The sequence below is a fragment of the Mesorhizobium sp. SARCC-RB16n genome (assembly GCF_008520305.1).
In the GTDB taxonomy this organism is placed as follows: domain Bacteria; phylum Pseudomonadota; class Alphaproteobacteria; order Rhizobiales; family Rhizobiaceae; genus Mesorhizobium.
Window position 1 is genome coordinate 200,001 of record NZ_ML703270.1, and the last position, 92,894, is coordinate 292,894.

At 63.1% G+C, this 92,894-nt stretch carries 85 protein-coding genes and 2 pseudogenes; 36 read left to right on the plus strand and 51 right to left on the minus strand.

Annotation, left to right across the window (positions count from 1 at the left end; all coding sequences use genetic code 11):
* Positions 1 to 68: 68 nt before the first annotated feature.
* The 4 genes from C7I87_RS19240 to C7I87_RS19255 form a co-directional block, all read right to left on the minus strand.
* On the minus strand, positions 69 to 1,091 hold the full coding sequence (locus tag C7I87_RS19240) for a phosphoribosyltransferase family protein (RefSeq protein WP_149905683.1): 1,023 nt from the start codon (positions 1,089 to 1,091) through the stop codon (positions 69 to 71).
* 53 nt (positions 1,092 to 1,144) lie between these two features.
* Complete coding sequence (locus C7I87_RS19245) at positions 1,145 to 2,641, minus strand: lipopolysaccharide biosynthesis protein (RefSeq protein ID WP_149905684.1); 1,497 nt, start codon at positions 2,639 to 2,641, stop codon at positions 1,145 to 1,147.
* 195 nt (positions 2,642 to 2,836) lie between these two features.
* Positions 2,837 to 3,628 (minus strand): family 16 glycosylhydrolase, encoded by a 792-nt coding sequence (locus C7I87_RS19250; RefSeq protein ID WP_149905685.1) that lies wholly within the window; start codon positions 3,626 to 3,628, stop codon positions 2,837 to 2,839.
* A gap of 244 nt (positions 3,629 to 3,872) precedes the next feature.
* A complete protein-coding gene (locus C7I87_RS19255; RefSeq protein WP_149905686.1) occupies positions 3,873 to 5,189 on the minus strand; it encodes a glycosyltransferase family 4 protein in 1,317 nt (438 codons plus the stop codon).
* Positions 5,190 to 5,619: 430 nt separating this feature from the next.
* Here C7I87_RS19255 and C7I87_RS19260 point away from each other — a divergent pair, with 430 nt between their 5' ends.
* The 6 genes from C7I87_RS19260 (at position 5,620) to C7I87_RS19285 (ending at position 13,206) form a co-directional block, all read left to right on the plus strand.
* Entirely contained in the window at positions 5,620 to 6,792 is a 1,173-nt protein-coding gene (locus C7I87_RS19260) for a glycosyltransferase family protein (RefSeq protein WP_149905687.1), read from the plus strand.
* Between the two features lie 15 nt (positions 6,793 to 6,807).
* Positions 6,808 to 7,797, plus strand: coding sequence for a glycosyltransferase family 2 protein (locus C7I87_RS19265; protein WP_149905688.1), 990 nt, complete (start codon positions 6,808 to 6,810; stop codon positions 7,795 to 7,797).
* The gene (locus C7I87_RS19270; protein ID WP_149905689.1) at positions 7,797 to 8,747 is read left to right on the plus strand and encodes a glycosyltransferase family 2 protein; all 951 of its coding nucleotides are present in this window, start codon (positions 7,797 to 7,799) and stop codon (positions 8,745 to 8,747) included. Before C7I87_RS19265 ends, C7I87_RS19270 begins: the two co-directional genes overlap by 1 nt.
* Positions 8,737 to 9,705: a glycosyltransferase family 2 protein gene (locus C7I87_RS19275; RefSeq protein WP_149905690.1), complete on the plus strand. Its 969-nt coding sequence runs from the start codon at positions 8,737 to 8,739 to the stop codon at positions 9,703 to 9,705. Before C7I87_RS19270 ends, C7I87_RS19275 begins: the two co-directional genes overlap by 11 nt.
* Before the next feature lie 74 nt (positions 9,706 to 9,779).
* Complete coding sequence (locus C7I87_RS19280; RefSeq protein WP_149905691.1) at positions 9,780 to 10,676, plus strand: UTP--glucose-1-phosphate uridylyltransferase; 897 nt, start codon at positions 9,780 to 9,782, stop codon at positions 10,674 to 10,676.
* 148 nt (positions 10,677 to 10,824) lie between these two features.
* Entirely contained in the window at positions 10,825 to 13,206 is a 2,382-nt protein-coding gene (locus tag C7I87_RS19285; protein ID WP_149905692.1) for a polysaccharide biosynthesis tyrosine autokinase, read from the plus strand.
* Between the two features lie 163 nt (positions 13,207 to 13,369).
* On the opposite strand, the gene C7I87_RS19290 is transcribed toward C7I87_RS19285, so the two are convergent.
* Positions 13,370 to 14,452 carry an acyltransferase family protein gene (locus C7I87_RS19290; protein ID WP_149905693.1) on the minus strand — a complete coding sequence of 361 codons (1,083 nt, stop codon included), beginning with the start codon at positions 14,450 to 14,452 and terminating at the stop codon, positions 13,370 to 13,372.
* A 146-nt stretch (positions 14,453 to 14,598) separates the two neighbouring features.
* Positions 14,599 to 16,506: a propionyl-CoA synthetase gene (locus C7I87_RS19295; protein ID WP_149905694.1), complete on the minus strand. Its 1,908-nt coding sequence runs from the start codon at positions 16,504 to 16,506 to the stop codon at positions 14,599 to 14,601.
* 143 nt (positions 16,507 to 16,649) lie between these two features.
* Here C7I87_RS19295 and C7I87_RS35600 point away from each other — a divergent pair, with 143 nt between their 5' ends.
* The 4 genes from C7I87_RS35600 (at position 16,650) to C7I87_RS19310 (ending at position 18,936) form a co-directional block, all read left to right on the plus strand.
* A complete protein-coding gene (locus tag C7I87_RS35600; protein WP_210250638.1) occupies positions 16,650 to 16,871 on the plus strand; it encodes a hypothetical protein in 222 nt (73 codons plus the stop codon).
* A 347-nt stretch (positions 16,872 to 17,218) separates the two neighbouring features.
* A complete protein-coding gene (locus tag C7I87_RS19300; protein WP_149905695.1) occupies positions 17,219 to 17,509 on the plus strand; it encodes a PqqD family protein in 291 nt (96 codons plus the stop codon).
* 12 nt (positions 17,510 to 17,521) lie between these two features.
* Entirely contained in the window at positions 17,522 to 17,956 is a 435-nt protein-coding gene (locus tag C7I87_RS19305) for a lasso peptide biosynthesis B2 protein (RefSeq protein WP_149905696.1), read from the plus strand.
* A complete protein-coding gene (locus tag C7I87_RS19310) occupies positions 17,953 to 18,936 on the plus strand; it encodes a phosphoenolpyruvate carboxykinase (ATP) (RefSeq protein ID WP_149905697.1) in 984 nt (327 codons plus the stop codon). Before C7I87_RS19305 ends, C7I87_RS19310 begins: the two co-directional genes overlap by 4 nt.
* 8 nt (positions 18,937 to 18,944) lie before the next feature.
* Here C7I87_RS19310 and C7I87_RS19315 read toward each other — a convergent pair whose 3' ends face one another.
* The 15 genes and pseudogenes from C7I87_RS19315 to C7I87_RS19385 form a co-directional block, all read right to left on the minus strand.
* Positions 18,945 to 19,967, minus strand: a complete 1,023-nt coding sequence (locus tag C7I87_RS19315; protein ID WP_188393900.1) for a nucleotidyltransferase family protein — start codon at positions 19,965 to 19,967, stop codon at positions 18,945 to 18,947.
* 67 nt (positions 19,968 to 20,034) lie between these two features.
* Entirely contained in the window at positions 20,035 to 21,021 is a 987-nt protein-coding gene (gene dhaK, locus C7I87_RS19320; RefSeq protein ID WP_149905699.1) for a dihydroxyacetone kinase subunit DhaK, read from the minus strand.
* Between the two features lie 40 nt (positions 21,022 to 21,061).
* Positions 21,062 to 21,478: a hypothetical protein gene (locus tag C7I87_RS19325; protein WP_149905700.1), complete on the minus strand. Its 417-nt coding sequence runs from the start codon at positions 21,476 to 21,478 to the stop codon at positions 21,062 to 21,064.
* A 9-nt stretch (positions 21,479 to 21,487) separates the two neighbouring features.
* Complete coding sequence (gene ptsP, locus C7I87_RS19330; protein ID WP_188393901.1) at positions 21,488 to 23,062, minus strand: phosphoenolpyruvate--protein phosphotransferase; 1,575 nt, start codon at positions 23,060 to 23,062, stop codon at positions 21,488 to 21,490.
* A gap of 41 nt (positions 23,063 to 23,103) precedes the next feature.
* The gene (locus C7I87_RS19335; RefSeq protein WP_149905702.1) at positions 23,104 to 23,406 is read right to left on the minus strand and encodes an HPr family phosphocarrier protein; all 303 of its coding nucleotides are present in this window, start codon (positions 23,404 to 23,406) and stop codon (positions 23,104 to 23,106) included.
* Positions 23,407 to 23,427: 21 nt separating this feature from the next.
* Entirely contained in the window at positions 23,428 to 23,817 is a 390-nt protein-coding gene (gene dhaM, locus C7I87_RS19340; protein WP_149905703.1) for a dihydroxyacetone kinase phosphoryl donor subunit DhaM, read from the minus strand.
* Complete coding sequence (gene dhaL, locus C7I87_RS19345) at positions 23,814 to 24,416, minus strand: dihydroxyacetone kinase subunit DhaL (RefSeq protein WP_149905704.1); 603 nt, start codon at positions 24,414 to 24,416, stop codon at positions 23,814 to 23,816. Before dhaL ends, dhaM begins: the two co-directional genes overlap by 4 nt.
* Positions 24,417 to 24,488: 72 nt before the next feature.
* Positions 24,489 to 26,132 (minus strand): dihydroxyacetone kinase subunit DhaK, encoded by a 1,644-nt coding sequence (locus tag C7I87_RS19350; RefSeq protein WP_149905705.1) that lies wholly within the window; start codon positions 26,130 to 26,132, stop codon positions 24,489 to 24,491.
* Positions 26,133 to 26,201: 69 nt separating this feature from the next.
* Complete coding sequence (locus C7I87_RS19355; RefSeq protein WP_149905706.1) at positions 26,202 to 27,215, minus strand: ABC transporter ATP-binding protein; 1,014 nt, start codon at positions 27,213 to 27,215, stop codon at positions 26,202 to 26,204.
* Positions 27,208 to 28,320: an ABC transporter ATP-binding protein gene (locus C7I87_RS19360; RefSeq protein ID WP_149905707.1), complete on the minus strand. Its 1,113-nt coding sequence runs from the start codon at positions 28,318 to 28,320 to the stop codon at positions 27,208 to 27,210. The genes C7I87_RS19355 and C7I87_RS19360 overlap by 8 nt, the downstream gene beginning before the upstream one ends.
* Before the next feature lie 2 nt (positions 28,321 to 28,322).
* Complete coding sequence (locus tag C7I87_RS19365) at positions 28,323 to 28,526, minus strand: hypothetical protein (protein WP_149905708.1); 204 nt, start codon at positions 28,524 to 28,526, stop codon at positions 28,323 to 28,325.
* Positions 28,527 to 28,743: 217 nt separating this feature from the next.
* Entirely contained in the window at positions 28,744 to 29,694 is a 951-nt protein-coding gene (locus tag C7I87_RS19370; protein WP_149905709.1) for a carbohydrate ABC transporter permease, read from the minus strand.
* The gene (locus C7I87_RS19375) at positions 29,691 to 30,638 is read right to left on the minus strand and encodes a carbohydrate ABC transporter permease (RefSeq protein WP_149905710.1); all 948 of its coding nucleotides are present in this window, start codon (positions 30,636 to 30,638) and stop codon (positions 29,691 to 29,693) included. The genes C7I87_RS19370 and C7I87_RS19375 overlap by 4 nt, the downstream gene beginning before the upstream one ends.
* A 108-nt stretch (positions 30,639 to 30,746) precedes the next feature.
* Positions 30,747 to 32,075, minus strand: a complete 1,329-nt coding sequence (locus tag C7I87_RS19380) for an extracellular solute-binding protein (protein ID WP_149905711.1) — start codon at positions 32,073 to 32,075, stop codon at positions 30,747 to 30,749.
* 288 nt (positions 32,076 to 32,363) lie between these two features.
* Positions 32,364 to 33,049: pseudogene (locus tag C7I87_RS19385) on the minus strand (PIG-L deacetylase family protein).
* A 24-nt stretch (positions 33,050 to 33,073) separates the two neighbouring features.
* Between C7I87_RS19385 and C7I87_RS19390 the strand changes: the two are divergent.
* The 5 genes from C7I87_RS19390 to nhaA all read left to right on the plus strand — a co-directional run bounded on the left by C7I87_RS19390 (position 33,074) and on the right by nhaA (position 40,049).
* Complete coding sequence (locus C7I87_RS19390) at positions 33,074 to 33,964, plus strand: DMT family transporter (RefSeq protein ID WP_149905712.1); 891 nt, start codon at positions 33,074 to 33,076, stop codon at positions 33,962 to 33,964.
* Between the two features lie 55 nt (positions 33,965 to 34,019).
* Positions 34,020 to 36,479 (plus strand): ATP-dependent helicase HrpB, encoded by a 2,460-nt coding sequence (gene hrpB / locus C7I87_RS19395; protein WP_149905713.1) that lies wholly within the window; start codon positions 34,020 to 34,022, stop codon positions 36,477 to 36,479.
* Positions 36,480 to 36,598: 119 nt separating this feature from the next.
* Positions 36,599 to 37,930, plus strand: a complete 1,332-nt coding sequence (locus C7I87_RS19400; protein WP_149905714.1) for an ActS/PrrB/RegB family redox-sensitive histidine kinase — start codon at positions 36,599 to 36,601, stop codon at positions 37,928 to 37,930.
* A 64-nt stretch (positions 37,931 to 37,994) separates the two neighbouring features.
* Entirely contained in the window at positions 37,995 to 38,558 is a 564-nt protein-coding gene (locus C7I87_RS19405) for an ActR/PrrA/RegA family redox response regulator transcription factor (RefSeq protein WP_015314185.1), read from the plus strand.
* Between the two features lie 300 nt (positions 38,559 to 38,858).
* The gene (nhaA, locus tag C7I87_RS19415) at positions 38,859 to 40,049 is read left to right on the plus strand and encodes a Na+/H+ antiporter NhaA (RefSeq protein ID WP_149905715.1); all 1,191 of its coding nucleotides are present in this window, start codon (positions 38,859 to 38,861) and stop codon (positions 40,047 to 40,049) included.
* 276 nt (positions 40,050 to 40,325) lie between these two features.
* Here the strand turns inward: nhaA and C7I87_RS19425 are convergent, their stop codons facing one another.
* Positions 40,326 to 40,826: an MmcB family DNA repair protein gene (locus C7I87_RS19425; protein WP_188393902.1), complete on the minus strand. Its 501-nt coding sequence runs from the start codon at positions 40,824 to 40,826 to the stop codon at positions 40,326 to 40,328.
* Between the two features lie 212 nt (positions 40,827 to 41,038).
* Here C7I87_RS19425 and C7I87_RS19430 point away from each other — a divergent pair, with 212 nt between their 5' ends.
* Positions 41,039 to 41,632 carry a hypothetical protein gene (locus C7I87_RS19430; RefSeq protein WP_149905717.1) on the plus strand — a complete coding sequence of 198 codons (594 nt, stop codon included), beginning with the start codon at positions 41,039 to 41,041 and terminating at the stop codon, positions 41,630 to 41,632.
* Between the two features lies 1 nt (position 41,633).
* On the opposite strand, the gene C7I87_RS19435 is transcribed toward C7I87_RS19430, so the two are convergent.
* From C7I87_RS19435 to C7I87_RS19455, 5 genes are all read right to left on the minus strand, one after another.
* A complete protein-coding gene (locus tag C7I87_RS19435; RefSeq protein ID WP_149905718.1) occupies positions 41,634 to 41,939 on the minus strand; it encodes a hypothetical protein in 306 nt (101 codons plus the stop codon).
* A gap of 78 nt (positions 41,940 to 42,017) precedes the next feature.
* The gene (locus C7I87_RS19440) at positions 42,018 to 42,236 is read right to left on the minus strand and encodes a hypothetical protein (RefSeq protein WP_149905719.1); all 219 of its coding nucleotides are present in this window, start codon (positions 42,234 to 42,236) and stop codon (positions 42,018 to 42,020) included.
* On the minus strand, positions 42,229 to 42,537 hold the full coding sequence (locus C7I87_RS19445; RefSeq protein ID WP_149905720.1) for a hypothetical protein: 309 nt from the start codon (positions 42,535 to 42,537) through the stop codon (positions 42,229 to 42,231). The genes C7I87_RS19440 and C7I87_RS19445 overlap by 8 nt, the downstream gene beginning before the upstream one ends.
* A 4-nt stretch (positions 42,538 to 42,541) precedes the next feature.
* Positions 42,542 to 43,075 carry a Panacea domain-containing protein gene (locus C7I87_RS19450; RefSeq protein WP_149905721.1) on the minus strand — a complete coding sequence of 178 codons (534 nt, stop codon included), beginning with the start codon at positions 43,073 to 43,075 and terminating at the stop codon, positions 42,542 to 42,544.
* A gap of 229 nt (positions 43,076 to 43,304) precedes the next feature.
* Positions 43,305 to 44,252: an IS1595 family transposase gene (locus C7I87_RS19455; RefSeq protein ID WP_149905722.1), complete on the minus strand. Its 948-nt coding sequence runs from the start codon at positions 44,250 to 44,252 to the stop codon at positions 43,305 to 43,307.
* Between the two features lie 187 nt (positions 44,253 to 44,439).
* Between C7I87_RS19455 and C7I87_RS19460 the strand changes: the two genes are divergently transcribed.
* Both C7I87_RS19460 and C7I87_RS36770 read left to right on the plus strand, forming a co-directional pair.
* The gene (locus C7I87_RS19460; RefSeq protein ID WP_149905723.1) at positions 44,440 to 44,691 is read left to right on the plus strand and encodes a hypothetical protein; all 252 of its coding nucleotides are present in this window, start codon (positions 44,440 to 44,442) and stop codon (positions 44,689 to 44,691) included.
* Positions 44,692 to 44,811: 120 nt separating this feature from the next.
* On the plus strand, positions 44,812 to 45,801 hold the full coding sequence (locus C7I87_RS36770) for a beta family protein (RefSeq protein WP_373424745.1): 990 nt from the start codon (positions 44,812 to 44,814) through the stop codon (positions 45,799 to 45,801).
* Between the two features lie 18 nt (positions 45,802 to 45,819).
* Here the strand turns inward: C7I87_RS36770 and C7I87_RS35995 are convergent.
* A pseudogene (locus C7I87_RS35995) lies at positions 45,820 to 46,356 on the minus strand (sce7726 family protein); the annotation flags it as partial.
* A 444-nt stretch (positions 46,357 to 46,800) separates the two neighbouring features.
* On the opposite strand from C7I87_RS35995, the gene C7I87_RS19475 reads away from it, so the two are divergent.
* The gene (locus C7I87_RS19475) at positions 46,801 to 47,418 is read left to right on the plus strand and encodes a winged helix-turn-helix domain-containing protein (protein ID WP_149905726.1); all 618 of its coding nucleotides are present in this window, start codon (positions 46,801 to 46,803) and stop codon (positions 47,416 to 47,418) included.
* A 78-nt stretch (positions 47,419 to 47,496) separates the two neighbouring features.
* Here C7I87_RS19475 and C7I87_RS19480 read toward each other — a convergent pair whose 3' ends face one another.
* Positions 47,497 to 47,967: a nucleoside deaminase gene (locus tag C7I87_RS19480; RefSeq protein WP_149905727.1), complete on the minus strand. Its 471-nt coding sequence runs from the start codon at positions 47,965 to 47,967 to the stop codon at positions 47,497 to 47,499.
* Positions 47,968 to 48,081: 114 nt separating this feature from the next.
* Complete coding sequence (gene cueR / locus C7I87_RS19485; protein WP_149905728.1) at positions 48,082 to 48,564, minus strand: Cu(I)-responsive transcriptional regulator; 483 nt, start codon at positions 48,562 to 48,564, stop codon at positions 48,082 to 48,084.
* A 225-nt stretch (positions 48,565 to 48,789) separates the two neighbouring features.
* Between cueR and C7I87_RS19490 the strand changes: the two genes are divergently transcribed.
* Positions 48,790 to 49,407, plus strand: a complete 618-nt coding sequence (locus C7I87_RS19490; protein WP_149905729.1) for a L,D-transpeptidase — start codon at positions 48,790 to 48,792, stop codon at positions 49,405 to 49,407.
* Positions 49,408 to 49,666: 259 nt separating this feature from the next.
* Here the strand turns inward: C7I87_RS19490 and C7I87_RS19495 are convergent, their stop codons facing one another.
* The 4 genes from C7I87_RS19495 to trpS all read right to left on the minus strand — a co-directional run bounded on the left by C7I87_RS19495 (position 49,667) and on the right by trpS (position 54,521).
* Positions 49,667 to 50,236: a NifU family protein gene (locus C7I87_RS19495; RefSeq protein ID WP_149905730.1), complete on the minus strand. Its 570-nt coding sequence runs from the start codon at positions 50,234 to 50,236 to the stop codon at positions 49,667 to 49,669.
* A 142-nt stretch (positions 50,237 to 50,378) separates the two neighbouring features.
* Positions 50,379 to 52,703, minus strand: coding sequence for an amylo-alpha-1,6-glucosidase (locus C7I87_RS19500; RefSeq protein WP_188393903.1), 2,325 nt, complete (start codon positions 52,701 to 52,703; stop codon positions 50,379 to 50,381).
* Positions 52,704 to 52,874: 171 nt separating this feature from the next.
* The gene (locus tag C7I87_RS19505; protein ID WP_149905732.1) at positions 52,875 to 53,366 is read right to left on the minus strand and encodes a universal stress protein; all 492 of its coding nucleotides are present in this window, start codon (positions 53,364 to 53,366) and stop codon (positions 52,875 to 52,877) included.
* 87 nt (positions 53,367 to 53,453) lie between these two features.
* Entirely contained in the window at positions 53,454 to 54,521 is a 1,068-nt protein-coding gene (trpS, locus tag C7I87_RS19510; RefSeq protein WP_149905733.1) for a tryptophan--tRNA ligase, read from the minus strand.
* A 232-nt stretch (positions 54,522 to 54,753) separates the two neighbouring features.
* Between trpS and C7I87_RS19515 the strand changes: the two genes are divergently transcribed.
* Positions 54,754 to 54,999 carry a type II toxin-antitoxin system VapB family antitoxin gene (locus C7I87_RS19515; RefSeq protein WP_027142906.1) on the plus strand — a complete coding sequence of 82 codons (246 nt, stop codon included), beginning with the start codon at positions 54,754 to 54,756 and terminating at the stop codon, positions 54,997 to 54,999.
* Positions 54,999 to 55,403 (plus strand): type II toxin-antitoxin system VapC family toxin, encoded by a 405-nt coding sequence (locus C7I87_RS19520; RefSeq protein ID WP_149905734.1) that lies wholly within the window; start codon positions 54,999 to 55,001, stop codon positions 55,401 to 55,403. Before C7I87_RS19515 ends, C7I87_RS19520 begins: the two co-directional genes overlap by 1 nt.
* Here the strand turns inward: C7I87_RS19520 and murJ are convergent.
* The 4 genes from murJ to C7I87_RS19540 all read right to left on the minus strand — a co-directional run bounded on the left by murJ (position 55,378) and on the right by C7I87_RS19540 (position 61,782).
* On the minus strand, positions 55,378 to 56,976 hold the full coding sequence (murJ, locus tag C7I87_RS19525) for a murein biosynthesis integral membrane protein MurJ (protein WP_149905735.1): 1,599 nt from the start codon (positions 56,974 to 56,976) through the stop codon (positions 55,378 to 55,380). The two genes, C7I87_RS19520 and murJ, sit on opposite strands and share 26 nt — an antisense overlap.
* A gap of 46 nt (positions 56,977 to 57,022) precedes the next feature.
* Positions 57,023 to 59,824 carry a [protein-PII] uridylyltransferase gene (locus C7I87_RS19530; RefSeq protein ID WP_149905736.1) on the minus strand — a complete coding sequence of 934 codons (2,802 nt, stop codon included), beginning with the start codon at positions 59,822 to 59,824 and terminating at the stop codon, positions 57,023 to 57,025.
* Between the two features lie 89 nt (positions 59,825 to 59,913).
* Positions 59,914 to 60,717 carry a glycosyltransferase family 25 protein gene (locus C7I87_RS19535; RefSeq protein WP_149905737.1) on the minus strand — a complete coding sequence of 268 codons (804 nt, stop codon included), beginning with the start codon at positions 60,715 to 60,717 and terminating at the stop codon, positions 59,914 to 59,916.
* A gap of 261 nt (positions 60,718 to 60,978) precedes the next feature.
* Positions 60,979 to 61,782, minus strand: a complete 804-nt coding sequence (locus C7I87_RS19540; RefSeq protein WP_149905738.1) for a glycosyltransferase family 25 protein — start codon at positions 61,780 to 61,782, stop codon at positions 60,979 to 60,981.
* A gap of 199 nt (positions 61,783 to 61,981) precedes the next feature.
* Between C7I87_RS19540 and C7I87_RS19545 the strand changes: the two genes are divergently transcribed.
* From C7I87_RS19545 to C7I87_RS19555, 3 genes are all read left to right on the plus strand, one after another.
* Positions 61,982 to 64,489: a heavy metal translocating P-type ATPase gene (locus C7I87_RS19545; RefSeq protein ID WP_149905739.1), complete on the plus strand. Its 2,508-nt coding sequence runs from the start codon at positions 61,982 to 61,984 to the stop codon at positions 64,487 to 64,489.
* 43 nt (positions 64,490 to 64,532) lie between these two features.
* Positions 64,533 to 64,925 (plus strand): CopM family metallochaperone, encoded by a 393-nt coding sequence (locus tag C7I87_RS19550; RefSeq protein ID WP_149905740.1) that lies wholly within the window; start codon positions 64,533 to 64,535, stop codon positions 64,923 to 64,925.
* 93 nt (positions 64,926 to 65,018) lie between these two features.
* Positions 65,019 to 65,864 carry an aldo/keto reductase gene (locus tag C7I87_RS19555; RefSeq protein WP_149905741.1) on the plus strand — a complete coding sequence of 282 codons (846 nt, stop codon included), beginning with the start codon at positions 65,019 to 65,021 and terminating at the stop codon, positions 65,862 to 65,864.
* A gap of 21 nt (positions 65,865 to 65,885) precedes the next feature.
* On the opposite strand, the gene mutS is transcribed toward C7I87_RS19555, so the two are convergent.
* Positions 65,886 to 68,657: a DNA mismatch repair protein MutS gene (gene mutS, locus C7I87_RS19560; RefSeq protein WP_149905742.1), complete on the minus strand. Its 2,772-nt coding sequence runs from the start codon at positions 68,655 to 68,657 to the stop codon at positions 65,886 to 65,888.
* A gap of 155 nt (positions 68,658 to 68,812) precedes the next feature.
* Between mutS and C7I87_RS19565 the strand changes: the two genes are divergently transcribed.
* Together C7I87_RS19565 and C7I87_RS19570 are read left to right on the plus strand one after the other, a co-directional pair.
* Positions 68,813 to 70,006: a glycosyltransferase gene (locus C7I87_RS19565; RefSeq protein WP_149905743.1), complete on the plus strand. Its 1,194-nt coding sequence runs from the start codon at positions 68,813 to 68,815 to the stop codon at positions 70,004 to 70,006.
* Positions 70,007 to 70,138: 132 nt separating this feature from the next.
* Positions 70,139 to 72,418 carry an NADP-dependent malic enzyme gene (locus tag C7I87_RS19570; RefSeq protein ID WP_149905744.1) on the plus strand — a complete coding sequence of 760 codons (2,280 nt, stop codon included), beginning with the start codon at positions 70,139 to 70,141 and terminating at the stop codon, positions 72,416 to 72,418.
* A 24-nt stretch (positions 72,419 to 72,442) separates the two neighbouring features.
* Here C7I87_RS19570 and C7I87_RS19575 read toward each other — a convergent pair whose 3' ends face one another.
* Positions 72,443 to 73,345, minus strand: a complete 903-nt coding sequence (locus C7I87_RS19575; protein WP_149905745.1) for a LysR substrate-binding domain-containing protein — start codon at positions 73,343 to 73,345, stop codon at positions 72,443 to 72,445.
* Positions 73,346 to 73,464: 119 nt separating this feature from the next.
* Here C7I87_RS19575 and C7I87_RS19580 point away from each other — a divergent pair, with 119 nt between their 5' ends.
* On the plus strand, positions 73,465 to 74,571 hold the full coding sequence (locus C7I87_RS19580) for a polyamine ABC transporter substrate-binding protein (protein ID WP_188393904.1): 1,107 nt from the start codon (positions 73,465 to 73,467) through the stop codon (positions 74,569 to 74,571).
* A 49-nt stretch (positions 74,572 to 74,620) separates the two neighbouring features.
* Positions 74,621 to 75,580, plus strand: coding sequence for an agmatinase (gene speB / locus C7I87_RS19585; protein ID WP_149905747.1), 960 nt, complete (start codon positions 74,621 to 74,623; stop codon positions 75,578 to 75,580).
* 11 nt (positions 75,581 to 75,591) lie between these two features.
* Here speB and C7I87_RS19590 read toward each other — a convergent pair whose 3' ends face one another.
* Both C7I87_RS19590 and C7I87_RS19595 read right to left on the minus strand, forming a co-directional pair.
* On the minus strand, positions 75,592 to 76,290 hold the full coding sequence (locus C7I87_RS19590; protein ID WP_149905748.1) for an antitoxin Xre/MbcA/ParS-like domain-containing protein: 699 nt from the start codon (positions 76,288 to 76,290) through the stop codon (positions 75,592 to 75,594).
* 449 nt (positions 76,291 to 76,739) lie between these two features.
* Positions 76,740 to 77,732, minus strand: coding sequence for an adenosine kinase (locus C7I87_RS19595; RefSeq protein WP_149905749.1), 993 nt, complete (start codon positions 77,730 to 77,732; stop codon positions 76,740 to 76,742).
* A 276-nt stretch (positions 77,733 to 78,008) separates the two neighbouring features.
* Here C7I87_RS19595 and C7I87_RS19600 point away from each other — a divergent pair, with 276 nt between their 5' ends.
* Both C7I87_RS19600 and C7I87_RS19605 read left to right on the plus strand, forming a co-directional pair.
* Positions 78,009 to 78,911 (plus strand): EamA family transporter, encoded by a 903-nt coding sequence (locus C7I87_RS19600; RefSeq protein ID WP_149905750.1) that lies wholly within the window; start codon positions 78,009 to 78,011, stop codon positions 78,909 to 78,911.
* Between the two features lie 119 nt (positions 78,912 to 79,030).
* Positions 79,031 to 79,741, plus strand: coding sequence for a sulfate transporter family protein (locus tag C7I87_RS19605; protein ID WP_149905751.1), 711 nt, complete (start codon positions 79,031 to 79,033; stop codon positions 79,739 to 79,741).
* A gap of 3 nt (positions 79,742 to 79,744) precedes the next feature.
* On the opposite strand, the gene C7I87_RS19610 is transcribed toward C7I87_RS19605, so the two are convergent.
* The 5 genes from C7I87_RS19610 to C7I87_RS19630 form a co-directional block, all read right to left on the minus strand.
* Positions 79,745 to 80,743, minus strand: a complete 999-nt coding sequence (locus C7I87_RS19610) for a proline racemase family protein (protein WP_149905752.1) — start codon at positions 80,741 to 80,743, stop codon at positions 79,745 to 79,747.
* Positions 80,744 to 80,757: 14 nt separating this feature from the next.
* Complete coding sequence (locus tag C7I87_RS19615) at positions 80,758 to 81,561, minus strand: isocitrate lyase/PEP mutase family protein (RefSeq protein WP_149905753.1); 804 nt, start codon at positions 81,559 to 81,561, stop codon at positions 80,758 to 80,760.
* 172 nt (positions 81,562 to 81,733) lie between these two features.
* Complete coding sequence (locus C7I87_RS19620) at positions 81,734 to 82,405, minus strand: HAD family hydrolase (protein ID WP_149905754.1); 672 nt, start codon at positions 82,403 to 82,405, stop codon at positions 81,734 to 81,736.
* Positions 82,406 to 82,459: 54 nt separating this feature from the next.
* Positions 82,460 to 82,945: a dUTP diphosphatase gene (gene dut / locus C7I87_RS19625; protein ID WP_149905755.1), complete on the minus strand. Its 486-nt coding sequence runs from the start codon at positions 82,943 to 82,945 to the stop codon at positions 82,460 to 82,462.
* 93 nt (positions 82,946 to 83,038) lie between these two features.
* Positions 83,039 to 83,509 carry an Lrp/AsnC family transcriptional regulator gene (locus C7I87_RS19630; RefSeq protein ID WP_149905756.1) on the minus strand — a complete coding sequence of 157 codons (471 nt, stop codon included), beginning with the start codon at positions 83,507 to 83,509 and terminating at the stop codon, positions 83,039 to 83,041.
* Between the two features lie 113 nt (positions 83,510 to 83,622).
* Between C7I87_RS19630 and C7I87_RS19635 the strand changes: the two genes are divergently transcribed.
* From C7I87_RS19635 to C7I87_RS19645, 3 genes are all read left to right on the plus strand, one after another.
* The gene (locus C7I87_RS19635; RefSeq protein WP_149905757.1) at positions 83,623 to 83,871 is read left to right on the plus strand and encodes a DUF6356 family protein; all 249 of its coding nucleotides are present in this window, start codon (positions 83,623 to 83,625) and stop codon (positions 83,869 to 83,871) included.
* A 13-nt stretch (positions 83,872 to 83,884) separates the two neighbouring features.
* The gene (locus C7I87_RS19640) at positions 83,885 to 84,685 is read left to right on the plus strand and encodes a class II glutamine amidotransferase (protein WP_149905758.1); all 801 of its coding nucleotides are present in this window, start codon (positions 83,885 to 83,887) and stop codon (positions 84,683 to 84,685) included.
* Between the two features lie 320 nt (positions 84,686 to 85,005).
* The gene (locus C7I87_RS19645; RefSeq protein ID WP_149905759.1) at positions 85,006 to 86,379 is read left to right on the plus strand and encodes an amidase; all 1,374 of its coding nucleotides are present in this window, start codon (positions 85,006 to 85,008) and stop codon (positions 86,377 to 86,379) included.
* Here the strand turns inward: C7I87_RS19645 and C7I87_RS19650 are convergent.
* On the minus strand, positions 86,373 to 87,440 hold the full coding sequence (locus C7I87_RS19650) for an NAD(P)/FAD-dependent oxidoreductase (RefSeq protein WP_149905760.1): 1,068 nt from the start codon (positions 87,438 to 87,440) through the stop codon (positions 86,373 to 86,375). The genes C7I87_RS19645 and C7I87_RS19650 overlap by 7 nt on opposite strands.
* A 233-nt stretch (positions 87,441 to 87,673) precedes the next feature.
* Here C7I87_RS19650 and C7I87_RS19660 point away from each other — a divergent pair, with 233 nt between their 5' ends.
* Positions 87,674 to 89,266: a peptide chain release factor 3 gene (locus C7I87_RS19660; RefSeq protein ID WP_149905761.1), complete on the plus strand. Its 1,593-nt coding sequence runs from the start codon at positions 87,674 to 87,676 to the stop codon at positions 89,264 to 89,266.
* Positions 89,267 to 89,315: 49 nt separating this feature from the next.
* Here C7I87_RS19660 and C7I87_RS19665 read toward each other — a convergent pair whose 3' ends face one another.
* The 3 genes from C7I87_RS19665 to C7I87_RS19675 form a co-directional block, all read right to left on the minus strand.
* On the minus strand, positions 89,316 to 89,786 hold the full coding sequence (locus C7I87_RS19665; RefSeq protein ID WP_149905762.1) for a VOC family protein: 471 nt from the start codon (positions 89,784 to 89,786) through the stop codon (positions 89,316 to 89,318).
* Positions 89,787 to 89,819: 33 nt separating this feature from the next.
* Positions 89,820 to 90,347 carry an SRPBCC family protein gene (locus tag C7I87_RS19670; RefSeq protein ID WP_246696317.1) on the minus strand — a complete coding sequence of 176 codons (528 nt, stop codon included), beginning with the start codon at positions 90,345 to 90,347 and terminating at the stop codon, positions 89,820 to 89,822.
* Between the two features lie 95 nt (positions 90,348 to 90,442).
* A complete protein-coding gene (locus tag C7I87_RS19675; RefSeq protein ID WP_149905764.1) occupies positions 90,443 to 90,787 on the minus strand; it encodes an ArsR/SmtB family transcription factor in 345 nt (114 codons plus the stop codon).
* Positions 90,788 to 90,972: 185 nt separating this feature from the next.
* Between C7I87_RS19675 and ilvD the strand changes: the two genes are divergently transcribed.
* The gene (gene ilvD, locus C7I87_RS19680) at positions 90,973 to 92,817 is read left to right on the plus strand and encodes a dihydroxy-acid dehydratase (RefSeq protein WP_149905765.1); all 1,845 of its coding nucleotides are present in this window, start codon (positions 90,973 to 90,975) and stop codon (positions 92,815 to 92,817) included.
* Positions 92,818 to 92,894: the final 77 nt, after the last annotated feature.

Genomic DNA, 92,894 nt, shown 5'->3' on the forward strand with positions numbered 1-92,894 from the left:
ACAGCAGGTCGGGCGAATCCTATTCGCCGCGACATACTGTAGTCAGGCACGGCCCGACCGGCTCCGCGTCAGGCTGGGCGCTTGACCCGGTTCTTCAGCGTTTCATAGCCGCGTGCGCCGAGCAGGGCGCGGGCGATGGTCTTGGCTGCGCTCTTGCGGCCCTCCTGCGAGTTGACCTGACGCAGCCTTGCCGGCAGGTTTCGCGCGGCCTGGCCAAGTGCCGGCAGCGACAGCGCATCGGGAAAACTGACGATGTGCGTTTCGACGCACAGGACCGGTTTGCCCGACAGTTCCGTGATCTTCAGCGCCTGGGCATGCTCGCTTTCGATGAACAGGATGGCATCGGATTTGCGATAGAAATCGGCCTTGAAACTGCCATGAACGCCAAGCCGCTGGCGCTCCGCCTTGCTCGGCAGATCGAGCATGATCAGCTTGTCGTACTTGATCTCGTGCTTGGCGAGCCACGCCTCGGTCAACGCACGGTATTTCTCGAGCCGGCTGGTGACCAGCCAGCCGACCTTGTGGGTCACGGCATGAAGCGGCCGCGCCTCGCTCAGGAATTTTTCATAGGCCGGTCCGTCGTCGTTCTCGGCCTCGGTCGGATCGAGACACAGCACCCCGTCAATGTCGACACAGCATTGCGCCAGGAATTTGTGATGCATGAAGTTCCACTGGAACATGCGCGGATGCGGCACGACCTCGAACACCACATCGGTCTCCTGGTGCTGCGGCTCAAGGCCGAAGACGGCGGCGAAGATGAAGTCAGCCTCGATACCGGCGCCCTTGACGCGGGCACGGGCGTCCCGCATGGCATTGCCGCCGGCAATGCTGTCGTCGATCACCAGCACCTTGCGCATGTCCGAGACCTTGCGGTCGAGTGCGGCCCTGCGCTTGGTGATGCCTGACGTGTAGACCCGGCCTTCCACGAAAGAGTCCAGGTCGGTCATCGGAATGTTCGCCGCAAGGCTGACGAGCGTCGCCGCCAGCACGCCGCTTCTGGGAACGCCGACCACCAGGTCGATATCGCGCGGCAGCCGGTGAAGGTTGCTCACGATCGCGTCGTTCATGTCGGAGATCGATCGGTAGTGCATGGATCAGGCCTGATGCTCGTGTGAAATATGTATAGCTGACAAAGGCGCCGAAATTATTGCGCCTCGCGCGGCGTCGCCGCCGGCGTTCTTGCAGGCAGCATTTTCAAGGCCTCCCGCAAGGCTTCGCGGCCGGCCGCGAAAGCCAGCGCGACGACGATGGTGATCGCGTAGGCCAGGATGGCGCCGCTGGCCAGGGCGACGACGTGCTGCTGCGGCAGCATCGGCTTGACCAGCCAGACCGCGCCCAGCGCCAGATGCGCGCCAAGCACAAACGGCGTTGCCGCGCGCAGCACATGGCTGGCTTGCAGCGGTCCGCTCTTGCCGACATAGAGCCACAGGAAGGGCGTGCGCAGATACTCGCTGACCGCATAGGCGACCGCCACGCCGAGCGCGCCGTAGGGCAGGCCGAGCGCGAAGGCAAGCACCGAGGTCACCGCCGTGATGATGCCCCAGCGCATGAAATCGCCGGAGCGCCCCTGGCTGACGAAAAGCCAACCCGCCGGATTGTTGAGCGGCTGCAGCAGGCCGGCAAAGCCGAGCGCCAGGAAGATAGAGGCACTGGCACGCCACTGCTCGCCGAGCACGAAGGGAATGAGGACATCGGACATGGCGGTGGCGAAGGCGACGCCGGGCAGCGCCACCAGAAGGATCAGCGGCATGACGCGCAGATAGGCGCTGCGATAGCGGTCCGGCTCGTCCTTCAGCCGCGACAGCGCCGGCACCATCACCTTCGACAGCGGATTGGTGATCTGGCTGAGCGGGAACAGGAGCAGCTTGTAGGCGCGGTCGTACAGCCCAAGCTGGGCCTCGCCCCAATATTTGCCGATCAGCACGTTGTCGAGATTGCGGGCGAAGAAATTGGCGAAATTGAAACCGGTGATCCCGGCACCGAAATTGATCAGCTCACTGATGCCCGCGACCTTGCGCGGCAAGCCCGGCCTCCAGCGCGAGCTTGCCCAGTAACACAGCGTCGGCAGTACGGCTCCGGTCAGCGTGCCGGCAAACAGCGCCCAATAGGAGCGGTCGATGAAGGTCCAGGCAATCGATACCGCCAGCCCGGCGGCCGCGCCGGCGACGTCGATGATCGCCAGGCGCCCGAACTGCATGCGCCGCGTCAAGAGCGCCAGATGCTGGGCGCCGAGCCCGTACGCCATGATTTGCAGCCCGAACGCGGCCACCAGGCCGGTCACGCGCGGCTCGCCGTAGAAGGCCGCTACCAGCGGTGCGGCACCCGCGAGCACGCAGGCCAGGACCGCGCTGACGGCGACATTGATCCAGAAGAGGTAGTTCACCTCCTCATGCCGGATGCCCGATTTCTGGATCGTCGCCTGGGTCAGGCCGAAATCCTGGAACAGGGCGATGAAGGCCAGCACCGGAGCGCACATGGCCACGACACCGAAATCCTGCGGCGACAGGAGCCGCGACAGCACGATGACGGATATGATCTGTGTGGCGACCCGCACCGATTGCGCCATGGCGGTCACGACGGCACCGCGGCCGACCGATTTGCGGAGGGAGCCTTCCGGCGGATCGAATGGATTGGCTTCCAAATTCAGGATTCCTGATCTTTGCGCGGATTCCGGACCCCGAAATCCACAACCGCCGCCGACCACAAACTACGGCAATAATTTTGCAGTGCAACAGAAAACGTGGAGCGGCGCGCCAAAAATGTTGCGGTGCAGCATATCCGGTGCATATGCCTTGATGCTCGACAAGCAGCCTTGGCGCCGTGAAGGTTTACCTCATTAGCCGACGTCGCTGCGCCTGTATCCGTGGATTGTCATGACCAGTTTTTCCGAGGGGGCCATTGGCTCCCATTTGCCGGCCCAGCGCGGATCCATGGTCGCTCCTGCCGCCACCCACAGGTCGAAATACGGCTGCATGGGCTTGTTCGGAAAGGCTCCGCCGGGGGTGTCGGCCGGCGTTATGACGGCCACTTCCTCGCCATCGATGAAGAAGGCAACTCTTTTCCCCGCCTCGTATTGCATGCCGAGGCGATATCGTTTGCCCGAGAGGTCGCCAGGCTCGATCAATTTGACCCAAACAGTCTTGTGCTGGTTGTCGACGTTCGCCCAGACAGTAATCTGCATCCCTTTGGTGCCGACAATCTCAAAGTCGACTTCCTCATGGGCTTTGTCGTTGAAAATCCAAAGCGGCGCCGCGATCAGCCCTGGCTTCATCGTGGGAAGCGTTACGTCCACTTCCCATTTTGCCGATGAGGAAGCGGAGTTGGCGCCGGACATTACCTCTGCGGATGCCTTCTCGCTGACGGTAAGCTGAAGGGCGCCGTCGACGATTTTGACGTTCGCGGCTTTCCAGTCGTAGCCCCCAAGCTTGGGTTCGCTCCACTGCGACGGCACGAAGGGATTGTTGTATTTCCAAAGTTGCAGCTTGACACCCGACCAGTCGGGAAGCTTGTCGAGGGCAACGTTCCCGCTTCCCGCCGTGACGCCCTCAGCCAGTGCATGGCCGGCAACCCATTGCATGGCCGTGGAGGCCGCCAGAAGCGTCAGGAATTGTCTGCGTGTGGAATTCATCGCTAGCCTCCATTGGGTCGCCTTGACCTTGTCAGCGGCGACGATGCTAAGCCGGCCGGTCGATGCGGCCTTGGCCGTTCCAGTGGCATGGGCGCCACTTTGATGATCGAGCCATACGCCAATGATAAGGCGATTTTTTGCTGCATTGCATCAAAAATATTGCAGTGCAGAAAAAGGCTTTCGTGTCAGGGGATTACCGGCGGGCGGAGGCCAAAAGCAGCGGCTGCAACTCCTGGAGAGGCGCTCAAGCCGCGGAGGCTGTTGGGGGTTGGGTTTGTCCCAGTGTATCTTGCCGGCCAGGTCCAAACTGCAGTGAACCGAGTCGGACGGTTTCAAGTTGCAAGGACTGGGGAGACGCAACATCGAGAGCAGGATCGAGTTGCGCAGGCTCGCGCACTTTTTCCAATGCGACACGATCGTAAAGCGCATCGAGAAACGCGCCTGCGGCGTCTGCCCCGAACATGGTCTCCGCAGTCCTGCGGGCATTGCGCCGGAGCGGCGCCATCAAGGCGGGTTGGCCTATATACGGCTTCAATCGTTCGATGGCCAAACTGGCGAGCCGCTCGACCTCATCACGGAAATATTCGGCATATTTCGCCTCCCCCCGCGAGTCGTATCCCGGACTCCACCAATCGCCGATGTCGTCGAGCCTCACAGGCAAGGCAATCCCGTTGACGCCGTCCTCAAGGAATTCCGGCAAGGCGCAGACCTTCGTTCCAAGAACAGGAGTGTGCTCGGACATCGATTCCAGCGCTGAATAGCCGAAAGTGTCGCCAAACGTGGCGAGGATGCCGAAATGCGAGTTGCGCAGCAATTGTCGCACCGATTGGTTGGGCAACACCCCGTGATGCTGGACGTTTCTCAGCTCGAGCAGCTTGATATAGGGGTCGAAGAATCCCGGACCTGTCGGATCCGTCCATATATGGCCGCCAACCTGGAGACTTGAGACAATGTTCACCCGGATTGGCAATTTCTGCTGGATGGCTTTTTCGGCGATCTTGACCGCAACGCATCCGCCCTTGCGGCCAAAGTGGGCGCCGACAAATGTCAGCACCAGTTCCTCGGCGCTGTTTTCGGACATCGCATCTTGCGTCGCGGGCACCACGATATTCGGGTGCCGGACCAGCAGCTTTTCCGTCAGGAGGCAGACTTCCGGATTGTCGCTGTGCTGGGCCAGAAAACTTCTGCGGGCAAAATGCGACAGTGCGATGATGCGACGGCAACTTGGGCTGGCAATCCGCGACCGCAGGTAGCGGGCCATCAACCCGCGTTTGCGAAGGGCAAACTGTCGCGGCAAATGGGATTCAAACGACATGATGTACTTGGAGGAATTGATCGGTATCCGGTTGAAGGCATGCACCATGTCGACAGACAAGGCAGGCTCGATCAGCGTCACGCCTTCCAGCTTGGATGAGACCAGATTCAATGGCAGAAATCGCTGTCGCAGGATCGTATGCCTGGATGCTCGCGGCGTAACGAAGCTGGTCGGATACTTGTCGTCGTAGACGGCAATGCGAAGAGACTTGCCCATACAGAACCACTCGTCTTCAAGCAGCGGCATCGGGGATATTCGCAAGCTATTCCAAAGATGCAGAAAAGCACGCTGCCGCGCTGCAACAGCGGATCCCTAGCCAAACTCAAGGCCCAACTTCCCTGACAAGAATTCAACACCATTTTTTGTTGCAGTGCAATACAATTTTAGCAATTGATTAACTATTGGCTCTGCTGCCGGGTGGGGAGCGATTCGGCCTGATTGTGGTCGTCATGTTGCCGGCTTTGCAGTGAATGCCCCGATTTCCGGGCGTGGCAGGCCATGTCGCCTCCGATGGCTCGATTGTGTGGCCGCGCCAGCGCTGTCAAAAAATTGGATCATATGTTTTGTGCAGTGCGGTAGAGATGCCTAATTTTGCTACGCCGCACCAAAAATGTTGCGATGCAGCAAGAGCTGTACTAGGCTTCCCTTCGGGTGGGCCAACAGCGATCGAGTTTTCATGCTGCATGTCTTGTACCTGGTGCACGATGTTTCCGATCCGGCGGTTCGCCGGCGGATCACGATGCTCAGGGCAGGTGGCGCCCGGGTCACCCTGGCGGGCTTCCGCCGCACCGCGAATCCGATTGCCGACGTTGAAGGATTGCGGCCGATCGACCTTGGCGAGACGCGCGACGGCCGGTTCGCGCAGCGCCTGGCGGCGGTGGCGAAAACAGCGGTTTCGATAGGTTCGAAGCTCAGGGGCATGCCGAAGCCCGATCTCATTATCGCGCGCAATCTGGAAATGCTGGCGCTGGCCCGGCGCGCAAGGTCGGCTTTCGGCGCCGCTGTCCCGATCGTCTATGAATGCCTCGACATTCACCGCCTGGTGCTCCGCGACGATGTCCTGGGCAAGGCGCTGCGCGCCACCGAGCGCCGTCTGGCGCGGGACGTGAAGCTGCTGGTGACCAGTTCGCCCGCCTTCATAGCCAATTATTTCAAGCCCTTCCGCCAGGTCGCAGCACCGGTGGAGCTGGTCGAGAACAAGTATTTCGAGGCAGCGGCTGTTCTGCTTGGTGAGCGCGAGGCGGTGGAAGGACCTGTAGCACCGCCATGGCGGATCGGCTGGTTCGGGGCGCTTCGGTGCCGCCGCTCGCTCGAACTGCTGGCCGGTTTCACACGCTGCATGGAGGGCCGGTTCGAGATCGTGCTGCGCGGCCGTCCGGCACTTTCCGAATTCCCGGATTTCCATGCCTTTGTCGATGCCGAGCCTTATCTGTCGTTTCGCGGGCCGTATCGCAATCCGGAGGACATGGCGGCGATCTATCGGGACGTCCATTTCTCCTGGGCGATCGATTTCTTCGAGGAGGGTCAGAACTCCGAATGGCTGCTGCCCAACCGCCTTTATGAAGGCTGCCGCTTCGGCGCGGTGCCGATCTCGATGGACAACACCGAGACCGGACGTTTCCTGCGGCAGCGGGATATCGGTGTTTTGTTGCCGCAGGCCACGCCCGAGGCGCTCGAAACCGCGCTTGGCAGTATGGAACAACACCGCTTCGGCAGGCTGAAGGCGCGGGTGCTGGCGCACAATCCGAGGATGTGGAGCTACGATCGCAGCGACTGCAGCGCCCTGGTCGAAAAACTGCGCCGCCTGACCACCGTGCGCGAACCCCTCGCGGCCGAAGCCCTGGCATAGGATGGACATCGCCCGATGACGCAAGCGCTTTCCTCCAGTCTGATCGTGATCCCCTGCCTTAATGAGGCAACCCATATCGGCGCGCTGCTCGACCACCTCTGCCCGGCCGCGGAACGGCTTGGCGCGCGGATCGTCGTTGCCGATGGCGGCAGCACCGACGGCACGCTGGCCATCGTCGGCGAGCGTCAGAAGAACGATCCTCGCATCATCCTGCTTCACAATGAAAAGCGCATCCAGAGTGCCGCGATCAATCTGGCGGTGGCCAGATTTGGCGAGGGCGCGCAGTATCTGATCCGCATCGATGCCCATGGCGGCTATCCCGACGACTATTGCGACCGGCTGGTCGAGGAGGCGCTGGCCACCGGCGCGGATTCGGTCGTGGTTTCGATGTTGACCAGCGGCAGCGGCACCGTGCAGAAAGCGGCGGCGGCGGCGCAGAACTCCAAACTCGGCACCGGCGGCTCGAAGCATCGCCACCTCTCCGCCGGGGAGTGGGTCGACCACGGCCACCACGCACTTATGCGGATATCGGCCTTCCAGGCCGTCGGCGGCTATGACGAGACGTTCAGCCACAACGAGGATGCGGAACTCGACTATCGGCTGAGGCAGGCCGGCTACAGGATCTGGATGAGCGGCCGGACGCAGATGGTCTACTATCCACGGACCTCGCTGCGCGGCCTCTATTTCCAGTATCTTGGCTATGGCCGTGGCCGGGCCAAGAATGTGCTGAAACATCGGGTGATTCCAAAGGTTCGGCAGATGGTGCCCCTGGCGGTCTTCCCGGTGGTTCTGCTGGCGGCCTTCTCCTTCGTGCACTGGATTGCGGCGCTGCCGTTGTTGCTGTGGATTGCGGTGTGCCTGGGCTATGGCCTGGTCACGGCCATCAGCCAGCGCAATGCCGATATCGCGCTTGCCGGCGTCTCGGCGATGGTGATGCATTTCGGCTGGTCCGTCGGCTTCTGGCTGCAGCTTCTCGGCCTCGGCACGTGGCGGAGGACGGCGTGATGGCGGTGCAGGTCAAGAACCGGAGCATCGACATCGGCGTGTGTACGTTCCGGCGGCCGGAACTGGCCGACACGCTGCGCTCGCTCGCCGCTCTAGCCGTGCCTGACGGCTTCGAGGTCGGTGTCATCGTCGCCGACAATGACGACACGCCAAGCGCCCGGGAACTGGTGACGGCGCTGTCACAGGAATTGAAGCTGCCGGTCCGCTACCGGCATTGCCCGGCACGCAACATCTCGATCGCCCGCAACGCTTGCCTCGATGCCAGCGAGGCGGATTTCTTGGCCTTCATCGACGATGACGAGACCGCCACCGCCGACTGGCTCGCCGAACTGGTGGCGACGGCCGAAACGAGTGGCGCCGCCGCGGTCCTCGGCCCGGTACGCGCGCTCTATCGCCCGGATGCGCCGGACTGGATGCGCTGCGGCGATTTCCATTCCACCTTGCCGGTCCGCGTGCGCGGCGAAATCCGCACCGGCTACACCTGCAACGTCCTGCTGCGCATGGGATCGGACAGCCTGGGCGGCCGCCGCTTCAGCCTGGCGCGCGGCCAGACCGGCGGCGAGGACACCGAATTCTTCGACCAGATGCACAAGGCGGGCGGCCGGATCGCCTTTGCGCCGGAGGCGTGGGTGGACGAGGCGGTGCCGAGGGCCAGGGCCGCGTTCGACTGGCTCAGCCGCCGCCGCTTCCGGGTCGGCCAGACGCACGGCCATCTCCTGGGCCGCAACGCCAGCGGCATCGCGCGGGTGAAGCAGGCCGGCCTTGCCGCGGCAAAGGCCGCTTATTGCTTTGCGGCGGCACTTCCGGTTGCCGCCAGCCCGATACGCAGGAACCGTAGCGTGCTGCGCGGCATCATGCATGTAGGCGTCGTCAGCGGCCTTGTCGGTGTCCGCGAACTGCGCCTCTACGGCCAGCCTTCACCAGGGGAAGGAGGCAAGCGTGCAGCCTGATATTGCCTTCGTCCCCGACGTTTCTTTCGTGATTGCCGCCTACAACGCCGAGGCAACCCTTGATCGGGCGATCGCCAGCGCCATCGCCCAGAAGGGTGTCAGCCTCGAGATCATCGTCGTCGACGACAAGTCGCGGGACGCCACGCTCGATGTGGCGCGGGCCTATCCCGAGCACATCGTGCGCGTCGTGGCGCTGGAAAAGAACAGGGGCCCCGGAGCGGCCAGGAATGCCGGGCTCGACGCCGCCCGCGGCAGGTGGATCGCGGTTCTCGATTCCGACGACGCCGTCTTTCCCGGCCGCATCGCCGCCATGATCAGCCGCGCCGAAAAAGCGAACGCCCAGATCGCTGTCGACAATCTCCAGGTCGTCCGCGAGGACGGCGTGGTCGAGGACGCGATGTTCCCGCGTCAATATCTGGAAGGCCTGCGCGAGATTTCGCTGGCCACCTACATCGCCGGCAATGTCGTCTTCGAATCGAAGTTCAATCTCGGCTACCTCAAGCCGATATTCCTGCGCAGTTTCCTCGATGAAAACCGGCTGCGCTATGACGAGAAACTGAGGATCGGCGAGGACTATATCCTGTTTGCCGAAGCCCTGGCCGTGGGCGGCAAATGCGTGGTCGAGCCTGATATCGGCTATGCCTATCATATCCGCAGCGGCTCCATCTCGCGCGTGCTCGAGCCTCATCATGTCGAGGCGATGCGCAGGGCGGATGCCGAATTCGCTCAAACCCATCGGATGGACGAGGCGGCCCAGGCAGCCTTCGCCCGGCGCGGCCGCAGCCTGCGCAAGGCGGCCTCGTTCCTGGCGATGGTCCAGCACATCAAGGCGCGGTCTCCGCTCAAGGCGATCCGGACGGCGCTCAGTGACCCGGCGGCGGTCAGGCATATGGGCATGCCGATCGCCGTGCGGTTGCGAAGAGTAGCGGCACAGTTTGCCGTGGGGGTGGGGAGGTGAAGATGCAGGCACATGGAGGGATTTTTCGTGGCCTGTGAATGGACTGAAGTCGATCTCCTCAGAAGGAATTTGCGATGAAGAAAATCAGGAAGGCCGTGATACCGGTGGCGGGGCTTGGAACAAGGTTCCTGCCGGCGACCAAGTCGATGCCGAAGGAAATGCTTCCCGTCGTCGACAGGCCCGTCGTGCAATATGCGGTGGACGAGGCCTTCGAGGCCGGCATCGAGCACATCGTCTTCGTGACCGGCCGCAACAAGGCGGTCATTGAGGACTATTTCGACCTGCATCCGGAACTGATCGGAACCCTGGAACAGACCGGCAAGAAGGCGCAACTGCAGTCGCTGGAAAGCCTGCTTCCGGTGGCCGGCGCCACCTCCTTCATCCGCCAGCAATCGCCGCAAGGCCTCGGCCATGCCGTCTGGTGCGCGCGCGAGGTCATCGGCAACGAGCCCTTCGCCCTGCTTTTGCCTGACATGGTCTCCTTCGGCGGGCGCGGATGCCTGGCCGAGATCACCGACCTCTATGCCGAGACCGGCGGCAACGTCATTGCCGTCGAGCGCTGCGATCCGAGCGAGACCAACAAATATGGCATCGTCGGCCGTGGCGCTGATATTGGCGGCGGCTTCGAGGTGACGGCCATGGTCGAAAAGCCTGCGCCGGCCAACGCGCCGTCGAACTTCTACATCAACGGCCGCTACATCCTGCAGCCCGAGATTTTCCAGCTTCTGGGCAACCAGCAGCGCGGCGCCGGCAATGAGATCCAGCTGACCGACGCCATGGTCCGCCTGTCGCAGGAGCAGCCATTCTTTGCCCAGCCTTTCAAGGGCCGCATGTTCGACTGCGGTTCCAAGGAAGGGTTCATCCAGGCCAATGTCGCCTTCGCGCTGGCGCGCGACGACATGAAGGGCCCGGTTTTCGAGATGCTCCGGGAGGTCGTCCGGTCGCATGAACGCCAGGAAGAAGCCGCATAATGCCCATCTTTCGGGAGCATTGTCGGGCGGCTGACGGCGGAGGGGCCGGCCGGCTCCGCGCTGTCCGGCACCAAGCGTGTGCCGCGTCCGCCAATGCTCCCGATCGTCCCGGGGCCTGCGAGCAAGACAAGCCAGAATTGGACCGAAGATGAATTATGCCAACTTTCCTCTCGACAAGAGGATGCCATTGCCGAATTCGGACGCAGGAGACGGCGAAGACTTCATCGACGTGGAGCGGCTGCTTGGCATGGCCGCGCGGCAGGCCAAGGTGGTTGGCGTGTGCGCCATCATCGGTCTTTTCCTGGGCCTGCTCTATCTGCAGACGACGCCGCCCAAATACCAGTCGATCGCCAGCGTGCTGATCGATGAGGGGCTGAACAAGATCGTCGACGACATCTCGGCGGCGTCGACAACCATGCAGACCGATTCGGCCATCCTCAGCCAGATCGAGATCCTGACCTCGACGCGGCTTGCCTCCGTGGTCGTCGACAAGCTCAAGCTCGACCAGAACGATGCGTTCATGAACCCGCCCCAGTCGGCTCTCGCCCAGGGCGTCGGTCTGGTACGCGGTCTGATCCAGTATGTTCGTCCGAGCCCGGTCATGCCGGGCGTCGGCGATATCTCCAAGCTCGACCCCGCCACGCGCGATGCGCTGATCGCCACGTCGCAACGTGATTATGCCATCCTCAAGCTGCAGAACGAGATCCGGGCCGATCGCGTCGGGCGAAGCTACGTCATCGAGCTTGGCTACCAGGCGACGGATCCGGGTTTGGCGAAAGCCATCACCAAGGCCTATTCCGACGCCTATCTCGCCGACCAGCTCGATGCCAGCTTCGACGCCACCGAGCGTGCGGCGGTCTGGCTGCAGGGCCGGCTGACCGAACTGCGCGAAAGCTCGCAGCAGGCATCGCTCGCGGTCGAGAAATTCAGGGCGGAGCATGGTCTTTCCGCCAACAGCGACGGCCAGCTGATGAGCGACAAGCAGCTTGCCGACCTGAACGCCCAGTTGATCGTGGCGCAGGCCGACACGGCCCGTGCCAGCGCCCGCTACCAGCAGTACAAGTCGATCGTCGACAGCGGTTCGGACAACGCTTTCAAGGACGCCGCAATATCGAGCGATCAGCCAAGCAGCTCGGTCATCGCGGCGCTGAAGACGCGCTATCTCGCGGTCGCCAAACGGCAGCAGGATGTCGAGGCGAATTTCGGCCCGCAGCATCCGCAGGCGGTGGCGCTCGCCAAGGAGAAGGCCGACGTATCGGCGCAGATCTTCGGTGAACTGAAGCAACTGACCCAAAACTATCGCAACGAGTATGAGGTGGCGCTGGCGCGCGAGACCGCGCTCAGGGCCAATGTCGCAGCCGCGCAGGGCAAGAGTTCCATCGACAACCAGTCGCAGGTCAAGCTGCGCGACCTCGACCAGAAGGCGACAGCGCTGACGACGCTCTACCAGACCTTCCTCGGCCGCTATGAGGAAGCCGCGCAGCAGCAATCCTTCCCTGTCGGCAAGATCCGCATCATTTCGGATGCGTCGACGCCGCTTGCTGCCTCGAGCCCCCGCACCATGGTCGTGCTCGGTCTTTCGCTGGTGCTCGGCGTTCTGATGGGCGCCGGCTTCGGCGGTCTCAACGAGTTCAACGAGCGGTTCTTCAGGACCGGCGAGGAGGTGCGCGACCGTGTCGGCCTCAAATTCCTCGGTTACCTGCCCACCATCGGCAGCAAACCAAGCAAGGAAGACAAGCCGGCCGAGCCCGATGTCAAGGTCGCCAGATCGCCGGCCGCCATCGAAAGACGCGCGCGAATGCGGGTGAGCATCGACGCTCCGGCATCGATGTTCTCCGAAACGCTGCGCAGCGCCAAGATCGCCTTCGATGTGGTATTGGAAGGGCAAGCCAGCCGCGTCATCGGCATAATCTCGGTTCTGCCCGGCGAAGGCAAGTCGACGGTCGCGGCCAATCTCGCCGGGCTGCTCGCCGCCAACGGCGCCAAGACGCTGCTCATCGACGGCGATCTGCGCAATCCGGGCCTTAGCCGCAGCCTCGGAATGGAAGCCGAGCAAGGGTTGATGGAAGCAGTGGTGAGCGGCCAGACCTGGCAGTCCGTCGGCAAGATCGACAGGCAGACCAAGCTCGCCATCATCCCGGCCGTGTCGCGCGGGCATTTCTCGCACACCAGCGAGCTTCTCTCCTCGGCCGGCATGCGCCGCTTCATCGAGAACGCCAAGGAGACGTTCGAATACATCGTCGTCGATCTGCCGCCGCTCGGGCCGGTGGTCGACGCCAAGGCCTTCGCGCCGCTCGTCGACGGCTTCGTGCTCGTCACCGAATGGGGCCGCACGCCGCGCGCCATGGTGCGCTCGATGCTGGAATCCGAACCCTATGTCGCCAACAAGATCGTCGGTGCGGTGCTGAACAAGGTCGACCTGAAGAAGCTCGCCAAATACGGATCGTTCGGCGCCTCGGAGAAATTCTTCGACAAGTACTCGACCTACTATCTCGACAAGTCGGAAGTGCGCAGCAAGGCAGCGGTCTGAGGCAGGCCGTTGGCGACCATGTCTTAAAGCATGTCGCCCGGAAGTGTCCTCGGTTCCGGGATAACGACACGCATAAAATCTGATGCTTACAGCAGGTCGGGCGAATCCTATTTCGCCCGACCTGCTGTAGGCCTGCGCATCGCCCGAAAGCTGGAAAGTATGGCTACGCCGCCTTCAGCCGGTAGCGGAAAAACGTGTGGTCGAGCAGTCGCCGGATGCGCGGTTCTGCCTCGGTTGCAACCAACCAGCTTGCCGCGATCATGGTCGCGCCGACGATTGTCATCGACAGGAGATAAGGCGTTCCGGCGCGCACCATGGCGCCGAGCATCGCCGCGCCGATGACGTCGTGGATCAGATAGAGCGGATAGGTCATCAGGCCGATCCGGCGCCAGCCGCTCCAACTGAGGTCGAGTTTGAGCGACCACGCCATCAGCACGATTGCCGCGAGGAACATCAGGATCGGCGGCGCATAGGGCATCGCGGCCCCGACCTTGCTGCTGTGGACGTCGACGGAGCTGGCGATCTGCAGCACGCCGCCGCCGAGGAACAGCAGGCAGAAGCCAAGGCGAGGGGCCGTCAACGCCTTGAACCGCATCAGCCAGATGAGCACGCCGACGGCGAAGAAACAGCCATGATGCACCAGGACGAGCTGCAGCCAGCGCGTCTCGGCGAAGTCGGACCAGCCGAACGGATAATAGAGGCACCAGAACAGCGTGCTCACCAGGCCGATGGCGATGGCAACCCTCTCCATCAGATGGAAGCGGCCGAGCCGCAGCAGGACCCAGACGATGGCGTAGAAGGCGATCTCGATGCCGAGCGTCCAGTAGACGCTGTCCACCCACGGACCATAGGGCGCGAACAGGGCCGTTCGGGCGAGCCTGACCACTGCGTCGGTCGGCCAGCTCAAGCCGATGATCAGCAACAGGGCCGCGGTGATCGGCGCACAAATCCAGACCGCCGGCGCCAGCCTTTTGACCCTCGCCTCGAAGAACCGCAGCGGCGTCGAATTCTCGGCGCTGAAGGCAATGACGAAACCGCTGATGACGAAAAAGATCTCGACACCGACCCAGCCGGATTCGACCCAGGCGCCTATACCGGGCTGCGCCGGAACGCCGCCCGTGGCTTGCGCCGAGATACCGTCGCGATAGGCCCATACCCAGAAACCATAGTGGTAGATCATGACCAGCACGGCGGCGAGAAACCGCAGGATGTCGATACCGCCAAACGTTGTCTTTTGCTGAGCCATGCGATCCCGTCGAATGGCCCCCCGCGGGAACTGTAAGGCGCAGTGTTGCATTGCACAATCAACGATTGCGCCCTGCGGCCATCACAAAGTTCGCCGCGCCGCAACATCGCGGAACGGTAGCTCTACCCAGGTGCCGGCAGTACTGGCTACACGCCGATCCCACGGGCATTCAGCGCCGCCGTGACCTCTTCCAGGATAGCGGGGTCGTCGATGGTCGCCGGCATTGTCCACGCTTCCTTGTCGGCGATCTTCTGCATGGTGCCGCGGAGGATCTTTCCCGACCGCGTCTTGGGAAGCCGCTTGATCGTGACCACGGTCTTGAAGGCGGCGACCGGGCCGATACGCTCGCGCACCAGTGCGACGACCTCCTTCTCGATGGCGCCGCCCTCGCGAGCAACACCGGCGTTGAGCACCACGAAGCCGAGCGGAATTTGACCCTTCATCGCATCGGCGATGCCGACGACGGCGCACTCGGCGACGTCGGGATGGGCCGCCAGCACCTCTTCCATCGCGCCGGTCGACAGCCGATGCCCGGCGACGTTGATGATGTCGTCGGTGCGGGCCATCACGTAGAGATAGCCGTCCTCGTCGATCATGCCGGCATCGGCCGTCTTGTAGAAGCCGGGGAACTCATCGAGATAGGCCTGGCGGAAGCGGGCGTCGGCATTCCATAGCGTCGGCAGGCAGCCCGCCGGCAGCGGCAGCTTGACCACGACATTGCCCAGCGTGCCGCGCGGCACCTCGTGGCCGGCATCGTCGAGCACGCGGATGTCGTAGCCCGGCATCGGCACCCCGGGCGAGCCGTATTTCACCGGCAGCAGGCCGAGCCCGGCGGGGTTTATCGTCATCGGCGAGCCGGTCTCGGTCTGCCACCAATGATCGACCACCGGCACGTTGAGCTTCTGCTCCGCCCATTTGATGGTCTCGGGGTCGGCGCGTTCGCCGGCGAGGAACAGCGTGCGGAATTTCGACAGATCGTATCTCGGCACGAATTCGCCCTTGGGGTCTTGCCCCTTGATCGCGCGGAAGGCGGTCGGCGCGGTGAACAACGCGACCACGCCGTGGTCCGCGATCACCCGCCAGTAGGTGCCGGCATCGGGCGTGCCGATCGGCTTGCCTTCGAACAGCACGCTGGTGCAGCCATGTAGAAGAGGGCCATAGACGATGTAGGAATGGCCGACCACCCAGCCGACGTCGGACGCCGCCCAGAACACTTCTCCCGGCTTGACGCCGAACTCGTTATCCATCGTCCATTTCAGCGCGACCATGTGGCCGCCATTGTCGCGCACGATGCCCTTGGGCTGACCGGTCGTGCCCGAGGTGTAGATGATGTAGAGCGGGTCGGTGGCCAGTACGGGCACGCAATCGACGTTGGCGCCTGCCGCCCGTTCGCGGGCGACGGCGTCGGCATAATCGATGTCGAAATGATCCTTCAAATCGCAGCGCAACTGGTCGCGCTGCAGGATCAGGCAGGCGTCCGGCTTGTGGCGGGACATCTCGATCGCCTTGTCGAGCAGCGGCTTGTATGCAACCACCCGGCCCGGCTCCAGGCCGCAGGAGGCCGAGATGATCAGTTTCGGTTTTGCGTCGTCGATGCGGGTGGCGAGCTCATGCGAGGCAAAGCCGCCGAATACGACCGAATGCACAGCGCCGATGCGGGCGCAGGCGAGCATGGCGATGGCCGCTTCCGCCACCATTGGCATGTAGATGATGACGCAGTCCCCCTTGCCGATGCCGCGATTCTTCAGCACCGAGGTCAGCGCCACCACTTCGCGTTTCAACTCGGCATAGGTGAACTTCTTCACCGTTCCGGTGATGGCGCTGTCATGGATCAGCGCGATCTGGCTGGCCCGCCCGCCGGCGACATGCCGGTCAAGCGCGTTGTGGCAGGTGTTGCAGGTCGCGCCGGTGAACCAGCGACCGTAGACGCCGGCGGCGGCATCGAACACCTTGTCCCAGGGCGAATACCAGTCGATGGCGCCGGCCGCGTCGGCCCAGAATTTCTCCGGGTCGCGTTTCCAGCCGTCATAGACCTCGTGATAGCGTGAAGCCATCCACATCCTCCCCAGGATCGATTTGCCGTCTTGCCAACAGCCTATGCTGTTTTTTCCGGCGCTGTCTTCCCTGATTTTCGTCTGAGATGCCGCTATCGTGACCTACGGCATCGAGGGGGAGGACGTGAGCGCATGCGCCATCGATGATCGATCGAGTCGAGGAATTGCCCGAACTCCTACAGCCTGCCGGAAACCCACGAATTCAAGCCGGCGGTGATCGTTTCAGCCAGGGCTTCGAAGGGCGCGATCGCCGCTTCATCGCGGTGACCGGACAACCCGCTGAGCAATCTATCGATAGCCGTCTAACGAACCGGATTCGCTGGATAAAAGTCGATCGCGCTAGATCGGCAAAGCCACCAGCATGAGGCCGACACCGCCGAAGATCAAAATGGCTGTCGCAAGAGCTTTTCGATGACGTTCGAAAGTCGTCGGAGCCGCTCCCAATTGTAACGCATACGCTATCTCCCCAAGACCTGGAGAGTTCTTACCTTACCTGTGGGAAGAAAAGCAACGGTGCCGCCTATCCACGCACTTGCCTGGCGCGTCATTCCGGCGACTATTTCTGGGACGATTTCGGCCTTAGATGGATGTTGCGGCCTGACAAGAGCCTGTCGCAAACACAGAGCTGCGTGGGCCATTCCCAGCCGGCCGATAGACAGCGCCCCACCACCGCGCTATCTCATTTCGGCTTTGCATGGCTTTGGGGTTTGTGATGGAAATTGCCTCTGGAACGGTTCTGCGACTGGCGGACGATGCCTCGGTCCAGCATGTCGGCGACGGCGCGGTCGTGCTTTTGGCCCGCAGCGGCCAGCTCTATACCTGCAATGGCACGACCGAAGCCTTTCTCGACAAGGTGGATGGCGCGCGCAGCCTCGGCCAGATCGTCGGCTTGCTGTGTGAGGAGTTCGAGGTCGACAAGGGCACGCTTGACGAGGACATGGCGGCGCTGGCCACCGATCTTGTCTCGGAAGGCATTCTCGCCGCTCCAGGGCTTGATAGCTGAAGGTACTGCTCGATGGCGGACAGTCCTCTCCTGCGCGTCTTGTTCCGCTGCCATCTCTGGGCAAGCGCGCGGCTGATGCCGGTCCTCATTGCCAACCGCAGCTTCGAGGAGGTGCTGAAATGGGCGCCGCTCGCCTCGCCGACGCCCTATCGCGGCTTGTCAGCTCCCTATATTGTCGCTCGCGTCAACCGTGCCGTGCGCCGTCCCTGGCTGATGCGCGACCGCAGATGCCTGCGGGAAGGTCTGCTCGGCCATCGTTTCCTGCGCCTCGCAGGCTTCGATCCGGAGTTGCGCTTCGGCGTCGATCCGAAGTCGCTGCAAGCGTCGCGGCTGTCGGCGCATTGCTGGGTCTGCCTCGACGGCAAGCCTGTGGTCAGCGACAGCCTTCCCGGCATGGTCGAGATCTATCGCCACCATGACCGCGCCACGAAGGTGCGCCCCGCTTGACCAGACCTTGCGCCTTCTATGACCTCAACGGCCAGGTCCTCGGCATCTCGGCCGAACGCGCCGAGCTATGGCAGGATTTCGACAGGATGCTCGCCAGCCTGCGCATCGAAGGTTCGACCGAAGCGGATTTTCATCTCGACATCGGCGAGGTGGAAGCGCTGGACGAGACCCCCGTCGGATCCCTGGTCTTCGACGGCGAGATACCGGACGACGGCTACTGCCGGATGATCACGGACGGCGCCAGCGTCCACCTGGTCTTGCCAGGACGACAGACCGTCGAGATCAACGAGGGGGGGTGGGCTCGACTCCGCATCATCCCCGACAGCAAGGCCGCCTGGACGCCATCGATGCTGATGCTGGACGCGGCACTCGACGCCGGCGGCCAACATATGCTGCACACTGCGGGCCTGACCCTGCCGGGCCGTGACGCGGTTGTGCTGGTCCATGCCCCGAGCGGCACCGGCAAGACCACCACATCGCTGGCCTTGGCAACGCAAGGATTCGGTCTTTGCTCCGACGACGCCATGATCCTGAATGTCGCTTCCGCCACGCCTGTTGCCTGGGGTTTGCCGCGCCACGTCAAGATCCATGAGAAGACGGCGTGGATGATCCCGCAGGTGGCGCCATGCCTCGGGCCATCCTGGGACCGCAATGGCGAACAGGCTGTTTCGCTGGAAAAGCTGGGCGGGATCGTAAAAATCGAAACACCGACCGCCCGACCGGTAGCCGCGCTCCTGCACCTTGTGCGATCCGCCGACGAAGAGACCCGGCTCGCGCCCATGGCCCGGACCGACGCGATGGTGGCGCTGGCGATGGACAATGTCCGAACCGGCGCGACCGGCCTGCTGCCGCTGCAGAAGCGCCGGCTGGCGACGATCGCCAAGCTGGTCTCCTCGGTGCCGACCTTCATCTTGGAAGCAGGCGCGCGTCCGGCCGATGCGGCGGCGCTGATAAGCGCCAAATTGACATCACGGGACTGACGGCCAATTCAAGCGGCGTATGGCCTGGCCTTGGCCAACCGCTGGATCCAGCGGAACGCATCGCGGCGCAGGCGCGAGCCGATCTTCTCCCTGGAATTGACCCTGAGCAGCGTGTTCGTCGTGATCAGCTTTTTGGCCAACCGTATCGACAGGTCGGGCTTGATCCGCCCCGCGAGTTCGAGCGCATGCGGTTCGCCGAACAGCTCGCCCGTCACATTGAGCACGATCGCCAGTTCGAGCTCGATGCCGGTCATGCGCGCCGCCTTGAGCAGGTGGGTTTCCGATTCCGCTGATCGCAATGTCCGCACGCCTTGCAGCACGTCGACACAAAGCTGCAGCCGGTGGAATTTATGCCCCCCGGCCGCATGCACGATGGCAATCGTCAAAAGGGCTGCCGGCGCGTCCGTTGCCTCCCCATCGATGACACCCAGTTCGCGAAAACCCAGCGACAGGCGCCGCCGCATGCCGGCGTCGTGCACGAGGTCGCCATGCAGTTCGACCAGCAGGCTGGAGTTCTCTTTTTCCAGCCATTTGAATTCCTGCAGCTGGTAGGATTCGGCTTCGTTGCTGCCAAGCTCGAAGCCTGACGCCGCGATCACCTGGTTTGCCCTCGCAAGGTTGGCGGGCTCGACGAGGATGTCGATGTCGGTGAACGGCCGGTCGGATACGTTGCGGTAGAGTTTTCGCGCGAAGACCGGTCCCTTGACGATCCGCGCCGGAATGCCTTCCGCCGCCATCCCCTTCATGATGCGGTCGCCATGATACTGCAGCAGCATCGACTGGCCGGTGGCGATGGTCGCCTTCTGGCGCAGGTCGTCGAGTTTGTCCCGCAAGCCAGCGTCCGACGGTAGGTGCGCGTCGCCGCGCTCCCTGAGCTTGCGCAGCATGATCGGCAGGACGCCGTGGAATTCGGCATTTTCGAGCAGCGCCGACAATGCCTTCGCCGACAAATCGTCCTCGACCGCCGCGGCCTCCGGATCGGCGAGGCGCAGCAGCAGTCTTTCTTCGGCGCAGGTGAGGGACGGCAGCATCAATCCGGACAAATCCATAGCTAAGTGGATTGTCAATGGTCGCAGAAAAGCGCGGCTGAAGCCAGCCTCACATGCCCCAGCGCAGCGCCGCCGTGTGGACAGGTGCGTCCCACCAGCCCGTCAATTCGTCGTCGAGCAGGGTCAGCGTGATCGAGCAGCCGGCCATGTCGAGCGAGGTGACATAGGTGCCAACCAGCGAGCGGGCAATCGTCAGGCCACGCTTCTCGAAAATCCTGCGGGCGCTGTTGTACATCAAATAGAGCTCCATCAGCGGCGTGCCGCCGAAGCCGTTGACGAACAGCAGCGCCGGCCCTTTCGCCTTGTCGCCAAGATCCCCAAGGATCGCTGCGCAGATCTCCCCGGCGATCGCGTCGGCGCTCTTAAGCGTGTCGCGGCGGCGGCCGGGTTCGCCATGGATGCCGACGCCGAATTCCATCTCGCCATCGCCGATATCGAAAGTCGGTTTGCCGGCCGCCGGCACGGTGCCACTGGTCAGCGCCACGCCCATCGAGCGGGTCGCGTCGTTGACGCGGTAGCCCAGCGCCTTCAACGCCGGCAATGCCAGGCCGTGCTCGGCGGCGGCACCGACGATCTTCTCCACCACCAGCGTGCCGGCGACGCCGCGCCGTCCGGTCGTGTAGGAAGAATTCTCGACGGCGACGTCGTCATTGGTCACCACCTGAAGCACGCCTTCCGACATTTCCGCCGCCATGTCGAAATTCATCACGTCGCCCTCGTAGTTCTTGACGATGAACAGGCAGCCGGCGCCGGTGTCGACGGCTTGCGCGGCCGCCAGCATCTGGTCCGGCGTCGGCGAGGTGAACACCTGGCCCGGGCAGGCGGCGTCCAGCATGCCATGGCCGACAAAGCCGCCATGCAGCGGCTCGTGGCCGGAGCCGCCGCCGGAGATCAGCGCCACCTTGCCCGGCTTGAGGGCCTTGCGGCGGATGAATTTGTGCTCCTCGCCAAGCACCAGCATGTCGGCATGAGCGGCCACAAAACCGTCGAGGCTCTCGGTCAGCACCGTGTCCACCGAGTTCATGAATTTCTTCACGGCCGTCTCCTCCCGAAATAGCCTGGCATCAATGGGTCAATCAGCCACTCTTGCCGGTGATGCTGGTGACCTTCTGGATGAATTCGTTGATCGCGCGGTCGAGCGCCGTATTCTGCTTGTCGTCGCCGAAATCCGGAACGATGAGCGAAACGTGCCTTGTCTTGCGCGCGCCCGCGGCGATCGAGATCTTCCCTGGATGCGCTTGGTGGTAGGCAGCAAGAAACTGGTCCCGCTCGGCCTGGCTGAAATGGCAGACGGAAAAAATGGCGGGCAGATGCTTTGATGGGATCGGGATCGAATAGGCGGGGCTCGAAATCTGCGTGACGAAGCTGCGGTGCTTGCCAAGCGCGTCGGCGAGCCGCTGGCGCATGCCTGACGGCCGCTGGTCGATGACCTGCGACAGGATCGTCTTGTAGACGCGGATCGCCTCTTCGGGCTCGGGTTTGATATCGATCATGCCTGCCGCCTAGATCGGGACGTCCGCGATGGCCGCTTTGGCCATGGCGAGTTGCGCAGGCGCGACCGACAGATCGCGCAGGCCGACCTCGATCAGCGAGGGGATCGCGGCTGGATCGCCACCGGCATCCCCGCACAGGCTGACGGGAATCCCGGTTTCCCGTCCGAAGGCCGCGACCGAGCCGATCAGCCGCAGGACAGCGGGATGACGAACGGAATTGAGATGCGCCACAGCGGCATTGTCGCGCGCGGCCGCCATCACATATTGCGTCAAATCGTTGGAACCGATCGACAGGAAGGCGACGCCGGTAAACGCCTCCGGCGCGATGGCCACCGAAGGCACTTCGACCATGATGCCGAGCGGCGGCATTTCTTGCGCGATGCCGCGCGCGGCAAGGGCTACCCGTTCCTCGGCGAACAGGGCGGCGGCACTTTCATACTCTTCTGGTGTGGCGATCATCGGAAACATGACTTTGAGATTGCCGTGTGGCGCGGCGCGCAGCAATGCCCTGATTTGAACGCGGAATATGTCGAGCCTGGCCAGCGACAGCCTGATGCCGCGCAGGCCAAGGAACGGATTGCCTTCCTCGACCGTAAAGCCCGGCACCGGCTTGTCGCCTCCGGCATCGACGGTACGGATCGTCACTGGTTTTTCGCCGGCCCATTCCAGCACCTTGCGATAGGCGCGATACTGGGTCTCTTCATCCGGCAGCGTCTTGCCGAACAGGAATTCCGTGCGCATCAGGCCGACGCCGTCGCAGGTCGCGATGTCGATGGCGTCGACATCCCTGGGGTCGGCGATGTTGACTTGGACGCGCACCGCGGTGCCGCGCTTCGTCGCAGCCGGCCGTGCCAGAAAGGTCCGCGCGTCGCCTTGGCGGGCGGTGAAGGCGGAGGACGACTGCCGGAACGAGCCGATCTCCGCGGGCGAGGGTGCCAGAACGATATTGCCGTGCTCCGCGTCGAGCAGCGCGATGCCGGCAACAGCGGTGAGCGGCTCGCGCAGGCCCACGACCATCGGCACGCCACGCGAGCGCGCCAGCATGGCGACATGGCTGGCGGTGCTGCCTGCCTTCAGCGCTATGCCGCCGCCATGGCTCCAGTCGGTTTCGAGGAAGCGCGTTGGCGCGATGTCCTCGCCGTAGAGGATGGCGCCGGCCGGTGCCGGGCCGCCACCGCCCTCGGTCAGGGCGCGCAGCACCTGGTCCCTAATATCGTGCAGGTCCGTGGCGCGGGCGCGGAAATAATCCTGGTCCGAGGCCTCGTAGCCGGCGATCTCGGCATCAAGCGCCTGCCGCCAAGCCGCGTCGGCGGGTTCTCCGGAAGCGATCGATGCGAAGGCCGGCCCGCTCAGCGCGTCGTCTTCCAGCATGGCGATGTGGAATTCGAGTATGCCGGCGGCATCGCTGTCGGCGGTCTCGACCATGGCCGCGAGCCGGTTCACCGCCTTGCCGATCGCGGCCTCCAGCGACGTCTTCTCCTCGGCGACGCTTGCCTTGGTCGCATAGATGCCCGCAGGCCGGCCGAGGTCGAACAGAGGCCCCTCGGCATAGCCGGCGGAGGCCGGAACGCCCTCAATGCGCATGGCCCGCATTCCCCGCGGCCCGGCCAGGGCGTGCATCGGCCTCAAGCCGAGCGGACATGGCCGGCATCTTCGTCGAAATCGCGCTGCACCAGGTCGATCAGCGCGCGGATGGCATCATCGGCTCCATCGCCGTTGGCCCTGATGTGCAGCACCGTGCCCTTTGGCGCCTTGGCCGCCATCACCTTGACGATGCTCTTGGCGTCGAACCATGGGCCGTTGGCGGCGAGTGCAATTTCCACGTCTGCGGGAAAGCTCTTGGCCAGCTTGGTGAACTTCACCGAAGGACGCGCATGCAGGCCCACATCGTGGGTGATCAGGACGGTCGCTTCGGCAGTTGCGGACATATGCTCAACGTTCCTGTTCACTCACGACGGCGACAATTCATGCGCCGTCGCCACCACTTCTTTCAACGAGGCGCCGCCGGACGCCTCGGTCGCCGCCATCACCGCGCCCTCGACGATCGGCGCGTTGCAGACGATGATCTTGTGCGCACGCGGCTCGCCGATCATCTCGACCGCCATTTCACTGTTGGTCTCAGCGCCGCCGAGGTCGACAAGTATGGCAACGCCAGCTTCCGACCAGGCCTTGTCGATGGCGCCCATGATCGCCTCGACACTGGTGCCGAGCCCGCCATGGCCGTTTCCGCCGCACCATGCAAGCGGCACTTCGTCCCCCACCATCTGGCGTACCATGTCGGCCGTGCCCTCCGCGACCAGCGGCGAATGCGACACGATCACGATCCCGACATTGCTCATGCATCTTCCCCGATCGCTTGGCCCACCGTGCGCACCAGCAGCGCGGTCGAGCGCGCGCCGGCGTCCATGTGGCCGATCGAGCGGTCGCCGAGGAACGAGGCGCGGCCGCGCAGGGCCTTCATCGGCACGGTCGCCTTGGCCGCGACGTCGGCGATGTCGGCTATCTCCGCCGCCGTCTTTCCTTCGGCCAGCGCGTCATGCACCGGCTGCAGCACATCGAGCATGGTTTTCTGACCGACCTGTGATTTGCCGCGTGCGGCCACCGCCTCGATCGCCTTGCCGAAGGCCACCGTCAGGCTGGCGCGATCGGGGCCCGCCGGGATCTCCTTGCCGAGCGTCATGAACAGCGTGCCGAAGAGCGGGCCGGAGGCGCCGCCCACCGTCATCACCAGCTTGGTGCCGATCGCCTTCAGGGCGTCGGGCAGTGGCTTTGCGGCGAACAAGTCGGCCTCGGCTCGCACCGCCTCGAAGCCGCGTTTCATGTTAAGTCCATGGTCGCCGTCGCCGATCGCCTGGTCGAGCGCCGTCAATTCCTCGGCGTGGTCGGCAATCGTATCCGCGGCGGCCGTGATCAGCCTCGAAAGGTCCAGCGCCGTCATGTCGCCCGAATTCCCGGTTTGCACCTTGCCCGCAGTAGCGAAAGAATGGTCGTTCGACAACTGGAGCATGTGTCAGGCCGTGGCATGCTGCGCGGCCGCGGCCGCGAACACCTCGTCCACGGCATGGGCGCCGGGGTCGACCACACCGTGCAATTTGGCCCCGACATAGGCGGATCGACCGGCCTTTGCCTTCTCCATCGCGGCCGTCGCCTCGGCACCGCGCCGGGCCGCTATCGCGGCTTCCTCCAGGCCCTTGCCGTCGAGCGCCTTCAAGGCCGGCTCCAGCGCGTCGACCATGGTGCGATCGCCTGGATTGGCGCCGCCGTAGAAGGTCATTCGTTCAAGCCCGGCAAGCAGGGCCTTGGATAGCTTCGCACCGTTGTCCATCGCCTGCGCCGCGGCCGTGAAGAAGATCGACAGCAGCACGCCGCTGGAACCGCCCATGGATGAACTCAGAATATCGCCCACTGCGCCAAGCGTCGCTGGGGGCTCGGCAAGCGGCAGAGTATCGAGCCGTTCCAGCACACTGCGCGCGCCGGTTGCCACAGTCGAACCGGTATCGCCATCACCAGCCTTGGCGTCCAGTCCGTTCAATGTCGCTTCGATCGAAATCAGTTTCTCGCAGACCGTGACGATCAAGCGCCTGGTCCCTGCATCCTGGCTGGCCTTGTGCGCCACATTTTGTCCGGCTGCTTTCGCCATCGGCACGACAGCGGGCGCAACGACCGGCTTTGCCGGCATCCAGGCATGCGGGCCGACCGGTGCCAGCAAGGCGGATTCGCGGGCCGCGTCGAGCTTGATCAGAGACAGCGAGAAACCGTTCATGTTGAGGGCCGTCATCAGCGGGCCGGGGCCGATCGCCAGCTTGACGGTTCTGGCAAGCGGCGAGGCAAGCACCGCATTGGCGACAACAGACATTTCAAGCGGTGGCACGGAGCCCAGATTGTTGATCAGCAAGGCATAGGCGGCCTTCGGATCGAGCCGCGGCGCAAGGCGCTCCGCCATGATCGTCACCAGCCGGTCGGCGCTTTGCAGCGCGATGCGCTCGACGCCAGGCTCTCCATGGATGCCAAGGCCGAGCTCGCCGTCGTCGGCGCCAAACCTGTCTTCGTGCTGTTGGCCCGGAATCGAGCAGGACGACAGCGACATGCCGAGCGAGGCGGTATCCTTCGCCGCCGCACGTGCAGCTGACGCGATCTCGGCCAGATCGCGGCCGGCTTCAGACAGATGGCCCGATATCTTGTGCACGAACAAGGTGCCGGCAACGCCGCGTGGCTGGGCGATGTCGGGCAGCGCGATGTCGTCGGCGACGATCACCATCTCGACCGCAAAACCTTCGGCGCGCGCCTTCTCGGTAGCCAGGCCGAAATTGAGCCGGTCCCCGGTGTAGTTCTTGACGATCAGCAGGCAGCCCGCCGGTCCGGTCACCGCACGGATGGCAGCCAGCACCGCTTCGACGCTCGGCGAGGCAAAGATCTCGCCCGAGACGGCAGCCGTCAGCATGCCCTTGCCGACGAAGCCGGCATGCGACGGCTCGTGCCCGGCGCCGCCGCCGGAGACGACGGCAACCTTGGACTTGTCCCAATCGGCGCGCAGCACGACCTTGATCTCGGGATAGCCGTCGAGGCGGGCGAGGTCGCCTGAGCCCATGGTGCGCAACAGGCCATCCAGCGCCTCGGTGACGATCGTTTCCCGGCGGTTGAAAAAGTGCTTCATCGAATTCGTCCCGTTTCGCAATCGTCAGTCAGAAGCCGGCATCACGTTGGCGGGGATGCCGAAAATCGTTCACATCAGTCGTTGTCCGTCGGCGCCGAAATAGAGCGGCGAGCGGTAGCGGATCACCACTTTGTCGCCTTGCGCCAGATCGGTGTCGGGATCGGTCAGTGTCACCAGTTTCTTTGGCCCCACCGTCACATGCAGATGGTTCTGGTCACCGAGATGTTCGACCCAGTCGACGACGCCGTCGGCATGGCCATTTGCGGCCTTTTCGATTGCCAGATGCTCGGTGCGTGCGCCGATCGTCTTCGTACCCGTTGGCGCGCCACCATCTGGAAGCAGCCCTGTGGGCAGAAGATTGATCGCGGGCTGGCCGAGCCTTGCCGCGACATGCAGGTTTGCCGGTTCGGAATAGATCGCCCTGGGTGTGCCGATCTGCACCAGCACGCCGTCGGCCAGGATGCCGATGCGGTCTGCCATGGTCATCGCCTCGATCTGGTCGTGGGTGACGTAAAGCATGGTAGCGCCAAGTTCGGACTGGATGCGTTTCAATTCGAGCCGCAGATCCGCCCGCAGCTTGGCATCGAGCGACGACAGCGGTTCGTCCATCAGATAGATGGACGGCTTGCGCACCAAGGCGCGGCCGATGGCGACGCGCTGCATCTCGCCGCCCGACAATTTCGTCGAACGGTTGGCGAGTTTGTGATGGATTCGCACCATCTTCGCCACCTCCTCGACCCGGCGGCGGATCTGGTCTGCCGATATTTTCCGCGCCGGCGAGCGCAGGGGGAAAGCGAGGTTGTCGAACACCGACAGATGCGGATAGAGCGAATATTGCTGGAAGACGAAAGCGGTGTCGCGTTCGGCCGGCGACAGGTTCGTGGCATTGTGGCCGCCGATCTCGATCGTGCCGGCATCGGGCCGCTCCAGCCCGGCAATCAGCCTCAGCGTCGTCGTCTTGCCGGCCCCCGTCGGCCCGAGCAGCACGACGAATTCGCCGTCTGATATATGCAGGTCGAGCCCGTTGACGGCGGTTTGCTCGCCAAAACTCTTGGTCACGCCCTTGATGTGCACGTCAGCCATGCTGCACTCTCCGCTCGGAGGCAGTATCGTGGATCGCCGTTCTCACGGCACGGCCCGATACCTTGTCGAACAGGGACAGTCGCGCGCTGTTCAGCGTCAGGCCGACATGGTCGCCGGTGTTGAGCCTGATTTCGGCCGGCACCCGTGCCTTGATGATGCCGTCCGCCGTCTCCACCGCGACGATCTGCGTCGTGCCGAGATATTCGGTGCCGTAGATGGCGCCACGCAGTTTGGAGGCATCATCGAAGCGGATGTGTTCGGGGCGGATGCCAAGCGCCATGTCGGCGGGCGCGATGTCCTCGCGCACCTCCGGCACCGCGACCTTTGCACCCTGGACGACGATCTCCTTCGCGCCTTTGGAAAGCCCGCCGCCGAAGTGCAAAAAATTCATTGGTGGCGAACCGATGAAGTCGGCAACGAACATGGTCGCGGGACGGTCGTAGATTTCGCGCGGTGTGCCGAACTGCTCGATGACGCCGTGGTTCATGACAGCGATCTTGTCGGCCATCGACATGGCTTCCATCTGGTCATGTGTGACGTACACAGTCGTCGCGTGGATGCGGTTGTGCAGCTCGCGCAGTTCATGGACCATCAAATCGCGGAATTCGGTGTCGAGGGTCCCCAGCGGTTCGTCCATCAGGAAGCATTTCGGCCGCCGCACGATGGCGCGGCCGAGCGCCACTCGCTGGCGGTCGCCGCCGGCAAGGCCAGAAACGGATTTGTTGAGCAGGTGGTCGATACGCAGAAGCTTCGCGGTCTCCTCGACGCGCGTGCGGATTTCGGCCGAGGGCATGCCTTGCGCCAAAAGGGGAAAGCCGATGTTCTTGCGCACATTCATGTGCGGATAGAGCGCGAACAGCTGGAAGACGAACGCGATGTCGCGCTCGCGTGCCCTGAGCATGGTGACGTCCTCGCCGCCGAGCAGGATCTGGCCGCCTGTCGGCAACTCGAGCCCGGCGATCATGCGCAAGGTGGTGGTCTTGCCGCAACCGGACGGCCCGAGCATGACGAAGAACTCGCCATCCTCGACGACGAAGTTGGAGTCCTGCACCGCGACGAAATCGCCGAAGGCCTTTCTCAGATGTTGGACGCGAATCTCGGCCATGATTATTCCGGGAACTTCGAGACGATGATGAACATCACCGTGCCGGCAAGCATGGTGATGAAGGAATAGGTGTAGAGCGACAGCGCGAAAGGCTGGAACAGCATCAGGAAGCCGATGGCGATCAGCGCCGTCGCAACGTTTTCCATCAGCCCGCGCCTGGCCCAACGCGGCCATGATGATTTCCTAGAGATGGCGGGGCGCGTCATGCGAAGCTCCCTTCCCTTTCCCCGTTCAAGGGGAGAGATGGCAGCCAGGTTGTTCCCCCACTCCGTCGCTGCTTCGCAGCGACACCTCTCCCCCCTCCGGAGGGAGAGGAAGGGAGCCTTGCTGAATGAAGTTCGCGCCCTTCCTCTCCCCCGTCGATCGGGGGAGAGGTGTCGAGCGAAGCTCGACGGAGTGGGGGTCGATTTATTCCCAGATCAATCATTTGCGCACCGCGCCGAAGGTGATACCGCGCAGCAATTGCTTGCGGAGCAGGATGGTGAAGACCAGGATCGGAACCAGGAAGATCGTCGTGCCGGCCGCGACCGCCGGCCAGTCCTGCCCGCCTTCGCCGATGATGGTCGGGATGAAGGGCGGCGCGGTCTGCGCCGTGCCGGATGTGAGCAGCGAGGCGAACGCGTATTCGTTCCAGGCAAAGATCAGGCAGAAGATAGCGGTCGCGGCAATACCGGTCGTGGCTTGCGGCAGAACCGTGCGCCAGAAGGCCTGCAGCCGCGTGTAACCGTCGATCATGGCGGCTTCCTCATATTCGCGCGGAATCTCGTCGATGAAGCCTTTGAGCAGCCACACCGCCAGCGAGACGTTGACCGCCGTGTAGAGCAGGATCATGCCGAGCGCGGTGTCGGAAAGTCCGAGTTCGCGGTACATCAGGTAGATGGGAATGGCGACCGCGATCGGGGGCATGAAGCGTGTCGACAGGATGAAGAACAGAAGATCATCCGCTAGCGGTACCTTGAAGCGCGAGAACCCATATGCCGACAGTGTGCCGAGAAAGACGGCGCAGAAGGTCGAGCCGAAGGCGATGATCAGCGAATTGACGAAGCGCGGCAGGAAGTTGGACGGACCGGCGATCACCATGTTGCGCTCGCGCGCGGTCTCGTCGCAGATGCCTGTCGCTGGCCCCAATGAATTGATGTATTCCGGCGCCTGCCGCGTCCGCGTCGTGAACAGGTTGCAATAGCCTTCGATGCTCGGCTGGAACACGATCTTGGGGGGGTAGGCGATCGAATCCGGTGGCGTCTTGAAGCTGGTGGCGAAGATCCACAAGAGCGGCACGATCGAGATCAGCGCATAGGCGACGATGATGGTGCCGGCGATGCGCTTCGAGTTTGCCGAAGGTGCGACGACAGAATGGGCTGTGGTCAGGCTCATCTCTGCTTCACCTTGTTGAGCGCCTTTACGTAGATGTTGGCGAGACCGAACACCGCGACGAAGAGGATGATGGCGAATGCCGAGGAATAGCCGGTGCGCCAGCTCTCGAAAGCTTGCCGTTTCAGCGTGATCGAGGCAACCTCGGTCGTCGAGCCAGGTCCGCCACCGGTCAACAGGTTTACCATGTCGAACATCTTGAAGTTCTCGATGCCGCGAAACAGCACCGCCAGCATGATGAACGGCAGCGCCATCGGCAGCGTGATCGACCAGAACTGCCGCCAGTTGGAGGCGCGGTCGACCTCGGCCGCCTCATAGATGTATTCGGGGATCGAGCGCAGGCCGGCGAGGCAGATCAGCATCACGTAAGGCGTCCACATCCAGGTGTCGACGATGACGATCGCCCACGGCGCGAGCTGCACGCTGCCCAGCATCTCGAAGGAGGAAGGCGGCACGCCTGTGAAAAAGGCGACGATGTAATTGAAGAGGCCGGTCTGGGGTTGGTACAGGAAACGCCAGAAATTGCCGACCACGGCGGGCGACAGCATCATCGGCACCAGGATGATGGTCGTCCAGAAGGCGTGGCCGCGGAACTTGCGGTCGATCAGCCAGGCCAGCGTGAAGCCGATCACCGTCTGCAGCAGGATGGTCCAGAACACGAAATGCGCCGTCGTCTGCATGGCGATCCAGACATCCTGGTCGCCAAGGATGCGCTGGTAGTTGGCAAAGCCGAGGTTCTTTACAACCTCATTGGACCGGTTGGCGCGGTAGTTGGTGAACGACAGATAGATCGCCCAAAACAGTGGGAAGATGTTGATGGCGAGCAACAGAAGGATCGTCGGCGAGATGAACAGCCACGCCAGGCCCTTGTCGCTGATGCCGCGGACCTTGCGCGCCAACGGTTCCGGGGTCGCCCGGGCAGCGTTCTCCGCGGTCCGATTGAGCATGGTTAGTCCTGCTTCGGTCACTTGGGTCGTCTCTGTGATGGAATTTATCTGAACTGTGTCCCGTGCCAAGGGCGGCACGGGACACTCGGTCGTGGCTCGGGAGGAACCTTAAATCTTGCCGTCGTCCTGGAAGGTCGCTGTCCAGTCCTTCACCAGGCTGTCGAGCGCTTCCTGGGCGGTGCCCTGGTCGGCCACCACAAAGTCATGGACGCGCTTCTGCATCGCCTGCAGCAGAGTAGCGTAGCTCGGCTCCGCCCAGAAGTCCTTCACCATCTGCATCGATGCGAGGAAGTCAGGGGCGAAGGGCGCGCTTTTCGGGAAGGACGGGGCTTCCACCACTGCCTTCAGCGCCGAGTAGCCACCGATCTCCCACCACTTCTGCTGAACAGCCGGCTGGGCAAACCACTTGATGTATTTCAGTGCGGCGTCCTTGTGGTCCGAGTATGAGACCACCGAGATGCCCTGGCCGCCGAGCTGGGTGAAGTGCGCGTCCGGGCCGGCGGGGTTGGGGAAGAACCCGATCTTGTCGCCGCCGACATTCGGGTCCTTGTACAAGCCGGGGAAGAACGCGAACCAGTTCATCTGCATGGCCACCTGGCCTGACTTGAAGGCGTCAAGCCCTTCCGACATGTAGGCGTCGGTCATGCCCGGCGCGGTGCAGCACTTGTAGAGATCCTTGTAGAACTCCAGGCCCTTCACCGCGTCCGCCGAATTGACGAACCCCTTCATGTCGTATGGCTTCTTCGGATTCTCGTATTGGAAGCCATAGTCATAGAGGACGTTTGTCACGCCCATGGTGATGCCTTCAGAGCCCCGTTCGGTGAAGATATAGGCGCCGTAGACCTTCTTGCCGTCGATGTCGCGGCCCTGGAAAAACTTGGCGATGTCCTTGAGCTCGTCATAGGTCTTGGGCGGCGCCAGATCGCGCCCGTATTTCGCCTTGAACTCGGTCTGCAATTCGGGCTTCGAGAACCAGTCCTTGCGATAGGTCCAACCGACCGCGTCGGCCATCGCCGGCAATGCCCAGTAGTTCGGTGTGTTCTTTGGCCACTCCGAATAGCCCAGGACCGTCGCTGGCACGAAGTCGTCCATGCTGATCTTCTCCTTGTCAAAGAAGTCGTTCAGCTTGACGTAGTGGCCGTTCTCGGCGGCGCCGCCGATCCACTGGCTGTCGCCGATGATCAGGTCGCACAACTTGCCGTGTGAATTCAGCTCGTTGAGGAAGCGGTCGGCATAGTTGGTCCACGGCACGAACTCGAATTTCATGCCGATGTTGGTCTGCTTGGTGAAATCCTTGGAAAGTTCGACAAGCGCATTGGCCGGGTCCCAGGCGGCCCAGCACAGCGTCAGGTCTTCAGCGTGCGCGACACTCGAGGCGGCAGTCGACGCAGTAATCGCCGAGGCCAGTCCCAACGTCAGTTTCAAGCTCGATTTCATGCCTTCCTCCCATTTGTGAAACACGTCTGGATGACGGTCTCAAGAGCCCTCAAACCTCTCTCCTCAGAGGCCCAAACATGGCGGCGTCGTCCACCGCGGATGTTTAGTAATTTGTTTAGTGATGCAATTTTTACTAAACAAGGCAAGCGAATTCGTTGCTGCGCCGCAACATGTTTGCGCCGGTGTCTGAAAACGTTGGGAAAAGCGCCGCGCGCCGGTCGGATGAACGCGGAGTGTGAAAACCCTGTTGGGCTGATTCGGATGCCGCCTCGGAGCGGCGTCCCGGGTTCAGTCGACCCGCTTGGTGCTCACCATCACCGTCCGGATCGGCGGCGCCGGCGGCAGCAGCGCGCGGATGTCGGCGAAGGGAAACATCGGCTCGAAGCGGAAGGCTTCGGCCCGCGAACCTTGCGCGCCGTTGCATTGGCCCGAGCGAAAAAGGTTCTGCGTCCGGGCGATATCGACGAAGCGATCCGGGTCCTGCGACTGGTGCATGCGGATCGCTTTGGCCTTGATGTCGGCATGGGCGGAAATATCGACATAGTGCGTCGGCGAGAAGCCGGTGCCACCCCATCGTGTCGGAGCACCGGAACCCCGAACGAAGCGGCGATGCGCACGCCGTCCGACAGCGCGCGGTGGTCGGCGTGATAGTCGTTGAGCGCGTGCGTGATCGCGAGATCCGGGCCGATCTCGCTTATCAGCGTTTTCAGCGCATCGATCAGCGCGGCATCCGCCACCAGCCCGCCATCGGGAAAGTCGAGGAAGCGCAGCGTCGCCCCGAGCAATGCGGCCGCCGCCGTCGCTTCTTCACGGCGGACACGAGCCAGAACGGCGGGATCGCTCTTGCCGCCCCTGGCACCATCGGTGGTCACGGCAAAAGTGAGTTCTGCGCCTTGCGCGGCATAGGCGGCCATCGTACCGAACATGAAGATCTCGATGTCGTCGGGATGCGCACCGAGCGCCAGTATCTTCAACTCTCTCTCCCCGGAAATGAAAACGTGACGAACGGAATCCTGCTCGCCCTGATCGCCTATGCAAGCTATTCGGGCAGCGATGCCGTTATCAAGAGCCTGGGCGGACAGTTCACGGTGTTCGAGATAGGCTTCTTCGCGACCTTGTTTGCCGGCTGTTTTCTGTTCTTCGCCCGGCCGGCGGGCGAACGCTGGCGCGATTTCTGGCGCATGAAGCGGCCTTGGGCCGTGCAGGCGCGGGCCTGGGCCGGCATCGCCTCGGGCGTGCTCAGCGTCTATTCCTTCACGCACATTCCGCTGGCTGAAGTCTACGCACTGATCTTCCTGGCGCCCTTGCTGGTCACCATCCTGTCGACCATCATCCTGAAGGAAAAAGTTGGTCCCTGGCGGTGGCTGGCCGTGGTCGCCGGCTTTGCCGGGGTGATGCTGGTGGTGCGGCCGGGTTTTCGTGAATTGAACCTCGGCCACCTCGCCGCCTTCGTGAATGCCTTCCTCGCCGCGACCAGCGTCATCCTGCTGCGGTCGTTAGCCCAGCAGGAAAAGCGCACGTCGATGCTCGGCGTGCTTGTGGGCTATGGCCTGCTGTTCAACGGGGTCGCCGCCGCCGCTACCTCTTTCACCTTGCCGAACGCCATGCAGCTTGTCTGGCTTGCGATGGTGGGCGCCTTCACCGCAGGCGGACAATTGCTGCAGCTGCTCGCCGCCAAATATGCCCCCGCCAACCGGATCGCGCCGACGCATTATTCGCAGATCGTCTGGGCGGTGATCCTCGGCGCGTTGTTCTTCCAGGAATATCCGGATTGGCTGTCGCTGGTCGGCCTCGCGGTCGTCGGCGGATCCGGCCTGTTGACCATGGTGCGCGAGGAAGCGCGGCTGGGCACGGTGCGCTGGAATCCGTTCTCTCGCACCCGGCTTTGAGTCGCCGCAGTCGGATAAGTTGCACGGCCCCCGTGACGCCTGATATGCGGGCGCAATGACGACCAAACCCTTGCCGGAGCTTCCGGTATCCGCCGTGCTGCCGGCGCTCAACGAAGCGCTCGGCTCCGGCAACAGCGCAGTGCTGGTGGCGCCACCCGGCGCCGGCAAGACGACGCTGGTGCCCTTGGCGCTGCTCGATGCGCCCTGGCTGGGCAAGGGCAAGATCGTGTTGCTCGAACCGCGCCGGCTCGCCGCCCGCGCCGCCGCCCGCCGCATGGCCGAACTGCTTGATGAGGAACCGGGCGCCACCGTCGGCTATGCGATGCGCATGGAAAACCGGACCTCGGCGCGGACAAAAATCCTGGTCGTCACCGAGGGCGTGTTGGCACGCATGATCCTCGACGACCCCGAACTGCCCGGTGTTTCGGCGGTCATTTTCGACGAATTCCACGAGCGCTCGCTCGACGGCGATTTCGGTCTTGCGCTGGCGCTCGACGTGCAAGGCGCGCTGCGGCCGGATCTGCGTCTGCTGGTGATGTCGGCAACGCTCGACGGCGCACGGGTCGCGAAACTCCTGTCGGGCGCGCCGGTGATCGAGAGCGAGGGCCGCGCCTTCCCGGTCGATGTCCGTTACGACGAGCGGCCGGCCGGAGTGCCGATCGAGGACGCCATGGCCAAGGCGATCCGCTCGGCCCTTGCCGACGAGAGCGGCAGCGTGCTTGCCTTCCTGCCCGGCCAGCGCGAGATCGAGCGCACCGCCGAGCGGCTGGGCGGCAAGGTCGGCGCCGACACCGATATCGTCCCGCTCTATGGGCAGCTCGACGGCAAGGCGCAGGACGCTGCGATCAAGCCGGCGCCGCCGGGCCGCCGCAAGGTGGTGCTGGCGACCTCGATCGCCGAGACCTCCATCACCATCGACGGCGTGCCCGTCGTCATCGATTCCGGTCTGTCGCGGCTGCCGCGCTATGAGCCGGCCAGCGGACTGACCAGGTTGGAAACCGTGCGCGTCAGCAAGGCCTCCGCCGACCAGCGCGCCGGCCGCGCCGGGCGCACGCAGCCTGGCGCCGCCATCCGGCTGTGGCGCGCCGAGCAGACGGCGGCACTTCCTGCCTTCACGCCGCCGGAAATCCTCGAGGCAGACTTGTCCGGCCTACTGCTCGACTGCGCCGCCTTCGGCGTCGCCGATCCAACCAGACTTGCCTTCCTCGATCCGCCGCCGGCGCCGGCGCTTAATGAAGCAAAGGTGCTGCTGCGCGCGCTCCATGCCATCGACGAGGCGGGACGCTTGACCGAAGCTGGCGCGGCGATGCGCAAGCTCGCTTTGCCGGTGCGGCTGGCGCATATGGTCGCCGAGGCGGCCAGCAGCGGTCACGGCGGTGAGGCGGCCATGCTTGCCGTGCTGCTCACCGAGCGTGGCCTTGGCGGCGACGGTGCCGATGTCGAACGGCGGCTGATGCGCTTTCGCGGCGAGAAATCGCCGCGTGCCACATCGGCGCGCCAGCTGGCCGAGCGCCTCGCCAGGCAGGTGGACGGCGCGAAGACCGGCGGAGCTGTTCCAGCCGGAACCCTGCTCATCCATGCCTGGCCGGATCGCGTAGCCAAGGCGCGCGGCGAGCGCGGCCGTTTCGTGCTGGCCAATGGCTCCGGCGCCATGCTCGACGCCGCCGATCCGCTGGCGGGCGAACCCTTTCTGGTCGTCGCCGACTTGCAGGGCAAGGCGCAGAATGCACGCATCACGGCGGCCGCGGCGATCGGCGAGGACGATATCCGCTCAGCGCTGGCTGACCGGATCGAAACGCGCCGGCAGACGAGTTTCGACCGCGAGCGGCGCGCCGTGCGGGTGCGCGAAACCGTGCGGCTCGGCGCCATCACGCTCGCCGAACGCATGCTGCCGGCGCCGGCCGGCGCCGATGCCGACCGCGCCATCATCGAGGCCCTGCGCGAGCATGGGCTCTCCCTTTTGACTTGGAGCAAGGAAGCCCAGACGCTGCGCCAGCGGCTGTCCTGGCTGCACAAAGGCCTGGGCGCGCCCTGGCCCGACATATCGGATGGAGCGCTCATCGAACGCCTCGACGACTGGCTGCTGCCGTTTCTGTCCGGTGCGGCATCCGTGGCCGCCATCGATCCCGGTGTCGTTTCGGCCGGACTGGCGTCTCTCGTGCCGCATGACCTCCAGCGCAAGATCGACGCGCTGGCGCCGACCCATTTCGACGCGCCGTCGGGCAGCCACGTGCCGATCCGCTATGACGGCGAATGGCCGGTTCTGGCGGTCCGCGTACAGGAACTGTTCGGCCTCGACCGCCATCCTTCGATCGCCAACGGTACGGTGCCCCTGACGCTTGAACTGTTGTCGCCGGCGCACCGGCCGATCCAGACGACGCGCGACCTGCCCGGCTTCTGGCGCGGCTCCTGGGCCGACGTGCGCGCCGACATGCGCGGCCGCTATCCCAAGCATGTCTGGCCGGAAAACCCGCTGCTCGCCACCGCCACCGCCCGCGCCAAGCCCAGGGCATGATCCCAAAAAGTGGGAACCGGTTTTTGGAACAGGTCATGCCCAAACAAGAAGTAGAGCTCCAATCCGACCTCGTCGGACTGGGGCGGGACCTAGCCTTGGGCGCTTTGCGGCTGTAATCCATGGCCATGATCAACATCCTGAACACGCCCGATTTCCAGCAGAGCCAGCGACTGCGCCTCAACACGCTGATCCGGCTGCGCTGGCTGGCCATCGTCGGTCAGAGCGTGGCGGTGCTCGTCGTCGCCTACGGCCTGAAATTCCCGCTGCCGGTCAGCCTGTGTTTCGCGTTGATCGCCTGTTCGGCCTGGATGAACCTGTTTCTGGCCTTCCGGTTTCCGGCTGCGCACCGGCTCACCCCGTTCGCCGCCTTCGGCATTCTGATCTTCGACAGCCTGCAGCTTGCCGGCCTGCTCTACATGACCGGCGGCCTGACCAACCCGTTCTCGCTGCTGATGACCGTGCCCGTCGTCATTTCGGCGACGTCGCTGCCCTTGCGCCTGACCGCGCTGCTTGGCGGGCTGGTGATGATAGCGGCGACCTTGCTGGTCTTCCGCCATCTGCCATTGCCCTGGTACGAGGGCGCGCCGCTGGTGATGCCCTTCATTTATGTCGCCGGCATGTGGATGGCGGTGCTGTCCTCCATCGCCTTTACCGCCATGTATGCCTTCCGGGTGGCCGCCGAAGCCCGGCTTCTGGCCAACGCGCTGGCCGCCACCGAACTGGTGCTGCAGCGCGAGCAGCACCTTTCCGCGCTCGATGGCCTGGCCGCCGCCGCCGCGCACGAGCTCGGCACGCCGCTCGCCACTATCACGCTGGTCGCCAAGGAAATGGAGAAGGCGCTCGGCGCCGATCCGAAATACGGCGAGGACGTGAAGCTGCTGCGCTCGCAGAGCGAACGCTGCCGCGAAATCCTCAAGCGCCTGACCAGCCTTTCGTCGGAGGGCGAGGCACATCTCTCTCGTCTGCCGCTGACCTCGCTGGTCGAGGAGGTCACCGCGCCGCATCGCGACTTCGGCATCTCGATCAAGCTTCGTCCCGGTGAGCGGACTGGACCCGAGCCGGTCGGGCGGCGCAATCCGGGTGTCATCTATGGCCTTGGCAACCTGGTCGAGAATGCCGTCGATTTCGCCCGCAAGAGCGTCACCGTGCGCTGGAGCTGGGACGAAGCGACGGTTTCCTTCTCGATCACCGATGACGGCCCAGGTTTTCCGCCCGAGATCATCGACCGCATTGGCGAGCCCTATATGTCGACACGCCAGGGTACGGAAGCTGGCGGCGGGCTGGGGCTCGGCCTGTTCATCGCCAAGACATTGCTCGAACGTTCCGGTGCCACGCTCGACTTTCGCAATTCGAGCGGGCTTGGCGAAGGGGCCGTGGTGCGGATTTCGTGGCCGAGAACCGTCTTCCTGAACCCGCAATCGGGCCCGGCGACCATGTTTGACACTGCGTAAATTGGACAATAGCCCCGCAAAACGATATCTGCGTAAAATTAAGGCAGCAGGAATTTTCGAGACGATGACAGGCGATGAAAATAGTGGGCCTATGGTTGAAGGCGAGGATACCTCGCTTCTGATCGTCGATGACGACAAGCCGTTCCTGACCCGTCTGGCCCGTGCCATGGAAACCAGGGGTTTTGTGGTCGAGACGGCGGAGAGCGTCGAGGAGGCCGTGGGCAAGGCGCGCGCCAATCCGCCCGCCTATGCCGTGGTCGACATGCGGCTCGGCGATGGCAACGGCCTCGACGTCGTCGCCGCTATCCGCGAGAAGCGCGAGGATTCCCGCACCATCATCCTGACCGGTTATGGCAACATTGCCACCGCTGTGACCGCGGTGAAACTCGGCGCCGTCGACTATCTGTCGAAGCCCGCCGACGCCGACGATGTCTTTGCGGCACTGACCCGTACCACCGGCGAGCGCGCCGCCCCGCCGGAAAACCCGATGTCGGCCGACCGCGTGCGCTGGGAGCACATCCAGCGCGTCTATGAAATGTGCGAGCGCAACGTCTCCGAGACCGCGCGCCGGCTTAACATGCATCGCCGTACCCTGCAGCGGATCCTGGCCAAGCGCGCGCCGCGTTAGGATCGCTGGTCGCCGCCTGCGATCGATGAAAGTTTACAGCCTGCGGCGGAGACGACCCAATCGCCGAAGTCAGCGCTGCCCCTCATCGCCCTGCTGGGCACTTCTCTGCGTATAGTGACGGTGAGAAGGGGCTGCGGCAACGCGACGCTCTTCTTGCGACGTCGACGATTGGCGAAACCGGTTGCGGGAGCGTCCCTCTCCCCGTCACTATACGGGGAGAGGATGCCGGCAGGCAGGTGAGGGGCGGCGCCGGCGCTTGGATAATGAGGCGCGCCGAGCAGGCTAGTTAACGGAGGCAAGATGCAGGATCAGAAGCAACGGCCGGTTTCCGTCTTCCGCGAATTCCTCGACAGCGAGGCGGCTGGCGGCATCATCCTGATGGCGGCGGCGGCCCTTGCCCTGATCGTCGCCAATTCGCCGCTTGCCGGGACCTACTTCGCCGTTCTCCATGCCTATCTAGGTCCGCTCAGCGTCTCGCACTGGGTCAATGACGGGCTGATGGCGGTGTTCTTCCTGCTCGTTGGGCTGGAGATCAAACGCGAGATGCTGGATGGTCAGCTTTCAACTTGGCCACGCCGGGTGCTGCCCGGCATCGCCGCCGCGGGCGGCATGGTGGTGCCGGCGCTGGTTTATGTCGCCGTCAACAGCAACAATCCGGCCGCACTGTCCGGCTGGGCGATCCCGACTGCCACCGACATTGCCTTCGCGCTCGGCGTGCTGTCGCTGCTCGGCAGCCGCGTGCCGGCCTCGCTGAAGGTCTTCCTGACCGCGCTTGCCATCATCGACGACCTCGGCGCCGTCATCATCATCGCCATATTCTACACCAGCGGCCTGTCGCTGGCCTATCTCGGCGCAGCCCTTGCCGTCATCGCCGTGCTCGTCGTGCTCAACCGCATGCGGGTGATGATGCTGGTGCCCTATCTCGTGCTTGGCGCCATCCTGTGGGTGCTGGTGCTGAAGTCCGGCGTCCATGCCACGCTCGCCGGCGTAGCACTTGCGCTCACCATTCCGCTCGAACGCTCGGCCGGCCTCGGCCACGACCATTCGCCGCTGCACCGGCTCGAGCACGGCCTGCACAAGCTGGTGGCGTTCATCGTCATCCCGATCTTCGGCTTTGCCAATGCCGGCGTTTCGCTCGCCGGCCTGAGCGTCAGTGCCCTGATCGAGCCGTTGACGCTGGGCGTCGCGGCCGGTCTCGTCGTCGGCAAGCTGGTCGGGGTGTTCGGTTCTTCCGCGCTCGCCATCCGCTTCGGCCTCGCCGACCTGCCGGCTCATGCCGGCTGGCTGCACATGATAGGCATCTCACTGCTGTGCGGCATCGGCTTCACCATGAGCCTGTTCATAGGCCTGCTCGCCTTTGCCAGCGACGTGGCGCTGCAGGACGCCGTCAAGGTCGGCATTCTCGCGGGTTCCTTCATCGCCGCGCTGCTCGGTGCCGCGGTGCTGCTGATGGCGCCGGCTGCGAGTGGGGTGGAAGAAGCGGAAGAGTAGGATGGCCTGCCCTAAAACGTGACCGCTGTTTCGACGCGAATGCACTTTTCGGCGAATGTCGCGCCGCCCCTCATCTGCCTGCCGGCATCTTCTCCCCGTAAACGGGGCGAAGGGGCTGGCCGCAACCCCGCCACCTTTTCCGCAATGTCGGCGATTGGCGAAATCCGCGACGAGAGCGTCCTTCTCCCCGTCGCTATACGGGGAGAAGATGCCGGCAGGCAGATGAGGGGCGGCGCCAGCATCTGACAGTTGCGGGCGTCAATTTCAGGGCCGCGACTACTCGCTCTCCCCCTCCAGCGCCGGCACCGCCACGCCCGCCAGCTCCGCCGCGAGCAGCCGCGCCGCGCCCGCACGCGCGATGCGCAACATCAGCGCCTTGCGCGTCGCCGCCGCCATGCGGTGCTCCGGCGCGTCGCGCAGGATTTCGGCGCCATAGCCGTCGGAAAGGATGAAGCCGCACTCGTCCGGAAAAATCTCCGCCGGCACACCGGGATGGGTGGCAAAGAAAAAACGGTCGGAATGCAGCCGATAATCCGGCCATTTGCGGTCGACGCGAAAATCCTCGATCGACGATTTGATCTCGATGATCCAGATATCGCCCTGCCGCGTCAGCGCCACGAGATCGGCGCGCCGGCCGGTGGCCAGCGACAGTTCAGGCAGCACATGCGCGCCCATCTGCATCAACAGCCGTTGCACGCCACGCCGCACCAGCATGGCACGCTCGGACTGGCGGCCGTCGATCAGAGGGTTCAGGGGAATCGGGGAGATGATTGGCATGGCAGGCATCATGCCAGGTTTTGTTCACGGTTTGAACCTGCTTTTAGGCGGCGATTATATCGTTGACAAACCTAGATGGAAAATAGGAATATGATCCTCGACAGGCCGGCCACTCCAATTCACGTCTGTGAGTCAATCCGTCGCACCATCTTAACCATTCCTTAACCATATGATTCTGTTATTGTTTTCCTCTGTACCGGAGGACGAATCATATGGACGCAACCTACAATCTTAACGGCGGTTTCAAGCCGACGATGAAAAGGTTCGCTGATCTCGCGGGGCCTGACTATTTCCCGACGCCAGCCTGGGCCACCCACGCCCTCATGGAAAACGAGACGTTCACCGGAGAAATCTGGGAGTGCGCGTGCGGGGATGGCGCTATGTCACGGGTGCTGGAGACGAGGGGCAATCCGGTACGCAGTTCGGATTTATTTGATCGCGGGTTCGGACAGTCCGGCATTGACTTCAACACCGCCAAGACGCCTGCGGATAACATTGTCACTAACCCGCCCTACAACAGCGCGGAAAGCTTTGTGCGTTCTGGCGTGAAACTAGCCCGCAACAAGTTCGCGTTGCTTCTCAGGCTGGCCTTTTTGGAAGGGGCAAATCGAGCCAATACCATTTTCTCCGAATGCCCGCCGGCCCGCGTGTGGGTTTTCAGTGAACGGATCACATTCTACCCAGCCGGAGCGGTGCAAGCCGGTAGCGGAACCACTGCCTACGCGTGGTTTGTCTGGGACAAAACCACCCCATCCAAGACAGAGTTGAAGTGGTTCCAACCCGGCTACAAGGGGAAGTATCGCTAGTTTATATGGCGTTGCGAGCCTGTTGGTGAACCCTGCCGGCGGCAGTTATCCGAAGGCCACCGTCTATTTGCTCTAAAAAGCCGCGATAGATAAAGTTTCTGCTGGAGCCCTTATGGGACGTAATGTTGCGCACACGCTGCTCCCAAATAGCTTCATTAGGTCTCGACACTGAACCCTGATAATCACCTGCCGTGAGAGCAATCCGGTTTGGTATCTCATGAATGAGCGTACCTATGGGCGCTTCACCGTTTGGGCGTCCAACCAAAATATCTTCCACAATCTCTGAAAGCCGCCGTTCTGTTGTCATGCTCTAACCCTCCCAAAGTAATGGAAGGGGACAATACGGCGCACCGATAAAGAGTCAACAGACGCAGCGCTTGACTGATCAGCGTTTTTCTTGCTCGCGCTTACGTCGAACCAGTTCCTTTATCTGCTCGTCGGTGAGCTTCGGCGCGTGGGCGATCTTGTTGACCACGGCATCGAATGCCGCGTCGGATTCGTCCGTTTCCAGTTCGCGCGCCTTCTCGACAAACTTCTGGTACTGCCGGTCTTTCGCTGACTGGGTTTCCAGTTCGCGGGCGGCTTTGCGGGACTTGTCAGGCATTGGCCTCTGGTGCCTCTGGCGCAAAGGCAACGGCGTGAACAGTGACGTCGTTGTCATCGTAGGAATATAGAACCCACACCTCTTTCGTCTCAGCTAGATCATTGCCGGCTACGACGAAAAGCAGAAACTTTGTCGGTTCATGCGCGTGACGAGGTAGGCCTTTCTCTGGCATTCGGCAAATAAGCCACTCAATGCCTTGCCATTGTTCGTCGAAGCGACCGTTAGCAACAGCGTGCGCGTCAACGAAGACCTGCGCACGCTGATCGAGTACGACAGTACGGTAGGTCGGCCAAGAAGCCATGTTGTTATGCCGCCACTGCTTCCACTTCGGCAGCCATCGAAGCGGCCCAAGTCTTAACGTCTTCCGTCACCTCTCCTAGTTCGGAAGCAAGGGTGGCGTAAAGGGGAATTTCTTCACCTTCGGCGGCTGCGTCCCAAATAACGTCGTGCGTCATCTCGCTTACAGCATTCGCCGTATAGCCACACACGGCATCCAAAATTGACCGCGCCAGAGCCCGGTCGTCCTCCGAAAGTGTTTCGACGTTCGGATTTGCCAGCGAAATGTACTTGCGAACATCGTATTGGAATTCGGGTTCCTGGATAAGGATTTTGCCATCATCCTTTAGTTCCCGAAGGGTCGCCAAGATTTGAGCTGGCACTGGTCCTTTCTTGCGCTTTACGTAAGACTCCCCCGTCACAGACAAACCGTGCATTTTGTATGACAGGACATCTGTGTACCAAAGCGTCTTATTGAGTCGTATCGCCCCCAGCCTATGGGGGTGATCTCGGCACTCGTGCACAATGAAGTGTACCAGCGCCTTAAATTTTGCGGTCGCCATGACAACCTCCTGTGATTCTTCGCCCTCATTTTGAGGGCGAATCCGTTAACGCATATATAGTGGGTGCTTGACAATGGGGCAAGTTTGCACTATGGGCGCCCCCGAGTCTGTAAAGTAGGCGTTTACGCAATAAATTCAGCTACTTGCGTTTTCTTCGCCTTTTTTTGTTCTCGACAAGTTCCAGATCCAGTTGCACAGGTTTCCTGCGAAATGAGCGCTTCGCGTCAACTCACGCCCTATACGTGAGGCGCTTGCCAGCGGCACCCTTCAAAGCAATGAGCGAACGAACGTTATCTTCAACGCCCAAGGCCGAACGGTTCGAATAGCGGAAGTCGAACTCTGCCAGATAGCGGTGCAGATGGTGTTCAGCGCAATGCTGGTAGACGCCCTTCATGCCGCGCTTGAAGATCGAATAGTAGCCTTCCACGGTGTTCGTGTGGATGGTCTTTGCGCCTTCGTAACGGACATACTCATCCTTGGAATGCACTACGGTATCGTGCGAGGCGAACTCGCCGCTTAGATAGCGATAGCCGCCCCACTCGTCAGTCATCATGGCGGTTTCCTTGGCGATGTTGGCGCGAACGATCGGCATGACGGTCTTCACCTTGGCGCTGTCGATATGGAAGGAACGGGCAATGCCGCCGCGCTCTACCAAGGTCAAGACAGTGTTCTTGTGAGCGCCACCGCCGCGACGGACTTCGGTGCCGGCAAGGCGACCGATATACGTCTCGTCAATTTCAACGGTCTTGCCATTGCCGCCCATAGGCGAAAGCGAGCCAGACGCCATTGCAAGGCGAATGCGGTGAGCCAGAAACCAAGCCGCCTTGTAGGTGATCTCCAAGGTGCGGTGCAACTGATGGGCGCTGATACCTTTCTTGGACGAACACATGAGGTGAATAGCCTGTAGCCAGGTGGTGAGCGGCAAATGGCTTTCTTCCAAGACCGTGCCCATACGAACCGTGAACTGGCCCTTGCAGTCACGACACTTGTAGAGGCCGTGGCGCTCGACGCCGTGCGGGTTTTTCTTCGAAGGCTTGGTGCGGACGCCTACCAGCTTGTACGGCTTTTCCATCGAACCGCAGTGATGGCAGACCGGACCATACGGCCAAAGCATACCCTCGACATGTTCGAAAGCAGCGGCTTCGTCGCGAAAGTGAGGGCGGGAGAGGACGGACATGGCGAAGGTTCCTAAGTTATTGGAATCTTTCTACCTCTCTCGGTTTGGTTTGTCAACGATATAATCGCCTTTTAGGCGGCGATTATATGGTTGACAAACCCAAAGTGGGGATATGGTTCTCGACAGGCCGGCGCTCACGAACGATTAAGACCTTCCACGTATCTCAAGGCGCCTACAGGGGGCGAGCGTGGCCGAAAAGAGTAAAATTGCGGAAGCGGTCATAAAGTATCTTTTGATCGCACAGATGCTTGGTGCGGGCGCTTTCATTGCCTTTTGGCTAAGGAACGGGAAGGCCACCATCCCAAAGCACGGCGGCGGCTGGCATGTCCTTGATCGGATTCAAGACCCGTACCTCTATTGGTTTCTACTGATCGCAATTTCATGGGCCGGCGTTGTGCTCCCGCTCTGGTATATCTACCAGGCCCCGCCGAAGCGCTAGGCGCTACCCAGCCGTGGGGGGATGGCACTATTTTCGACAGATGATCCGCTATCCTAGATCAATTTCAAATGTTACGTTCCCCAAAATAAATACTTGGGGGATCAAATGCCATATCGTTATATGCCCGTAGTGCGCACTAAAGCTGGTGAGGCGGATGCGCTTGGGAACTTGTCGCCGCCAGCAAGAGCGCGAGTGTTCCCCATCATAAGACTGGGCGGGACAGTTCCGGCTACTTTTTTGCCAAAGATGATTGCCAACGCTGCTGGTTTTCCAATCGCTCTCGACGGTATCCACAACTTTACGGTGACAGGCAGCGCTGCTGTGTACAACGCCCTGTTCAATGGCCTTGGTGCGGGTGGAGTTCCTGTCATACCAACTTTGTCAGTTCGGGCTCAACCGGCTTACAATACAGCAGCGGCAGCATTGGTGGGCACGTATGCTCCAGGTTTCGTTTTGCATGTGCCTTTGGCTGACTTACCGTTCCTCGCAGGATGGGTGGCCGCTGTTCCCGCATGGAATCCAAACCAAATTGACATTCTTATCGATGTTGCAGGAGTGGCCGAACAAGCGCCAATTCCGTATGCAAACTATGTTGCCCATACCATAAATGCATCTTTGGCCGCTGGTCATCCTTGGCGGTCGGTAACCCTTCATTCTTGGAGCGCGCCAAAGGATCACGGTCCTTTGAATCCAGGCCGAAATGATGTCCCCCGCTTAGACTGGCAGATTTGGCAACTTGTTAGAGCGCTTGTCCCGTTCCAACTCGACTATTCAGATTCGGGACACGTCCATCCCTCGCTTGACGAAGTGCCCGGATACGCAATGGCCAATGCTACGGTAAGCGTTCGATATACCATCGATGACCAATGGATTATCCACAAAGGCGTCAAGACGAGCGGTGCAAACGGTATCGACATGGGGACGCAATATAGAGGCCACGCACAAACCTTGCTGGCAGACCCCGCGTTTGGCGGCCTAGCGATACCTAGTTGGGGTGACGGGCGTATCCAGCATTACGCTATCACAGCCGGTGGCGCCGGGGGGCGGGGGCAGTGGGCCGCTTTGCTGCTTAACCGCCATATCGCGCACGTCGCCGACAGACTGCCTTAACCACGCGGTTCTCGACTTCAGGGCGCGCCGGACCTCGTCACTCAGGTCCGAAAATGATAGCTCCCCGGCGAGCCTCTGATGGATAGCTTTTGCAGGCTTACTTCGCCAGCCATCAGCGAGCCCATGTTCCTCCAGCACAATCAGGGCTTCCTCTTTCCAGAGGAGGCCCGCTATCAGGTCGGGATCTGGCGAGGGATTTCTGGACCCGCATTTGTCGCACTGTAGAACAACCCCATCGTTGGTTTGTTCTGCGACCATAACGCCCCACCAGCTTGGAATAATGTCGGTTGCCTTGGCTGCGTGCCGCTGCCCAACGACAAGCGTCACCTGATCGAATACGCGACTATAGATATCCGCCTGTACCCGTAGCCGTTGGAGCGTATCGCTGTCGCTCTTAAGTTCGAACCCCGATAGCTCGCCATTGATTACGGCAAGGTCGACGCGAACGGAGCCCGACCACACGCCCATCTCTTCAACGATGCGAGTATCTATATCGTCTCTGTGTAAGGCCTCTAGATGATTTCTCACCGCCAGCCTGACATCCTTATCACGCATTTCTTTGATACTCGGTCAGGGCTTGGTCTGTTCGCGCTTCTGGTGCTGCACCAGCTTCTTTATCTGTTCGCTAGTAAGCTTCGGTGCCTTTGCGATTTTCTGCACGACGGCCTCCTCAATCTGCGGCTTCGGCTGCTTGGGTTCAATCACAGCATGTCCTGCTTGAGTTTTGAGTGGGTTTCGTAGCGGCCAACCCTTGCGCTGCTTGTTCGTTCCAGCGACTCGTGTATAAGGGCTGTGTGGGGTTCGTGGCCCCACACAGCCCTTTAACCTCAACCCAGCCCGGTAGGCCAAGAGACGAGGAGGTTGCAAAGAAGATGACGGTCAGAATAGCAGGAGGGGGTCCACGACCCCTGATGTCCTACTGAAAGCCGCCAGTCGGCTGCTTCGCAGTCAGTATCGACGGCTTCCGTATAGCACCACTAAGCTCTGGGAGCAACAAAAATGTCTGTGGAATCAATGGCCACTGACCCGTACGAGGTTGTGCTTAACGATCTGCGGGCCAAGAAGGCTCAAATAGAACAAGCCATTAGCGCCATCGAAGCGATCCGGGGCGGAATGCCATCCGGCTCTTATTCGATGGCGGCTTCGGTCGCGCCAACCGGGCAAAATTCGGACATTGATTCGCCCGGAGCCTTCTTGGGAATGTCTATTGTAGACGCTGCTAAAAAGTTGCTGGCGGCCAAGCGTCAACCGTTGCGGAATCCCGACATTGCAGCCGCGTTCAAGCGTGGCGGCCTTGCAATGAACTCAAAGGATGCCGTTAACACGATTGGGTCTGTCCTTACGCGTCGCGCCAATGATGTTGGCGATCTCGTGAAGGTTGATCGCGGCACTTGGGGTCTAAAAGAATGGTATCCGAACAGGAGTTTCAAGAAGGGCGTTCCGGTCGAGAAGCTAGAGGCGGCTTCCGCAGCCGCATCAGGTGAGGAACCGCTTGGCGATACGCGCATGCTTTCCTTGGTTCAGATTGCCAAGATTCAGGCCGCAGGCGTGACTGAGGATGAGCTTAGGGCAATGCCGAAGGCTGATGCTGATGCGTTTTTGGATTTGCTCGGATGAAGACGTCGGGATCATCGACCCGGCTTCTTTTGGGCGATTGTATATTTGACAACCCCAACGTTCGGTGGCGAAGAACCACTACCGCTGCCAGAAGCCACGGTGCACCGAGACCAGTTCGTCCTCAATTTCGGGGAAGGGGCCGTGAACCTCGATCTTCTTCTGTCCAGAACCGAGCACAACGCGCGAGGACAAGCTCATCGTCGGGTTTTCGGGATGGTCGGCAGTTAGCGCGAGAAGCTCGGTCTCCTCGAAGCCATAGACCAGCCGGCCGATATTCGCCCAGTAGAGCGTTCCGCTGCACATCGCACAGGGCTCGCCGGTTGAGACCAGCGTGCATGTCCAGAGAAACTCCGGCGAATAGGCTGCCGCCGCGCGCCGGGCAAGTTCGGTCTCGGCGTGATGAACAGTGTCGATATTGCCTTGGCGCATGAGGATCGCGTCGTTGGGGCCGACCAGCACCGCGCCGAACGGATGATGGCCGTGCGCGGCAGCCTCGCGAGCGATCGCATCGGCGGCGCGAAGGTGGGCCAGCATCTGGTCGCGGGTCATGCGCTCTCTCCGGTCATTGGGGTCACCGGGCAGCGGGACCAGCGGCAGTGCTTATACCCTACGCTCATATTAGAGCGTGCAATATACTACACGGACCAGTGCTGGCGGCTTTCACTAGCGCGTAGCAAGGCGGCTGGCGCCGCCTTCGCCAAGGCCACCTTCCTCAACACCCTGTCTATCGCTCCTGCGGTGGGGTTTATCGTTGGCTAACGCCGCCCCCGCCATATCATCCAAAATCGGGCACTCCGGCCGCTCGTCGCCGTGGCAGGCGTGAACGAGCTTCTGCAGCGTCGAGCGCATCGATTGCAGTTCGCGCACTTTCTCCTCGATGGCGGTGACATGGGCGGCGGCGATCGCGCGCACGTCGTGGCTGGCGCGGCCGCGATCCCTGTAGAGCGCCATCAGCTGGCGGCAGTCGTCGATGGAAAAGCCGAGGTTGCGCGCGCGGCGCAGGAAGGCCAGCCGGTGGATGTCGTCGCCCGAATAATCGCGGTAGCCGTTAGCGGCGCGCGCGGGCGCGATCAGCCCGATTTCTTCGTAGTAGCGGATGGTCTTGGCCGGCAGGCCTGAGCGGCGGGCGGCGTCGCCGACATTCATGGCGGGTCCTCGATTTTGCGGGGCCTGCGATTCAGCCCCATTGAATTTACTTCACAATCCGGTGAAGGCTGTTGCCGAAATGCCATAGTGATACGCATACCAGCAGGTAAGTCCCCGCATATAGGCATCGTGTGCTTGGCAAGCAAAGCAAATGCCAGCATGAATGATGGTGAGAAAGCGGCCGACTCGTGCCGCTCTGGTTTAGGCGGGGCACCGGATCACCACATGCGCATGAAGTCGCTCGCAATAGTCGCCGCACTGGCGCTGTCCACCGCTATTGCCGGCTGCAGCACCATCGGCGGGCAGATATTCTCCAACGACTATGGCGCGGTGACCGATGCCGGTTACCAACTGCCGCGTATCCCGATCGAGAAAGTGCCTTCGAAGTACCATCGCCAGGAAGTCAATTACGACACCAAGGAAAAGCCGGGCACCATTATCGTCGATACGCAGAACAAGTTCCTCTACTTCGTCGAGGGCGGCGGCCGGGCCATCCGCTACGGTATCGGTGTCGGCCGCGAGGGCTTCGAATGGCACGGCACCGCCCATATCGCCATCAAGCGCGAATGGCCGACCTGGACGCCGCCGTCGCAGATGATCAAGCGCCAGCCCGAACTCGCCAAGTTCGCTGGCGGCATGGATCCGGGCCTGAAGAACCCGCTCGGCGCGCGCGCCATGTACCTGTTCAACAAGGGCGGTGACATGGGCTACCGCCTGCATGGCAGCCCGGAATGGAACTCGATCGGCAAGGCGATGTCGTCGGGCTGCATCCGGCTGATGAACCAGGATGTCATCGACCTCTACGATCGTGCCGAGGTCGGCGCCAAGGTCATCGTTCTTTAGGCCATGATGCCGAAAGCCAGTCCGCTTTTTCGGCAGATCGTGGTTAAATTGGAAGTCGCCTTTCATACGCGGACCGTCTAGGCAACAACGGACGTCCCAAACAGAAAACCGGGCAATTCGGCCCGGTTTTTTGTTGTCTGTCGGTAGGGAACTGCCGGCTAGAGCAATTCCAGGAAAAGTGCGTAGCGGTTTTCCGTCCGGAATTGCGTGAAAGCAAAGAGTTAGAGCGGCTCAGCGATTCATCAAATACTGAACCGCTCTAGGAAACCTGCTCGACCTGCTGCACTTCCGGCACGAAATGGCGAAGCAGGTTCTGGATGCCGTGCTTCAGCGTCGCCGTCGATGACGGGCAACCGGCGCAGGCACCTTTCATGTGCAGGAACACGGTGCCGTTCTCGAAGCCGCGGAAGGTGATGTCGCCGCCGTCCTGGGCAACCGCCGGGCGCACGCGCGTGTCGAGCAGCTCCTTGATGGTGATGACGAGCTCCTCGTCGGCCTTGTCGTAGAATTCGCCGGTCTGGCTGGTCTCGGCAGCGGGGCCGGCCTTGGCCATGACGGGTGCGCCGGACATGAAATGCTCCATGATGGCGCCGAGGATCGCCGGCTTCAGGTGCTGCCAGTCCGGGCCGTCCTTGGACACGGTGATGAAATCGTAGCCGAAGAACACGCCGGTGACGCCAGGGATTTCGAACAGCCGCCCAGCCAGCGGCGAGGCCGTCGCCGCACTGTCGGCATCGCGGAAATCGGCGGTGCCTTCTACCAGCACTTCCTTGCCGGGCAGGAATTTCAGCGTCGCCGGGTTGGGCGTCGACTCGGTCTGGATGAACATGGCCGTCTCCATGCCCGTTTTGGGCAACTAGTTTGGAATAATTCTAAATAGGCTTTGTCGGCTGGACATTCAAGCGAAACGCATCGCCGGAACGGCTGGCTGGCGGAATGTTTTTGCCGCGCCCTTCGAAACCCGACAAGCACTATCCTTCAACCTCGACGCTCAGTTGTCCACTTGTCCGCAGGATGGTTACCTCGGCCCGGTCGGCGGTCCGCCTGAATTCGAGGTCGGCGCTGCCGTCACCGATGCGCAACCCGTGAAGCGCTATGTGCTTTGCAAAGTCGGGCAGGCGAGGCCGCACGATCCGCAGTTTCCCGGCGAAGGCGTCGGGTTCCAGCCCGAGGCACGTGGTCACCAGGAACGGTATCGCTCCGGCTGCCCAGGCCTGCGGGTGGCAAGCCACGGGATAATGTACCGGCGCCTGGAAATCCTCGCGTCGAAAGCCCGCCATCGCCTCGGGCAGCCTTTGGTGGCGAAAGTGCGCGGCAGCCTCGGCAATCGCGGTAAAGATCCGCAGCGCCGCTTCATCTTCGCCATGGTTTCGACAGCCGGCCGCCAGCAGCGCATTGTCATGCGGCCAAACGGTTCCGAGATGATATCCGACCGGATTGTAGCCCCGTTCCGCCGTCGACAGGGTGCGCACGCCCCAGCCGCTGAACATGTCGTCCTGCATCAGGCGCGCCACGGACCGGTGACCCTTGTCCTCGTCCGCGATACCGGTCCACAGCGCGTGCCCGGGATTTGAGGAGACGACTTCGGCCCGGCGGCCTCCGGCCTCCAAGGCGAGAACGAAGATGCCTTGCTCCTCGCACCAGAAGTCACGGTTGAATCGTTTCCGAAGCGTCTCGGCTTCATGGCGAAGCTGGCTTGCCCGATCGGGCTCTCCGGCGCGCTCGTAGAGATCGGCGATCGCTCGCTTCGCGGCAAAGACGTAGCCCTGCACCTCGACCAGCGCTATCGGCGGCTTCGCAAGGCTGCCGTCGGCCCTGACGATGGCGTCGCCTGAATCCTTCCATCCCTGGTTGACCAGGCCTTTCTCGGACCGGCTGCGATATTTGAGGTAACCGTCGCCATGGTTGTCCCCGGCCTTCGCGATCCAGCCCAGCGCGCGTTCCACCGGCTCCCGCAATTGGCGGAACAGACCGAGGTCGCCGGTCCACGCCGCATGGCGGCCCAGAAGCAGCAGGAAGAGCGGGGTTGCGTCCACCGTGCCGTAGAAGCGGGCGTGCGGAACGTCGCCGGCCCGGGCAAGCTCGCCGACCCTGAGTTCATGGAGGATCTTGCCGGGCTGCTCCTCGCGCCACGGATCGTCCCGCCGCCCCTGATAGCTGGCCAGCAGCCGAAGTGTCTGGGCGGCGAACTCCGGCTGGAAAGCCAGCATCTCCAGGGCCACGATCAGGCTGTCGCGGCCGAACAGGGCGACGAACCACGGCACGCCGGCGGCAAAATACTCCTTGTCGCCCAGGCGCGACCTCAGCACCGCGAGATCGCGCAGCGAGCGGTCCATGATGTCGTTGAGCAGCACACTGTCGCTGGTGAGCTTCGTATGCTGCTCCAGCCATTGTTGTGAACTGTTCTGGAGGTTTCTTGCGAGGCTGTGGAGCGTAACCGCCGGCTGCTGGTCCAAGTGCCCGGCCTCGGCCTCCTCGGCGTTTTCGGTGAGCTCGATGGTAACCGCGATGGTCCGCGTGTCGCCTGCGGGGACACGGATGCGGAACTCCGCGGCGGTTTTGTGCCTGGTGTCGGGCGCGGGCGAGAAGGTGACCGTCACTGTCCTGCGCAGCCGGTCGGCGCCGTGGTACACGAACTGCAGCTTGCCGCCGCGCCAGGCGGGTTGCTCGGATCTGCCGAGGTTGTCCTGCACCAACCCCCGCACGCTGAAGACGTCCTCGAAGCCCGCCCGGAAGTGCAAGGTCAACGGAAAGCTGCATGCCTGGTGCCCGAAGTTCTGAATGGTCATGACCTCCCGCACGCAGGTCTGCCCCGCATCGAGAATACGCTCCCAGCGGATGCCGAGTTCGTCCTTGGGGATCGATTGCCCCTGCTCGAGCTGCAGCTCGGGATTGGTCAATTCAAAAAGCGCCTGATAGCCCTTTTGTGCGGTCGAGGCCAACACGACGGGAGCCAGACCGGCAAGCGCCATCTCATAGCCGCCGAGGAAGCGGCAGTCATGAAAATACAGCCCGAACCCGTGCTCGCCTTTCACAGGCATCTGCGCGTCCGAACCGACGACGTAGTAAAGATCGAGGTTCTTAATCGTAACCGCACCGGCGATGCTGTCCACCATGGCCGGAGGCCCCTTGGTCAGCACGCGAAGCTTGCGCTCCTGCTGCGCCTGCGGAGTCTGCCGCAGCTTATCCTGGGCTCGTGCCGACTGCTCGCGGTGTCGTGGAACAGGCCGGGCCTTCCCGCTGCTTTGCGGGTTGGGCTGCCCGCTCTTGCCTGGTTCCCGGTTCAATCTGGCCATCGGCTTTCCTTTGGAATCATGGCTTCCATGCCGATTCCAAATGGCGCAACGGAATAACACGCCAAGGGCGCGCTTTGTCGCGCACCGATTGACTGATGACGCCGATAGGGTCGGATCCATCCACCCCGATTGCAGGGGAGGGGTCCTTCGCGGAACCCGAAAGTTCACACCCTAGGCCAGGCTGTCGATTTCCTCGTCGGAGAGGTTCTGCGGCACCACGGTAACCGGAATGGGGAAGGCCGCACCCTTGCCGGCCACGGCGCCGACCAGCGGGCCGGGACCTTCCTTGCCGGCGCCGGCCGCCAGCACCAGGATGGCGATGTCCTGGTCTTCCTCGATCAGCTTGTGGATCTCTTCGGTCGGCTTGCCTTCGCGCACCACCATCTCCGGTTCGATGCCGAGCTTCTGGCGGACCTTGTTGGCGTAGCCGTCGAGCGCCGCTCGCGCCGTAGCGTTCGCCTCCTCGCGCATGATCTTCTCGACGCCCAGCCAGTGCTGGAAATCGTCCGGTACGATGACATAGAGCAGCACCAGCGTGCCGCTGGTGCTCTGCGCCCGCTTCGAGGCGTAGGCGACGGCGCGTTCGCATTCCGGCGTGTCATCGATGATCGTCAGGAGTTTCCTGCGATGACCGGCTTCGCGGCTGAGACGTTTGGAGACCATGTCTATCTACTCGGTATCTTTCGGCGGCAATCTGCCACCGCGGCAGGCCGGCGGCAAGCCGCCGGCCTCAGGCATTCACGATCAGGCTCAGCCCTGCAGCAGCCCGATAATATCGCGCACCGTCTTCATTGTCGTCTCGGCGAGCACGCCGGCGCGTTCGCCGCCATCTCGCAGCACGGCGTCGACATAGGCGCGGTCGCCCTGGATGCGGCGCATCTCGCTGGCGATCGGCGCCAACCTCTCCACCGCGAGGTCGGCCAGCGCCGGCTTGAACACCGAAAACTGCTGGCCGCCGAATTCCTTCAGCACGTCGGCCTTCGACATCTCGGCGAGCCCTGCATAGATGCCGACCAGATTTTCCGCCTCGGGCCGGCTCTCCAGCCCGTCGACTTCGCTCGGCAAGGCCTCGGGGTCTGTCTTGGCCTTGCGGATCTTCTTCGAGATGGTGTCCGCATCGTCGGTCAGGTTGATGCGTGACAGGTCCGACGGGTCCGACTTCGACATTTTCTTCGATCCGTCGCGCAGGCTCATGATGCGCGCCGCCGGCCCGCCGATGACCGGTTCGGTGATCGGGAAGAAGCCGTTCACCGTCTCCTCACCGACCTGCATCTCGACGCCGACGCCAAGACCGGCGATGCGGTCCGAAAAGTCGTTGTTGAATTTCTGGGCGATGTCGCGTGTCAGTTCCAGGTGCTGCTTCTGGTCCTCCCCCACCGGCACATGGGTGGCGCGATAAAGCAGGATGTCGGCGGCCATCAGTGACGGATAGGCGAGCAGGCCCAGCGAGGCATTCTCGCGGTCCTTGCCGGCCTTGTCCTTGAACTGCGTCATCTTGTTCATCCAGCCGATGCGCGCGACGCAGTTGAAGATCCAGGCAAGCTCGGCATGCTGCATCACGCGCGACTGGTTGAAGACGATGTGCTTCTTCGGGTCGATGCCGGATGCCAGGAACGCCGCGGTGATCGACCGCGTCTGGTCGGCAAGGTCGTCATGGACAAGCTGGGCGGTCAGCGAATGCAGGTCGACGACGCAGTAGATGCAATCGGACGTCTCCTGCAGGGCGACGAATTTCTTGATGGCACCGAGATAGTTGCCGAGATGCAGATTGCCGGTCGGCTGGACGCCGGAGAAGACGAGTGGCTTAAAGGCGGACATGGGTTTCCTCATGGCTTGTGGAGGGCCGTATAAGCGTGATTCCGAAAAGTTGCAGACTTTTCGGAGCCAATCACGCGGCTGGGAGCCGCGCGCGGCGAAAGTCTTGCGACGGCGCGCTTATGGACGAGAGTAGGGAGGGGATCAAGAGGCGCGGGATCGCCCAAAGCCGAGTTGATTTATCTCTGTAGTTTGCTACATACTATTAACTACACGAATGAATGTAGGTGCTGCGATGACCATCAACATCAACAACAAGGAGGCGGACAGCTTGACGCGCGCCTTCGCCAAGGTCGAGGGAGTCGGCATCACCGAGGCGATTGTCATCGCCATGCGCGAAGCCCTGGAGCGTCGGCGCAACCGAGAGACACCGCTTGAGACTGCTGCACGACTCCGTGCCGAATTCGGGATCGAGCTGAGCGAGCAGGCACGCAATCCGCTGCCGCGCTCGGTCTACGACGAATTGTCCGGCGAAGACTGATGTTCGTCGACGCAGCCGCTATCGTCGCGATACTGAGCAATGAAGCAGAAGCCGAGCGTTGTGCGCGGGCGGTAATGCATGCCTCTTCTCCGTTCACCTCGGCGATCGCCGTGTGGGAGGCCGGGATGGCGCTATCCCGGTTAGAAAAGCTCGCAGTTCCGGTTGACGTAAGCCTGGAGATCGTCACCCGCTTTCTCGACGAGCGGGCAATAGCCGTGCGGGAGCTTCCACCCGCCTCAGACGCAACATCCCTCTCCGTGGAGGCCGCGTCGCGGTTTCGCAACCACGCTATCCGCTTGAATATGGCCGACTGTTTCCACTACGCTTGCGCGCGTTACTATGCCGTTCCGATACTGTCCACGGCAGACGAATTCCGCCTTACGGATCTGGAGACTGTTCCCTAGTAGCTGGCGATCCCCTGCGCCCGACATTGCGCCGGATCATGCCGAAATCGGCGCCGCCGGTGGCGAACGCGGTGATGAAATAGAGCGTCGCCCCGCCAGCCACCAGCGCCAGCACAGTCGTTGCCTTGATCACCAGCGGCGAGCCCGGCCCAATCCTGGCGGCGAAGTAGTGCTCGGCGAAATAGAGTGCCGCGCCCATCACGGCCGCCGACAGCACCAGCCGCGGAATGCGCTTCAAGAGCGGCACGTCGCGGCCCCAATGGCCGCGCCGGATCAGCACGGCAAGCAGCATCAGCGCGTTGGCCCAGCCGGCGACAGCCGAAGCCACGGCGATGCCGGGCGCGCCCATCCTCGGGAACAGGGTCAGCGCGGTGGCGACATTCACCGCCACCGAGATTGCGGCGAAGATCATCGGCGTGCGTGTGTCCTCGCGGGCGAAATAGCCTGGGGTGAAGGCCTTGATCAGCACGAAGGCCGGCAGGCCGAGACCGAAGATCGCCAGGATTGCCGCCACCGTCGGGGTCGAATGATTGGCAGCGAACGCGCCGCGCTCGTAGACCAGCCGTACGATCGGTTCCGCCATCACCCACAGTGCCGCCGCCGCCGGCAAGGTCATGAACAGGGTGAATTCGACGGAGCGGTTCTGCAGATTGGCCGCCTCGATCAGATTGCCTGACTTCAGCGCCCGTGACAGTTCTGGCAACAGCACGATCGCCACCGCGACGCCGACGACACCGAGCGGCAACTGGTAGACGCGGTCGGCATAGGCCAGAGACGACACGGCACTATCCTGCGCCGAGGCGATGGCCGTTCCGATCAGCTGGTTGATCTGGGTGATGCCGCCGGTGATCGCCGCCGGCAGCGCCAGGATCAGCAGCCGCTTCACGTTCGGCGTCATCCTCGGCCGGCGGAAGCCGATCGAGATGCCGGCATTGCGCACCGCCACCCAGACGATGGCGAGCTGTACGATGCCGGCTGCCAGCACGCCCCACGACAGGGCGAAGCCGACAGCATGTGCATCCAGTCCATGGTACCAGGCGTAGCCGAGCACGCTGATCAGGATGATGTTGAGGAAAGCCGGCGCGATTGCGGCGGCGAAATAGCGCCGCAGCGAATTCAGCATGCCCGCCATCATGGCGGCGAGCGACATGCAGATCAGATAGGGGAACATGATCGTCGCAAGCGTGACGGTCGTCTCGAACTTGCCCGGCGTGTCGGCAAAGCCCGGTGCCACCAGATAGCGCACGATGAGCGGCATCGCCAGTTCCATGGCGATGGTCAGCGCCAGCAGCGCGGTGAACAGGACCCCGAACACTTCTTCCGAGAAGCGCTTGGCGCCGTCGGTGCCATGCGTCTCGATCTCCTTGGCGAACAGTGGCACGAAGGCGGCATTGAAAGCGCCCTCGGCGAACAGCCGGCGAAACGTGTTGGGAAACTGGAAGGCGGCGTTGAAGGCATCCGCGACCGGTCCGGTGCCGAGTGCGGCCGCCATCAGCATCTCGCGGCCGAAACCGAGCGCACGGCTCATCAGCGTGCCGGAAGCGACGGTAGCGAATTTCTTGACGAGACTCATGCGTTCGCAGACTGCCTGTGGGATTGGGAGAAGGGGATGATGGCCGTCACTCGGCGGCTGCCTTGGCCCTGCCGCCGCGTTCGGGCACGATGCCTTCGAGCGTCGCGATCAGCCGGTTGCGGATGGTGGCGATGCGGGCCGGGCTGTCGATCTTCTGGCCGGTGAGGTCGGTGACATAGAAGGTGTCGATGACCTTCTCGCCGAAGGTGGTGATGTGCGCCGAAGCAATGTCGAGCGACAGGTCGGACAGCGTCCCGGTGATTTCCGACAGCAGGCCCGGGCGGTCCAGCCCCTCGACCTCGATCACCGAAAACCGGTTCGACAGCGCGTTGCGGATTTCGGCGCGCGGCGGGATCTTGAACACCTTGGATCCGCGCCTTGGCTTGGTCCGCTTCTCGATCATCTCCGGCAGCCAGCTCTTGCCTGACAGCACGTCCTCGATCAGCCTGCCGACACGCTCGGCGCGCCGGCGCTCGTCCTCGTCGCGGTCGAACTCCCGAGAGATCAGGATCGTGTCCAGCGCGCGGCCGTCCGACGTGGTGAAGATCTGTGCGTCGACAATGTTGCCGCCGGCGCCGGCGCATGCCCCGGCAATGACCGAGAGAAGACGGGGATGGTCCTGCGCCAGCACGGTGATTTCGGTCACCGCCTCGAACTGGTGGGTCTTGACCATGGTGGCGAGCTTGTTGCCCGCCGCGTCCGCCTCGCGGATGAATTCGGCGTGGCGAAGCTGGTCCGGCAGGTCAACGGTCAGCAGGTAGTTTTCATAATGCAGCCCGACATAGCGCTTGCGCGTCTTGTCGGGCCAATCGGCGAGCGCCTCCGTCAGACGTTCGCGCGCCGCCGCCGTGCGTTGGGCGCGCGAGACTTCCGAAAAGCCGCCGGTCAGCAGCAGTTCGGTCTCGTAGTAAAGCGTACGCAGCAACTGGCCCTTCCAGCCATTCCAGACGCCCGGTCCGACGCCCCTGATGTCGCAGACGGTCAGGATCAACAGCATCTTCAGCCGCTCGACCGACTGCACGATCGAGGCGAAGTCCTCGATCGTCTTGCGATCGTTGAGGTCGCGGGTCTGCGCCGTCATCGACATGACGAGGTGGTTCTCGACCAGCCAGGCGACCGTTTCCGTATCGGCCGGCGAAAGCCCCATATGCGGGCAGATACGCCTTGCGATCCTGGCGCCGGCCTCGGAATGGTCTTCAGGCCTGCCTTTGGCGATGTCGTGCAGCAGCACGGCGACATAGAGCGCCTCGCGGCTCTTTTTCAGCCCGGGCATCAGCGAATGCGACAACGGATGGATCTTCTCGCCGTCGCCGCGCTCGATCTCGGCCAGCACGCCGATGCAGCGGATCAGATGCTCGTCGATCGTGTAGTGGTGGTACATCGAGAACTGCATCATGGCGACGATCTTGCCGAAATCCGGGATCAGCCGGCCCAGCAGTCCCGCCTCGTTCATGCGCCGCAGGTTGAGTTCGGCGTTGCGGTCCGAGGTCAATATGTCGAGGAACAGCCGATTGGCTTCCTGGTCGCGCCTGAGCGATTTGTTGACCAGGCCGAGCGAACGGGTGAGCAGTTTCAGCGCATCGGGATGGAATTCCAGCCCGTGCTTGTCGGCGAACCAGAACAGCCTGAGAAGATTGACCGGGTCGCGCTCGAAGACGCCGTCGTCGGCGATGTTGATGCGATGGTTGTCGACGATGAAGTCGGACGTGCCGGCAAGCTTGCGCTTGCGGCGCTGGAAGGTGAGGAAGATGCGGTTGAAGCCGGGAACGTGCTTGGCCTGCTCCTCCTCCAGCGCGGCGCAGAAGATGCGGGTCAGATCGCCGACATCCTTGGCGACGAGGAAATAATGCTTCATGAAGCGCTCGACCGCCGACAGGCCGGGGTGCGTCGTATAGCCGAGCCGTTCGGCGATCTCGCGCTGGATGTCGAAATGCAGCCGCTCCTCGGCCTTGCCGGTGAGGAAATGCATATGGCAGCGCACCGCCCACAGGAAATCCTCGGCCTTCTGGAACTCACGATACTCGGCCTCGGTGAAGACACCTTTTTCGACCAGTTCCTCGCCGGTGCGCACGCGGTAAAAATACTTGCCGATCCAGAACAGCGTCTGCAGGTCGCGCAAGCCGCCCTTGCCGTCCTTGACGTTGGGCTCGACCAGATAGCGGCTTTCACCGGCCTTGGCATGGCGTTCGTCGCGTTCGGCAAGCTTGGCCTGCACATATTCCGGTCCGGTCGTGCGCACCACCTCATGGTCGAAGCGCAGCATCAGCTCGTCATAGAGTTTGTGTTCGCCCCACAGGAAACGGGCTTCCAGGATCGAGGTGCGGATGGTGATGTCGGTGCGCGACAGCCTGAGGCACTCATCGATGTTGCGGGTGGCGTGGCCGACCTTCAGCCCCATGTCCCACAGCATGTAGAGCATATACTCGACGATTTGTTCGCCCCACGGCGTCTGCTTGTAGGGCAGCAGGAACAGCAGGTCGATGTCGGATCCCGGCGCCAGCGTGCCGCGGCCATAGCCGCCGACGGCAACGACCGCCATGCGTTCGGCCGAGGACCGGTTCTTCACCCGGTAGACATGCGTCGCGGCAAAATCGTAGAGGGCGCGGATCAGCTCGTCCATCAGGTGCGACAGCCGTTCGGCGCAGGCGTTGCCGCCGCCATCCTCTTTCAGCATGGCCTCGGCTGTCTTGCGGCCCTCGGCGAGGCGCCCCTTGAGAAGCTGAAGAACGGCCGCGCGGATGGCCTGGCTGGAACCGTCGCCGGCGCTGGCCGCGGTCAGCGCCGTCATCTCGCGACGCAAAGCGTCGCCGTCGATCAGTTCATCGAGCTTCAGGGAGATTTTCGCCATAGATGCGGGTTGGCCTTGCCTTTTGGGCGGCGTCTATAGCGTGTTTTCGCGGCGCTGGGTATGGGCCTGCTGTCGATCCGGCAAACGCTCTAGTCGTTTGCCTCGACTGGAGCGAGCGGGACGACAATCTGTCGCCGCAGCCTGCAGAGATCGGTGATCTGCCGCGCTGCCCGCCTGGCCTCCCTGCGGAGACGCGCGAGAGCCGGTATCCTGTGTGGGTCGGCGAGCCCGCTTGCGGCCAACTCGGCCTGCCGTCCCTGCTCGAGCAGGCTCGGCAACCTGTTGCCCACGAACTGTTCCTGCGCACAGAGCGCCGGAACAAGCTGGTAGATCGTCCTGCCGGTCGACATCCCGAATGCAGGGTCGAAGATGAGATTGTCCACCGCCACATTGACGTCCGCGGTTGCCTCGAGAAGGGTGCGTGCCGTTTGCCGGGACACCAGGTAACCGCCAGTTCCTATGTGATTCTTGCGCAGCCTGAACAGCGAAAACCCGCCGCCGACGGTAACCCTCTCCCTCTGGATTACGGTCGTGTGGAAGAATGTCTCGAGCTTGACGACATCGGCATTGGCCGGAATCCAGTTTGTATCCGCAAGCAGCGCACCGGCCTTCGCGGAAAACACCATGTCGTCCTCGAAGACGGCGCCATAGGGCGCGTCGTCTTGCGCGATGATGGCCCAGCAGGCGCGATGGCTGTGCAAGCACGCGATCTCGCAGCCGGACAGGCGCCGCACCGCATACAGTGCATGCTGGCGCTGCAGCACGAGGTCTGGACGGTCCCTTGCATCGATTGCGGCAACCCGCTCGAATCCGAGGCCGATGCGCGCAAATTCCGCCGTCGTATGGGCAAGTCGGTCGGGAGATCGATCGAGGTTGATGACCAGGCGTTTCATTTTTCAACGAACTTGTTTTTCTTGTGGTGGCGGCGCTCTATAGCACATGTGGAGCTGGCGTCTTCTGTTTTTTTGGGAAGGACTTTGCTTTGTAGCCAAATGAAAGGGATAATACGACTGTTTAGCTCATCAACTAGCCGGAATCACTGTCGATGTTTGAGGCAGGGTGGTTTTCAATTTCTGCCCCCGCTCGTCGCAAGGGAAGGTCGAAACAACACTGAGGTCTATACTTATCTTGGCGAACCGGCCTGCCAGGCAAGCCTAGTCGGTTGCCCCGGTCGAATCGAAGGGGACGACGATGTGTCGCCGATATCTGCAGAAATCGACGATCCACCGCGCGGTTCGTCCGCTTTCTTTCATGATTCTTTCGGCGACCGGCTTTCTGCGTTTTGCGACAAGACCATTCGCGGTTCCCTCGGCGTCCCGCTCTTGGCCGAGCAGGCTTGGCAATCGGTCGCCGACGAACTGATCCTGCACGCACAGCGCAGGGACGAGCTGGTAGATCGTCTTGCTGGACGAGGTCGCAAACGCCGGGGTGAAAATTAGATCGTCGGCGGTAATATTGATCTTTTCAGTCGCCTCGAGGAGATCGCGCGCGGCCTGTCTGGAGATGATGTAGCCTCCGGTCCCCGGATGGTTCTTGTAGAGCCTGAACGCGGAAAAACCATGACCAGCGGCGGTCCTTCGCCGATGGATGAGGGTCCTCTTGAAGTACGTCTCCAACTTGACAATGTCGGCATCGGTCGGAATCCAGCTGTCGTCGGCAAGCAACGGAGCGGCATTCGCGGAAAAAATCACGTCGTCCTCGAAGATGGCGCCGTAGCGGGCATCGTCCTGCGCCAGGATCGCCCAGCAGAGGCGGTGGCTGTGCAGGCAGGCGATCTCGCTGCCCAGCAAACGCCGGGGGGCATACATCGGATGTTGCGGTTGCTGCCCGAGTTCGGGGTGGCTGCGCGCATCGACCGCAGCAACCCGTTGGAACGCGGCGCCGATACGGGCGAACTCTGCACTTATGTGTGCAAGTCGGTCCGGGGACCGATCGAGATTTATGACTAGGCACTTCATTGTCGACCGGGATCTAGTGAGATGAACGTGACGAGATGATAATATAAGCAAGAAAAGCTTTAGCACGAGCTCGGCCTTTGTGCAGGGGGTTCGATCGATTTCACGGCACAGAAATCGGAAAATCAAAACGGGCCTTGACCTTCCAGTTACTGGAAGCACTACCTCGGGTTCGAAGCAGTGACATCAAGGCATTTTCGGAATGACGCATTCAGATCACGATCATCACACGCATGGCCCGCATGGCGGCTGTTGCGCGCCGAAGGGTGCTGCCGCGAATGCGGTTCTGCGCGACCCGGTCTGCGGCATGACCGTGGACCCGGCCGCCAGCAAGCCGACATCCGAGCATGGCGGCCGCCTCTATCATTTCTGCAGCGAGCGTTGCCGTTCGAAGTTCCAGGCCGAGCCTGAGAACTACCTCACGGCCACCGACCCTGTGTGCGGCATGAGCGTCGACCGCGCCGACGCCAGGCATTTTGTCCGCCATGAAGGCCAAGGCTTCTATTTCTGCTCCGCCGGCTGCAAGGCGAAATTCGAGGCGGCGCCGCAAACCTATCTCGGCGACAGGCCGGCGCCGGCGCCGATGCCCAAGGGCACGCAATACACCTGCCCGATGCATCCCGAGATCATCCGCGACAAGCCCGGCTCCTGCCCGATCTGCGGCATGGCGCTCGAGCCTATGGGCGTACCATCAGGCGATGAAGGCCCAAATCCCGAACTGGTCGATTTCACCAGGCGGCTCTGGGTGAGCGCGGTGCTGTCGGTCCCGCTGCTGATCGTCGCCATGGCGCCGATGGTTGGCCTGTCGCTGGAGGGCCTGGTCGAGGATCGCGCAAAAATCTGGATCGAACTGGTCCTGGCAAGCCCCGTGGTGCTCTGGGCCGCCTTCCCGTTTTTCCATCGCGGCTGGGACTCGATCCTCAACCGCAGCCCCAACATGTGGACGCTGATCTCGCTCGGCGTCGGCGCCGCCTATCTCTACAGCGTCGTCGCCACGCTCTTCCCCGACATCTTTCCGCATCAGTTTCGCGGCCATGGCGGTGCGGTGCCGGTCTATTTCGAGGCCGCCGCCGTCGTCGTCGCGCTGGTCTTCCTCGGCCAGGTGTTGGAACTGCGCGCCCGCGAAAAGACCGGATCGGCGATCCGCGCTTTGCTTGATCTCGCGCCGAAGACCGCGCGGCGGATCGCCGAGGACGGCTCCGAGACCGATGTAGCGCTGGACGGGGTCAAGGCCGGCGATCGCCTGCGCATCCGTCCTGGCGATGCCGTCCCGGTCGACGGCACGGTGTTGGAAGGCCGCTCCTCCATCGACGAATCGATGATCACTGGCGAACCCTTGCCGGTCGAGAAGGCCGAAGGCGATGCCTTGACCGGCGGCACGCTCAACAAGAACGGCTCGCTGATCATGCGCGCCGAGCGGATCGGCGCCGAGACCACGCTGTCGCGCATCGTCGAACTCGTCGCCAAGGCACAACGCTCGCGCGCCCCGATTCAGGGCTTGGCCGACCGTGTTTCCTTCTACTTTGTCCCGGCCGTCGTCCTGGTCGCCATCGCCGCGTTCACCGCCTGGGCGATCTTCGGCCCCGAGCCCAGCCTGATCTTCGCCATCGTCTCGGCGGTTTCGGTGCTGATCATCGCCTGTCCCTGTGCGCTGGGTCTCGCCACGCCGATGTCGATCATGACCGCCACCGGGCGCGGCGCGCATGCCGGCGTGCTGATCAAGGAAGCCGCCGCGCTCGAACGCTTCGCCTCCGTCGACACCTTGATCGTCGACAAGACCGGCACGCTAACCGAGGGCCGGCCGAAACTGACAGATGTCGTCGCGGCAACGGGCTTTTCCGAGAACGAATTGCTGGGCTACGCCGCGACCCTGGAAAAAGGGTCGGAGCACCCGCTGGCCGAGGCCATCGTCGACGGAGCGGGCCAGCGCGGCGTGAAGATCGCCGAGGCCAGCGGTTTCGAGGCGGTTACCGGCAAGGGCGTTTCCGGCACGGTATCGGGCAAGAAGGTCGCGCTCGGCAATGCCGCGATGATGGCCGATCTCGCCATCGACGTTTCCGCGGTCCTGGCCAGCGTGGAAGCCTTGCAGGGCGATGGCAAGACGGCGATGTTCGTCGCCGTCGACGGCAGGCTGGCCGGCATCGTCGCCGTCGCCGATCCGGTCAAGGCGACCACGGCCGAGGCGATCAAGGCGCTGCATGACAGCGGGCTGAGGATCATCATGGCGACAGGCGACAATGAGCGCACCGCCAGGGCGATTGCTGGAAGTCTCGGCATCGACGAGGTTCGGGCAGGTCTATTGCCGGAACAGAAGGCCTCGCTCGTCGACGAACTGCGCGGCAAGGGTGCCGGCGTCGCCATGGCCGGCGACGGCGTCAACGATGCGCCGGCGCTGGCTGCGGCCGATGTCGGCATCGCCATGGGAACGGGCGCGGATGTCGCGGTCGAAAGCGCCGGCATCACCTTGGTCAAGGGCGACCTCAACGGCATCGTCCGCGCCCGCACCTTGGCCCAGGCGACCATCGGCAACATCCGGCAGAACCTGTTCTTCGCCTTTCTTTACAATGTGCTTGGCGTGCCAGTCGCGGCCGGCGTGCTCTATCCGCTCACCGGCACGCTTCTGTCGCCGATGCTGGCGGCGGCGGCGATGAGCCTGTCCTCGGTCTCGGTGATCGCAAACGCATTGCGGCTCAGAACGTTGAAACTCTGAGATTAACCCCCAGATACGAAACCCAACCAACAGGAGACCATGAATGACCTTGGCTAAAAAACTCGTGCTGCTGCTGATGGCGGCCGGAATGCTGCTCGCAGTCTTCCTCGAAAGCGTGCCGGCGCGGAGCGAGGAGATGAAGCACGACATGGGTGCCATGGCCATGGGGGCGGAAAGCCCTTCGACGGCGGGCTACGAGGCGGCGATGGACAAGATGCATACCGACATGATGGCCTCGCAATATACCGGCAACGCCGATGTCGATTTTGTCCGCGGCATGATTCCGCATCATCAGGGCGCGATCGACATGGCCAAGGTCGAGCTTGCCAACGGCAAGGATCCGGAAATCCGCAAACTCGCCGAAGGCGTCATCGCCGCGCAGGAAGCCGAAATCAAGCAGATGCAGGACTGGCTCGTCGCCCATCCGGTGAAATAGGCCTTCCGGGCATAGCAAGGCGGGCTGCGGCGAGAACGCCCTGGATTTCTCGCCCCGCCTGTGATGCGATCCGGCCTGAACTGGAGCCATGCCATGCCATCGAGCGTCAAAACCACCACGCTGCCCTCTGGCGAAGCCATCCCCACTCTCGGCCAGGGCACGTGGAAGATGGGCGAGGATTCGCGCCGTCGCTCCGAGGAGGTGAATGCCCTCAAGCTCGGTCTCGATCTCGGCATCAGGCTGATCGATACCGCCGAAATGTATGCCGGCGGAGGCGCCGAGGAGGTTGTGGCGCAGGCCATTGCCGGGCGCCGCGACGGTGTCTTCCTGGTCTCCAAGGTCCTGCCTTCCAACGCTTCACGCGCCGGCGTGCAGCGCGCCTGCGAGAACAGCCTGAAGCGCCTCGCCACCGACCGCATCGACCTCTATCTTCTGCATTGGCCGGGCAGCGTGCCCCTGTCGGAAACGGTCGAAGCCTTCGAGGCGCTGAAAAAAGCCGGCAAGATCCGGCATTGGGGCGTCAGCAATTTCGACACCGACGAGATGCAGGAATTGGCGCACCTGCGCGACGGCGGCAATGTCCAGACCAACCAGGTGCTCTACAATCTGGTTCGCCGCGGCCTGGAATTCGATCTCACGCCCTGGATGAGGAAACGCGGCATCCCACTGATGGCCTATTCGCCGGTGGAGCAAGGCTCGCTGGCGCGCAATGCCAGGCTTGACGCCGTCGCCGCCCGCCACGGTGCGACACCGGCGCAAATCGCCTTGGCCTGGGTGATGCGACAGGATGGCGTCATCGCCATTCCCAAGGCCAGCAGCCAGGAGCACGTCCGCCAGAATGTCGCCGCGTTGGACATAGAGCTTACCCCGCAGGACATCGCCGATCTCGACCATGCGTTCCCGCCACCGACACGCAAGCGCGGACTGGAGATGATCTAGAACGGTGGGTGACACCGCCCGCTACTTCCCCGCCAGCTCCTTAAGCCGATAAAGCGCCTCCAGCGCTTCCTTCGGCGTCATCTCGTCGGGGTTGATGTCACAGAGCGCGGCGCCCAGCGCGTCGCTCTTCACCGGCTTTGGTGCTTCCCGCTTCAGCGCCACCGAAAACAGCGGCAGGTCGTCGACGAGCCGGTTGGTCTTGCCGGAGACCTCGCCTTCCTCCAACTGATGCAACACCGCCTTGGCCCGGTCGACCACCGCTTCCGGCAGACCGGCGAGCCGCGCCACCTGCACGCCGTAGGACCGGTCGGCCGCACCCTTGCCGACCTCGTGCAGGAAAACGACGTCGCCTTCCCATTCCTTGACCCGCATGGTGACGTTGGAAAGCCGCGCCAGCTTGCCGGCGAGCGAGGTCATTTCGTGGAAATGGGTGGCGAAGATTGCCCGGCAGCGGTTCTTCTCATGCAGATATTCCACCGCCGCCCAGGCGATCGACAGCCCGTCGAACGTTGCGGTGCCGCGGCCGATCTCGTCGAGGATCACCAGCGCGCGTTCGCCGGCCTGGTTGAGGATTGCCGCCGTCTCGACCATCTCGACCATGAAGGTCGAACGACCGCGCGCCAGGTCGTCCGAAGCGCCGACACGCGAGAACAGGCGATCGACGACGCCGATATGGGCGCTCTGCGCCGGCACGAAGGAGCCGGTCTGGGCCAGGATCGCGATCAGCGCGTTCTGCCGCAGAAACGTCGACTTGCCACCCATGTTGGGGCCGGTCAGCAGCCAGATCGCGCCGTTCTTGGCACTGCCTTCCGGCGAGAGGTCGCAATCATTGGCGACGAACGGGCCTTCGCCCGAACGGCGCAGGGCCTGTTCGACCACTGGATGCCGGCCACCGGAAATCTCGAAGGCAAGGCTGGAATCCACCACCGGCCGGCACCAGGCCTCGCTTTCCGACAGAAGCGCGAGTGCCGCCGACACGTCGAGCACGGCAAGCGCATCGGCGCCGGCACGGATCGCCTCGGCCTCGCCGACCGCTTCCGCCGTCAGCGCATCGAAGGCGGCCAGTTCGATGCTCAGTGCCCGGTCGGCGGCATTGGCGATCTTGGTCTCGAGTTCGGCGAGTTCCGTCGTGGTGAAGCGCATGGCATTGGCCATGGTCTGGCGGTGGATGAAGCGTGCCTTGGCGCCATCACTGCCGGTCATGACGGCGTGATGGTTGGCCGTCACCTCGATGTAATAGCCGAGCACATTGTTGTGCCGGATCTTCAGCGAACGAATGCCGGTCTCCTCGATCAGCGAGCGCTCCAGCCCGGCGATCACTTTTCGCGACTCGTCGCGCAGCGCCCGCATCTCGTCGAGTTCGGCATGGTAGCCGCCGCGAACGAAACCGCCGTCGCGTTTGAGCAGCGGCAGTTCCTCGCCGAGCGCCTGGGTGAGATGCTGTGCAAGTGCCTTGGGCAGCGCCTGAATTGCGGCCATTGCGCCGGCCAATTCCTGGGGCAGGGCGGTCGCGGCAAAGGTTTCGGCGATCGCACCTGCCGCTTCGAAGCCGGCGCGCAGCGCGCCGAGATCGCGTGGGCCGCCGCGGTTGAGCGCTAGCCGGGATAGGGCGCGGGGCATGTCGGCGACGCTCTTCAGGCTCGCCCGCACCGCCTGGCAGAGCCGCACCTCGGAACGGAAGAACGACACCGAGTCCAGGCGTGCGCCAATTGCCGCCGGATCGGTCAGCGGCGCCATCAGCCGGTCGGCGAGCAGCCTCGCGCCGCCGCCGGTCACGGTGCGATCGATCGCCTTGAACAGCGAACCCTCGCGGTTGCCGGACAGCGTGCGCAACAGTTCGAGATTGCCGCGCGTCGCCGGATCGATGAACAGGGTCGAGCCCTGCTCCTCGCGCTCGGGCCGCGACAATGGCGGCCGCTCGGCCTTCTGCGTCTTCTCGACATAGGCGATGGCGCCCGAGATCGCCGACAGTTCGGCGCGCGAGAACGTACCGAAACTGTCCGGCGTCGCCACCTCGAAAAAGCGCGCGATCCGTCCCGTGGCCGAGGCCGAATCGAACAGGCTCGGCGGCTGTGGGCTGGCTACGCGTCCGAGCACGTCGAAAACCGGCTTCAGCTCGGGATCGTGGAACACCGGCTCGGCGACGATCAGCTCACGTGGATCGACACGGAAGATGTCGGCGAGCAGCCGGTCGGCGGTGGTTTCCGCGACGCGGAAGGCGCCGGTCGAGATGTCGATCCAGGCAATTGCAAAGGCTCCTTGGTTCCCTGTCGCGCTGCCGCGCTCCCCGCCTCTTGGATCGCTACCGCCCTTCACCCTGCCCAGCGCCATCAGGAAACTCGATTCCGACGGCGCCAGCAATTTGTCCTCGGTGATGGTGCCGGGCGTCACCAGCCGCACCACGTCGCGGCGCACCACCGATTTGGAGCCGCGCTTCTTGGCTTCGGCCGGGTCCTCGATCTGCTCGCAGACGGCGACGCGGAATCCCTGGCCGATCAGCTTCTGCAGATAGTCGTCGGCCGCATGCACCGGCACGCCGCACATCGGGATGTCGTGGCCTTGGTGCTTGCCGCGTTTGGTGAGCACGATGCCGAGCGCCCGGCTCGCCTTCTCGGCATCGTCGAAGAACAGCTCGTAGAAATCGCCCATGCGGTAGAACAGCAGCGAATCCGGGTTCGCCGCCTTGATCTCGATGAATTGCTCCATCATCGGCGTCACGGCGGCAGCGCCGGGCTGTGGCGGCGTCGTCACCTCGGGAGCGGCGTCGGGCTCGTTCGGGCTGTGCATGTTCATGGCGCGGCACGCTAGCAGATGTGATGGCGGGGTTTAATGCCGGGGGCTTAGAAAGCAGGGGAAGACTGCGCTGCAGTCATCGTTGCTGACGGCTCCGCAGGCATTGCAACGCGATGACAGCAGACCTAATCATCCCTGAGCACGAGGCGAGATCGATGGACAGGTTTGGCCGGGAAACGTTCGAGGAGATGATCGGTCCGGTCCGTTCGCCCTTCGAGCGGCTGCGACTGGACATCGCGCTGCGCGCGGGCCGCCTTCTTGGCAAGGCCCGGCTTTCGGCCGCCAAGCGGATACCCTTCCTTCTTCCGGTTCATGGCCCTTTGCGCGGTCTCGACGGTGGCATGGTCGTTTCGGTCTACGCGATCAGTCACGATCCGCTGATACTCTACACGCCTGTCGGTGGCGCCCGCCCGCTCTCCACCGTTGCCGCCATCGGCAGGCGGCTGGCAAAACGGCGTGCGACCTTGCTGTTGTCGCCGAACTGGACATTGGAGCGGCCGGCCGTCGTCGCCAGGATGGGCGGGGACCTAGCTTGGTACCGCGAGCGATTTCCGCTTCACGAGCTGATTTTCCTCTGCAACACCGAGGAGGAGCGCCGCCTCGTCGTCGCGGCCGGCGGCAGCGCGATCGTCTCCAATCATAATCTCATGGTCTCGGAAGAGATGTTCCGTCCGCTCCCGGACGTGCCGGTCATATTCGATGCCGTCTACAATGGCCGCATCTCGCCCACCAAGCGCCATTATCTCGCGTTGGACATTGAAAGGCTGGTCCATATCACATTCTCGATCGGCGAGATGCCACCGGCCGGCGCCCGCGCCTTTGTCCGCCGCCTGCGGGCGCGGTCAGCGCTGCACCACATCGCCAACCCGATCATCGGCGGCATGACCGCCAAGCTGACCGCGCCTGAAGTCAATCGTGTCTACAACCAGGCCGCCGTCGGACTTTGCCTGTCGGCCGAGGAGGGGGCGATGTATTCCTCCATGGAGTACCTGCTCGCCGGCCTGCCGATCGTCAGCACGCCAAGCCTTGGCGGCCGGGACGTCTTTTTCGACCCGGATTATTGCATGGTCGTCGAGCCGGAGCCGCCCGCCATCAGGCGCGCAGTCGAGCGGTTGCGCGACCGCGCCATCCCGCGTGACGAAATACGTGGCCGAACGCTGGAAAAAGTGCGGGCCGGGCGACTGGAACTGGCGGCGTATCTATCGGCATTGAAGCGGCGTCTGGGCAGCAGCGACCCGCCATTCTCCCAATGGCCATTTCAGGGTGCAGGGACCCTGATGCGCTGGGCAACGGTGCGCCAGCACGCGCGCGAGATCGCGGCATCCAGGACGCCACAAGAACGGCCCTGACCGGCCGTGTCCGCTTTGAAGCAGCTTTGCAGAGCTTCGTGGTTTACACGCGGCGGCCCGTGGTCTTAATTCGCAGACACAGAGGCGCCCGCTTCAAGGAGGTGCCGCACCGGCGAGGAAATCAAAAGCATCATGGCCAGGAAAACCGAGAACAACGGTCCGTCCGTCAGCGCGCAGGAAGCGCTCGAATTCCATGCCATGGGCCGGCCCGGCAAGCTGGAGATCGTCGCCACCAAGCCGATGACGACGCAGCGCGATCTGAGCCTCGCTTATTCGCCGGGTGTCGCCGTGCCGGTGCGCGCCATCGCCGAGGACCCATCCAGAGCCTTCGACTACACGACGCGCGGCAACATGGTCGCCGTCATCTCCAACGGCACCGCCATCCTTGGCCTCGGCAACCTCGGCGCGCTGGCCTCCAAACCGGTGATGGAAGGCAAGGCGGTGCTGTTCAAGCGCTTCGCCGATGTCGATTCCATCGACCTTGAGGTCGATACCGAGGATGCCGACGAGTTCATCAACTGCGTGCGCTTCCTCGGTCCCTCCTTCGGCGGCATCAACCTGGAAGACATCAAGGCGCCGGAGTGCTTCATCATCGAGCAGCGCCTGCGCGAACTGATGGACATCCCGGTCTTCCACGACGACCAGCACGGCACGGCAATCATCTCGGCCGCCGGCCTGATCAACGCGCTGGAGGTAACCGGCCGCGACATGAAGACCACGAAGCTGGTCTGCAATGGTGCGGGCGCCGCCGGCATCGCCTGCATCGAACTGATGAAGGCGATGGGTTTTTCGCCCGAAAACATTACCTTGTGCGACACCAAGGGCGTGGTCTTCCAAGGCCGCACCGAAGGTATGAACCAGTGGAAGTCGGCGCATGCGGTCAAGACCGAGGCGCGTTCTCTGGCCGAAGCGCTCGACGGCGCCGATGTCTTCCTCGGCCTTTCCGCCAAGGGGGCGCTGACCACCGCCATGGTAAAGTCGATGGCCAAGAACCCGATCATCTTCGCCATGGCCAATCCCGATCCCGAAATCACCCCGGAGGAAGTGGCCGAGATCCGCACCGACGCCATCATGGCCACCGGGCGCTCGGATTACGCCAATCAGGTCAACAACGTGCTCGGCTTCCCCTACATCTTCCGCGGCGCGCTGGACGTCCGGGCCACCACCATCAACGACGACATGAAGATCGCCGCCGCCCGCGCGCTCGCCGAACTGGCGCGCCAGGACGTGCCCGACGACGTCGCCGCCGCCTATCAGGGCAACCGGCCGAAATTCGGCCCCAACTACATCATCCCGGTGCCGTTCGACCCGCGCCTGATCTCGGCCATCCCGATTGCCGTGGCCAAGGCGGCAATGGATTCGGGCGTCGCCCGCAAGCCTATCCTCGATCTCGACCGTTACGCGCAGGAGCTTTCCGCGCGTCGCGATCCAATCGCCTCGACCCTGCAGCGCATCTACGACCGCGTGCGCCGCCAGCCCAAGCGGATCGTCTTCGCCGAGGGCGAGGAGGAGCAGGTGATGCGCGCCGCCGTCTCCTATGTGAACCAGCGGCTCGGCACGGCCATCCTGCTTGGCCGCGACGACGTCATCAAGGAGAACGCCAAGCACGCCGGCATCGACTTGAACAAGCAAGGCATCGAGATCATCAATGCGCGCCTGTCGCGCCGCAATTCGATCTACACCGACTACCTCTACGAACGCATGCAGCGCAAAGGCTTCCTGTTCCGCGACTGCCAGCGGCTGATCAACAACGACCGCAACCATTTCGCCGCCTGCATGGTGGCGCTGGGCGACGCCGACGGCATCGTCACCGGCGTCACCCGCAACTATTCCACCGCGCTCGACGACATCAGGCGCGTCATCGACGCCAAGCCCGGCCACCGCGTCATCGGCGCCTCGATCGTGCTGGCGCGCGGCCGCACGGTCATCGTCGCCGACACCGCCGTCCACGACATGCCCAACGCCGAACAGATCGCCGACATCGCCGAGGAGGCGGCCGGCTTTGCCCGCCGCATGGGCTATGAGCCGAGGCTCGCCATGCTCGCTTATTCCACCTTCGGCCATCCGCAGGGCGAGCGTTCCGAGCGCATCCAGGAAGCCGTGCGCATTCTCGACAAGCGCCGCGTCGATTTCGAATATGACGGCGAGATGGCCGCCGACGTCGCGCTCAACGCCCGCGCCATGGCACAATACCCGTTCATCCGTTTGACCGGCCCGGCCAACGTGCTGATCATGCCGGCGTTCCACTCGGCCTCGATCTCGACCAAGATGCTGCAGGAACTCGGCGGCTCGACCGTCATCGGCCCGCTGCTGGTCGGCCTGAACAAGCCGGTGCAGATCGTCTCGCTGAACGCCAAGGACAGCGACATCGTGAACATGGCGGCGATCGCTGCGTATACTGCGGGGACTTGAGGAGCGTCCCGCGTAGCGGACGCCTCACGGCAGCCGCATCACCTGCTTGTGCTTGGCAATCTCCGACAGCAGCCAATCTCGGAACAGCCTGACGCTGGTTGAATTGCCCGGTTTCTGCTGCAGGCAGTAGCTCTGTGGAATCGTGTGCCGGATCGTGAATGGCGCGACCAACTGGCCGCTGGCCAGCAGGTCCTCGACCATGATGTTGTCGGCCAGTGCCACGCCGCCCCCATTGACGGCCTCACGGATGGCAAGCGTCGGGTCGTGGAAGATCGGACCGGGCTTCGCGTCCAATCCGGCGAGCCCCTCCTTCTCGAACCATTCCTCCCACCACACCGTGGTGTTTTCGTGCAGCAGCCGGCAGCTTGCGAGATCGGCCGGTTTTCTCGGCGCATTCTTTTTGTCGAGCAGGGCGGGCGAACAGACCGGAAAGATGACGAGGGAGACAAGCGGAATGACCGAGGGATCGCCGGTATCCACGGTAAACAGCACCCGTAGGTCGGCGCTCGGGTTTCCGCCCCGGTTCTCGTCGTCATGGATCGAGATGTCGAGTTCGCAGTCGGGATGCCGGTCGCGAAAGCGCGGCAAGCGATCGGCGAGCCAGAGATTCATGAAGGTGGCGTTGATCGACAGCGAAGCCCGCTTGGCCTTGCGGCTTACCGCCTGTTCGCCGGTTTCCTCGGTCGCATTCTCGATCTCACGAAAAGCCGCCGACAGCCGACGGGCGTAGTGTGTCGCCTTCGGCGTCAGTGCCACTTGCCGGAAGCCGCGTTCGAACAGGTCGATGCCCAGCGCCTGTTCCAGCAGCCGGATGTGGCGGCTTACCGCCGAAGGGGTGAGCCGCAGTTCGTCCGCCGCTTCCTTGAAGCTGCGCAGCCGTGCCGCCGCTTCGAAAGCCCTGATGGCATTCAGTGAGGGGAGCTTCATGGGTCGATGAGACAGCATCAGGTGAATTTTTGTCAACTGACTCGGGCCGAAAAGCCGTTTGTCTGAAGATGTCGCGTCCGTCAGTTTGTGGCCATAGCCCTCTGCTGGAAAGCCGCCCCATGCGCCGCCTCGCCCTGCTTGCCGCTTCGATGCTTTGCGTCTCCGCCTCCTCCTCGCTTTGCGGCGCAGCCGCCGCCGAGGACAAGACCGTCAACATCTTCTTCTGGTACGACTACGTTCCGGCCGACACGATCGCGGAATTCGAAAAACAGACCGGCATCAAGGTGGTCTACGACACCTTCGATTCCGTCGACATGCTGACGACCAAGGCGCTGACCGGAGGCTCAGGCTACGACATCATCATGCCGGGCGCGGCGCTGGTCGGACAATATGCCAAGGCCGGCGCCATTCAGAAACTCGACAAGGCCAAAATTCCGAATGCAGATGGCCTGAACCCTGACATCATGGCGTTCCTCGCCCGGCAGGATCCAGGCAATGTCTACGCGATCCCCTACGCCTATGGCACCACGGGCATCATGTATAACCCGGCCAAGATCGCTGAACGGATGAAGGATGCGCCGGTTGACAGCCTCGACATGATCTTCAAGCCGGAGATCGCGGCCAAATTCCAGGATTGCGGCATCGCCATGGTCGATTCGCCGGAAGGCGTGATGTCGGTGGCGCTGAACTATCTCGGCTTCGATCCATTCTCCACCAACGAGGCCGAACTGCGCAAAGCCGGCGCATTGCTGGCCGCTATCAAGCCTTATATCAGGCATTTCAAATCGGGTTCGATCATGAGCGAACTTGCAGCGGGCGACCTTTGCCTGGCGCTCGGCTGGAGCGGAGATGCAATCGGCGCCAACGCCAGGGCGGCGGATTCCAAGAGCGGCGTAGAAGTGCGCTATTCCGTACCTAGGGAAGGCACCGAGATATTCTTCGACGTGATGACCGTCCCGGTCGATGCGCCGCATCCCGAAAATGCGCATGCCCTGATGAATTTCCTGATGGCACCGCAAGTCAGCGCCCGCTTCACCAACGCGACGCTCTACCCCAATGCCGTGCAGGCAGCGACGCCTTTGGTGGATGAAACCGTGCGCGACAATCCAAACATCTATTTCTCGAAAGACATCCTGAAGCGGCTGTTCGCTGCCCAGCCGCGCGACCCGAAATCGCTGCGTGTGGTCACCCGCCTCTGGACGAGTTTCGTCACCGGCACGGACTGAGCTTTACCTGTCAAATCCCCTTATCCCTCGAAATTGGACCTCGGCAAAAATGCTGCAACCCCTTCATCGTGCCCGTGAAACCGACGATGCCGTCTTCGGCAAACATATCCATGGCGGTTCGCATGAGCCGGTCTACAGCGGCGTGCTCTCTTTCATGCGCCGCCGGCTGAGCCGCGATCTCGCAGGCGTCGACGTCGCCATCTGGGGGATTCCGTTTGATGCGGCCGTCTCCAACCGCCCAGGCGCCCGTTTCGGACCGCAAGGCGTGCGGCGCGCTTCGGCGATCCTCGAGGGCGATCCGCAATATCCTTTCCGGGCCGATCCGTTCGAAAGGCTGGCGGTCGTCGACTATGGCGACTGCGGGCTCGACTTCGGCAGGCATGACGACACGCCGCAACAGATCGAGGCGCAAGCGAGCGAGGTCGTCGATGCCGGCGTGAAGCTGCTGTCCATCGGCGGCGACCATTATGTGACCTGGCCGCTGCTTCGAGCCCATGCGAAAAAATACGGCCCGATGGCGCTGGTCCAGTTCGACGCCCATCAGGACACCTGGTTCGACGAGGACAGCCGCATCGACCATGGTTCGTTTGTCGCCAGGGCCGTTCGCGAAGGCATTGTCAGGCCGGACCGGTCCATCCAGGTCGGCATCCGCACCCATGCGCCCGAAACCTGCGGTCTCGAGATACTTTACGGAGAAGATGTCGCCGAGCTTGGCGTCGCGGGCGTCGTCGAGCGGATCAAGGCTCGCGTCGGCGATGCCAGGACCTATCTGACCTTCGACATCGATTGCCTCGATCCGGCCTATGCGCCAGGTACGGGCACTCCGGTCGCGGGCGGTCTGTCCTCTCGCGAGGCGCTGATGATCCTGCGCCGGCTCGGTTCGCTCGACATTGTCGGTGCCGACGTTGTCGAGGTGGCCCCCGCCTATGACCACGCCGATGTCACGTCACTTGCCGGAGCGGCGGTGCTGCAGCACTATCTCGGCCTGCTCGCCGAACGAAAGGGCTGACCGCGCCGACTTCAGCCTGGCGCGAACATCCGCGCCGCCTCGACCACCTCTTCCGCCTGGTCCTGCCGCAGCAGGTCGATCGGAATGCGGCCGTCGAGCTGTGCCGCCGGGCGGGTCAGCCACAGCCATGCGAGCCTCGGGTTGCCGATCAGCTCCAGCACGTCGCTGATGCCCGCCACCGGCCTGCCGTCGACGAACTGCGCCAGCGGGAAGACGTGCTTGCGGCCGCCCTTGCGCAACGCGATGACGTCGCCGCGCCGTTGCCAGCGGTGTAGGGTCGAGCGGGCGATGCGCAGGTTCTCCTCCAGGTAGGTCGAGCCGGCGACGCGGCCGGCCCAGTCCTCGATCAGCATCGATTCGAGGTCGTCGGACTGCGAGAGCGCCGGAAGTGTCTCGGACTCTGCCGAGAGCGTCATAGTGCCAGCGGTGCCGGCTTCGCTGCGGCGCGCGGCTTCTGCCGCCAGCGCGCGCACGAATTTCTGGGCTAGACCCGGAAGGTCGGCATGGATGGCGTCGATGGCGCGCTGGTGCTTGGGCGACAGCAAGGTGACCGCGGACGCTATGCTGCCGGCGATCTTGCCGACCGAGACCATTGTGGGGCCATTGATGGCCTCGTCATAGTGGGCAAGCGCACGCTCGACCTTTTCCGCGACCATGTCGGCGAAATCGTCCTGCGTGATGCCGGTTGTCTTAGTCTGAAATCTGGTCATGCATCTGTCTTCTGGGCCGCGCGCTCTCCTCCCTCCAGCCGCGGCCGGTTGTTGAACGGTTACGGCGGAAAGCGGAAAGCGCGACAGCAACACATGCAGCGACCCGACAGGTTGCTGTCCTGCATTGCTCCACACCTCAATAAGCATGCCGAAATGTCAGTCACGGCACGCTCTCATTTTCGTGTAGGAGCGCTATGTGACAGCTGCGCGACGGTGGGCGAGACGGCGAAGCTGCCGATCTCCCCCTCGTGGGGAGATGCCCGGCAGGGCAGAGGGGGGCGCAAAGGATCGCTACATAGCGGTACTTGTGTTCACACGTGCGGCCGCTTGGCATCGCCTGGGGGAATGCCGTCGGTTGGCAGGGAAAACCTCGAGATGTTGGCGGGACAACGCCCCCCTCTGGCCTGCCGGCCATCTCCCCCACGATGGGGGAGATCGGCAGCTTCACCCTACAACAATCCCGCCTGCTCGGCCTCTTTGCGCAGGTTTTGCCGTGGCCTTGGGCCGATCTGCTGGATCACCAATCCGGCCGCCAGTGAGCCAAGATCGCCGCAGGTCTGGAGGTCGCGGCCCTGTGTATAACCATGCAGGAAACCGGCGGCGTAGAGGTCGCCGGCGCCCGTCGTGTCGACAAGCTCCTTGATGGCGGTTGCCTTTATGACCACGGTCTCGTCGCCCCGCACGATGACCGAGCCCTTTTCGGAACGGGTCACCGCCGCGATCTTGCAATCCTTGCGGATCTGCGCCACCGCCTCGTCGAATGACGAGGTCTGGTAAAGCGACTTGATCTCGTGGCTGTTGGCAAAAACGATGTCGACCGTGCCCGAACGCATCAGGTCGAGGAACTCGTCGCGGTAGCGGTCGACGCAGAACGAATCGGAGAGTGTCATGGACACTTCGCGGCCAGCCGCGTGCGCCAGCCTGGCCGTCTGCCGGATGGCTTCCTTGGCGCGCGGCGGATCCCACAGATAGCCCTCGAAATAGGTCACCTTGGCGCCCGCCGCCTTGTCGGCCTCGACATCTTCCGGCCCGAGTTCGACGCAGGCGCCGAGATAGGTGTTCATTGAGCGCTCACCGTCGGGGGTGACGAAGATCATCGAGCGCGCCGTAGGCGGCTCGCCCTCGAGCGGCTTGGTGTCGAAGGCGACGCCCTGCGCATGGATATCGTGCGCGTAGATTTCGCCCAGCGCATCGTTGGAGACCTTGCCGAAGAAGGCGGCACGTCCGCCGAAGGAGGCGACACCAGCCGCCGTGTTGCCGGCGCTGCCGCCGGAGGCCTCGATCGCCGGGCCCATGCGGCTGTAGAGCAATTCGGCGCGGTGTGTGTCTATGAGGTTCATCGCGCCCTTGATGATGCCGTTGGTCTGGAGGAAGTCCTCCTCGCACTGGGCGATGATGTCGACAATCGCATTGCCGATGCAAAGCACGTCATAATCCGGCATCAATGTCTCCGCCAAAAACCCGGGCCGGCTTCTTGCCATGCCCGCGCGGGTCTACAGCATGACCCTGAAAACTGGCAACCGATTTTCTGTCGTTGCCGGCGTGGCGGCGAGGCCCATCGCTTGTCGAACAAGCCCGCAACTGCGTGCCTGCAAGACAGTTTTGAACATGGTTTTCGTTGCACCCAGGCGCTACGACAATTCGACCGTGGCCGAAGCATTTCGTCGTGGGGTTGCCTAAAAGAGCTTGTTCGATCCTGATCCGAAGGCGGCAAGCCCATGTCTGCAAAGAGCGATACGACCACCGACCTGGCGCTGCTCGGCGTGCTCGCGGTGCTGTGGGGCGCGTCCTACACCTTCATCAAGATCGGCGTCGAGACCATCCCGCCCATCACCTTCATCGCCGCCCGCACCTTGATCGCCGGCGGCATCCTGTTCGCCATCATCCGATGGCGCGGGCTTGCCATGCCGGGCGATGCGGCAAGCTGGCGCCGCTTCGCCTTCCAGGCCTGCCTCAACAGCGTCGTCCCGTTCACCCTGGTTGCTGCGGCCGAGCGCTCGGTCGACGCCGGACTTGCCACCATCCTCAACGCCACCTCGCCGATCTTCACCTTCCTGCTGACGGCGCTCATCACCCGCCATGAGCCGGTCACGGTGCGCAAACTGCTTGGCGTCGGCGCCGGCATAGCCGGCATCTGTCTGATCATCGGCACCGAGGCGCTGGGTGGTCTCGGTCACCAGTTCTGGGCGCAGTTGGCCATCGTTGCCGCAACGGTCTGCTATGCATGTGCCGCGATCTTCGGCCGCGGCTTCAAGGGCCTCGATCCCATGCTTCCCGCCGCCGGTTCGATGCTGTGCGGCGCCGTCATGCTGGTGCCGCTCAGCCTGATGGTCGACCAGCCGTGGACACTGGCGCCTTCGGCGGCTTCCATTCTCGCTTTGCTCGGCCTGTCGGTGTTTTCGACGGCACTTGCTTTCGTCATCTATTTCCGTCTGATCCACACGCTGGGTTCGGTTGGCACCACGTCACAGGCCTATCTGCGCGTGCCCATCGGTGTCGGCATCGGCGCCGTCTTCCTCGGTGAAAGTCTGGGCCCCGCGGCTTGGCTCGGCATGGGTTTCGTCGTTGCCGGTGTGGCGGCCATGACCATACCGGTCCGCAAGCCGGCCTTCGCCCGATAGACAGATTTTCGGGTGAGTGCGGGGCTGGCAACGGCCCGCGCTTGTGCTCGCAGGCCGCACTGCCTATCTCGGGAGCGTCCTGCCTGCGGCTGAGTCCGCTGACCTGGGGTTGAAACACGGTGATTTTCGACGCTGCCCGCACCGCGGCCCTGGAGTTGTTGTCGCCCCCGTTTCGCGCCGTGTTCATCAAGACGCTTGGCCTGACCCTGCTGGCGCTGCTCGCTTTGTGGTTCGGCCTGACCAGCCTCGTTGAATGGCTGGCCCTGCCGTGGCTCCAGACATTGTTGCCCGGCATGCCCTCCTGGGCCGGCTGGCTGGGCGGCATCGTCGCCGCGATCGCGCTGGCCTTCGGCATGGCGCTGCTCGTCGCGCCGGTCACGGCCGTCATCGCCGGCCTGTTCCTCGACGAAGTCGCTGATGTGGTCGAGCGCACCGACTATCCCGCCGACCCGGCCGGACGCGCCATGCCGGCATTGCGCTCGCTGGTGCTGGCGATAAAATTCTTCGGCGTCGTCATCCTGGGCAACATCGTCGCCTTGCTGCTTCTGCTGGTGCCGGGCATCAACATCGCCGCCTTCTTCATCGTCAACGGCTACCTGCTCGGACGCGAATTCTTCGAATTCGCCGCCATGCGCTTTCGCGGGGAAGAAGAGGCCAGGGCTTTGCGCCGGCGCTATGCCGGCACGGTCTTTCTTTCCGGGCTGGTGATCGCGGCCTTCCTTGCCGTGCCGCTGCTCAACCTGCTGACGCCGCTTTTCGCCGCCGCCATGATGGTGCATCTGCATAAGGCGATTGCGGCGCGGGAAATGGCCCGCCCCGCACGCGGTTGAGCTTCAGCGCAAGAGGAAACCGCGCCCCAACTCGTCGTCCGGTTCGACAATGAACTCGGCTCGTCCAGAATAATAGGCGCGGCCGCCGACGCGGGCGATGATCGCCTCGTGCGGGCCGGCCCGCGCCTTGCGCGCCACGGCCCCGGAAAAGCGCGAGCCGGCGATGCTCTCGAAGGTGCGCGTCTGCCCGATGGCGATCTCTCCCTTGGCATGCATGGCCGCCAGCCGGGCGGTGACGCCGGAACCGGTCGGCGAACGGTCGACCTCCGCCTCGGCGAAGACGCAGACATTCCTGGTCGCCTCACCGGAAAAGGCGTCCTTTCCGTCGGTCAGGATGGTGCCATAGAGGAAGGCGAGGTCATCATGATCGGGATGCGACAGCGCAAACTCGGCCTTGAGCCGGTTCGTCAGCGCGGTCGCCGCGTCGACGAAATCGCGCACGCGGTTGCGGCCGAATTCCAGCCCGAATTGATGGCAGTCGGCCAGCGCGTAGAAAGCTCCGCCATAGGCGATATCGAAACCGATCTTGCCATACCCTGTCAGCTCGATCTGTTGGTCGCAGGCAAACAGGAAGGCCGGCACGCTCTCGAACGAAACGGCACCAGCCTTGCCATCGCTGACCGCGACCGAGGCGACAACCAGGCCGCACGGCGCCTCGATGTTCACGGTGGTGAACGGCTCCTGCTTCACCACCAGCCCCTGATCGATAGCGTAGCGGCCGAGCGCGACGATGGCGTGGCCGCACATGGTCGAATAACCCTCATTGTGCATGAACAGCACCGCAAGGTCGGCGCCCGGCAAATCGGGCTCGACCAGCAGGGCGCCATACATGTCGTAGTGACCGCGCGGTTCGAAGATCAGCAGCTTGCGCAAATGATCGAGATGATCGCGCACATAGGCGCGCTTCTCCAGGATGGTGCCCTTGGGAATACTGGGATAACCGCCCGTGACGATCCGGAGCGGCTCGCCACCAGTATGCATGTCGACGACAGTAAGGTTCATGCGGCAGGCCTGTCCTAACCCTGGGATTTGCCGAACAGCGCCTGCAACTTGCCGAACGGCATGGCTGCGCGGGTGAAGCCGAATGTGCCGTCCTGCTGGATCTCGCGGGCCGCCGTCTCCAGCATGCCATAGGCGAAATTGGTCAGCCACGGCCCAAGCGAAATACGCTTGACGCCGGCCATGGCAAGGTCGGCGATGGTGAAGCCGGGCCTCGCCATGACATTGACCGGCTTGCCGACCGCCGAGCAGATCGCGCGCACCATCTCGACGTCGCCGATGCCCGGCGCATAGAGCACGTCGGCGCCGGCCTTCTCGAAGGCCTGCAGCCGCTTGATCGTGTCGTCGAGGTCGGACTTGCCCCAGAGGAAATTCTCGGCCCGCGCCGTGAAGACAAAGTCGCGCTTCAGCGCCCGCGCCGCCTCCACCGCGGCCGCGACACGCTCGACCGCGTGCGAAAACTCATAAATGGGCTTCTCCGGATCGCCTGTGTGGTCCTCGATCGAGCAACCGGCAAGCCCGGCGGCTTCCGCCGCGAAAATGGTCTCGGCGGCCTGCTCGGCGCTGTCGCCCTTGCCCTTCTCGAGATCGGCCGAAACCGGCAGGTCGGTCGCGGCCGTCACTTCGCGGCAATGATGGATCATCTGGTCGAAGCTCACGGCTCCATCCGGCAGGCCGCGCGAAAAGGCAAAGCCGGCGCTGGTCGTGGCTAGCGCCTTGAAGCCGAAGGAACCAAGTAGCTTCGTCGTGCCCGGGTCCCAGGGATTGGGCATGACGAAGGTCGAGGCATGCAGGTCGCGAAAAATCTTGCCCTTGTCCATGGATGCTCCCCCATAACGAGTGTTGGGCGGATGCTACCGCGCTGTTTGTGGTCGGGCAAACGAATGCGGTTGGTTCAGACGCGTTTGTCGGTCTCTGCTGACAATTTCTCCAACGCGTCGGACGGGCGCGCGGAAGGTAGCCACAGCGCTTTGCGGCGTCCAGTCCAGCGGATCAGTGGATCGGAACCAGCCCGGCGAGTTCGCGCATGTCATCGAACAGGATGCCGCCGGCCTGGATCAGGCCGTCGCGGTCGGAATAGGGATCGCCATGATAGGAAAACACCCGCATGCCGGCGGCGATGCCGGCCTGCGTGCCGGCAACACTGTCCTCAATGACGATGCAGTCGGCGGGCTCGAAGCCCATGGCCTTTGCCGCATACAGGAACAGGTCGGGGAACGGCTTGCCGCGCGACACCATGGTGGCGCTGAACATGGCATGCTCGAACAGCGGCAACAGCCCGGTCTGGCCAAGCGTTATATGCATCTTGGAGATCCTGGCCGAGGTGGCGACGCAATAAGCGAGGCCGGCCGCGCGGACCGCCTCGATGAACTCCCGCACATAAGGGATCGCCTCGACGCCATGGGCGAACAGATCCGGCAGGCCGGCATTCCAGCGCTCGACGAAATCGGCGCCAAGCCTGACGCTGGTCGCCTCTTCGATCTCCTTCTGCACCGACACCATGCTGCGGCCGGAGAAGTTCTTGCGGCAATATTCGAAGGTCGTGGGATAGCCGGTCGCGCTTAGCCATTCGGCCAGGCGCCGGTTGGCCAGGTTCTCGGTATCGACCAGGATCCCGTCGCAGTCGAAGATGACGAGCTTTGGCAAGGGCCGTGTTTCAGTCATATTGGATCAGTCTACCCGGCAAAACGGTTCACTGCGCCGAAACACAGCCATGCATCAGGCGGTGCCGGTCGATCCGAATCCGCCCGAGCCGCGCGCCGTGCCGCCGGCGAGCGAACGCTCTTCCACCGCCACCTGCGTTACTGCCGCGAAAACGATCTGGGCAATGCGCATGCCGCGCGTCACGGCGAAGTCCTCGTCGCCGAGATTGACCAGCAGCACCTTCACCTCGCCGCGATAGTCGCTGTCGACCGTGCCCGGTGAGTTGAGGACGGTAAGGCCATATTTGAAGGCAAGGCCCGAGCGCGGCCGCACTTGGCCTTCCATGCCTTCGGGAATTTCCAGGATCAGCCCGGTCGGCACCAAGGCCCGTTTGCCCGGCAGGATCAGCAGCGGCCGGTCGTCGGGCACCGCCGCGCGCAAATCCATGCCGGCGGCGCCGGCGCTTTCATAGGCGGGAAGCGGAAGTCCCTCACCATGCGGCAGCCTGACGAAGCCGACGGTCGGACCGATGACGGAGGGAGTGTGGAGGGCTGCGCGCATAAAATCGATCCTATCGGCGCGATTGCCGATTCGGTCAACTCGACCGCCGAGCTATCAACGCCTTTCTTTCGGGCATCACTATGGCCTGAGGGCTCAACGCACTTCCATCGGAACCACCGTCGTCTCCTTGATCTCTTCCATGACGAACGAGGCGGAAACATCTGACAGCGCCACCTTGGCGATCAGCCGCTGGTAGAGCCGGTCATAGGCCTTCACGTCGGCGACGCGGGCGCGCAGCACATAGTCGAGATCGCCAGACATGCGGTAGACGCCGATGATCTCGGAAAGACCGGTCACCGCCGCCCGGAACTTCTGCAGCCAGTCCGGATCGTGATTGGATGTGCGGATCAGGATGAACACCGAAAGGCCAAGCCCGAGTTTTTCGGCATCGACCAGCGCCACGCGACCGGTGATGACGCCATCTTCCTCCAGCCGCTTGACGCGACGCCAGCAGGCATTGCGCGATAAGGCCACCCGCTCCGACAGCTGGTCGACCGACAACGTGCCGTCGCGTTGCAATTCGGCAAGCAATTTTCGGTCGATTTCATCGATTTCCAGTGCCATATGGGATGCTTGTCCCATCAAATGGCAAAATACAAGGATATTTTGGGACCAATGAACCGGTGAGGCGTGTCAGGATACTCATATCGGAACTCAAGCGCTGAAGGGGAACCAGCATGTCGGTCGCAAGGATTTTCACCTCTCATCCTGCCAAGGTCGGCGAAACCTATTTCGGCCATATGGCCTTCGCCGCCTGGTTCTCGTCGCGCCTGCTGATGGCGGCGGGAGCCGCATTCGTTCACGCTTTCTTGCCATTTCTCTTCGAGACTACCGCCAGCCGAATCATTCGCGAGCTCTACGAGCGGACGCACAACAGAGGCACACACGCGATCAAGGAGCCTGCGGCTCTTCCGGATCGCGCCTAGGGGACGACAAGCGATGTGCCGGTGGGCGGCCTATCTCGGTGAAGCGGTCTTTCTCGAAGACATCCTCACGGCACCCTGTCATTCGCTGATCGCCCAAAGCCACTGCGCCCAGGAAGCGAAGTCGCCGACCAATGGCGACGGCTTCGGCCTTGCCTGGTATGGCGACCGGCCCGAACCCGGCCTTTATCGCGACATCCTGCCGGCATGGTCCGATCCCAACCTGAAGAGCCTGTGCCGGCAGATCAAGTCCGGCCTTTTCCTTGCCCATGTGCGGGCCTCGACCGGCGGCGCCACCAGCCGCATGAACTGCCATCCGTTCATTTCCGGCCGCTGGTCGTTCATGCATAACGGACAGATCGGCGGTTTCGAGAAGATCCGCCGCGCGCTAGAGAACTCGTTGTCCGACGCTGTCTTCGACCAGCGCGAAGGCACCACCGATTCCGAACTGTTTTTTCTGCTCATGATCGACGAAGGATTGGTTGCCGACCCGCAAGGCGCCGTTTCCCGTGCCGCCAGCCGCGTGCTGGAAGCCTCGCGCCGCGCCGGTCTCGAGCCGGCGCTGAAACTCACCGCCGCCTTCTCCGACGGACAGGCGCTGTATGCCGTCCGCTATGCCACCGACGCCCAGGCGCCGACGCTCTATACATCCATCTTCCGCAAGGGCGCTGGCCGCTGCATCGTCTCCGAACCCTTCGATCGCGAGGGCGGCGACTGGCAAGCAGTCCCGCCATCGAGCTTCGTCACCATGACCAGGGACGGCATCGCCATCCGTTCGTTTGCGCCGGTTACGGCGAAACTGGCTCTGGTTGGGTAGCCTTCGCCGGATTGAGTAACGTCGCGGGACAGCGCCCCCCTCTGTCCTGCCGGACATCTCCCCCACGAGGGGGGAGATCGGATGCCTCAACGGCTTTCGCCAATTTTCAGCGTTGAAGAAAAGGCGCCGGTGCGGAAGCTGCCAATCTCCCCACTCGTGGGGGAGATGTCCGGCAGGACAGAGGGGGGCGCCGTAGAGTGCCGACCTCAGTGCAATCCCGATCAAGCGCGCACCTCCAATGAATGCTCGACTCCACTTGAAGCCGCGCCGCTGTCCGCCATCTTGATGAGGCAGCCGGCCAGCAAGCTGGAGCATTCGCCATGGACCTCGTATTTCTTTCGGTTGCCGATCTCGCCGCCGGCATCGCAGCGCGCAAAATCTCCGCCGTCGAAGCGCTCGATGCCCACCTCGCGCAGATCGACAGACACAACGCTGCCGTCAATGCCGTCATCTCGCTCGACAGGGACGGGGCTCGCGAGCGCGCCAAAAAGGCCGACGCGGCACTGGCGCGTGGTGCCGAACCTGGGCCGCTGCACGGCGTTCCCTTCACGCTGAAGGACATGCACGAGACGGCATACATGAAAACCACGGTCGGCTTCCCGCCCTTCGCCGACTATGTGGCGAAAGAGGATAGCCCGGTCGTTGCCAGGCTGAAGGCAGCAGGTGGCGTGCTGATGGCCAAGACCAATGTCGCCGCCATGCTGTCCGACTGGCAGTCAGACAATCCGTTGTTCGGCCGCACCAGCAATCCCTGGGGCCTCCAGCGCACCCCGGGCGGGTCCAGTGGTGGCGCCGCCGCCGCCGTCTGCGCAGGCATGACGCCGTTCGACGTAGGCACCGACATGCAGGACTCGATCCGCCTTCCGGCGGCTTTCTGTGGCGTCTATGGACTTAAGCCGACGGAACATCGAGTTTCGCTGGCCGGCGCCTTTCCGGATCCAGGCGGTGCTGCGCGCAGCGTGCGGCTGATGTCCTGTCTCGGCCCACTGACGCGCAGCGTCGAAGATTTGGCATTGATCTATCGGATCATTGCCGGACCGGATGGGCGCGACACCGATCTTGCGCCGGTGCCGGTCGAGGCCATGCCGAAGCTCGACCTCCAGACTTTGCGCATCGCTTTCGCGCCCTCCTTTCCCGGTTTCCCGGTGGCCGGCGACATCAGCGTCGCGCTCGAAAATCTCGCAAGGCAACTGCAAGACGCCGGTTCCATCATCGAGGAAGCGAAGCTGCCCAAGCTCGACCTGCACGGCGATCTTGCCCAGGGCGGCACGTTGATCGGCATGATGATGGAGGCCGCGCAACCTGAGCCGCCGGAGGAACCGACATCAGTCTCGCGCTGGTTCGAGGCGCTGGCCCGCCGCGACAAATCCGTTCTCGCCTGGGACCGGTTCTTCGAGGATTGGGACGCGCTGCTTTGCCCGGTCGCCATGACCACGGCGTTCCCGCATTGTGCGCCGGGCACTGCGATCAAGGTCGACGGCAGGGACGAGAGCTACTGGATGCTGCCGGCCTACGGCGCCGTCTTCAACTACAGCGGCCACCCCGCGCTTTCGATGCCATGCGGACAGGATGGTGACGGCCTGCCGATTGGCCTGCAGCTTGTCGGCGGACGCTGGTCGGAGGCGCGGCTGCTCGCCATCGCCAGGGCGATAGCGCCCTTGACTGGCGGCTTCAGCCGTCCGCCGGGTTATTGAGCGAAACGCGACAATCCATAAGGTCCGAGCAGCGGGTCGCGCTCGCCGTCAAGAATTTCCCGCGTGGCGAACAGGCCGACCGCCGGCGCCAGCGTGATGCCGGAATGCATGACCGCGATATAGACGCCTTCCATGCCCTCGGCGCGGCCGATGATCGGAAAGCCGTCGATCGGCGTCGGCCGGTAGCCGACCGTGTGGAAATCCAGCTCAAGTCCGTCGCTGTCGCGCAACATGGCTTTCGTGGCCGCGAACAACGCGCGGGCGGTGGCTTCGGCATCCATTCCCGGATCGGCGCCGCCGAAGTCCGAGCCGGCGATGATGCAGCCTTCCGCCGTCTGGCGCATGTGCAGCCGCTCGGCCAGCACCAGCCCGTTGAGCAGCTTCTTGTATGGCCGCGAATGGACGATCAGGCCGGGCGGCGTCTCGATCGGCAGGTTGATGCCGGCGGTCGCGGCAATGTCAGGCGAACCGGTGCCGGCCGCGATCACCACCTCGTCTGCGGCAATCAGCCCATGCGACGTGTCCACGCCGGTTATCCTGCCGTCGGTCTGGGCGAGTGCCGTCACCGTGCTGGAGGTGATGCGTGCGCCGCGCTGTTCGGCATCCGCCAGCAGGGCCTTGACGGCCGCGACCGGCTCCGCAACACCCTCTTCGGCGACATGCAGGGCGAAATCCGGAAGCTCCGAGAGATTCGGCTCTATGCGGGCCGCGCCGGCACGATCGACACGCTCGATGCCATAGCCCCAGGCTGAATGCTCCGCGGCATAGGTTTCCAGGTCCGCCGCCGGCAGATCCCAGCACAAGCCGCCGCACCAGCTGAGCGGCAGGCTGGGCAGATCCCGCGCCAGCCGAGTCCATTCAGCCATCGAGCGGGTGCGCAGCCGAAAATACGGCTCCCGATTGCCCCAGCTTGCATTGATCCAGGCAAAGGAATTCGGCGTCGCGACACCTCCGACTTCGCTGTCGGCAATCACAGTCACCCGCGCACCGGCCCTGGCCAGATGCCAGGCGATGGAAGCACCGATGATGCCGGCGCCAATGACGATCATGTGTTTGCCCATGCGAGGTCTCCGTCGAACTGGCTCTTCTGATGCCATCGCGTCGTCCCTATCTCAAGGGCCAGCGGGCAAATCTGTTCGACAGGCTGGGAAAGCGCTGCTAATGCATGTCGCCCAAAAGTGACCTCGGTTTTGGGAGAACGACATGCATCAAGACAAAGACCTAAAGCGCGTCGCATGAATCCGTTTCGACGTGACGCGCTTTAGAAGCCCGCGCCACAGACAGGATTCCAAAATTGGCAGAAGACATCGAACAGGCGGTATCGCGCCGCCGCACTTTCGCGATCATCGCCCACCCCGACGCCGGCAAGACGACGCTGACCGAAAAGCTGCTGCTGTTCGGTGGCGCCATCCAGCTTGCCGGCGAGGTCAAGGCAAAGAAGGACCGCATCCAGACGCGGTCCGACTGGATGAAGATCGAGCGCGAGCGCGGCATTTCGGTCGTCACCTCGGTGATGACCTTCGAATATGAGGACAACGTCTTCAACCTGCTCGATACGCCGGGCCACGAGGATTTCGCCGACGATACCTATCGCACACTGTCGGCGGTCGACTCGGCGGTCATGGTCATCGACGCCGCCAAGGGCATCGAGCCGCGCACGCTAAAACTGTTTGAGGTCTGCCGGCTGCGTGACATCCCGATCATCACCTTCGTCAACAAAATGGACCGCGAAAGCCGAGATCCGTTCGAGATTTTGGATGAGATCGAGCAGAAGCTGGCGCTGGACACTGCGCCCATCACCTGGCCGATCGGCCGTGGCAGGACCTTTTCAGGCACCTATCACCTGGCGCTGAACGCGGTGCGCAAGGGCGATGATGAGAAGGAACGCACGCCGGTCAACGGTCCCGATTCCAATCGCGTCGCCGGCCTGCTGCCGGAAAACGAGCGCGAGGCCTTCATCGAGGAACTGGAGCTCGCGCGAGAGGCGTGCAGACCCCTTGATATCGACGCCTTTCGCGAGGGCCATCTGACACCGGTCTATTTCGGCTCGGCGCTGCGCAATTACGGCGTGCGCGACCTGATCGAGGCGCTCGGCGCCTTCGGCCCGCCGCCGCGCGCGCAGGAGGCCGACACCCGCACCATCGAGGCGACCGAGGAGAAGATGACCTCCTTCGTCTTCAAGATCCAGGCCAACATGGATCCCAACCACCGCGACCGCATCGCTTTCGTGCGCGTCTGTTCGGGCAAGCTCGAGCGCGGCATGAAGGCCAAGCTGGTGCGTACGGGAAAGCCGATGAGCCTGTCGGCGCCGCAATTCTTCTTCGCCCGCACCCGCGTCACCGCCGACGAGGCGTTTGCCGGCGATGTCGTCGGCATCCCCAACCACGGCACGCTGCGCATTGGCGACACGCTGACCGAGGGCGAGGAAATCCTGTTTCGCGGCGTGCCGAATTTCGCCCCGGAAATCCTGCGTCGTGTCCGCCTCGGCGACGCGATGAAAGCGAAAAAACTCAAGGAAGCGCTGCACCAGATGGCCGAGGAAGGCGTCGTGCAGCTGTTCTCGCCGGAAGATGGCTCCCCGGCCATCGTTGGTGTCGTCGGCGCTCTGCAGCTCGACGTCTTGAAGGAGCGGCTGAACTTCGAATACACGCTGCCCGTCGAGTTCGAGATGTCGCGCTTTTCGGTCTGCCGCTGGATCTCGGCCGACGACAAGGCCGAGGTACTGCGCTTCATCGAGGCGCATCGCGGCGACATCGCCCGCGACCTCGACAACGATCCGGTGTTCTTGGCCCAGCACGCCTTCTCGCTGAACTACGAAGCCGAGCGCTGGAAGGCGATCCGCTTCGCCACGATCAAGGATTATCAGGTCCGCGACAAGGCGGCGTGATTCCAGTGAGTAGTAAGTAGTGAGGAGCGATCTCACTACTCACTTACGATCACCCTTTCGCCGCCGCCTCCAATTTGTCGATCTCGATCTTGCCCATCTGCATCATCGCCGACATCACCCGTCCGGCCTTTGCCTTGTCAGGGTCCCGAAGCAACCTGGGCAGCTGCTCCGGCACGACCTGCCAGGAAACACCGAACTTGTCCTTCAGCCAGCCGCATGGTCCCGGCTCACCGCCGCCTTCGGTGAGTTTGCTCCAGAAATGATCGACCTCGTCCTGCGTCTTGCAGTCGATCGACAGCGACATGGCCTCCGTGAACCTGTATTGCGGGCCGCCATTGAGCGCCTGGAACTGCACCCCGTCGAGCTCGAACGAGGCTACCAGCACTTTGCCTTCCGAAGCATGGCCCTGCGGCCAGCGCGTGACGCTCAGCACCTTCGAATTCCTGAAGATGGATACGTAGTGGTTCATGGCCTCTTCGGCCTGGTGGTCGAACCACAGGAAGGTGGTGATCTTTTGCATTGTCATTCTCCTCATTTCTCTCTTGGGGGAAGATCAGGCAGCGCCCTTGGCGGCTTCCTGCAGGGAGACAAGATAGGCATCGAGCTGGGCGTAGCTTTCTGCCATGCCGCGGGTCATGCCGGTGCCGAGTGCGCCATCGCGGGCCGCCTGCGAGGCGTAGAGCACGGTCTGCGTCAGCAGTGTTTTTCCGCTCTGCTCGGTGAAGACCACCGTTCCGATCGTCTCGCCGCCGGTCCAGTCCTCGTCGAACAGTTCAGTGGCGACGAGCCGGCTCGGGTGCACGATCTCGCGATAGGCGCCGCTCATGCCCATGGTCTGGCCGTCCCGGTGCTGCCAGACATAGCGCGTCGCGCCGCCCACCCTGAGGTCGATTTCGCAGACCGACAGCCGCCAGCCATCGGGACCATGCAGCCAGCCCTTCAACAGTTTAGGTATGGTCCAGCAGTCGAACACCATCGGGCGGGGTGCATCGAAGATCCGGGTGATCTGGATTTCCCGGTCGCTGGGCGTTGTCACGGTCAATGTGGCGACGGTCGAGCCCGGCAATGTTGTGGTGCTCACGATGGTCCTCCTGTTGTTTGTCCAAGGACGTTGCGCCAACTGGCGATCCGACACGGCTTTTGATTTTTCCGCTAGGGCGACACGCCGGACTTCGGCTATTGCTCCGCGTCGCCGGCTGCTTTCGTGGCCTGCATGGCACCCAGCAAGACGTCGAGGCGCTGGAAATTGCCTTCCCAGATCTTGCGGTAGCGCTCCAGCCAGTCATTGGCCTCGGCGAGCGGTTTTGCTTCCAGCCGGCAAGGCCGGCGCTGCGCGTCTCTGCCGCGCGAGATCAACCCGGCGTTCTCCAGCACCTTAAGGTGTTTGGAGATCGATGGCTGGCTCATGGCGAAAGGCTCGGCCAGTTCCATCACCGACGCTTCGCCTTCTATGAGCCGGGCAAGGATTGCGCGCCGCGTTGGATCGGCAAGTGCGGCAAAAGTGGCATCAAGGTGATCCATATGACTTCCATAGCTAATCAGGTATATAGCCATTAAGTTATATAGTGAGACACGCAGGCCGTCAACCGCCGCCGCGGATTTCGTGGCGCATTGCAAAAATGTGGCCAGACCATACTTGCGGGGCTATAACGCCTGCGATCAAAGCGCTCCCCATCGAGCGCAGCCAGCCAGCTTAGGGAAAATTCATGCCCGCCTATCGCTCCCGCACCACCACCCATGGCCGCAACATGGCCGGCGCCCGCGGCCTGTGGCGCGCAACAGGCATGAAGGACAGCGATTTCGGCAAGCCGATCATCGCGGTGGTCAATTCGTTCACGCAGTTCGTGCCCGGCCACGTCCATCTGAAGGACCTTGGCCAGCTGGTCGCGCGCGAGATCGAGAAGGCCGGCGGTGTTGCCAAGGAATTCAACACCATCGCCGTCGATGACGGCATCGCCATGGGCCATGACGGCATGCTCTATTCGCTGCCGTCGCGCGAGCTGATCGCCGATTCCGTCGAATACATGGTCAACGCGCATTGCGCCGACGCCATGGTCTGCATTTCCAATTGCGACAAGATCACCCCCGGCATGCTGATGGCTTCGTTGCGCCTCAACATCCCGACCGTCTTCGTCTCAGGCGGACCGATGGAAGCCGGCAAGGTGGTGCTGGCCGGCAAGACGCAGGCGCTCGACCTCGTCGACGCCATGGTGGCCGCTGCCGACGACAAGATCTCCGACGAGGACGTCAAGGTCATCGAGCGCTCGGCCTGCCCGACCTGCGGTTCCTGCTCCGGCATGTTCACCGCCAATTCGATGAACTGCCTGACCGAGGCGCTCGGCCTATCGCTGCCGGGCAACGGCTCGACATTGGCCACGCATGCCGACCGCAAGCGGCTGTTCGTCGAGGCCGGCCATCTCGTCGTCGATCTCGCGCAGCGCTATTACGAACAGGATGACGAGAGCGCATTGCCGCGTAGCATCGCCTCGAAGGGCGCCTTCGAAAACGCCATGACGCTCGACATCGCCATGGGCGGCTCAACCAATACCGTTCTGCACATCCTGGCCGCCGCGCATGAAGGTGAGGTCGATTTCACCATGGAGGACATCGACCGGCTGTCGCGGCGGGTGCCCGTCCTGTGCAAGGTGGCGCCGGCCAAATCAGACGTGCACATGGAGGACGTCCATCGCGCCGGCGGCATCATGGCCATCCTCGGTCAGCTCGACAATGCGGGTCTGCTCAATCGCGACCTGCCGACGGTGCACACCGCCAGCCTCGGCGAAGCGCTCGACCATTGGGACATCTCGCGCACCTCGAGCCAGAATGTGCGCGACTTTTTCCTCGCCGCTCCCGGCGGCGTGCCGACGCAGGTCGCCTTCAGCCAGGACCGCCGCTGGGGCGAACTCGACACGAACCGCGAGACCGGCGTCATCCGCTCGGCGAAGACGCCTTTCTCGAAAGACGGCGGTCTCGCCGTCCTGAAAGGCAATCTGGCGCTTGACGGCTGCATCGTGAAGACGGCAGGGGTCGACGAGTCGATCCTGAAATTCACCGGTCCGGCCCGCGTCTTCGAAAGCCAGGACGCTTCGGTCAAGGCGATCCTTGCCAATGAGATCAAGGCCGGCGACGTCGTCGTCATTCGCTATGAGGGGCCGCGCGGCGGCCCCGGCATGCAGGAGATGCTCTATCCGACCAGCTATCTGAAGTCGAAGGGCCTGGGCAAGGCCTGCGCGCTGGTCACCGACGGGCGCTTCTCCGGCGGCACGTCGGGCCTGTCCATCGGCCATGCTTCGCCGGAAGCGGCGGAAGGCGGGCTGATTGGGCTGGTGCAAGAGGGCGATACGATCGAGATCGACATCCCGAACCGCACCATTCGTCTTGCCGTGGACGACGCGGAACTCGATGCACGCCGCGCGGCAATGGTGGCGAAAGGCGCGGACGCCTGGAAGCCGCAGGAAAAGCGCAAGCGCAAAGTGACGACCGCGCTGCGCGCCTACGCCGCCTTCGCCACCAGCGCCGACAAGGGTGCGGTGAGGCACGTGCCGGAGTAAAGTTCGACTTTCCTTGTCCCACAACAAGGGGAAGGGAAGTCGGCTCTAGATGTTTAATCCCGGCATTTGCTGGAGCG

Excerpts from the sequence above, each read along its gene's own strand:
- C7I87_RS19240 (WP_149905683.1), bottom strand. The coding sequence starts at position 1,091 with ATGCACTACCGATCGATCTCCGACATGAACGACGCGATCGTGAGCAAC.
- C7I87_RS19250 (WP_149905685.1), bottom strand. The coding sequence starts at position 3,628 with ATGAATTCCACACGCAGACAATTCCTGACGCTTCTGGCGGCCTCCACG.
- C7I87_RS19255 (WP_149905686.1), bottom strand. The coding sequence starts at position 5,189 with ATGCCGCTGCTTGAAGACGAGTGGTTCTGTATGGGCAAGTCTCTTCGC.
- C7I87_RS19260 (WP_149905687.1), top strand. The coding sequence starts at position 5,620 with ATGCTGCATGTCTTGTACCTGGTGCACGATGTTTCCGATCCGGCGGTT.
- C7I87_RS19265 (WP_149905688.1), top strand. The coding sequence starts at position 6,808 with ATGACGCAAGCGCTTTCCTCCAGTCTGATCGTGATCCCCTGCCTTAAT.
- C7I87_RS19270 (WP_149905689.1), top strand. The coding sequence starts at position 7,797 with ATGGCGGTGCAGGTCAAGAACCGGAGCATCGACATCGGCGTGTGTACG.
- C7I87_RS19280 (WP_149905691.1), top strand. The coding sequence starts at position 9,780 with ATGAAGAAAATCAGGAAGGCCGTGATACCGGTGGCGGGGCTTGGAACA.
- C7I87_RS19285 (WP_149905692.1), top strand. The coding sequence starts at position 10,825 with ATGAATTATGCCAACTTTCCTCTCGACAAGAGGATGCCATTGCCGAAT.
- C7I87_RS19290 (WP_149905693.1), bottom strand. The coding sequence starts at position 14,452 with ATGGCTCAGCAAAAGACAACGTTTGGCGGTATCGACATCCTGCGGTTT.
- C7I87_RS19295 (WP_149905694.1), bottom strand. The coding sequence starts at position 16,506 with ATGGCTTCACGCTATCACGAGGTCTATGACGGCTGGAAACGCGACCCG.
- C7I87_RS35600 (WP_210250638.1), top strand. The coding sequence starts at position 16,650 with ATGATCGATCGAGTCGAGGAATTGCCCGAACTCCTACAGCCTGCCGGA.
- C7I87_RS19300 (WP_149905695.1), top strand. The coding sequence starts at position 17,219 with ATGGAAATTGCCTCTGGAACGGTTCTGCGACTGGCGGACGATGCCTCG.
- C7I87_RS19305 (WP_149905696.1), top strand. The coding sequence starts at position 17,522 with ATGGCGGACAGTCCTCTCCTGCGCGTCTTGTTCCGCTGCCATCTCTGG.
- C7I87_RS19315 (WP_188393900.1), bottom strand. The coding sequence starts at position 19,967 with ATGCTGCCGTCCCTCACCTGCGCCGAAGAAAGACTGCTGCTGCGCCTC.
- C7I87_RS19325 (WP_149905700.1), bottom strand. The coding sequence starts at position 21,478 with ATGATCGATATCAAACCCGAGCCCGAAGAGGCGATCCGCGTCTACAAG.
- ptsP (WP_188393901.1), bottom strand. The coding sequence starts at position 23,062 with ATGCGCATTGAGGGCGTTCCGGCCTCCGCCGGCTATGCCGAGGGGCCT.
- C7I87_RS19335 (WP_149905702.1), bottom strand. The coding sequence starts at position 23,406 with ATGTCCGCAACTGCCGAAGCGACCGTCCTGATCACCCACGATGTGGGC.
- dhaM (WP_149905703.1), bottom strand. The coding sequence starts at position 23,817 with ATGAGCAATGTCGGGATCGTGATCGTGTCGCATTCGCCGCTGGTCGCG.
- dhaL (WP_149905704.1), bottom strand. The coding sequence starts at position 24,416 with ATGACGGCGCTGGACCTTTCGAGGCTGATCACGGCCGCCGCGGATACG.
- C7I87_RS19350 (WP_149905705.1), bottom strand. The coding sequence starts at position 26,132 with ATGAAGCACTTTTTCAACCGCCGGGAAACGATCGTCACCGAGGCGCTG.
- C7I87_RS19355 (WP_149905706.1), bottom strand. The coding sequence starts at position 27,215 with ATGGCTGACGTGCACATCAAGGGCGTGACCAAGAGTTTTGGCGAGCAA.
- C7I87_RS19360 (WP_149905707.1), bottom strand. The coding sequence starts at position 28,320 with ATGGCCGAGATTCGCGTCCAACATCTGAGAAAGGCCTTCGGCGATTTC.
- C7I87_RS19365 (WP_149905708.1), bottom strand. The coding sequence starts at position 28,526 with ATGACGCGCCCCGCCATCTCTAGGAAATCATCATGGCCGCGTTGGGCC.
- C7I87_RS19370 (WP_149905709.1), bottom strand. The coding sequence starts at position 29,694 with ATGAGCCTGACCACAGCCCATTCTGTCGTCGCACCTTCGGCAAACTCG.
- C7I87_RS19375 (WP_149905710.1), bottom strand. The coding sequence starts at position 30,638 with ATGCTCAATCGGACCGCGGAGAACGCTGCCCGGGCGACCCCGGAACCG.
- C7I87_RS19380 (WP_149905711.1), bottom strand. The coding sequence starts at position 32,075 with ATGAAATCGAGCTTGAAACTGACGTTGGGACTGGCCTCGGCGATTACT.
- hrpB (WP_149905713.1), top strand. The coding sequence starts at position 34,020 with ATGACGACCAAACCCTTGCCGGAGCTTCCGGTATCCGCCGTGCTGCCG.
- C7I87_RS19400 (WP_149905714.1), top strand. The coding sequence starts at position 36,599 with ATGGCCATGATCAACATCCTGAACACGCCCGATTTCCAGCAGAGCCAG.
- C7I87_RS19405 (WP_015314185.1), top strand. The coding sequence starts at position 37,995 with ATGACAGGCGATGAAAATAGTGGGCCTATGGTTGAAGGCGAGGATACC.
- nhaA (WP_149905715.1), top strand. The coding sequence starts at position 38,859 with ATGCAGGATCAGAAGCAACGGCCGGTTTCCGTCTTCCGCGAATTCCTC.
- C7I87_RS19425 (WP_188393902.1), bottom strand. The coding sequence starts at position 40,826 with ATGCCAATCATCTCCCCGATTCCCCTGAACCCTCTGATCGACGGCCGC.
- C7I87_RS19430 (WP_149905717.1), top strand. The coding sequence starts at position 41,039 with ATGGACGCAACCTACAATCTTAACGGCGGTTTCAAGCCGACGATGAAA.
- C7I87_RS19435 (WP_149905718.1), bottom strand. The coding sequence starts at position 41,939 with ATGACAACAGAACGGCGGCTTTCAGAGATTGTGGAAGATATTTTGGTT.
- C7I87_RS19440 (WP_149905719.1), bottom strand. The coding sequence starts at position 42,236 with ATGCCTGACAAGTCCCGCAAAGCCGCCCGCGAACTGGAAACCCAGTCA.
- C7I87_RS19445 (WP_149905720.1), bottom strand. The coding sequence starts at position 42,537 with ATGGCTTCTTGGCCGACCTACCGTACTGTCGTACTCGATCAGCGTGCG.
- C7I87_RS19450 (WP_149905721.1), bottom strand. The coding sequence starts at position 43,075 with ATGGCGACCGCAAAATTTAAGGCGCTGGTACACTTCATTGTGCACGAG.
- C7I87_RS19455 (WP_149905722.1), bottom strand. The coding sequence starts at position 44,252 with ATGTCCGTCCTCTCCCGCCCTCACTTTCGCGACGAAGCCGCTGCTTTC.
- C7I87_RS36770 (WP_373424745.1), top strand. The coding sequence starts at position 44,812 with ATGCCCGTAGTGCGCACTAAAGCTGGTGAGGCGGATGCGCTTGGGAAC.
- C7I87_RS19475 (WP_149905726.1), top strand. The coding sequence starts at position 46,801 with ATGTCTGTGGAATCAATGGCCACTGACCCGTACGAGGTTGTGCTTAAC.
- C7I87_RS19480 (WP_149905727.1), bottom strand. The coding sequence starts at position 47,967 with ATGACCCGCGACCAGATGCTGGCCCACCTTCGCGCCGCCGATGCGATC.
- cueR (WP_149905728.1), bottom strand. The coding sequence starts at position 48,564 with ATGAATGTCGGCGACGCCGCCCGCCGCTCAGGCCTGCCGGCCAAGACC.
- C7I87_RS19490 (WP_149905729.1), top strand. The coding sequence starts at position 48,790 with ATGCGCATGAAGTCGCTCGCAATAGTCGCCGCACTGGCGCTGTCCACC.
- C7I87_RS19495 (WP_149905730.1), bottom strand. The coding sequence starts at position 50,236 with ATGTTCATCCAGACCGAGTCGACGCCCAACCCGGCGACGCTGAAATTC.
- C7I87_RS19500 (WP_188393903.1), bottom strand. The coding sequence starts at position 52,703 with ATGGCCAGATTGAACCGGGAACCAGGCAAGAGCGGGCAGCCCAACCCG.
- C7I87_RS19505 (WP_149905732.1), bottom strand. The coding sequence starts at position 53,366 with ATGGTCTCCAAACGTCTCAGCCGCGAAGCCGGTCATCGCAGGAAACTC.
- trpS (WP_149905733.1), bottom strand. The coding sequence starts at position 54,521 with ATGTCCGCCTTTAAGCCACTCGTCTTCTCCGGCGTCCAGCCGACCGGC.
- C7I87_RS19515 (WP_027142906.1), top strand. The coding sequence starts at position 54,754 with ATGACCATCAACATCAACAACAAGGAGGCGGACAGCTTGACGCGCGCC.
- C7I87_RS19520 (WP_149905734.1), top strand. The coding sequence starts at position 54,999 with ATGTTCGTCGACGCAGCCGCTATCGTCGCGATACTGAGCAATGAAGCA.
- murJ (WP_149905735.1), bottom strand. The coding sequence starts at position 56,976 with ATGAGTCTCGTCAAGAAATTCGCTACCGTCGCTTCCGGCACGCTGATG.
- C7I87_RS19530 (WP_149905736.1), bottom strand. The coding sequence starts at position 59,824 with ATGGCGAAAATCTCCCTGAAGCTCGATGAACTGATCGACGGCGACGCT.
- C7I87_RS19535 (WP_149905737.1), bottom strand. The coding sequence starts at position 60,717 with ATGAAACGCCTGGTCATCAACCTCGATCGATCTCCCGACCGACTTGCC.
- C7I87_RS19540 (WP_149905738.1), bottom strand. The coding sequence starts at position 61,782 with ATGAAGTGCCTAGTCATAAATCTCGATCGGTCCCCGGACCGACTTGCA.
- C7I87_RS19545 (WP_149905739.1), top strand. The coding sequence starts at position 61,982 with ATGACGCATTCAGATCACGATCATCACACGCATGGCCCGCATGGCGGC.
- C7I87_RS19550 (WP_149905740.1), top strand. The coding sequence starts at position 64,533 with ATGACCTTGGCTAAAAAACTCGTGCTGCTGCTGATGGCGGCCGGAATG.
- C7I87_RS19555 (WP_149905741.1), top strand. The coding sequence starts at position 65,019 with ATGCCATCGAGCGTCAAAACCACCACGCTGCCCTCTGGCGAAGCCATC.
- mutS (WP_149905742.1), bottom strand. The coding sequence starts at position 68,657 with ATGAACATGCACAGCCCGAACGAGCCCGACGCCGCTCCCGAGGTGACG.
- C7I87_RS19565 (WP_149905743.1), top strand. The coding sequence starts at position 68,813 with ATGGACAGGTTTGGCCGGGAAACGTTCGAGGAGATGATCGGTCCGGTC.
- C7I87_RS19570 (WP_149905744.1), top strand. The coding sequence starts at position 70,139 with ATGGCCAGGAAAACCGAGAACAACGGTCCGTCCGTCAGCGCGCAGGAA.
- C7I87_RS19575 (WP_149905745.1), bottom strand. The coding sequence starts at position 73,345 with ATGAAGCTCCCCTCACTGAATGCCATCAGGGCTTTCGAAGCGGCGGCA.
- C7I87_RS19580 (WP_188393904.1), top strand. The coding sequence starts at position 73,465 with ATGCGCCGCCTCGCCCTGCTTGCCGCTTCGATGCTTTGCGTCTCCGCC.
- speB (WP_149905747.1), top strand. The coding sequence starts at position 74,621 with ATGCTGCAACCCCTTCATCGTGCCCGTGAAACCGACGATGCCGTCTTC.
- C7I87_RS19590 (WP_149905748.1), bottom strand. The coding sequence starts at position 76,290 with ATGACCAGATTTCAGACTAAGACAACCGGCATCACGCAGGACGATTTC.
- C7I87_RS19595 (WP_149905749.1), bottom strand. The coding sequence starts at position 77,732 with ATGCCGGATTATGACGTGCTTTGCATCGGCAATGCGATTGTCGACATC.
- C7I87_RS19600 (WP_149905750.1), top strand. The coding sequence starts at position 78,009 with ATGTCTGCAAAGAGCGATACGACCACCGACCTGGCGCTGCTCGGCGTG.
- C7I87_RS19610 (WP_149905752.1), bottom strand. The coding sequence starts at position 80,743 with ATGAACCTTACTGTCGTCGACATGCATACTGGTGGCGAGCCGCTCCGG.
- C7I87_RS19615 (WP_149905753.1), bottom strand. The coding sequence starts at position 81,561 with ATGGACAAGGGCAAGATTTTTCGCGACCTGCATGCCTCGACCTTCGTC.
- C7I87_RS19620 (WP_149905754.1), bottom strand. The coding sequence starts at position 82,405 with ATGACTGAAACACGGCCCTTGCCAAAGCTCGTCATCTTCGACTGCGAC.
- dut (WP_149905755.1), bottom strand. The coding sequence starts at position 82,945 with ATGCGCGCAGCCCTCCACACTCCCTCCGTCATCGGTCCGACCGTCGGC.
- C7I87_RS19630 (WP_149905756.1), bottom strand. The coding sequence starts at position 83,509 with ATGGCACTGGAAATCGATGAAATCGACCGAAAATTGCTTGCCGAATTG.
- C7I87_RS19635 (WP_149905757.1), top strand. The coding sequence starts at position 83,623 with ATGTCGGTCGCAAGGATTTTCACCTCTCATCCTGCCAAGGTCGGCGAA.
- C7I87_RS19640 (WP_149905758.1), top strand. The coding sequence starts at position 83,885 with ATGTGCCGGTGGGCGGCCTATCTCGGTGAAGCGGTCTTTCTCGAAGAC.
- C7I87_RS19645 (WP_149905759.1), top strand. The coding sequence starts at position 85,006 with ATGGACCTCGTATTTCTTTCGGTTGCCGATCTCGCCGCCGGCATCGCA.
- C7I87_RS19650 (WP_149905760.1), bottom strand. The coding sequence starts at position 87,440 with ATGGGCAAACACATGATCGTCATTGGCGCCGGCATCATCGGTGCTTCC.
- C7I87_RS19665 (WP_149905762.1), bottom strand. The coding sequence starts at position 89,786 with ATGCAAAAGATCACCACCTTCCTGTGGTTCGACCACCAGGCCGAAGAG.
- C7I87_RS19675 (WP_149905764.1), bottom strand. The coding sequence starts at position 90,787 with ATGGATCACCTTGATGCCACTTTTGCCGCACTTGCCGATCCAACGCGG.
- ilvD (WP_149905765.1), top strand. The coding sequence starts at position 90,973 with ATGCCCGCCTATCGCTCCCGCACCACCACCCATGGCCGCAACATGGCC.